Raw genomic sequence first — 115,343 nt, 5'->3', positions numbered from 1 at the left:
ATCCTCGGTCACGTCCCATTCGGTGCGCAGCTGGGCGTTGCGGAACTGGTTGAGCACGTTCGACGGCCGGTCGCGGATTTCGGCGAGCTGGAAGTTGCCCGGGGTGGTGACGCTGGTTCCGAAGGTCAGCGTCGGTGCCATCATGTTGCGATAGTCGTAGCTGTAACCCTGCGCATCGCGGTCATCGAACACGATGGTGGTTTCGCGCGGCACATCGGCGTTCGAGCGCGAATAGCCGCCGATCAGGGTGAAGCGGAAATTGTCGGTGACGTCCTGGTCCCAGCTCGCCCCGATCTGGTAGAATTCGGTTTCGGTCTGCTTGAAGAAATGCTCGGTCCGCACCCACGCATCGTTGAGCGTCGCGGCGATCATGTTGTTGTTGCTGTCATAGACCGGGTTGACGACGTTGATTGACCGCTCGTTGGAGCGCAGCAGCACCTCGCCCCATTTCTCGCGGCGGTCGCCCTTGAAGTTGGAATAGAGCGCGTCGATCGACAGGCGGGTTGCGTCGCCCGGCGACCATTGCAGGCTGCCGGTGACGCCCAGGCGCTCGCGATAATGGGAGATTTCGCCATAGCGCGGGATCCGCGGGTGGAACGAGGTTGCGGCCTGGTCGCACGCGGCGCTGGGGACATAGGTGCCGCCGCTGTTCGCGGTGGTCCAGCAATTGGTGCCGTTGACCGAGTCGAAGCGCGCCTGTGCCCAGCGCACGGTGTTGTTGCCGACCTCCCGGGTCTTGGTCTTTTGATACGCGGCGGAGATCGAGGTGCCGAGCGTGCCGTCGGGCGACTTCCAGCCGAGCAGACCGGCGACGCGCGGCCCCCAGGTGTCGGACAGGTCGTTGTAGCTGCCCTGTGCCGATGCGGCGAAGGTCAGCCCATATTTGCCCTTGAGCGGGTTGCCGGTGTTGAGGTCGACGACCGCGCCCAGCGAGCCTTCGTCGAGGTCTGCCGATGCGGTCTTGTGGACCACGATCGAGCTGAACAGTTCGGATGCGAACACGTTGAAATCGAACGCGCGGTCGCGGTTCGAGGCGGCACCGTCATGGCTGGTGGTGATCGTCTCAAGCCCGTTGACGCGGACGCGGGTGAATTGCGAGCCGAGGCCGCGCACGGTGATCGCGCGCCCTTCGCCGCCGTCGCGCTGGATCGAGATGCCCGGAATGCGCTGAAGCGATTCGGCGAGGTTCTGGTCGGGGAATTTGGCGATGTCCTCGGCGACGATGGCGTCGACCGCAGCGACGGAGTCGCGCTTGACGTTGAGCGCGGCGTCGAGCGAGGCGCGGAAGCCGGTGACGACGATTTCCTCATCCTCGCCCGCTGCGGGGTCGGCAGGCGCGTCCTGCGCCTGGGCGGCGGTGGCGATAACAAGGGCGGAAGTGGCTGCCAGCAGGCGGGCGCCGCCACGGCGAACAGTGAACCGCATTGATATTCCCCTCTCAAACGGTGTCGTTGACACCGGTAACTTCAAAAGACCCTGCGAAGTGCGCGAGGCCGGATGTTTTGCGGAGGAGGGCGGCCGAGTCGCGAATCGCGATCACAGGACATGATCCTCTCCGTCATCGCCGTGTTCTCACGGTCGTGCACTGGCTTGCTTGAGAAACCGGTGTCATGGCGCTTCTCCGCCATTCTGTTGCGGGTGTCAACCCACGTACCCCGGCCGGGTCCCAGTGCACGCTTGGAGGCGAACCCGCTTCTAATGCGAGTCATTACGGGACGGTCGTCGGGCCGGGCCTCGGTTTGCCAGTTGAAAATCCGATGTCTGCCTGATACCGGTGTCATTCGACGGGTCGGCCACAGGCCCGCGCCGATATCAGAGAGAGGGGATTCCATGGCCATTCGTCATCTTCATTTCGCACGCCGCTCGAGCTCGGGGCTGGCGCTCGCTTTGGCATTGGTCGCAGCGGGGCCAGCCTGGGCGGCGCAGTCCGATGCCGCACCTGCGGATGGCCAGGCCGACGCCGACAGCGAAGAGGTAGTGGTTACCGGTTTCCGCGCCAGCCTGGCCAACGCATTGAGCGACAAGCGCAAGGCCGACCAGATCGTCGATTCTGATCACTGCCGAGGATATTGCGGACTTCCCCGACGCCAACATCGCAGAATCGATCCAGCGCCTGCCCGGCATCTCGATCGATCGCGACAATGGCGAGGGCCGGTCGATCACCGTGCGCGGGCTGGGGGGCGACTTCCAGAGCGTGTTTCTGAACGGTGCGGATGCGCAGAACATCTCGGGCGGCAACCAGTCGGATGCCGGCGCGAACCGGTCCCGCGGGTTCGACTTCAACACCTTTGCCTCGGAGCTGTTCAGCGGGGTCAAGATCACCAAGTCGGTGACTGCGTCGAACGAAGAGGGGTCGCTGGGCGCGATCATCGACCTCATCACCGGCCGCCCGCTTGCCTATAAGGGCGACCGGTTCGCGGTCGGCGCGGAGGCGGAGTATCGCGAGAATGGCGACAGCTGGAACCCGCGCCTGACCGCGCTCTTCTCAAAGCGTCTCGCCGAGAATTTCGGCGTACTCGCGACGGTGGCCTATCAGGATCAGCGCCAGCAGATCGATTCCTATCGCCGCCAGCCGGGCCAGTTCGAATTCGCCTATCGCAATTCGCAGCATGCCGGCGTGTCGCCCAACGTGTTCGGCTTTGCGCGACCGACCGGCACCGGCACTGGCGCGACCTTTGGGTCCGACCCGGCGGCCTATGCGCTGGTCACCCCGACGACGATCATCCCGGCGCTGCCCCAGATCGGACGGCAGGATCTGGAATATGACCGACTGGGCGTGACCTTCACCGCCCAGTGGCAACCGACGTCGCGGACCGAAATCATCGGCGACTTCGTCTATTCGCGCTATCGCCAGGAATCGAATTCGCAGGGCATCACCACAATCGGGCTTAACCGCAACGGGACCAATGCCCGTGTCGCGCAGAACACGTTGCGCGCCCTCAATACGGCAAACGGTCTGGCCGACCGGCGAGCGCTCTATGCGCGTTGCGACGCCAGCGCCTCGCTCGATTGCGGCCAGGCGCTGTACGGCAACACCCTCGTCACCGGCACACGCGCGAGCTACAACCCGTTCAACCTCGACCCGTTCGATTATTACAATTCGACCGTGTCGCCGGGCTACATCCCCAACGCCAACAGCATCGCCTATTATGACGAGCTGCTCGGTCGTCCCTCAACCCAGATCCGCGCGGCAAATGTCAACGCGGCAGGTCAGGCCGATTACCTGGTGCTCGACAATGTCGACTGGCGCAGCTTCGCCGATGCGCAGATCGGCCAGACCGACTTCAAACAGGCGACGCTGAACGTGAACCATGAGTTCAGCGACAATTTCCGCGTCGCGGTGACGGGGGGCTGGTCTAAGTCGGAGTTCAATGCCGAGGGGATGCTGGTCGAATTCAACGCAATCGACCGCGACGGCTATGTCTTCGACGAGCGGGGCGGCGGGAAAATGCCGATCTTCAACCCCGGCTTCAACGTCGCCGACCCGACCCAGTGGACGCTGGTGAAGGGGCTATCGACGATCCGCTACTTCACCAATGAGGTGAACAACGAATTCCGCGTGGGTCGCGCCAATTTCGAACTGGACCTGTCCGAACAATTCACGCTGCGCTTCGGCGGCACCTACAAGACGTTCGACTTCGACAGCCTGACCGGTCGCCGCAACCAGGGGATCGAGGCGATCAACCCGACGCTTCAGGAGGCGGGGTTGCAGATCACCCAGCTGGGCCAGCTGGTCGGATTCGGCCAGGGACTGAACGTGTCGGCAGGGACGCCGACCAGCTTCTACGCCCCCAATCTCGACGCGTTTCGCCGCTATTTTTCGATCGACTGCAACTGCATCAACAAATGGGGCGACTATCGCGCCCAGACCGATGGGCGTGAACGCAATGCAGTGCGCGAGCGCGACATGGCGGGGTTTGTCCAGATGGACTTCGACCTCGACCTGATGGACCGCCGCCTGCGCGGCAATGTCGGCGTGCGCGTCGCCAATACGCGGGTTGACGGGACCGGGTCGGTCGGTGGCGCGGCGAACGGCGTGCTCGGTACGGTCGTGACCGCGCGCAACGAATATACCGATGTGCTCCCTGCCGGTAACCTGACCTATGAAGTCAGCGACAATTTCCAGATCCGCGCCGCTGCCGCCAAGACGATGTCGCGGCCGCAGCTGTCGGCGCTGACGCCCGGCACGACCTCGTTCCCGACCGGCCTGACCGTCGGCGGGGCTGCGCCGTCGATCACGGTGGGCAACCCGTTCCTCAGCCCGTTCCGCTCGACCAACCTCGACCTCAGCTTCGAATATTACTGGGGCACCAACGGCTTTGTCGGGCTGGCGCTGTTCCAGAAGGACATCAGTTCCTTCCCGCAGCAGGTCGCGGGCGAGTTTACGCTGCAGGACATCTATCCGCAGGCGATCATCGACCAGATCCTGACCAACGTCACCAGCGCAACGTTGGCACAATATATCCGCGACGGCGGGGTGTTCGCGGTGCGCCAGTTCAACGACGCGCCGGGCGGCAAGATTCAGGGGCTGGAGCTCAACGTCCAGTCGAACTTCTTCTTCCTGCCCGGTTTCCTCGAGCGGTTCGGCGTCACTGCGAACTACACCTATATCAAGTCCGAGCTGAACTACCTGACCGGCACCGCGCTCTCGACGACGCAGGGGCAGACCGGATCGACGGCGGTCAATGATTTCGCGACCGCGCCCTTCCTCAACACCTCGCCGCATTCGTTCAACGCGACGCTCTATTACGAGCATGGCCCACTCAAGGCGCGCGTGTCGGGGGCGTATCGCAAGGAATATGTGAACCGCTTCCCGCTCTCTTCGGGCACCTGTGCGGTCGGCACGACGACCAATGGCGGCGGGGTGTGCAACTCGCCGGTGGTCGCGGACTTCGGGTACAATGAGGATACGTTCAACCTCGACTTCGCGATGTCCTACAAGCTGACCAGGGCGATCAGCCTGTCGGTCGAGGGGCGCAACCTGACCAACACCCCGCAGTATCGCACCATGTATCAGGCGAACCCGGTGTCGAGCAGCTATGCCAGCACCGGCCGCATCGTCACCTTTGGCGTGCGCGCAAACTTCTGATGCTGGCTGCCTTGCTGCTGATGTCTGCGGGGACGGCCGTGCCGCTCCCCGCTTTTCCCGGCGCGGAAGGCGCGGGTGCGCTGGCGCTGGGCGGACGCGGCGGCAAGGTGCTGACCGTAACCACGCTCGCCGATAGCGGCCCGGGCAGTCTGCGCGCGGCAGTGGAGGCAAAGGGGCCGCGGATCATCGTCTTTGCGGTTTCCGGCACGATCCAGCTGCAAAAGCCGCTTACGGTCCGCGAAGGCCAGGTGACGATCGCCGGGCAGAGCGCACCCGGCGACGGCATCACGCTGCGCGATCATCCGTTGGTCGTACAGGCGGACGATGTGGTGATCCGCTTCATCCGATCGCGGCTCGGGGATGAATCGAAGACCGAATCCGACGCGATCTGGATCCGCGCGGGGCGGCGGATCATCCTCGACCATGTCTCGGCGAGCTGGTCGGTGGACGAGACGCTGTCGGTGTCGGGCAACTATGCCGAGCCGGGCGAGGGCTGGTTCGACGTCACCGTGCAATGGTCGATCATCGCGGATTCGCTGACCAGATCGCTCCACGCCAAGGGCGCGCACGGCTATGGCAGTCTGGTGCGCGGCGGGCGCGGAGCGCGGGCGAGCTTTCACCATAATCTCTGGGCCAACCACAGCGCGCGGATGCCGCGCCCGGGCAACTACGCCCCCGCGGCGAGCGATCCCGAGGGGGCGTATTTCGATTTCCGCTGCAACCTGTTCTACAATTGGGGCGGCAGCCGGTCGGGCTACAATGCCGACAAGGACAGCCTGTCGCGGTACAATTTCGTGGGCAATGCGTATGTGCGCGGGCCGCAATCGACCAAGGCGATCGCATTTCAGGAAGGCAATCCGGTCGCAAAATCCTTCTTCGCCGACAATATGATGGATGGGGTGATTCCATCCGATCCCTGGTCGCTGGTGAGCGGGATTGTCGATCCGGCGCAGAAGCTGTCCGCCCCGGTCGAGATGGCAAAGGTCGGCTGTGCCGGTTCGGCAGGGGTCGAGGCCAAGGTGCTGGCGAGTGCCGGGGCATCACGCAGCCGCGACAGCGTCGATGCGGCAGTCGTCGAGGGCGTGCGCACCCGGACCGGCCAGCAGATCGATCGCCAGAGCGACGTCGGCGGCTGGCCGGCATTGCGCAGCGGCCCCGCGCCGGTCGACAGCGACGGCGACGGCATGCCCGATGCGTGGGAGACCAAGCAGGGGCTGGACCCGAAGCGCGACGATTCCGCGGGCGATCGCGACGGCAACGGCTATACCAATATCGAGGATTATCTGAACGCGCTGGCCGTCCGCTGAGTGGACCGCTCGCTTGAAATGAGGAGAGTGACATGCGGGCGATGCTGATGCTGCTGGCGGCGATCCTGCTGGGCGGAACCACGCCCCCGCCCCCGCCCGAAGTCCTGATCTTCAGCCACACCACCGGCTGGCGGCATGACTCGATCGAGCCTGCGGTCGCGGCAATCACCAAAGCGGCGGAGGCGAAGGGTTATCGCGTCGCGGCGAGCGAAGACCCGGCGCTGTTCGACGATGCGGCGCGGGTGAAAAGCTTTGCGGCGATCGTGCTGCTCTCGACCACGACCAACCCGAAGGAGCCGGCGAGCGAGTGGTTCACAGGCGCGCGGCGCGACAATCTGGTCGCCTATGTCCGTGGGGGGCGGCGGGATCGTCGGCGTGCATGGCGCAGCGGACTCGCATTACCATTGGGACTGGTATGGGCGGATGATGGGCGCGCGCTTTGCGCGGCATCCGGCGGGGACGCCCAAGGGCGTGGTGCGCCGTGCGCCGCTCGACCACCCGGCGATCCGCGCCTTTCCCGACACCGCCGAACTGGTCGATGAATGGTATTGGTTCGACGATCTCGACCCCCGCCTGCGCCCGCTGCTGACTCTCGACCCGGCGTCGATCGGGGAGAAGGGCGTCAATCCGCGTCCGCTCGCCTGGGCGCATCGGTTCGAGGGCGGGCATGTCTTCTACACCGGGCTCGGTCACACCAAGGAAGCGTGGAGCGACCCGCGTATCCTCGCGCATGTGATGGGCGGGATCGACTGGGCGGCAAAGCGCGGCGCGCGGCCGATGGTGGTGATCGACGAGAATACGAAGCGCGTCGATGAGCCGCCGCCGCATGGTGCGATCGGCATGAGCACCGCGTGGCGGATCAGCGACGGCGTGCCGGGCCGGATGATGGAATATCGCAAGCGCGCGCTGCACAAGGGTGCTGCGATCGGCGTCCACCCGATCGGCCATGACGAGGTCTATGCCGTGGTGTCGGGCGAGGGCGAAGTGACCTCGGATGGCCAGACCGCGCGGCTCAAGCCGGGAATGACCGCCTATCTCTATGATGGCGCGCATGTCGGCATTCGACAGATCGGCGAGAAGCCATTGGTGCTGATCGTCGCCTATCCGCTTGAAGGAGTACCGCGTAAATGATCGACCGCCGCAAGCTGCTTGCAGCATCCGCCGCACTGGCGCTGACCCCCGCAGTCGCGCGCGCGCAGACTCCGTCGAGCAGCGAGATTGCCGCGACGATGAAGCGCGCGACGCGGTTCATGGTGGAGAAGCTCGCCTATCGCGGCGGCTATCTCTGGTCCTATCTGCCCGACCGGTCGCGCGTGTGGGGCGAGCTGGAAGCGTACAAGACGATGGTGTGGGTGCAGCCGCCCGGCACCGCGACGATGGGGCATCTCTATCTCGACGCGTATCATGCGACCGGCGACGACTATTATTATCAGGCCGCAGCCAGGGCGGCACAGGCGCTGATCGACGGACAGCTGCCGACCGGCGGCTGGGGTTATTTCATCGACTTCGGCGGTCCTGCCTCGACCAAACGCTGGTACGACACGATCGGCAAGAATGCCTGGCGGATGGAGGAATTCCAGCACGACTGGGGGAACGCCACCTTCGACGATCAGGGCACCGGTGAGGCGATCCGTCTCCTGATCCGGATCTATGTCGAGAAGCGCGAGCAGCGGTTCAAGCGCGGGCTCAACAAGGCAATCGAATTCATCTTCGCCAGCCAGCTCGACAATGGTGGATGGCCGCAGCGCTGGCCCCGCGTCAAGGACGGCGGGCTGCACGGCAAACCCGATTATACCGGCCTCATCACCTTCAACGATGGGGTAATCTACGACAATATCGACGTGCTGCTGACCTATCACCAGGCGATCGGCGATCCGCGCGTGCTCCCCGCGATCGAGCGGGCGATGGACATCTATCTGAAGACCCAGCATCCCGCGCCGCAGGCGGGATGGGGGTTGCAGCATCGCGCCGATTTCTCCCCGGCTGGCGCGCGGACCTATGAGCCGGAGGCGCTGGTCACGCATACGACCGCGTCGAATATCGAAGAGCTCATGCGTTTCTATCGCCTCACCGGCAATGCCAAATATTTGGCGCCGATTCCGGCGGCGCTCGACTGGCTCGACAGCGTACGGCTGCCCGAGGAATTGCGGGTAGGGACCCGGCACTTCCCGACCTTTGTCGAGATCGGCAGCAACAAGCCGCTCTGGGTCCATCGGCGTGGGTCGAACGTGGTCAATGGCGAATATTATGTCGATCACGACCCCGCGCACACGATCGGCCATTACAATCCGCGCCGTTCGGTCGATGTGGCGAAGCTGCGCCGCGAATATGAGAAATTGCGCGCGATTCCCGGCGGCCCGGTTTCGAAGGATTCTGCCTTTGCTCAAGGGCCGCCAGCCGCTGTCGCCCTATTGGGTCGCTGCGGTCGAGCCCGGGTCGGACATGAATGTCGCCGGCGGCAAGAGCGTGGCCGAGCTGGTCGCGTCGCTGAACACCGAGGGCTGGTGGCCGACGCAGCTCAAGGCGATCAGTCACCCGTATCGCGGTCCGGGATCGAAGGAGGTCGCGCCGGGCGATTTCCGCTCGACCAATGTCGGCGACAGCAGCGACACGTCGCCATTCGACGTCAAGGACGGGCCGATCGGGATTTCGACCGGCACCTATATCGATCACATGGTGACCCTGATCGGGGCGCTGCGCAGCGGTTCCTAGGTGGGGTCGACGACCAGGCGGCAGTTGCGCAGCTCATAGCCCGCGACCAGCGGGTTCCAGCCAACATCGGGCGCGCGCTCCAGTCGCATGCCGGGGATGCGCAGCAACCGGTCGAGGAACACGGCGGATTCGTGCAGCGCCACGCCCGCGCCGGGGCAGCGATGCTCGCCGTCACCAAAGGCGAGGCCCGGGCCGGTGACCTTGGGCGCGCGGGTCCGGTCGGGGTCGAGCGCGTGCGGGCAGGCACCGACCGCCGCCGTATCGCCATTCGCCGCGCGGATATCGAGCGCGACGGTGCCGCCTTCCGTGTGGCGATAGAGCGTACCAACCACGGGTTCGAGCCGGAGGATTTCCTCGAGGATCGCGATCTGCCCATCGGCATCGGCGGCAAGGAACTGCGCGCGCAGTTCGGGCCGTTCGAGCAGATGCCAGCCCGCCATGGTGATGAATTCGCGCGTCGTGACCATCCCGGCCGCGCCATAAGTAAAACATTCGGTGAGGATATCGAGCGGGGTGTAACCCTCGCTCAACAGGTGCGAGATCACGTCCTCACGCGGCGCGGCGCGGCGTGCCTCGATCGCCGGTTTCACGTCCCTGGCGTAGAAGCGCCGCATGCGCCACTGGCCGAGCAGGAAGCTCATCAGCTCTGCAATCTTGCCGCGTCCGGTCTGGAAGGTGGTGCTGAAAAATGCGTCGAGGCGGCGGCTCATGCCCGGAATGTCGCTTTCGGTCAGGCCGACAATCTCCGCCGCGACGGTCACCGCGAGTTCGAGCGACAGCCGGTCGAGATCGCCGCCGCCATCGCGCACCAGCCGTGCGATCAGCGCGGCGCTGGTACGCTCCATCAGCTCGCGATAGCGGGTCTCGACCACGCGCGGGGTAAAGAAGCGCGCGGTCCCGCCGCGCTGGCGGCGATGCGCCTCGCCATGCAGGAACAGGATCGGCGGGCGGGCGCGGCCGCGATAGCGCAGGATCACCTCGGCCTTGAACCCCGCCTGACGCGCATCCGGATCGCGCAGAACCGCGCGCACGGGATCGAAGCCGGTCAGGGTGGGCGCGTCGAGCAGTCCGCCGCGCGCCGCGCTTGCCGATTTGCGGTCGTCGCGCGCATGATCGACCGGACAGCGTCCCGCATTCGGGGCGGCGACCTGCGACGGGGCTGGCATGGCGATCTCCACATTGTGATATACTATGGATCATAAAATAGCGAAGCGCAGCGCGGTTTCAAGCGACGCGCGCGCGGTCCGGTCGCGCGTGGCGCTCCGCACGGCATTGATCGAGTTGATCGGCGAACGGCCCTTTGGCGAGATCAGTGTCGCCGCGCTGACCGAGCGTGCGGGGATCGGCTACGCGACCTTCTTCCGCCATTATCCCGATCTGGCGGCGGTGCTGGCGGAGATCGCCGACGGGCTGATCGCCGAGCTGCTCGAACTGCTGGTGCCGTTGTTGCGCGCGCGCGACGGGGCGGCGGCGATGCGCGCGCTGACTGCCGAGGTCGGGGCGCGGCGGCAGCTCGCTCACGCGCTGCTGACCGGAGCGGGGGATTCGATGCGCCAAGCGATCACGCGCCGCGCAATCGATCAGGCGATGGCCGCGCCGACCGACACGCCGGGCGGACTGCCGCGCGAGCTGGCGGTGACGCATCTGGTCGGCGCGACGCTGACGATCCTGACCTGGTGGCTTGACCGCGCGCCAGAAACGACGGCCGATGAAGTCGCGACAATCCTCGACCGGCTGGTGCTGGCACCGGTTCTGGCGGATCAGGTTCCGGGCTGAATATAGGGGATGCGGGCGAACAGCTCGCGCTGCCATTTGCGCGGGTCGTTCTCGACGCGGCTGTGCGTGTCGAAGAGCATGGTCGCGCGATCGGGCAGGGAGTGTTTGGGCCAATCGTGCACGCCTGCGCCGTTGGGATTGCCCGTCGCCGCGAGGTTGACGAAGGCGCGCTGCATCGCCGCCGATACCGCCTGTGCGCCGGGTCCGGTACCGGAGACGGTGCCCTCCGCGCCGATCGTGCCGAACACCAGCGGGATGTCATGGGTGTGCGCCGCGCCGCGTTCGGGCGCGACCGGGGACTGGAAGTCGAGCTGATAGACCCAGGCGGGGACGCCGGCCTTTGCGCGCTCCTCGGCTTCGATCACCTGCCCGCGCCAGCTGCGTCCGGCGGTGGTGGCGGCGTAGAAAATGTCCTGCGCCGACCAGTCGGGGAACTGCTTGCGATACTCGGCGACGACCCATTCGGGGTGGGCATCGATGCGCAGTTGCGGCGCGATGCGTTCGGCGAGGTTCGACCAGTCGAGCGTGCGGACGCTCTCGCTTTTCGGATCGATGAACGCGCGGGTCTCGTCGCGGGTGTTGCCGAGGATCAGCGGGATCGCGTTGCCCTGCGGATTGGCGTCGGGCCAGAAGGGGTGGCGGGTCAACCACTTCATGTCGAGCACGGGCCCCATATAGACCCCGCCGCCGAGGACCGGGTCCTCCGCCGCTAGACCCTCGATCAGCCTTTGTACCGGCATGCCAATCAGGTCGGCGGGGGTGGCGTTGAGCTTGGCGAGGAGTGCCTTGGCGCGCGCGGTGGCGTTCAACGGGCCGCTCGCGGTAACCTGCTGCCCGCTCATCGTGGCCGCGCGGTGGAACAGGCCCTTGGCGGCGGGCATGCCCATCAGTGTCGCGATCTTCGCGCCGCCGCCGGACTGGCCGAAGACCATCACGCGATTGGGATCGCCGCCAAAGCCGATGATGTTGTCGCGCACCCATTGCAGCGCGAGGATCAGGTCGAGCTGCCCCAGATTGCCGCTGTCGGGGAAGCGCGGGTCGAGCCGGGCGAGGTAGAGATAGCCGAGCGCATTGAGCCGGTGGTTGACGGTGACGACGACGACATCGCCTTTTTCCGCCAGCGTTGCGCCGAACACCTGCGGCTCGATGACGGTGCCATTGGAGTAAGCGCCGCCGTGGAAATAGACCATCACCGGGCGGCGGGCGTTCGGGTTGGCGGCGGGGGTCCAGACGTTGAGGAACAGGCAATCCTCGCGCTGATCGGCGATACGGCTGGATTGCGGGCAGCTGGGGCCGAAGCGTGTCGCTTGTTGCGGTTCGCGAGAGGGGGGCGGAACGGTGGCCGGCCGGAAGCGGTGATGGCTGGTGTCGTTGCCGTAGCGGATCCCGAGAAAGGCCGCCACGACCCCATCGCGCCGTCCGTGCCAGCGACCGGTTCGGCCCGTTGCGATCGGATCACCCTTGGCGAACGCGGCGGAGGGCAGGGCGAACGTCGCCCCAGCCCCCAGCAGCGTCCGCCGGGCAATCACCGGCGCACGTCCAGTCCGCCTTCGAGGAAGGCGTCGATGTCCGCTTGGCGGAACAGGGAGGCGTCGCCCGGCAGCGAGTGTTTGAGGCAGGTGAGGGCGAGGCCCGAGGCGACGGTCGCCTCCAGATCCTGACCCGACAGCACGCCGTGCAGGATGCCCGCCGCGAACGCGTCGCCGCCGCCGATCCGGTCGACGATCCCCGCAACGACGACCTCGTCGGTCTGGTAACCGCGCTCACGCGTATCGACGCGCGCGGCGATGCGATGGCGGTCGGCGTCATCGACATGGCGCGCGGTCGAGGCGATGCGCTGGAGGTTGGGGAAGGCAGCGAAGGCAGCTTCGGCGGCCTCGCGGCGGCGGTCCGCGCCGTCGCCCGAAAAGCTCTTGCCGAGCAGCAGCGAGACGTCGCGGTGGTTGCCGAACATCGTGTCGGTCAGGCTCACAAGTTCGGACAATACGCCACGCGGATCGCTGTCCCATGCTTCCCACAGGCGGGCGCGGTAATTGCCGTCGAAACTGACCGCGACGCCCATCTCTTTCGCGGTCTTTGCTGCGGCAATTGCTGCAGCCGCCGTCGCGGGACCGAGCGCGGGGGTGATGCCCGAAAGGTGCAGCATGGACGCGCCGTCGAGAATGCTGCGCCAGTCAAAGGCGTCGGCGGGCGCGGTGGCAAAGCTCGATGCGGCACGGTCGTAGACGATGTCCGATGCGCGGAGGCCAGCGCCGACCGAAAGGAAGTAGAGACCCATGCGCCCGTCGCGCAGCTGGACGCCCCGCGTATCGACGCCCTGTCCGCGCACGAAGCGGATCGCGGCCTGGCCCAGCGCATTGTCGGGCACCGCGCTGACCATCGACACGGCGTGGCCGAGATTGGCGAGGCCGATCCCGACATTTGCTTCGGCGCCCCCGACATGCACGTCGAGGCTGCCCGTCTGGAGCATGAGTTCGCGCCCCGGCGCGGTCAGGCGGAGGAGGAGTTCGCCGAAACAGACGATATGGCCGTGGGTCAAGTCGGTCTCCCTAGGGGGTCAGTTTGCCGGACCACCTAGCCCAAAGTGTCATGCCGGTTAAAGCCGAGTTCGGCTTGTTCGGCCCATACCAAAGCTCGCGGCGTGCGTCGGGGTCAGCGTGCCAGCCAGCCGCCATCGACGGCAAGGATATGGCCCTGCACATAGTCCGACGCGGACGAGGCGAGGAACACCGCCGCGCCGCCCAGATCGGCCGGATCCCCCCAGCGGCCTGCGGGAATCCGCTCCATGATCTGGCGGTTGCGGGTTTCGTCCTTTTGCAGCGCATCGGTATTGTTGGTCGCGATGTAGCCCGGCGCGATCGCGTTGACCGTGATGCCCTTGCTCGCCCATTCGTTGGCCAGCAGCTTGGTCAGCCCGCCGACGCCGCTCTTCGACGCCGTATAGCTCGGCACGCGGATGCCGCCCTGAAAGGTCAGCATCGATGCGATGTTGATGATCTTGCCCCCGCCATTGGGGATCATGTGCCGCGCCGCGGCCTGGCACAGGAAGAACACCGACTTCAGATTGGTGTCCATCACCGCGTCCCAGTCTTCTTCGGTGAAGTCGACGCTGTCGTTGCGGCGGATGATGCCGGCATTGTTGACGAGGATGTGCAAGCCCCCAAGCTTATCCACAGTTTCATCCACAATCCTGCCCACAGGCTCGATCGTCGACAGGTCGGCGCTGATGATCTCCGCCTTGCGGCCCAGCGCGCGGACCTTTTCGACCGTCTCGGTCGCGGCCGAACGGCCGACCGCGGCGATGTCTGCCCCCGCCTGTGCCAGCGCGAGCGCGATGCCCTGGCCGATGCCGGTATTGGCACCGGTGACGACCGCGACGCGGCCGGTGAGATCGAAGGGGTTGGTCATTTCAACTCTCCTCCCCTCCCTGAAAGGGAGGGGTCGGGGGTGGGTGCGCGGCGCGGAGCGTCGCGCGTGTCGCGGGCGGTGTCGGCCGAGCCTTGCGGCTCGGCATCCACCCCCAGCCCCTCCCTTGCAGGGAGGGGAGCAAGTTTACGCCAGCTGGCAGATGTCCAGCACGTTCATGTCGGTATAGTCCTGATTCTCGCCCGCCATCGCCCAGATGAAGGCGTAGGATTTAGTCCCCGCGCCCATGTGGATCGACCAGGGGGGCGAGATCACGGCTTCCTCATTCTGCATCACGATGTGGCGGGTCGCCTCGCCCTCGCCCATGAAGTGCATCACGCGGTCGGTGTCCGCATTGTCGAGCTCGAAATAGAAATAGATCTCGCTGCGGCGCTCATGGATGTGCGGCGGCATGGTGTTCCACACGCTGCCTTCCTTGAGCACGGTCAGGCCCATCACCAGCTGCGCGCTGTCGCACACGCCGGGAATGACCAGCTGATAGATCGACCGCTCGTTGGATTCGGCGAGGCTGCCGCGGTCGAGCCGGTTGGCGTCGGCGATGCCCAGCTGGCGCGTCGCATATGCCTGATGCGCCGGGCAGGAGACGAGATAGAAGCGTGCACCCGCACCGGAGAATTGCACGTCCGCCGCACCCATCGTCACGTAGAGGCAATCCTTGTTGCCCAGCGTGAAGGTTTCGCCATCGACGGTGACGACACCCTCGACTGCGCCGACATTGACGATGCCCAGCTCGCGCCGCTCGAGGAACGGGTGTCCCGCTGCCGAGGGCGGCTCGCTCTGGTCGGGCAGCTTGATCGGGGCCGAGTCAACCAGCACCCCGCCGATCACCATGCGATCGGCGTGGGTGTAGTACAGCACGCATTCTCCGGCACGGAACAGGTCCGTGATCAGGTAGCGGTCGCGCAGCTCGTCGTTCGACACGCACTCCATCATGTCGGGGTGGGTGGCGTAATAGGTGCGGTCGAACATGGACTCTCCGTTGCGAGCTATGCGGCGAATGGGATCAGGCGAGCGCCGGTTCCGCGGTCACGCTCTTGAGATAGTCGGCGATCGCCGCGTCCTGGCAGTTGGCGTAGAACAGCTCGGCGAACTTCTCGCCCGCGATCGCGGCGCGCAGCAGGTCCTGATCGACATTCTTGAGCACGGTCAGCATGTCGTGGCAGGTCGTCGCCTTGAGATCGGCGAGGATGCCGCGGTTCTTGCGCATGATCTCGGCGCGCTCCTTGGGGTAGCCGAGGCCACGCTCGCCGTCGAACAGCTTGCGGTACACATCCTGCAGGTTGAGCTCGGCCGCCCAGCCAAAGCCCTTGGCATAGGGCATCGAGATGGCGTTGCCGTCGTTGATCTGGCCGAACAGGAAGGCGTCGGTCGGGTCGATGACCAGCCCGCAGAACACGCCCGGCATCGCGTTGCACGCGAGCATCGACCCCATGCCGGTGCCGCAGCCGGTGACGACAAAATCCGCCGCCTTCGAATTGAGCAGGATGCCGGCGAGCAGGCCGTTCATGACATAGGTCAGCGATGCGCTGTCGTCGGCCGAATACATGCCGTAATTGAACACCTGATGCCCCAGCGGCTCGGCCACGGCGGTCAGCGCGTCGTGGATGATGCCGTTCTTGGCGGCCTGGCTGTTCTCGGTGATCAGCGCGATCTTCATGGTCTCAAATCCTCTCCAAATGCGGGACGCCGGGGCGGCGGCACGACTCCGGCCGCAGGGCGCACACCTTAAACGACGATGGCAATGGCTTCTAGGTAACCGGTGTCAAGTTTCGATGCAAGTTGTCTTGCAACTTTGCGTGTGAGCAATCAGGCGACCTGCGCCGCCGGCGCGAAATTGTCGAGCCGGTACGCCTTGCGCACCAGCGTCGAGGTCAGGTCATGGGCGAGTTCGGCGGCTTCCCAGTCCTGCATCCGCCCTTCGGCGACGAGGCGGGCGAGGAAGGCGCAATCGACCCGGCGCGCGACATCGTGCCGCGCCGGGATCGACAGGAAGGCGCGGGTGTCGTCGTTGAACCCGACGGTGTTGTAGAAGCCCGCTGTCTCGGTCGTCATCTCGCGGAACCGGCGCATTCCCTCCGGGCTGTCATGGAACCACCAGGCCGGGCCGAGCCGGAGGCAGGGATAATGGCCGGCGAGCGGCGCGAGCTCGCGCGCATAGGTCGATCTGTCGAGCGTGAAGAGGATGATCGTCAGGTCACGTTCGTTGCCGACCACGTCGAGCATCGGCTTCAATGCCCCGACATAGTCGGTGCGCGTCGGGATGTCGGCACCCTTGTCACGGCCATGGCTGTGGAACAGCTGATGATTGTGGTTGCGGCACGATCCGGGATGGATCTGCATCGTCATGCCATCCTCGACGCTCATCTTCGCCATTTCGGTGAGCATCTGCGCGCGGAACAGTTCGGCATCGGCGGGGGTCCATTTGCCCCCGATGATGCGGCCGAACAGCGCCTCGCATTCCGCTGTCGACAGGTTGGCGGTTTGCGCGGTCGCGAAGCCGTGGTCGGTCGCGGTCGCCCCTGCTGCGCGGAAATCGGCGCGGCGTTTGCGATGCGCGGCGAGATAACCCTGCCAGCTGTGGACGTCCTCGCCGGTCAGGTCGGCGAACGCCTGCATCGCGCCGTCGAACGCCTCATGCTCGACATCGATCACCGAATCGGGGCGATAGGTGGTTACCACGCGCCCATGCCAGCCGGATCTGCGGATCGCGGCATGATGGTGGAGCGGATCGTCGGCGCCCTCGGTGGTGGCGAGGAAGTCGATCCTGAACCGGTCGAACAAGGCGCGCGGGCGATAGGCCGGCGTCGCCAGCGCATCGGTGATCATATCGTAATAGTGATCCGCGGTCGCCGCGCTCAGCAGCCGGTCGATCCCGAACACCTCGGCAAACACATGGTCGAGCCACATGCGCGACGGGGTGCCGCGGAACAGATGGTAGTTGCTCGCGAACACCCGCCACGCGCTACGCGGATCGGTCGCCGGGACGACGCCATCGCGACGCGGCACGCGCAGCGCGTCGAGGTCGACGCCCTGGCTGTAGAGCATGCGAAACACATAATGATCGGGCGCGAGCAGCAGTTCGGTCGCATTGTCCCACGCCGCGTCGGTCGCGAACCATGCCGGGTCGGTATGGCCATGTGGGCTGACGATCGGCAGCCCGGCGATCTCGCGATACAGCGACCGCGCAATGCCGCGCATCCCGGGATCGGACGGAAACAGCCGGTCGGGGTCGAGGGTCAAAGCGTGCACGGGCGTCCTCTCGCTGGCTTTGCGGCTTCGGTAATCGGTGTCAGCGGCGCGATCAATGCGACCTTTGGCTAGGCTAGCATTATTCGACGGGTGGGGCGACCGACGCGCGGCGGATCAGGGTGGATACGAACAGCGATTCCGCCGCTTCCTCATCCGCATCCTCGGCGGTGCCGATGAGCTTCAGGGCGGCGGCGCGGGCCATCGTCGCGATCGGCCAGCGCACCGTGGTGAGCGGAGGCCAGAGATAGGAAGCGATGGTGGTGTCGTCGAAGCCAACGATCGAGAGATCGCGCGGCACGTCCAGCCCGCGCTGGCGCGCGGTGTGCAGCACGCCGGCTGCCATGGCGTCGTTGGAGCAGAACACGGCGGTTGGACGCGGCGACAGGTCGAGCAAGCGCTCGGCCGCCCGCATCCCCGATTCGAACGTATAGTCGCCCTGGGCGATCAGGGTGCGCTGAATCGGCAGATCGGCTTCGTCGAACGCGGCCTCGTAACCCTGGCTGCGTTCGAACGCCGACCGGAACCCGTGCGGACCGAGGACAAGACCGATGCGACGATGGCCCATCTCGATCAGGTGCCCGACCGCGCCGCGCACCACTTCGCGGTCGTTCGATGCGACCATGTGCGCGGGGTCGTCGAACGACGCTGAGCCCATGCGAACGTAGCGGGTGCCAATCTCGGTGCACAATTCGGCGATCGAATCATTCTCACTGATCGGCGGCAGCAGCATCACGCCATAGGGCCGCTGTCGTTCGAGGAAGCGCCGGATATCGTCGAGCATCGTCGGCGATCCGCGATCGACCGGGTGGACGATCAGTTCGAACTCGGTATCGCGCAGCACCTCCAGCAACCCCTGCTGGACGTTGAGCACCATGTGCGGATTGGGGTTGTCGTGGATCAGGCCGATCAGGAAATTGCGGCGCAGCGCCAGCGCGCGCGCCTGCGGGTTCGGCACATAGCCGATCTCGGCGATCACCTTCTCCACCCGCTCGCGCGTCTCCTCGTTGAGCAGGGGTGAGCGGTTGATGACGCGGCTGACGGTCTTTTTGGAAACCCCGGCGAGCCGCGCGACATCGTTGATCGTCGCCTGAGCGCTTTTCTTCATGACCAGTGCATAGCGCGCAACCGGCCCCTAGCCAATCGTTGCGCGGCGGCGTAGTTGACACCGGTTTCGGACGGGCCGGGAGCGTGCAATTTGGAACGGATAATCTCCATGGTCGATAACGCCGAACCGCAACCGCCTGCATTCGTGGGCGATCCGTCTAATTTGCGCCTTCAGTAACCGGCGCCTTGATATTGACACCGGTTTCCTTTAGCGATGCAGCCGAGAACAGAAGTGAGGGGTGGATGAGCGACCTGGACGTGATTGCGGAGGCTTTTGTCGCCGCGCGCCGCGATGCCCGCGGACTCCCCGACTATCCCGGCGCGGTCCCCGCCACGCTTGCCGAAGCCTATGCGATTCAGGACCGCGCGCTGGCGCTGGCCGGTGCCGAGGTTGCCGGGTGGAAGGTCGGACGAATCAATCCGCCACTCGATGCCCAGTTGGGCACCAACCGCCTCGCCGGGCCGATCTTCGCCCCGTTCGTGCATGGCGACGAACCCGCGCCGGCAATGCCGATCTTTGGCGAAGGGTTCGGCGCTGCGGAGGCGGAGTTCCTGCTGCGCATCGGCACCGCACCCGATCCGGCCAAGACCAGCTACACGCTCGACGAGGCCTCCGAGCTGATCGACGCGGTGCATGTCGGGCTGGAGATCGCCAGCTCACCCTTCCCGGGTATCAACGCCCATGGTCCGCTGGTCACCATTTCGGACTTCGGCAACAATCACGGCTTGGTCGTGGGCGCCGCCATCGCGGACTGGCGCAATTCGGGGTTTCTCGACTGGCCGGTGACGCTGAGCATCGACGGGGTCGAGATCGGTGCCGCGACCGCGCGCACGATGCTCGACGGCCCGGTCGGCGCGGCACGCTTTCTGTTCGAAACGATGGCGGCGCGCGGCATCGCATTGCGGCCGGGGCAGTGGATTTCGTCGGGGGCCGTTACCGGCGTCCATGAAGTCTCGCCAAGCTCGGAAGTTACTGCCACGTTCCGCGACATGCGGGTGAGCTGCACGATCGAGGCCGCCAGACCCGCTTTATAAAGGGAGAAGATGCATGGAAGCGACGCAGGCCGATAGCGGCGGCGCCCCGCCCCGCGCGGCACCGGTCCGGAGCGGCCGTTATCGATGGATGATCATCGCGATCCTCTTCTTCGCGACCACGGTCAATTACATCGACCGCACCATGTTGGGCCTGCTTGCCCCCGATCTGGGCAAGGAACTGGGCTGGAACGAGAATGACTATGGCAACATCGTCACCGCGTTTCAGGCGGCCTATGCGCTCGGTTTCCTGCTCATGGGCTGGCTGGTCGACCGGTTCGGGCCCAAGATCGGCTATGGCATCGCGATCACCGTCTGGACGATCGGCCATGTGATGCACGGCTTCGCCAGCTCGGTCGCGTCGTTCATGGCAGCGCGCATCGTGCTGGGCGTGGGTGAGGCGGGGCATTTCCCCTCGGTCGTCCGCGCGAGCAGCGAGTGGTTCCCGCAAAAGGAACGGGCCTATGCGATCGGCTGGGTCAATTCGGCGACGACGATCGGCGTGATCCTGACGGCGCCGACGTTGTGGCTGTTCATGACCTGGATGGGCTTCGACTGGCGCGAGACGTTCATCTATTCGGGCCTGTTCGGGGTCGTGCTGCTGCTGCTGTGGATCAAATTCTACAGCAATCCGCGCGAAAGCGGACGGGTGAGCGAGGGCGAGCTCGCCTGGATCGAGCATGACCCGCCCGAGCAGATCGAGAAGATCGGCTGGAGCCGCGTGGTGCGGCTGCGTGAGGCGTGGGCATTCGCCGTCGCCAAGTTCCTGACCGACCCGGTCTGGTTCCTGATGCTGTTCTGGCTGCCGAAATATTTCGCCAGCACCTATGACGTCGATCTCAAGGTCGTGCTGTTGCCGATGATCGTCATGTATCTGCTCTCTGACGTGGGCAGCATCGCGGGCGGTTGGCTGTCGTCGAACCTGATCCATCGCGGCTGGACTCCGAATGCGGCGCGCAAGGTGACGATGATCATCGCGGGCGGGTGCGTCCTCCCGCTGCTGTTCGTGACCCAGCTTGAGAATATGTGGCTGGCGGTCGCGCTGATCGGGCTGGCGCTGGCGGGGCACCAGGCATTCTCGACCAATTTGCTGTCGCTGCCGCCGGACATGTTCCCCAAGCGCGCGGTCGGGTCGGTGATCGGGCTGGGCGGCTTTTGCGGCGGTGTCGGGGGCATGATCATGGCCAAGTCGACCGGTCTCGTGCTTGACGCGACCAACGGCAATTACACGCTGATCTTCGCGGCGTGCACGGTGGTCTATTTCCTTGCTGTCGGGGCGATCCACCTGCTCTCGCCGCGACTGACCCGCGTGTCGGTCTGACAAGATGTGCCGGGCACGGGACATTTCATGTCCCTGCCCGGCATTTTCGCGCAATGAAGCATTGCTAACATTGCATCGTACCCGCGAACGCGGCATCACTGTCCTATGACGGCAACACTCAAGCTCGACGCCTTTCTGCCCTACCGGCTCTCGGTCGCCTCGAACCGCGTGTCGGGGACGATCGCCGGTGCCTATCAGGCGCGGTTCGGGCTGCGCATTCCCGAATGGCGGCTGGTCACGGTGCTGGCCGAGTTCGGGTCGATGAGCCAGCAGGCACTGTGCGGGCGCACGCAGATGGACAAGGTGACGGTCAGCCGCGCGGCAATCTCGCTGCATGAACGCGGGTTGGTAACGCGCACCCCCAATCCGGACGACCAGCGCTCGCATCTGCTCGACCTGAGCCCCGAGGGGTGGGCGCTCTACCGTCAGATCGCACCCCAGGCGCTGGAGTTCGAACGCCGCATCTTCGCCAGCCTCAACGATGAGGAGCAGGCGCAACTGCGCAAGATGCTTGAACGGGTCGAGGCAGCAGCGGCAGCTATCTCGCCGGGTTTCTAGCCCCTTGATCCCGGCCACCATCCTCGCCTAATCGGACCATCCCTCCCCAGGGCAGTCGATTTGCTAGCCAGGAGGATTCCATGACCGCTTACCAGACCCGCGCCGGGCTTTCGGTCGCCGCACCGCTCGTCGCGTTCGTCGAGGAGCGGGTGCTGCCGCCGCTGGGCATCGCCGCCGACGACTGGTGGGCTGGCGCAGCGGAGATTTTCGCGCGCTTCGCCCCGCGCAACCGTGACCTGCTCGCACGGCGCGAGGATCTTCAGGGGCAGATCGATGATTGGTGCGCCGCGGACCCTGTGCGGGCGACCGACCCGGCGGCGCAAGAGGCGTTTCTGCGCGCGATCGGTTATCTCGCGCCCGAGCCCGGTGACTTCATGATCGGTACCGCCAATGTCGATGCAGAGATCGCGACGATGGCGGGGCCGCAGCTGGTCGTGCCCGCGCTCAACGCCCGCTTCGTGCTCAACGCCGCCAATGCGCGCTGGGGAAGTCTGTACGACGCGCTCTACGGCACCGATGCGCTGCCCGGTGCGGCGAAGTCGGGTGGGTACGACGCGGAACGCGGGGCGCAGGTGATCGCGGCGGCGAAGGCGTTTCTCGACGCGGCGGTGCCGCTGAGCGGCATGGAATGGGCGGAGTTTGCTGGCGGTGACCTGCCGCTCGCGGATCCGGGGCAGTTCATTGGCACGCGCGACGAATCGATGCTGTTCGCTCACAACGGCCTGCATATCGAGGTGGTGGTTGACCGCGCCCATCCGATCGGCGCGAGCGACCCGGCCGGCATTGCCGATGTGCTGCTCGAGGCCGCGCTCACCGCGATCGTCGACCTTGAGGATTCGATCGCGGCGGTCGATGCCGAGGACAAGGTCGCGGCCTATGCCAACTGGCTCGGCCTGATGCGCGGAGAGCTGACCGAGACCTTCGCCAAGGGCGGCCAGACGCTGACCCGTACCCTTGCCGCCGACCGCGTCTATCAGCGCCCCAACCAGAGCGACCTGACGCTGCCGGGCCGCAGCCTGTTGTTCGTGCGCAATGTCGGGCACCTGATGACCAACCCGGCGGTGATGATCGCGGATGAGGAGGCACCCGAGGGCATTCTCGACGCGATCATCACCAGCACCATCGCGTTGCACGATCTCAAGGGGCTGGGCCGCTTCCGCAACAGCCGCACGGGCAGCATCTACATCGTCAAGCCCAAGATGCACGGGCCGGACGAATGCGGCTTCACCAACGATCTGTTCGATGCGGTGGAGGATCTGCTGGGCCTCGCCCGTCACACGATCAAGGTCGGGGTGATGGACGAGGAGCGGCGGACCAGCGCCAACCTGGCCGCGTGCATCCATGCGGTGCGTGATCGCATCGCGTTCATCAACACCGGATTCCTCGACCGCACCGGGGACGAGATTCACACGTCGATGCGCGCCGGGCCGATGATCCCCAAGGCGGAGATGAAGGGGAGCGCCTGGATCAAGGCCTATGAGGATCGCAATGTCCGCATCGGCCTCAAGCACGGCCTGTCGGGCAAGGCGCAGATCGGCAAGGGCATGTGGGCCGCGCCCGACCGCATGGCCGACATGATGGAGCAGAAGATCGGCCATCCGCTGAGCGGCGCGAACACCGCCTGGGTGCCGTCGCCCACCGCCGCGACGCTGCACGCGATGCATTACCACCAGGTCGATGTCTTTCGGCGCCAGCGCGAGATTGCGGGGGAGGCGGTGCCCGCGCTGCGCGATCTGCTGACCATTCCGGTGGCGCAGGGGCGCAACTGGACGGAAGAGGAAGTCGCGCGCGAGCTCGACAACAACGCGCAGGGCATCCTCGGCTATGTCGTGCGCTGGATCGACCAGGGGGTCGGCTGTTCGAAAGTCCCCGATATCCACGATATCGGCCTGATGGAGGACCGCGCGACGCTGCGCATATCCTCGCAGCATATCGCCAACTGGCTGCTCCACGGCGTCGCGACGGAGGCGGACGTCGATGCGGCGTTCGCGCGAATGGCGGCGAAGGTCGATGCGCAGAATGCGGGCGACCCGGTCTATCGGCCGATGGGGGGGCAATCCCGACGGCCTCGCGCTGCAGGCGGCGCGGGCATTGGTGTTCGAAGGGGTGACGCAGCCGAGCGGCTATACCGAGCCATTGCTTCACGCCTGGCGCGCGCGCGCAAAGGCGCGCGGCTAAGCCTCAGTCCGTATTGAACCTTCCCGACGCTGGCACGTTGCGCTAGCGGTCGGGGTGCGTGCTGTCTCCAAATGGCGCGATCCCATTGGGAGGTCAGGGGTATTTCGGGCGTGAGGCTGTTGATTCTGCTGCTGGCGAGCAGCGCGCTCGATCCGGGTATCGCGCGCGCGCAGATCGACAGCGGCGCGGGGAAACCCGGTCAGGGTGCGCCTGCCGAAGACCCCAAGACGCTGGAACGCGAAGCCGAGCGGCGCGCGCAGGGGCAGAGCGAGAAGCCAATCGTCGCCGACGATGAATTTTCCGAGGCGCTTCCGCCACTGTCCGGCGACATGGATGCGCCGCTGGAGCAGATGGTGCCGCCGGCAGGCCCCGTCACCCCGATCGAGCCGATCGAGGACGCGCCTCCGCTCGACGATGCTGGCAGCGAGGCTGAGATCGCTGCGCCGCTGCCGCCGCTGTCGGCATTCGACACCACGCCCATTGCCGAGCCGGTGGCGGGCAATGACGAGGCGGCGGTCGAGATCCGCTATGCCATCCGCGTTACCGGGCTGGATGAGATCGGGCTTGAGGATCAGTTCCGCGACCTGTCCGCCCTGGAGGACGGCGACGGAGTCGCCGCCAATGCCGCGATCATCGGCGCGCGTGCTCGCGAGGATGAGGGGCTAGCGGTGCGGCTGATGAAATCGCTCGGCTATTATGATGCGACCGCCGTCTCGACCATCGAACAGACGCCGCAGGGCGATCGGCCGGTAACCGCGACGGTCGCCGCGGTGCCGGGGCCGCTCTACACGTTGGGCGAAATTCGGGTCGAGGCAGAGCCGACCGTGCCGGCGACGCTGATCGCCGACAATCTGAAGCTGCGAACGGGTGAGCCGATCGATGCCGTGCGGGTGCAGGCGGCGGAAGCTGCGGTCAGTGTCGCGCTGCCCCAGACCGGCTATCCTTTTGCCGAAGTCGGTCAGCGCGACATCCTGCTCGACGAGACGACCCGCACCGGGGACTATACGCTCCCGGTCAGCATCGGCCCGCGCGCGCGCTTTCGCGGGATCCGCATTGAGGGCGATCCGGTGCTCGCGCCCGACCATATCGATGTGCTGACCCGGTTCGACCGGGACGATCTGTACGACAGCCGCAAGGTCGACGATCTCCGCGACGCGCTGATCGCAACCAGCCTGTTTTCCACCGTTTCGGTCGAGCCGGTGAAGACCGGCGAAGCCAATTCCGACGGCACCGAGGCGGTCGACCTGCTGGTGCGACAGACCAAGGGGCCGCCGCGTACCCTGGCGGGCGAAGTGGGCTTCAGCACCGGCCAGGGGTTCCGGGCCGAGATAAGCTGGACTCATCGCAACTTGTTCCCGCCCGAAGGCGCGCTGATCGCGACCGGAGTGCTCGGCACGCAGGAACAGGGCGCGTCGGCGACCTTCCGTCGATCCAATGCCGGACGGCGTGACCGGACGTTTCAGATCGTGGCGTCCGCGCTGCGTTCCGATGTCGCGGCATTCACCGGCCTGACCGGCACGCTGTCGGCGCGCGTTTCCTACGACTCGACCCCGATCTGGCAGAAGAAGCTGACCTATGCCTATAGCGTCGAGCTGGTCGGCACGAGCGAGGACCGGTTCGACTTTGCGCGCGGCGCGCGTGAGCGGGGGGTCTATTTCATCGCAGCGCTACCGCTGTTCGCCGGGTGGGATCAGTCGGACAATCTGCTGAACCCGACGCGCGGCTGGCGATTGAAGCTGAACGTCAGTCCCGAAACATCGGTGCGCGGCACCGCGCGACCCTATGCCCGGGCGATGGCGGAGGGGACGATCTATTACCCCGTCACCGACAGCATCGTGCTCGCCGGGCGGGCACGATTCGGGACGATCCAGGGGATTGACCGCAACGACCTCGCCCCGTCACGGCGCTACTACGCCGGGGGTGGCGGATCGGTGCGCGGCTTTGGCTATCAGGAACTTGGCCCGCGCGGTCCCGACGACAAGCCGATCGGCGGGCGCAGTTTCAACGAATTCGCGATCGAGGCGCGCTATCGATTCGGCAATTTCGGGATCGTGCCGTTCCTAGACGCGGGACAGGTCTATGAGGACTCCATGCCGCAACTCAGCAGGTTGCGGTTCGGCGCAGGGATTGGCGGGCGCTTCTACACCAATTTCGGTCCGATGCGGCTCGACGTCGCGACGCCGATCGCGCGAAAGCCAGGTGAGAGCAAGATCGCGCTCTATATCTCGATCGGTCAGGCGTTCTGATGACCGACGAAGCACCCGCGCCCGAAGTTGTCGTCGTGCAGCGCCCGACGTGGCAAATCGTGGCCAAGTGGGGCGCGATCGGACTGGGCGGTCTGGTCGCATTGCTGCTCGCTGCAGCTGCGATCCTCGATACGGGGGTCGGGCATCGTTTCGTCGCCGACCGGGTGGCGGCCTATACCACGGCATCGGGCCTCAACGTCAAAGTCGGGCGGATCGAGGGTTCGATTTATGGCGCGATGGTGCTGCGCGACGTGCGGGTGAGCGACCCCAAGGGCGTGTTCGTGACTTCGCCGCGGGTCGCGGTCGACTGGCGTCCGTTCGCGTTCCTCAACAACCATGTCGATATCCGCTCGGCAACCAGCCCGCTGGTGCGCGTGACGCGGATGCCCGAACTGAAACCCGGCGATCCCAATGCGCCGTATTTGCCCGATCTCGATATCGACATTGCGAAGCTGTCGATCGACCGGCTGGTCTTGGAGGCACCGGTCGCGGGCCGTCGGCACGTCGCGACGCTGGCCGGTGAGGCCAAGATCGCTGATCGCCGCGCGCGGGTGATCGTCAATGGGCGGACGCTCGGAACATCGGGTGGCGACCGATTGGCGCTCGTCCTCGATGCGGTGCCGGACGACGACAAGCTCGACCTGCGCGCGGAATTGAACGCGCCGGTCGGCGGGCTGGTCGCGGGGCTCGCCGGGCTCGAAGCGCCGCTTGCGGTGCAACTGCGCGGCGCGGGCAGCTGGTCCAACTGGCAGGGGCGCGCAATCGGGCGGCTGGGCAACGACGAACTCACCAATCTGCGCATCGCCGCGCGGAGCGGTACGGTTCAGGTGCGGGGGACGGCGCAGCCCGGTCTCTACCTCAAGGGACCGGTCGAGCGGCTGAGCGCGGGCGGGATGCAGGTCGCGCTCGACGCGACGCTCGACCAGCGCCGCGCCGACACGAAGCTTCGGCTGCGGTCAAGAGCGATGGCGCTGATGACCAGCGGCACGATCGACCTTGGCCAGAGCCGGTTCGACCAGTTCCGGGTCGAGGCGATGCTGCTTACCCCCGGCGCGATCGCCCCCAATCTCAATGGTCGGTCGGTGGCAGGCGAAGTCGCGCTCAACGGCCCGTTCGCGACCCCGACGGTCGATTACAAGATCAAGGCCGCTGCGCTGGGATTTGGCGAGACCGTTGTCGAGCGGCTCTATGCCGAAGGTCTGGCGACGGTGAACGCCGACCGTATCCTGATCCCGGTCAGGGCGCAGGCAGCGCGGATTTCCGGCCTCAACGCGGCGGCGGGGGGCTTGCTGACCAATGTCACGCTGGCCGGCGATCTCGCGATTACCGGTGACCAGATCTTGTCGGAAAATCTGCGCATCCGGTCCGACCGGATCGACGCGACTGCAATTCTTGCCGCCGATGTGAGCACGGGCCGTTACACCGGTGCGCTCAGGGGCCGGGTCAATGATTACGAGATCGACGGCATCGGCATCGTCAATCTGGAGACCGACGCCGATCTTTACGCCGCCGCACAGGGCGGCTGGGGGATCAAGGGGCGGATCGTCGGGCGCAGCACGCGGCTGTTCAGCGATGGCGTGCGCAGTTTCCTCGGTGGCAATGCGGTGGCGCGGGTGTCGCTCGATTTCGGGCCGGACGGGATCGTGCGGTTCAGCGATCTGAAGGTCGCCGCGCCCTTGTTCCGCGTGATCCGCGGATCCGGGCGCTACGACCCCGCCGGGCCGCTCAGCCTGACCGCCGACGCCTGGTCGAACGCCTATGGCCCGATCACGGCGCGGGTGACCGGCAGCATGGCGAAGCCGGTGATCAATCTGCGCGCGCCGCGTCCGGGGCTCGGCGTCGGTCTGGCCGATCTTCAGGCGCGTGTGGTCGGCAACGATGGCGTCTATGCGGTCGATGCCAAGGGTGAGACGAGCTACGGCCCGTTTACCGCCGACGTGCTGCTTCGCACCGGTGCGCGGCTTGAGATCGACGTGCGCAGCGGGCGCTTTGCCGGGGCGGATTTCAAGGGTGAACTGGTCCAGACTGCGGCAGGGCCGTTCGATGGCGACCTGACCTTTGTCGGGTCAGGACTCGACGGGTCTGTCGCTCTGTCGGCGGCCGGCAAATATCAGCAGGCGGTGGTCCGGGCGACCGCGAACAACGCAAAGATCCCGGGCGACATGGAACTGACGATCGGTCGCGCGCTCATCAACGGCACCGCGATTCTCTATGACGACGCGCCCGCGATTACCGGCGAGGCGCAAGTGGCGAACCTGCGCAACGCGCAAATGACGCTGACCCGCGCGCGGGCGAAGATCGATTATCGCGGCGGTCGCGGCAGCGCACAGGCCTTTGCCGAAGGATCTTCGGCCGTCCCGTTCCGCATCGCGGCCAACGCCCGGTTCGAACCGGAGCTGTGGCGCGTCGCGCTGGCCGGGCGGGCAAACAATATCGGGTTCAAGACGGCGCAGCCCGCGCAGATCGCGGTGAGCGGATCGAGCTACACCCTTGCCCCCCGCGCGGATCGATTTCGACAAGGGCAGCATGCGGCTGTCGGGCAATTGGGGGGAGGGGCTGCGCGTGCAGGCGCGGCTCGACAAGCTTGATCTGTCGCTCGCCAACGCGCTGTCGCGTACCGCTGGCCTGGGCGGCACGGTGACCGGCGCACTCGATTTCAGCCAGGCCAGCGACGCGACGTTCCCGCAGGCGATCGCGCGGCTCAACGTCGACGACTTCACCCGGTCGAGCCTGGGCGGCGTGTCGTCGCCCGTCGACATCGCGTTCGTCGGACGGTTGCTGCCTGATGGCGGTGATGCGCGCGCGCTGATCAAGCGCGGTGACACGACGATCGGGCGGATGGTTGCCAGTCTCCAGCCGCTCGGACCAGGCGCGGGCGGCTGGACGACGCGGCTGCTCGCGGCCCCGCTCTCGGGCGGCATCCGCTACAACGGCCCGTCTTCGGTGCTGTTCTCGTTGGCCGGGTTCGCCGATCAGAGCCTGGCCGGCCCGATCGCTGTCGCCGCTGATTTCTCCGGCCAGGTCCGCGCGCCGCAGCTCGCGGGACAGCTGCGCGCCGAAAAGCTGACCTATGAAAACGAGACCTGGGGCACGCGGCTGTCGCAAATGGCGGTGCAGGGGCGCTTCGACAATGACTCGCTGGAGATCGAACAGATTGAGGCGGTGGCGGGCAATGGCCGCCTGACCGGCTCGGGCACGATCGGCCTGTCGGCGGAACAAGGGTTTCCGATCGACCTGACCGTGCGTTTCCGCAACGCGCGCCTCGCCCGCAGCAATGCGCTCGGTGCCACCGCGACCGGGCAATTGCGCATCACCAACGGGCTCGATGGCGGATTGATCGAGGGGCGCATCATCATCCCCGAGGCGCGCTATCAGATTATCCGGCAAGGCGCTGCGGAGGTCCCCGAGCTCACCGGCGTCTATCGCAAGAGCGAACTGACCGAAGACGGCAAGCGTCCGACGCGGGTGAGGCCCGCGGGGATCTTCCGCCTCAATGTCAGTGTCGTTGCCGACAACCGGCTGTTCGTGAACGGCATGGGCCTCGAATCCGAATGGAGCGCGCGGATGCAGGTCACCGGCACCTCCGCCGCGCCGATCGTCACCGGTGAGGCGCGGGTGGTGCGTGGCACCTACAGCTTCGCCAGCCGCCGCTTCGAACTGACCCGCGGCATCGTCAGCTTCGAAGGCGGGCCGCTCGCGGATCCGCAGATCAATATCGGCGCGAGCACCACTGCCGAGGGTGTCACTGCCAACATCAACATCACGGGCAGCGGACAGGTGCCGCGCATCGCGTTCAGCTCGACCCCAAGTCTGCCGCAGGACGAGGTGCTCTCGCGCCTGTTGTTCGGCAGCTCGGTCACCAACCTCTCGGCGACCGAAGCGATCCAGCTCGCCGCTGCATTGAACTCGCTACGCGCGAGCGGCGGCGGCCTCAACCCGCTCGGCCAGCTCCGTTCGGCGGCGGGGATCGATCGGCTGCGCATCCTGGGCGAGGACGACACCACCGGGCGCGGCATGGCACTGGCGGCGGGGCAATATCTGACCGACGATATCTATGTGGAGATCATCACGGACGCGCGCGGTTTCACGGCGGTGCAGCTGGAGATCGCGCTGACCCGCGCGCTCAGCCTGTTGTCCGCGACCGGATCGTTCGGCGGATCGCGGGCGGGTCTCAAATATTCGAAAGACTATTGACCCTCCAGCCCCAAGCGTCATGGTCGACTAATACAGTTGATATCGAGCGGGGAAGCGTGGCGCGGACGGGAACTTGGAGCGGCGCTGTGGCGCTGGCCGGCGCATGCGTTGCGCCAGCGCATGCAGCGGATACTCCGATCGTCTGTGCGCTTGCCGAAACGGCGCGCACGGGGGCGGTGATCAGCGTGCCGTTCGAAACCGTCGATGGCCGCATCTACGTCACCGCCCGCGTCAACGGAAAGGGACCGTTCCGCTTTGCAGTCGATACCGGGGCGAGTGGTCTCGGACGCGCCGATGCACGGCTCGTGGCCGCGCTCGGCCTGACCGTCACCGGGAGCGGGCAGTCATCGGACGGGGTTGCCACCGCACAGGTCGATACGGTGTCCCTGGCGTCGCTCGAACTCGGCGGGCTTGCGCGCCGCGACCTCAGTGTCATCACCCGCGACTATAATGGCCGCATGTCGAAGGAAGCGGCGTTCGACGGGATCATCGGGCGCGACTTCTTCGCCGACGGGCTGCTCGTGATCGACTATCCCAATCGGCGCCTGACCTTCACCCGCACGGCAGGACTGCGACGCGACGCGCCCGGCGTGCTCGGCTATGCGCGCGCGTTCCGCGTGCCGGTGACGATCGGATCGGTGACGGTCGAGGGACAGCTGGATACCGGAGCGAACGTCGCGTTCGTCCTGCCCCAGTCGCTGTTCGAGCGGATCGGTGGCGGCGCGGTCACGGCAAGCGGTGAGGGCAGTCTGACCAACACCACGATCAAGACCGATCGCGCGACCGTTGCCGGCCCGTTCCGGATCGGCGCAGCATCGCTTGCCAATGTCGAAGTGCGCGTGTCCGATCGCTTTCCCGAACTGCTCGTCGGCGCGCATGCGCTCCAGAATTTCGCGCTGCTGATCGACCAGCGCACCGCCAGCGTCGCGCTCTGCCCCACCGACCGGGAATGACCGCGCCCCATTGCGCTCAACTTACACGCATGTAAGTATCGCCGCCGGGAGAGCGCGATGGCCGAGCATTTCGACGTGGTGGTGGTGGGCGCCGGGATATCCGGGATCGGCGCGGGCTATTTTCTCCAGCGCGACTGCCCCGACCGCTCCTATGTAATCCTCGAAGGGCGCGCGCGGTTGGGCGGGACATGGGACCTGTTCCGCTATCCCGGCATCCGCTCCGACAGCGACATGTACACGCTCGGCTACAGCTTCAAGCCGTGGACGGAGGCGAAGGCGATCGCCGACGGGCCGTCGATCCTGCGCTATCTCGACGAAACCGCGCGCGAACATGGCATCGACCGGCATATCCGCCACCAGCATCGCGTCGTCGCGGCTAGCTGGTCCACGCCTGACGCACACTGGACAGTGACGGTCGCGCGCGGGCCGGAGCAGGAGCGGGTCGAGTTCACCTGCAACTTCCTCTTCATGTGCTCGGGCTATTACAATTACGAGGCCGGCTATCTCCCGCATTTCGAGGGGCGCGAGGATTTCGCCGGGACGATCGTCCACCCCCAGCATTGGCCCGAGGGGCTTGATTATGCGGGCAAGCGTGTCGTCGTGATCGGGTCGGGCGCGACCGCCGTGACCCTGGTGCCGGAGATGGCGAAGGCGGCGGCGCATGTGACCATGCTCCAGCGCTCCCCCACCTATATCGTCTCGCGGCCGAGCGAGGACGGCATCGCCAACTGGCTGCGGCGGAAGCTGCCGGGCGGCATCGCCTATCGCCTGACGCGGACCAAGAATATCGCACTCGGCCAGTTCTTCTACCGGATCGCGCGCAAGAAACCCGAGAAGACGAAAGAGCGGATCGTCCAGATGGTCCGCGACGAGCTCGGCCCGGATTACGACGTCGCGACGCATTTCACGCCCAGCTACAATCCCTGGGACCAGCGCATCTGCCTCGTCCCCGACGCCGATCTGTTCGCCGCGATCCGTGAGGGGAAAGCGTCGGTGGTCACCGATCATGTCGAACGGTTCGAGAAGGGCGGCATCCGGCTCAAATCGGGCGAATTGCTGCCCGCCGACATCATCGTCACGGCGACCGGCCTCGACATGCAGCTGATGGGTGGAGTTCCGTTCAGCGTCGACGGGCAACGCGTCGATCCGGCGAAATCGCTGGGCTACAAGGCGATGATGTATTCCGACATTCCGAACCTCGCCTCGTCATTCGGCTATACCAATGCCAGCTGGACGCTGAAGTCGGACCTGACCTGTGCCTATGTCTGTCGCCTGCTCAACGCGATGAAGAAGCGCGGGATGCGACAGGTGACGCCACGCGTCGGGGCGGATGTGACGCAGGAGAATTTCCTGACCTTCACCTCCGGCTATGTCCAGCGCGCGATGGATCGCTTCCCCAAGCAGGGCGACAAGCGCCCATGGCGGGTGCACCAGAATTACACGCTCGACCTGATCGACCTGAAATTCGGCGGGATCGATGCGGGGATGGAGTTTTCCAACCCCGAACCGGCGCGGGTGCGCGAACCGGCCTGATCGGGTTTCTCCCGCATTGCAGCAGAAAATTCGGAACGATTGCGTTCCGGATGCATTGCCCCTGTGATGCCCAAGCTAGCGGAAATGGACACGGCGGCGCTGCTGGCACCGCCGCCGATGGATTTGGCGAACAACGCCAGCCTGTTCCTCGACTTTGACGGGACGCTGGTGGAAATCGCACAACGACCCGACGCGATAGAGGTCGATGCGCGGTTGCGCGGACTGATATCAGCGCTGGGCGCACGCTTCGACCGGCGGGTCGCGATCGTCAGCGGGCGCGGCGCGGAAGAGATCGACCTGTTGTTCGGCGGTGCAGGCTGCCCGATTGTCGGAAGCCATGGCGCGGAACTGCGCGGCGTCGAAGCGGCGGTGACACCGGAGCGCCCGGCTGCGCTGGATGCGGTGGCCGAGCGGTTCAGGTCGCTGGCCGACGCGATTTCGGGCGTGCTGGTCGAAGTAAAGCCGCTGGGCATCGGCCTTCACTATCGCGGCGCGCCCGATGCCGAAACGGCGTGCCGCGCGCTTGCCGAGGAACTGGCGGGGTCGACCGGCCTGACGCTGCAACGGGGCAAGATGGTGTTCGAACTGCGCGCGCCGGGCGACAAGGGCCGTGCGATCGCTGCGCTGATGGCGAGCCCGCCCTTTGCCGGTTCGCGTCCGATCTTTCTTGGCGACGACCTGACCGACGAGCCCGGCTTTGCAACCGCCGCGCGGCTGGGCGGCGCAGGGGTGCTGGTCGGCCCGGTGCGCCAGACCGAGGCGGTCTATCGCCTGCCCGATGTCGCCGCCGCGCTACGCTGGCTCGAGATGATCGTGAAGGACGCCGCATGAAACCCAATCTCGACCTGTGGCCGATCGGCAACTGCCAGGTCAGCGCGTTGATCGACCGCACCGGACGCTTCGTCTGGGCGTGCGTGCCCAAGGTGGACGGCGATCCGCTCTTCGCCTCGCTGCTCGATGGTCGCGACCCGCGCAGCGACGATGCGGTCGGACTGTGGGCGATCGACCTGGAGGACTGCGCCACCGTCGAGCAGCATTATCTGACCAACACCCCGATCCTGATCACGCGGATGACCGATAGCAACGGCAGCGCGATCGAGATCACCGATTTCTGCCCGCGGTTCGAGCGGCTGGGGCGGATGTACCGCCCGGTCGCCTTCGCGCGGATCGTGCGCCCGGTGGCGGGATCGCCGCGTATCTGTGTCCGCCTGCGCCCGACGCGCAACTGGGGCGATCCGGCGGTGCTGACCACGGCGGGATCGAACCATATCCGCTACCTGCTCGATGGCATGCAGCTGCGGCTGTCGACGAACGCTCCGGTAGGGCTGCTGATGGATGAGCGCTGCTTCCGGGTCGAACGACCACTGCACTTCTTCCTCGGTCCGGACGAGAGTTTCGCCGGCAACCTTGCGACGACAGTCGATGAGATGGCGGACTATACCCGCTATCACTGGCAGAACTGGGCGCGCGGGCTCGCCACGCCGTTCGAATGGCAGGATGTCGTGATCCGCAGCGCGATCACGCTGAAATTGTGCCAGCATGAGGAGACCGGCGCGATTGTCGCCGCGCTCACCACCTCGATCCCCGAACATGCGAACAGCGGGCGGAACTGGGATTATCGCTACTGCTGGATCCGCGACGCCTATTATACCGTCCAGGCGCTGAACCGTGTCGGTGCGCTCGACGTGCTGGAGGGCTATCTCGCCTATCTGCGCAACATCGTCGATCAGGCCAAGGGCGGGCATATCCAGCCGCTCTACGGCGTGCAGGGCGAATGCGTGCTGATCGAGAGCGAGGCACCGCGCCTCGCCGGCTATCGTGGCATGGGGCCGGTGCGGGTCGGCAACCTTGCCTATGAACAGGTCCAGCACGACGCCTATGGCCAGATCGTGCTGTCGAACGTCCAGGCGTTTTTCGACCAGCGGCTGTTCCGCATGGCGGGGCGCGAGGATTTCGACGCGCTGGCACGGGTCGGCGAGCGTGCGGTCGAACTGTTCGACAAGCCCGATGCCGGACTGTGGGAGCTGCGCACGCGCCAGAGCGTCCACACTTACTCCGCCGCGATGTGCTGGGCGGCGTGCGACCGCCTCGCCAATGCTGCCGAGCGGCTGGGCATGGAAAGCGAGCGCAGCGTCTGGCAGGAACGCGCCGACCGAATGCGTCGTGCGATCGAGGATGCGGCGTGGCGACCCGACACCAACCGCATGTCCGCGACCTTCAGCGGCGACGATCTCGACGCCAGCTTGATCCAGCTGCTCGACCTGCGCTTCATGGCGCCCGACGATGCGCGGTTTCGCGGTACGCTGGAGGCGGTCGAACAGGGCTTGCGGCGCGGCAGCCATATGCTGCGCTATGCGACCGAGGATGACTTCGGCCTGCCCGAAACCGCGTTCAACGTCTGCACCTTCTGGCTGATCGAAGCGCTGCACTTCACCGGGCGCGACGCCGATGCGCGCGCGCTGTTCGCGGAGATGCTCGAGCGCCGCACAGCCGCCGGGCTGCTGTCCGAGGATATCGACCCCGTCACTGGGGAATTATGGGGCAATTACCCCCAGACCTACTCGCTGGTCGGCATGATCAACTGCGCCGTCCTGCTGAGCAAACCCTGGAGCGCCATAAGATGAGCCGCCTGATCATTATCTCCAACCGCGTGTCCGCGCCCAAAGACTCCCATGCCGGTGCGCAGGGTGGCCTCGCCGTGGCATTGCAGGCGGCGATCCGCGAATTTGGCGGCATCTGGTTCGGCTGGTCGGGCGAGACAGTCGAGGAGTTTACCGGCCAGATCAACTTCCAGCGCGCGCAGGGCGTGACCACCGCGACCGTCGACCTCGAGGAACAGGATATCGAGGAATATTATAATGGCTACGCCAACCGGACGTTGTGGCCGCTCTTCCACTACCGCATCGACCTTGCCGAGTATGAGCGCGGCTTTGCCGGGGGATATCAGCGGGTGAATGAGCGCTTCGCCGACACGCTGCGCCCGCTGGTCGAGGGTGAGGATATATTGTGGGTGCAGGATTATCACATGTTCCCGCTCGGCCAGTGTTTGCGCGATCGCGGCGTCAAGAACCGCATCGGCTTCTTCCTGCACATCCCATGGCCCCCGCGCCGGTTGCTTGCGACGATGCCCGAGGCGCAGGAACTGGTGCGGACGATGTTCGCCTATGATCTGGTCGGCTTCCACACGATAGAATGGCTGGAGTCGTTTCGCGACTATGCGACCTATGAACTTGGTGCCACCGTCGAGGGGGACACGCTAAAACTGGATGGCCGCACCTTGCGCGCGATCGTCGCGCCGATCGGGATTGACTGCAAGGAGTTCGTGGCGGGAGCATCGACTCCCGCCGCCAAGCTCGCCTATCGCCGGATGCGCGACAGCGCGGTAGGGCGCGACATGATCGTCGGGGTCGACCGGCTCGATTATTCCAAGGGGCTGGAGGAGCGCTTCGCCGGTTACGAGCGCTTCCTCGCCGAACATCCCGAGGAGCGCAAGGAAGTGTTCCTGCTTCAGATCGCGCCGCCGTCGCGCGGGGCCGTCGAGAGCTACAAGAAGATCCGCACCGCGCTGGAGGGGCTGTCGGGGCAGATCAATGGCGCCTATGCCGATGTCGACTGGGTGCCGATCCGCTACGTCAACCAGGGCTATCCGCGCGACGTGCTGGCGGGCATTTACCGCGCGGCGCGGATCGGGCTGGTGACGCCGTTGCGCGACGGGATGAATCTGGTCGCGAAGGAATATGTCGCGGCGCAGGATCCCGAGGATCCCGGCGTGCTGATCCTGTCGCGCTTTGCCGGGGCGGCCGCGCAGCTCAAGGACGCGGTGCTGGTCAATCCCTATAGCGCCGACGAGGTATCCGACGCGATCATGCAGGCGCTGCGCATGGATCTGGGGGAGCGCAAGCGGCGCTGGCGGTCGATGATGGACAATGTCGAGGCGGAGGATGTCGTATGGTGGCGCAAGCTGTTTACCGACGCCCTGATGGGGAACGACACACCCGAACCGATCTCCGCCGACAATGACGCGGCGGCGGCTTAGACGGTGAAGATCGCACCGTCGCGGACTTCGAGCGGCCAGGGCGTGAGAGCCGCACCAGCGCACGGGCCGCCGACGCACTGTCCATCCTCGATCCGGAACAGCGCGCCATGCCAGCTGCACTGGATCATGCCGCCATCATCGGTGAGATAGGCATCGAGCTGCTGTGCCAGCGGCAAACCCATATGCGGGCAGCGATCGACATAGCCGCTAACCGCGTCACCCTCGCGCACCGCAAAGCCGTGGAATCGCCCCGCTTTCATCTCCAGCACGAAATTCCGCGCGGCACCGTCCGCGATCAGATCGAGCGGGCCCAGCCGGACGCCGGGCGGGGTCTGCGTCAGCCGCTCGCTCACCCGGGCAACTGCGCCTTCGGGAAGCCCGCCCAGGCCGCGTCATAGTCCGGTTGCGCCGTCTCCAACGCGAACTGCGTCGGCCGATAGGGCCAGCAGCTTTCGACCATAAACGCCATCGTGCCTTCGATCTTGTGCGGCTTGAGCTGGGCGTTGCTCGCCCCGTCCCAACTCGCGACATCGGGACCGTGGCCGGCCATCAGATTGTGGAGCGACAGCCCGCCGGGAACGAAGCCGTCGGCCTTGGCATCATAGGCACCGTGGATCAGCCCCATCGCCTCGCTCATCACGTTGCGGTGGAACCAGGGCGGGCGGAACGTGTCCTCGGCCACCATCCAGCGCGGCGGGAAGATCACGAAATCGGCGTTCGCCCGTCCCGGCACGTCGCTGGGCGAGGTCAGCACGGTGAAGATCGACGGGTCAGGATGGTCGTAGCTGACCGTATTCATCGTGTTGAACCGCGCCAGGTCGTAGCGCCACGGCGCGAGGTTGCCGTGCCATGCGACAACGTCGAGCGGGCTGTGGTCGATCGTCGTGGTCCACAGCTGGCCGAGCGACTTCTGGACGACCTCGAAAGTTTCGTCGCGATCCTCATACCACGCCGCCGGCGTCTCGAAATCGCGCGGGTTGGCAAGGCCGTTGGCACCGATCGGGCCGAGATCGGGCAGGCGGAACAGCGCGCCGTAATTCTCCGCGACATAGCCGCGCGCTTCGCCGTCCGGCAGCACTGCACGGAAGCGCACGCCGCGCGGGATCATCGCGATCTGGCCGGGCGCGATGTCGATCCGTCCGAGTTCGGTCAGCAGCGTCAGCCGCCCGGCCTGCGGAATGAACAGCAGTTCGCCATCGGCGTCAAAAAACACGCGGCGGTCCATATCGGCATTGGCGGCGTAGCGATGCACCGCGACGCCCTCAAGATCGGCGGGGTCGCGGGTGACCAGCATGCTCGTAATGCCATCGATCAGGTCGGTGCCAGGCGCGGGATCGGCGATCGGCCCCCAGCGCAGGCGGTTCGGCGCGAGCGGAGCCGGGTCCGGCTGCGGCACGAAGCGCGTGGCGCCTTCATAGGGCTCGAATGGCGGATGCTCGGCGCTCGGGCGCATGCGGTAGAGCCAGCTGCGACGATTCTCGTGCCGCGGCGCGGTGAAGGCGGTGCCGGAAAGCTGCTCGGCATAGAGGCCGTAAGCGGGCCGTTGCGGCGAATTGCGCCCGATCGGCAGTGCGCCCGCGACCGCCTCGGTCGAGACGTGATTGCCGAAACCCGGGAAATAGTCGGTCATAGGTCAGACCCTAAAGCGCGCTCTGGCGACTAGTCGGATGAGGGGGCGGTCTCAGGCCGCCTCCCTCATCCTCCTGCGTTCCTTCCCCCTTCGGAAGGTATGGGGCCGGTTGTCCCGGCTCTCCTCTCCAACCTCGTTACGCGTCGACCTTGATCACCCCTCTACGGATTTGATCGAGTTCGATCGACTCAAAAAGTGCCTGGAAGTTGCCGTTGCCGAAACCTTCATTGCCCTTGCGCTGAATGATCTCGAAAAAGATCGGGCCGAACATGTTTTCGGTGAAGATCTGCAACAGGATGCCCTCATCGCCGACATTGCCGTCGATCAGGATGCGGTTCTTCTTGAGGCGCTCCAGATCCTCGCCATGGCCGGGGACGCGCTTGTCGACCAGCTCGTAATAGGTCTCGATCGTGTCCTGCAGCTTGACCCCTCGTGCGCGCAGCCGCTCGACCGTGTCGTAGATGTCCGGGGTGGTCAGCGCGAGGTGCTGGATGCCCTCGCCATTATAGTCGCGGATGAACTCCTCGATCTGGCTCTTGTCGTCCTGGCTTTCGTTCAGCGGGATGCGGATCGCCTTGTCGGGGGCGATCATCGCCTGGCTGAACAGGCCGGTCGCCTGACCCTTGATGTCGAAGTACTTCTGTTCCTCGAACCCGAAGAGCGTCTTGTAGAATTCCGACCACACCCGCATCTGGCCACGCCGGACATTGTGGGTGAGGTGGTCGAGCAGGTCCAGCCCGACATTGTTGTCCGCCTCCGCCTGCTGCCAGCCGGGGATCTCTTCCCAATCGGCATAAAGGTCGGTGCCGTCCTGGATGAAGTAGAGATACGAGCCGCCGATGCCGATGATGCAGGTGTCGTCCTCGGCGGTGCGCTGCGCGCCGTTGTTCAGCGCCCACTCCATCGCGGCGACCGGATCGGCGACGCGGAACGCCATCGCGCTGGCCGAGGGGCCGTGCGCAGCGCGGAACTCGGCGACGCGGCCGGTTTCGTCGCGGTTGAGCATCAGGTTGATGCGCCCCTGCTTGAAGCGGGTGATATTCTTGGTCGGGTGGCGATGCGAGGGAACGAAGCCGAGCTGCTCGAACTGGCGCGCCATCGCATCGGGATCGGGCGAGGTGAATTCGACGAATTCGAAGCCGTTGAGGCCGAGGGGATTGGTCGGATCGGTCATGTCGAGGACTCCGCAGAAGTTGATCCCGCGTTACACCCCCGGCGGCATTTGGTGTCAAATGTTACTAAATTGCGCGACCCTTGACCCATTCCAGTAAAAGTGACCATAGTCATTTATGACCATGGTCGGAATTCGCGAGCGCAAGCGGCTCAGTACCCGTGCCAGGATCATGGAATCGGCGTGCGACCTGTTTGCGGCGCGCGGGATCGAGGCGGTCACGGTCGAGGAGATCGCAGCGGCCGCCGATGTCGGCAAAGGCACCGTCTACAATTACTTCTCCGCCAAGGAGGACATCGCCGTCGCCTTCCTCATCGAGATCGACCGCAAGGCGCTCGATTCGATTGCGCTGCTCCCGGCGGACGGAATGAGCGTCGCCGATGCGCTGGATGCGGCGGCATGGTGCCTGCTCGAGCGAAAGCCGCCGTATCGGGCATTCGTCCGCGCGTTCATGGCGCGCGTCTTCGCGGCGGATCATTTCGCCTATGAGCTGGCCGAGTTCCAGGCGCAGCTCGACGAGGCGCTCGGCGCGCTGTTTGCACGGCTGCTGGCGCGGGCCGGCGCTCGGAAAGCGGTCTCGATCGACGAGCAGGTGATGTCGTTCAAGACGATGCATTTCGGGATCAGCGCGATCTGGGTGCTCGAAGGTCCGCCCTTCGCCGCGGCCCGGACGCTCACCCGGCGGCACATGACATTGCTGGCAAAAGGGATCGAACAATGATGGTCGCTTTATACCTGTTGCTCACCCTCGCGGCGATGGCGCTGGCGGGCTATGTCTCACCCGCGCGGGGGCGTCCGCTTGCGACCGCGCTGCTCGCGCTGGCCTGGGTCGTCGGCCAGTTCAACACGCTGATCGAGGCGGTGGTGTTCAGTGTCATGCCGCTGCGCGAGGCGCTGGTGCCAATGGGCGTCATGCTGGTGGTGCTGGCGCTGTTCGCCGCGCTCGCCGTGACGATCCTCGGCCGCTGGCGTGGCGCGGGTTCGGCGACGGTCGCACTCAGGGCCACGCCGCTGCGGCTGCTCGGCGTGATAGCCGCCTATATCGTCCTCTATTTCACGGCCGGGACGATCGCCTGGCCCCATCTCGCGCATTTCTACACGCCCGAGATGCTGCCGCCGCAATGGCTGGTCGCACTGCTGCAGGTGCCGCGTGCGCTGATCTTCGTCGCAGCGGCGTGGCTCTGGCTGCGTACCGGTCCGCGCGCTGCTCCGCTGGTGCTGGGACTTGCCTTTTCGGTGATCGGGGGCATCGCCCCGCTGCTTCCCGAGAATCCATATATGCCGGGCGATGTCCGGCTGGTTCACGCGATCGAGGTCGGAACGTCGAACTTCCTGTTCGGCATCGTCCTGGCCTGGCTGATCGGGCCGGTACGCGGTGCCGCCAGCGCGCGATAGATACCGGCACGGCGGCCCCAGCACGATATTCCAGTCCACCGATCCCGGCGTGTAGCGCTTGCATTGATCGGTCCGGAGCGCGAAGCTCGTTGCGAGGGGGACGGGATGATCTACCCATTGCTGCTCGCCGCCGCCGCGCTGACCATCCAGGATGCCGAACCGGCAGCGGTCGAGGTCGACGTGATCCAGACCAGCCCGGAATTTGACGCCGCGATGGATGCGGGCGATGCGCGCAAGGCACTCGCGCTGATCGAGCCGGATACGAAAGCGTGTATTGCCGCGAATGGCGGAGATGCGGCGACGCCCGAGCAACAGCGCCCCTGCATATTGCTGGTATCGAGCCTCGCAGTCGTCCTGGGCGAGGCTGGCCGAACGGCGGAGGCGGTGGCTGTCGCGCGCCGGGCCGTCGCGATCGGAGAGACGTTCGACGGATCGACCGGCATGTCGACGCTGGCCAACCTCACCCTGGGGGCCGCGCTGGAGCGGTTGGGGCGGCATGGCGAGGCGGAGCCGGCGTTCGTCGCAGCGCTGGCGAGTGCCGAGAAGATCCTGGCGGGCGACCCGGCGCTCGCCACTTACATCGGTCGTCGCGCGAACAATCTGGTGATGCTTGGTCGGCACGCCGAGGCTCTGCCGCTCGCGCGTCGTGCGGTCGAGATGGCAGGCGACACGATCGAAGGCGCGGTGTTCCGGATGATGGAAGGGGCGGCGCTGACGCGGCTCGGACGACTGACCGAGGCAGAGGCGACGCTGCGCATTTCGATCGCGCGGCTGTCGGCGCTGATGGGGCCGGGCGCGAGCCAGACAATCCGGTCGCGCGAGGCGCTGGCGCATTGCCTCGAGCAGCAGAATCGGACGCAGGAATCGGTCGCCCTGTGGCGGGAGGCGGTGGCGATGCGCCGCGCGGAGGGCGACAGCCCCGATCTGGCCGACAGCCTGTCGGGCCTGAGCGTCCTGCTGGTCCGCACCGGCGAATATCGCGAGGCGGAGGCAGCTGCGCGCGAGGCGCTCGCGGTTCGGCTGCGCTTCTTTGGGGAGGCGAGCAATTTCACCGGGCTGGCATATAATAATCTCGGTCTTGTCTTGCTGGAGTCGGGCCAGATCGAGGCGGCAGCGGAGATGCTTGGCCGGTCTGTCGAAGTGATCAAGGCGTCCGGCGTTGCAAATATAGACGAGATGATCGCGATCCTGACCAACCTTGCGACCGTCCTCGCCCGTCTCGGCGAAACCGGGCAGGCGATCGATGTGCAGCGCCAGGTGCTGAGCTATGCCGAGCGCGCCTTCGGGCCCGCACATGCGCGCGCGGTGATGGCGCGTAACAATCTGGCGGTCGCGTTGGGCGCTGCGGGTCGGCGCCGTGAGGCGATACCACTACTGGACGCCAATTATGCAGCAGCAAAGTCGCTCGGGGTGCAAGGACAACAGATCGCCGTGCAGTCCGCAGGAAGCCTTGCGGCGTTTGCGGACCAGGAAGGCGATTCCGCCAAGGCGCGCCTCTGGTATGCGCGCGCAGATGCCGACGCGCGTGCAGCGTTCCGTCCGGATCATGTCCAGCGCATCCTGCTGGGGGAAGCTATGGTGCCTTTCTGATCGGACAATCCGGCGCGCTGCCGTTGGCGCGGACGCTACTGCGCGAGGCGGGCGGCCAGGCGCTGGCGCGGATGGCGACCGGGGCCGGATTCGACACCCGCGCACAGGCGGAGATGGGGCGGTTCACGCATGTTTTCCGCGATCAGGTCCGCGCAGCCTGGAGCCTGGCAAAGCCCGCCCGCTGACCCCGTCCGTCTGATCCTGACCGTCGCTTTCACCTGAACCAAATGACAGGAAAGGGGCATCTGAAGTCAGTATCCGGAACTTCCATGAACCCCAATCCATCCGTGAACCTGACCCGCCGCACACTCGGCTGGTTCCTCGGCGCGGCGCTCTGTCTTGGTGTTGCGCTCCCGACCACCGCGCGGGCAGCGGCGATGCCCGATACGCCCAAGGTGGCCGCGCCCGCCCAGGATGAAACTGCCATCGACCGCGCGATGAAGGCGGTGGTCGCGATCAGCCCGCAGGACGAGGCCGCGCGCAAGCAGAATGGCGATACCGAGGCGGCGGGCGGCTCCGGCTTCGTGATCCATGCCTCGGGCCTGATCCTCACCAACGCGCATGTCGTCGCGAAACTCGATACGGTCGAAGTCACCTTTGCCAATGGCAAGCGCTACCAGGGCAAGGTGATCGGACGTGACGGGCGCACCGATCTTGCGATCGTCAAGATCGAGGCAGACGGGCCACTCCCGGTACTCAAACTGGCGAAGTCATCCAAGTTGCCGCTGGGCGCAAAGGTCTTCGCGTTGGGCAACCCGATGGGCAACCGTTTCTCGGTTACTTCCGGGATCATAAGCGGTTATGACCGCGCCTATGACGTCGCATGGCCGGTGAACTTCATCCAGCATGATGCGGCGCTCAACCCGGGTAACAGTGGGGGGCCGCTGATCACCGAGGAGGGGGAAGTGATCGGTATCAATACGGCAACGCCGCCCGAGACCATCTTCGACATCGGCATTGGCCTTGCGATTCCTGCCGAACTGGCAGCGAAGATCGCACCCCAGCTTGTCGCCGATGGCAAGGTCGTGCGCGGCCGGCTGGGCGTCACCGCGAGCAGCGCGGATGCCGGGATGGCCGAGGCGCTGGGCGCTCCGGGCAAGACGGGTCTGATCATTGATGCGGTCAGCGATGGTGCGACGGCGCGCGGCGGGCTCAAGATCGGCGATCTGCTGCTGAGCGTCGATGGGCGCAAGATGGAGGTCGTGCGCGATCTGTCGATGGCGTTGATCGACAGCAAGCCCGGCGACAAGGTCAGGGTCGAGATCGTCCGCGACGGCAAGTCGGTTGCGCTCGCGGTCCCGCTTGAGGCCGACGACGATCTCGCCGGCGAGCGCGGCAAGGTCGCGGCACTGGCCATGGACATGAGCGGGGCTGCCGCAGGGCCGTTCACGCTGGGGTTCGCGCTGCGTGCGGATGGTGCGCGCGTTCTGGTCGGCAAGGTAGAGGAGGCTTCGATCGGACAGATGTATGGCTTGTACGAGGGCGACGAATTGCTGGCGGTCGATGGCGTCGCGCCACGCGACGCGGCTGCGGCAATGGCCGCGATCAAGGCATCGAAGCGTGATGTGGCGGTGCTGCGCATCCAGCGCGCGGGACAGGGGACGCTGCATGTCGCGCTCCCGCTCAGCGCCGAAGCGGCCAAGGCTCGGCGCCCCGGCGTGCCGCGCCGCTTTCCGCGGGGACCGTTGTGACGGAGGGTGTGACGATGAGTAAGTTGAGACTGGACGCTGAAGCCGCGCAGAACATTGCCGACACCTTTGCCGGATGTCGCGCACTCATCCTGGAGGACGAGATCGGCGCGGAAATGAAGGCCGCGCTGGAAGCCGCCGGGTGCGAGAGTGTCGACCTGTTCGAGACCGGCGACGCCGCGCTCGCGGCACTGGAGGTCAACGCCTATGACGTGCTGGTGCTCGACCGGATCAATCCGGGGATCGAAGGGCTCGAGGTGCTCGACCGGGTGCGCCGTCGCCCCAATGGTCTCAAGACCGATCCCGATGTTCCCGCGCTCGTCTATTCGCTGCTCGGGGGCGAGGAACAGCGCATCCATGGCCTGATCGCGCGCGGTGCCGATGATTATGTGCCCAAGCCCGCGACCAGCGAGGAACTGGTCGCGCGTGTCGCCGCGCAACTGCGCCGCCGCAAGCCGACGATGCGCAGCAAGGGGTGGACCTGCGCGCCGCTGGAGGTCGATGCCGATACCAAGGACGTGCGGTGCAACGGACGTCTGCTCCAGCTGACCAGCCGCGAGGCGGACATATTGGTCGAGCTGTACAAGGAACGTGGCAATCCGCTGAGCCAGTCGATGCTGTGGGACCGCTGCTGGATCGGCAAGGGGTGGAGCCATTTCCCCGAGGAGTTCGCCAACACCGTCGATCAGGCAATCAAGCGGCTGCGCAAGTCGCTCAAGCGGCAATGCCCGGACATTCCGGACGACTGCCATCCGCTGGTGACCAATATCTGGGCGCAGGGTTTCGCGTTGCGCAACCTGGCGGGTATGGAGGGTGGCCGCTAGTTCGCATGCTCCGCTGGCTTCCGCTTCGTACCACTTTGGTGATCGGCGCGCTCGCCGCCGTCGCGCTGGTCGGCTTGACGCTCGGCCTGTTGCAGATGGTGTCGATGAACGCGCGCGAGGTGGCGATGGTGCGGGCGCAGGCCGACGCGGCGGTGCTGTCGAGCAAGATCGACAGCCTTGCCCCGGGCCTGTCCGTCGAGGAGCGCGATGCCGAAATCCTGACGATGGTCGCGGCGCGCGCGTCACAGGCGACCGATGGCGGGCGCTGCGACAGCGGCGAGCGGGCGCGGGCGCTGTTCCTCTATCGCGGAGCGGATGGTGCGCTGACCGGCACGCCCCGGCTCGACTGGCCGGCGGGCAAGGGCGAGGTGCGCTTGCGCGTTCCCGCCGGGACCGCATGCCAGCGCGCGGATGCGACCGCAGTCGGCACCGTCGTCGATTTGGGCGATGGCCGCGCGTTTCTGAGCGCGCGGATATTCAGTCCCGATCCACGGCTGGTGACGCGCGCCTATCTGCTTGCCGCGGGGGTCGGCTTCGGCTTCCTGCTGCTTGCCGGATTGCTTGCCTGGGCGCTGATGCGCGGGTGGCGTACCCGGCTCGATGCGTTCAACGCCCTGCTCGACCGCGCCGACCGCACCGGCTTTGCCGAGCGCGCCCCTGTGGACGAGGGCCAACCCGAGTTTCGGCTGTTGGCCCAGCATCTCAACGCGCTGTTGGCGCGGTCAGAGGATATGATCGGTGGCCTCAGGCGGCTCCACCGCCATGTCGCGCACGATCTGCGCGGGCCGGTGATGGTCGCGCGCAAGCATCTCGAGGCGCTCGCGCTCAAGGTGCCGGGCGAGCCGCTGATCGCCGACGCCGACGCGAAGCTGGTGACGATGGACAAGCGCTGCCGCATGCTGCTCGGCATCATCGACGCCGAAGTGTCGCGACGGCACGAGGCGGACAGTGTCGATCCCGGCGCACGGATCCGCCAGCTGATCGACGACATGTTCGTTTATCTGGGTGACGACAAGGATCTGGAGTTTGAACTGGACGCGGTCGACGCGCGGGTCTGCGTGGCGGGTGACCTGTTCGACCGGATGGTCGAGAATGTCCTGGGCAATGCCGTTAAGTTCGCGACCCCTGAATCGACGATCCGCTGTGCGGTCACGCGATCGGACGATACGGTGACCGTCGCGGTCGACAATGACGGGCCGGGGGATCGAACCGAGCCGGACCGAGCGGATCTTCGAGCCCGGCTATTCCAGCGGCGGGGCGGACAGCCACGGGCTGGGGCTCGCCTTTGTCCGCACCGTCGCGCTGCGCGCGGGCGGCAATGTTCATGCTTTCAATCGCGCGGGCGGGTTTCGCATCGAAATCACATTGCCCGCGCAGGACGATGTAGATCAGAACCAGAGGGAAAGGGGACATGATGAGGTCTAGTTTTCACGGACGGCTGCTCGCCGGGGTCGCCGCCATCGCGATGCTGGGCACGCCGCCGCTCACGGTGAGCGCGGCGGCACAGACCGCACCCTATGACAGCGAGCGCGGCGTCTATAGCTATGCCCGCGACCTCAAGGCGGTTGCGCCGAGCGTGGTCAAGGTGATCGTGCTCGGCCACAAGCAGCAGGACGGCGAGCGCACCGCGTCGCGCGAAGGCCAAGGCGATCCGTTCCGGGGGCAGACGACATCGGCGCAGGCGGGACCGCAGGGTCAGGCACCGCAGGGCGCTCCCCAGCCGATCGGCAGCGGGTCGGGGGTGATCATCGACGCGGCGCGCGGCGAAATCCTGTCGAACAACCACGTCGTCGAGAAGGGGACCGCGTTCAAGGTCCAGCTCCATGACGGCCGCGTCGTCGATGCCGAGGTGGTCGGCCGCGATCCGCAGACCGACATCGCGCTGCTCCGCGTCAAGGCGACCGGGCTGCGCGCGATCGAGGTGGGCGACAGTGGCAGGATCGAGGTCGGCGACCTCGCCTTCGCGATCGGCTACCCCTTCGGGTTCGACCAGACGCTGACCATGGGCGTGATCTCCGGCCTGGGGCGCACGGGAATCGGCGACGGGCTTCAGGATTTCATCCAGACCGATGCGGCGGTGAACAGTGGCAATTCGGGCGGCGCGCTGATCGACAGTCGCGGGCGGCTGATCGGCATCAACACTGCGATCTGGTCCAAGTCAGGGGACAATAGCGGCATCGCCTTTGCCGTTCCGATCAACATGGCGATGGCGGTCGCCGACCAGCTGCGCCGCAACGGCAGCGTCAAGCGCGGGCGGATCGGCGTGACGGTCGGCCCGGTCACCGCCGAGGCGGCGGGCAGCGGATCGACGCGCGGCGCGCTGGTTGCCGAAGTCTCGCCCGACAGTCCGGCGGCCAGGGCGGGCCTCAAGTCGGGCGACATCATCACCTCCGCCGATGGCCGGTCGATCGAGGGCCCGGGCAACCTGACCGCGATCCTGGGCGTGCTTGAACCGGGCAAGACAATCGCGCTTGGCTATCGGCGCGGCGGCTCGACCGGGACGGCGCAGGTGACGGTCGAGGCACCCCGGCCGGTTGCGGTCACGCGGCCTTCGACCGGCGGGGCAGGACTGGCGGCACTCGGCGCGACGTTCCGCGACGTCAACGCGACCGACAAGGTGCCACAGCAGCTGCGCGGCGCGGTCGTCGCAACGGTTCAGCCCGGTTCGGCTGCGGCGCGGTCGGGCCTGGCGGTCGGCGACATCATCGTCGGGGTCAATGGCGAGCAAGTCCAGAGCGCTGCGGAACTTGCCCGCGCCTTCCAGAATATCGCGGGTGGCGCAGTGTTGTTCGTCGCGCGCGGCAACAGCCTGGTACAGCTCAAGCTGGAACGGTGATTGGGATGCGCCGGGCAAGTCCCGGCGCATTCCCATCTTGGGTAGGCTTGGGCCGGGAGTCGCGTTCATGTAACCGGAAACCGCCCGAATAGTGGCGAAAGCCATTCTAAACTGTCACGAATCAGAGACTTCGCGGCAAGTTTGATATGGAAACAAGGACTGAAACTGTTAGTGTCGCGCGGGCGGGGGCCACATTAAAGAAGAACCTGCCTGATCGAGGGATCAGTTCGCGAGGCCGGCTTGGGAGCAGGCCCGGAGAGTGAGGAGACATAGGTAATGGTTAAGTTCAACAAGAAGATGGCGATGGCACTGGTTGCCGCAAGCATGCTGGCCTCGCCGTCGGTCGCGCAGGACAAGAAGGGCACGAACCTCGGTGACAAGGAAGTGCCGGCGACCGAAAGCTCGAAGGCTGTCGACACGCTGGCGCTGGGCTATCGCCTGGCCGACTATGCCCGCACCGCCAAGGATGCGCGCGCGATGATCGTCGCCGCCAAGATGGTCGACTCGGTCACCGTCAAGGAAGGCACCGACAAGGGCAAGATCGAAGGCACCGGCAAGGGTACCGGCACCGCGAAGGTGACCACCGCAGCCGACCTGTTCGCCGAGGCGAAGACGCTCGCTGCGGGTGACGCCGACATTGTCGCTGCGGTCGAGGAAGCTCAGGCCGAAGCATCGCGCGGTGTCGTGGGCGGCGCAATTCGCACCGTCCAGTATGTCCCCGGCAACACCGTGTGGACCGTCCGCTTCGCTGCCCGTGGCGGTGAGCCGCTGGTCGTCGGCGTGCGCCGTGACTCGGCGACCCCGGTCGGCCTGAAGATCTTCGACGAGAACGGCAATCTGGTTTGCCAGGACATGTCGGGCAATGTGACGCTGTACTGCCGCGTCAACCCGATCTGGACCGGCCCGTTCTCGGTCCAGACGATCAACTATGGTGCCTATGGCACCGGCGCTGCGCTGGTGACCAACTAAGCGAAACGGCTGCTCGCCCCGGGGTGCGGACTTATCCCGGGGCGGTAGCTTTCTCAAGCACGCAGCGGCCTTGCCGCGCGTCGATGGGGAGGACGTGATGCGCTCCCGGACTCTGATCACCGCCCGGCAACTTCTGCTGGCAGCCGTGATATCGACTGCATCCCTGTTCGCCGCTGGACCCGCGACGGCCCAGATCCGCGACCTTGCCGATCCGGCACCCAAGATTTTACCCGATAACGAAGGCTCAGAAGCTGCGGAGGCGCTGGTGCTCGGCTATCGCCTCGCCGATTATGCGCGCGCGACCAAGGATGCGCGCGCGATGATCGTCGCGGCGAAGATTGTCGAATCCGCTCCGGTCAAGGAGGGGACCGACAAGGGAACGCTGGACAGCGGGGCAAAGGCGGAGGGCAGCGCCAAGCCGCTGACCGGCGCCGATCTCTTTGCCGAGGCGGCCCAGTTCGCCGCGGGCGACGCGGATCTGCTTGCCGAAATCGAGACCGCCCGTGCCGACGCGGGCAAGGGTATCGTGTGTCCATGCAACTCAATCCGCACCACCCAATATGTGCCGGCCAAGACGGTCTGGACCGTCCGCGCGACGTTTCGCGGGGGCGAACCCAAGGTGATCGGGATGCGCCGGGATTCGGCGACTCCGCTGGCGCTCAAGGTCTTCGATGAAAATGGAGGCCTGGCCTGTCAGGACATGTCCGGCAACGTGACCCTCTATTGCCGGGTCAATCCGATCTGGACTGGCCCTTTCTCGATTCAGGCGATCAATCTTGGGGAGACCGGCACCGGCGTGGCGCTGGTGACGAATTGACAAGGAGCAAGTGATGCCGCGCACCAACCCGTCCATGAGACTCAAGTGCGCGGTTGCCCTGCCGCTTGCTGCAGCGTTGCTGTCCGCCCAGACCACGCCCGACATCAAGATCGAGCCGGTGCCGTCGCCCGAAGTGCTGCGGTCAGAGGCGTTCGAGGCGGCGCAATATGCCCAGATTTCCGGCGCGGCAGCCGCGCTCGACCGCACCACCGCGCGCTTTGCAGCGGGCGGCGGTCCGCTCGCGGTCCTGGAGCAGGAGCGCGACAAGAAACTTGCCGAGATGGAGGCGGTCGATCGCCAGTTCAGCGCGCTGATCGAACGCGGCGCGCAGGTGCCGGAGGAAGAACGTCGCGCGCTGACCCAGCGCCGCGCCGCGCTGCGCGCCGAGGTCGATGTGATCGAAGCGAAGATCGCGAAGGATTTCCCCCAATATTTCGACATGACGCGCCCCAAGGCGCTCGACATCGCCGCCGTGCAGAAGCTGCTCAACCCCGATGAGGCGATGGTCGTCATCCTCGTGTCCGACGACGCCAGTTACACTTGGGCTGTGACGCGCGAGGGATCGACCTGGTCGCGCTCGGAAGCGATGAAACAGGACGCATTGGCCGCCAAGGTCAATCTACTGCGTGCCAGCATGGAAGTGGACGGCGCGCGCGGATCGGGCCGTCAGCCGCCGCCCGGCACCGGTACCGCCGCCGTCGCTCCACAGGGCAAGGCGTTCGACCGCAAGCTCGCACATGAGATTTACAAGGAACTGATCGCGCCGGTCGAAGGGGTGCTGAAGGGCAAGCAGGTGCTGTTGACCAATGTCAGCGGCCCGCTCACCTCGCTTCCGCTGGCATTGCTCGTCACCGCGCCGCCGGAAGGATCGGACACCGACCCGGCGGCGGTCGCGGGTAGCCCCTGGCTGATCGACAAATATGCGCTGGCCGAGCTGCCCTCGGTGTCGGCGTTGCGCTCGCTGCGCTGTTTGCTGATCGAAAAGCCGTCCGATGCCCATCCCGGCTGCGACGTTCGCGCCGGTTCGGCCAGCTACGCGCAGGTGCGCGGCGGCGGGATTACGCTTGCCGCTTATGGGGCACCGACGCTTGCCGGGGCCTATACTCCTGAGACCGGGCGCAGCGTGACCCCAGGGTTGGCCGGCCAGATGTACAAGGGCAAGCTCGCCGATCCGGAAAAGCTGCGCGCGCTGGCCTATCTGCCGCAGGCTAAGGCAGAGCTGGAAAGTCTGCAGAAGTCGTTCGGGACGCAATCCACCGTGGTGATCGGGGATGCTGCGACGGAAACGGCGGTCAAGGCGAGTAAGGCAATATCTGGAGCGCGCTTTGTCGTGTTCTCGACCCACGGTTTGCTCGCGACCGAGGTTGGTGACAACGCCGAACCGGGCCTTGTGTTTACCCCGCCCAAACAGGCCACGGAACTTGACGACGGGCTGCTTACCATGTCCGAAGTGACGGAGCTCAAGATCCCCGCCGATGTCGTCGTCTTGTCGGCGTGCAACACTGCTGCGGGAGACGGGAAGGACGCGAGTGGCTTGTCGGGCCTCGCCCGCGCATTCTTCCAGGCAGGCACTCGATCGCTGCTGGTCAGTCATTGGGCGGTCAGCGACGCAGCGACCTCGCTGCTGATGCAGCAGACCTTCGGCAACATCCAGAAGGGCGATGTCGCTGGGCGCGCGCGCGCGTTACAGGCGGCAATGAAGACCGTGCGCAGCGAAGGGACGGGCCAGTTCGTCAGCCCCAAATACTGGGCGGCGTTCACGCTGGTCGGCGATCCGGGCAAGTGAGGTGGCGGCGCGGCGCTCCTCCGGCGTCGTGCGCACGACGCTGATTGGCATCGCGCTCGGACTAGCGGCTGCCCCGGCAGCCGCGCAGAGCGTACCGCCGGTCGATCAGGCCGCGCAGTTCGAGGCGGAGGCGCGCGCCACATTGCGGTCCGCGACGCCCGGCAGCGAGGAGCATGTCGGGGCGCAGATTGCGCTGGGGATGTTGCTCCAGGCGCGCGGACGAGACCGGGAGGCAGAGGTGCTGCTCCGCGCCGCGCTGGTCGCGGTGATGCGGTTCGAGGGCGCCGATGGGCCGACCGCTGCGCTGATCAATTCACGGCTGGCGATCATGCTGATCGCGCAGGATCGCGCGGTTGAGGCCGAGAAGATTTTACGCCGCGCCGCAGCCATCCTTACCGCGACCCCCGATGCACCGCCCGATGCGGTGGCCAGCGTGCTGATCGAACATGGCCTGGTCCTCGCAATGCTCGAGCGGCATGCGGAGGCGGAGGCAAGCCTCAATCGCGCGTTGAAATTGGTCGATTCGGGTGTCGCGGAGGCCAGTTCGTCGCTCGCGGGCGCGTTGATGGCGGTTGGCTATGGCCTGCTGGGGCAGGGGCGTCACGCCGAGGCGGAGGTGGCATTGCGGCGATCGCTGGCGCTGCACGAGGCGCAGTTCGGGCGCGACCATTTGCAGACGCGCAAGGTTTTGGTCGCGCTCGGCATGACCCTGCGCGAACTGGGGCGTGAGGGCGAGGCGGAGCCCTATCTGCGCCGCGCGGTGATCGCCCATGCGCTGACCGGAATCTGGGACAATATGGACGCGATCATGGCGGCAGTCGCGATGGGCGAGGTGACCCGGACCCGCAGCCCTGGCGAGGCGCGGGTATTCTACGCCCGCGCGGCGCTGGGTGTGCAACGGCGGATCGCCAGCTTTCGCGGTTACGATGCCGGTGCGCAGGCCGAGTTGCGCTATTTTGCGCCGATCTTTGCGCGACAGGTCGAGGCGGCGTGGCGGATGGGCGCGACGCGGTGACCCGATTGTCAGACCCTGTCGGTCGCGCCAGACTGGGCGCAGGGCCAGGATGCGGCTCGTTCGAACCTGCAGGAATTGCGCCAGACCGATGCGCCTGATGATGCCCTTAGCCCTATTGCTCGCCGCACTGCCCGTCGCCGCAGCGCCGGTGGCGCATGACGGCCATGTCGAGGCCACGCCGCCCGATGCGGTGATCGCCCGCGCCGAGCTGGTCCGCGACCTGATCGCGCGCGCGCGCGCCGATCGCGATGTCGATATGATGATGGTCGCCGCGCGGATGCTGGACAGCGGCGATTTCGTGCTGGTCCAGGCGGAGAATGCGCCGATGGTGATCGGCCGCGCCAGCGCGAGCGAGCAATTGCCCGTCACCGCGCCCGCAGCTTTGCTTGTCGAGGCGCGCGGCTGGGCCGGGGGCGATGCGGACAAGATCGCGGCGATCGAGGAAGCGCAGGCCGAGGCGAGCCGCGGATTCCTGCCTGCCGCAATCGTCTATACCCATGATTTGCCCGCCGAGCGCACATTGACCATGCGCGCGCGGGCAGAGGGCGGGCGGCTGGCGCTGGTGCGGGTGCGCGGCGATGGCGACGCGGCGCTGGAACTGGCGGTGACCGATGCTGCGGGCCGCGTCGCATGCACCGATCGTCCTCCGGTGACGTCCGGACTCGCGCGCCGCGACCTGCTGTGTCGCTGGACTCCGGGCCGCACCGAGGAATATCGTATCACGTTGAAAAACAAGGGCCGCGTGTGGACGCGCGCGATCCTCGTTTCGAACTGAAGGGGACGGACGATGTTGAGGCAGATCATGCTGGCGCTCGGAGCCCTGGGGCTCATCGCGGCGGGCCTGCCCCCCGCGCCGTCGGCCGCGTCCGCGCCAGAGGCCAAGGGCCGGATTCGCGCCGTGATCGTCGCGGTGGCGGGTTATCGCGAGGGCATCGCCTCGCCGCTGCTCGGCACGTACAACGACGCGGTGCTGATCGCCGAGACGCTGATGCGATCCGGGGCCAAGCGCGACGACATCATCCTGCTCGCCGACAAGCCGTCGCCCGAACTGCTCGCGTCGAAGGGGAACCCACGACTGCGCGCCACCAGCCTGAAGATCGACGCACTGGCGACGCGCGAGAATATCCTCGGCGCGCTCAAGCGCGCGGCGATCGACACCCAGGCGGGCGACGAGGTGCTGCTCAGCTTCTCCGGCCATGGCGTGCAACAGGTCGAGGCGGTCGCCGGGTCTGAGCCGGACGGGCGCGACGAGGTGTTCCTGCCCTATGACACCGGCGCGCCCGACGCGAACTACACCAAGGTCGAGAATGCGATCCTCGACGACGAGATCGGCGCGGCAATCGACGCGATCCGGTCCAAGGGCGGCAACGTCACCTTCATCGCCGACTTCTGCCATTCCGGGGATTCGCAGCGGGACGCGAACGCGCCTCCGCCCGAGCCGATCGAGGCGAAGCTCAAGCTGCCGCCGCGCAAGTTCGTCGCGGTCAGCGATGCCGGATTCTGTCCGCGATCTGGCGGGCGAAACCAAGAAGGGCGGAGCGGGCTGGGGCGCCTATGTCGGCATGATGGCTGCACCCTCGGCGGTGCAGGCGCGTCAGGCGATGGCCCCCGCCTTTGCGGATCCCGCCGAGCAGGCACCGCACGGCCTGCTCACCGTCTATGCGATGGCGAACTGGAACAACCCGCGCGTCTATTCCTATCGCGACCTCGCCAACCGCGTGACTGCCGGAACCGACAAGCACCCCAAGGCACCGCGCCCCGAATTCGACGGCGATATCGACCGGCCGCTGATGGGCGGGCTGGTCAAGAGTGGCGCGACCGCAGGAGCAGGCAGCTGGGCGGTGTACAAGCCCGCGCGCGTGTTCACCGCCGACACCAAGTCGACCGATCCCGTGAAGCTGGAACGGCTGGAGATGAGCGCAGGCCAGCTGCAGGGCGTGATCGAAGGGGCGATCGTCGGCCTCGCGCTCGCCGCGCCGACCGGGGACAAGGTGATCCTCTACGGTCGGGTCGAACGGGCCGATGCGTATAAGGCGATCCTGGTCCCGACTGCGTTCGGTGACATCCCGGCGGAGGCGTGGAACGATGTCCGCGACATCGACGGCAAGCCGCTGTCGCGTGAGGTGCGGCTGATCGCGACGATCGAGCAGCAGCCGGTCCAGCTCGACTATCGCATCGCGCTGCCCGCCGCCCCCGCCAGCCCCAGCGCGGCACAGGCGGCGGCACTGGCGGCGCTCAAGGAGATCAAGCCCGCCGATGTCGGTGCGACCTTCGTCCAGCCGGGCGAGGCAGCGGATCTGGTGCTGACGTTCAACGGCGACAGGCTGGCGCTGACCCAGCCGCCCGGGCAGGTGACCGCAGACTTTGGCGCGATCGATCTCGCCGCCGAACTGGCCAAGGGCGGCAGCACCCCGACGATCCGCGTGCGCTTCGCGATCGGTGGCGCGCTGGTCAAGGCAACGCGGTTCAGCCGCCTGCAGCGGGTACTGGCGAGTCCCGCGCTCGCGACGGGTGAGCCGGGCGAGGATCCGGCGAAGAACGTGTCGGTCGAATTCTATGTCGGGCGGCCCAAGGCGCTTCCGGCAGGCGCCGCCTGCCCCGATACGACCGCCGACTATTATGCAGTCGACAAGGATGCGCGCCGCATCGGCGGTGACGGCAGCGAGGTGGGCGGCTTCCGGTTCCAGCGCTGCGACTGGCTGTTCATCAAGGTGACCAACACGGGCAAGTCCGACCTGTACGTGAACCCGCTGATCTTCTCTCCCGATGGCGGCATTCTGCTGTTCGATGGGCAGGACGGGCGATACAAGATCAAGGCCGACAACCCGACCCGATTGCGCGCGGGGGAGAGCGGCGTGCTGCAATACAGCCTGACCGACGCCAGCCCCGGCGGCGACCTGCGCGACGACCTGGTGCTGCTGGTCAGCGACGTCACCGACGGCGTCCCGGCGAGCTATGCGCGGCTGGCGCAATGCCCGGTGGTGCCGGGGCCGGAGGACGGCGCGGCCTGCGCCACCGCCGCCGGGCCGACGCTTGCGGGAACGCGGATGCGCAACAATGGCGGCGCAGGCACGGGGATCGAGGAGCTGATCGATTCCGCTTTGGTCGGATCGACGACCCGCAGCGGTCCCGCGAAGAAGCCGAGCGCGGTCTCCGCCCTGCGGTTCAGCTGGCAGACCGAGCGGACTGGCGGGCAATGATTGCACACCCCGGTTGAATCCGGCACATTCTGCGCATCACTGATCGGGGGAACGCAGTGGTGTCGGGAAACTGGATGATCGTGGCGCTGTGTCCCGCGTTGGTTGCGGGGCCGGCGCTGGCACGCGACGGGCTCGTTGAGCCGGTCACGACGGCTGCCATCGCGACCGACAGTCGTGGCATGCTGATGGCCGAGGCGCGCGTTGGCGGGGGTGAGCCCATCGAGGAGCGGTATAGCCCGGTCGCATTGCCCCCGCGCGACACAGGAATGACGGGCGACAGGTATCTCGCACGGCTTACCGCGATCGACATCCCGACATCTTCAGACGCCCACGCCCTCCCGGTCATTCCAGTCCCGCCTGCTGTCTGGAACCTGTCACCCGATCGACCGCGAAAGTCGCGGCTCGACGCTGCCCCGGTCGAGCGCATGTCGCTCGAGGGAACTGCGGACTATCGTCGCCGCCGCAACATCGGGATCGACGCGCGACTGGAGCTTCGAATCGACGGACGCGAGGAAAGCGCGATGGTGAGCCTCGCCGGACAGCTGGCGCGTGCGATTCAATCGCTGGAGCGCCGCTGACCCCAGTGCGGGGGGCACCGCGAGATGCAGGTGCCGATAAATGCATCATCGTCCGGGAACCGAATGCAGCGCGCCTCGTTAAGGCTGGTCGCTTTGGGGCTAAGGGCGGGATCAGGCGTTGAAAGTTAGCATGCACGGGCAAAAGCCCAATCGGACGGCGTGGCTTTATGGTGCCCTGGCCGTTCTTCTCTTTGTACCGTTCGTCGCAGACCTGAACTACCCGCTGGGGAGTTCGGTGTGGGTCGGCTACATGCTGCCCACCGTCTTGGCCTATCTTGCGCCGCGACCGGTGGTGCCGCCGATCATGGCGGCGCTCGCGACGTTGCTTACCATTCTCGGCTTCACGCTCGCCCCTGCCGGGGTCGATCCGTCAATCGCGGTGTTCAACCGCTCGCTCGGCATGACGGTGACCTGGCTGCTGGCGATCACCGGATTCCTGTTCGTGCGCAACCGCCTCGCCATCCAGCGCGAAGAGTGGTTGCAGGGCGGTCAGGTCGGGCTTGCCAAGGCGGTGGGCGGCGAACAGCCGCTCGACCAGCTCGGCACCAGCGCGCTCAAATTCCTGGTCGACTATCTCGGTGCACGGGCGGGGGCAGTGTTCATCCGCAATGGCGACGGGTTCAGGCGCTATGCCACGCAGGGCGTGCCCGCCGATGCGCGCGTGCCGGAGCGCTTCGGTCCGGGCGACGGATTGCTGGCGGATGCGGCGGCGGATCGGCGCAACTTCGTCGTGACCGATGTGCCGGACGATTATCTCTATTTCGGGTCGGGGCTGGGCAGCGCCAAGCCCGCCAATCTGCTGATCGCCACGACCAGCGTCGATGGCGCGGCCAATGCGGTGATCGAGCTGGGCTTTCGCGAGGTTCCCGCCGACGCGCTGGCGCTGTTCGAGCGGGTTGCCGAACAGCTTGGCGTCGCGATCCGGTCGGCAAAATACCGCACCCAGCTGCGCGAACTGCTCGAAGAGACGCAGCAACAGGCCGAGGAACTGCAGGTCCAGAGCGAGGAACTGCGCGCGAATAACGAGGAGCTGGAGCAGCAGAGTCGCCAGTTGCAGGAGGCCGCCGAGCGGCTGGAGGAGCAGCAGAGCGAGCTGGAGCAGACCAATGCCCAGCTGGAGGAGCAGACCCGACAGCTGGAAATCCAGCGCGACGATCTGGCACGGTCGCAGGCATCGCTCGAAGCGCAAGCCGGCGAGCTGGAAACCGCGAGCCGCTACAAATCCGAATTCCTCGCCAATATGAGCCACGAGCTGCGCACGCCGCTCAACTCGTTGCTGATCATGGCGCGGTTGCTCGCCGAAAATCGCGACGGCAACCTGAGCGCCGCACAGGTCAAGCATGCCGAAACGATCGAGACGTCGGGCAACGACCTGCTGACGCTGATCAACGACATCCTCGACATCTCGAAGATCGAGGCGGGCAAGCTGGAGTTGCAGCCGCGCCGCTTCCGGATCGCGCCGACGCTCGACAAGCTGCGCACGCTGTTCCAGCCGGCGGCTGCAGCGAAGGGGCTGTCGCTCGATGTCGCGGTCACGCCCGGCGCGCCGACCGAGATCGAGACCGATCCGCAGCGGCTGGAGCAGGTGCTCAAGAATTTCGTGTCGAACGCGATCAAGTTTACCGAGTCCGGAACGGTGACGCTGGAGACGGCGGCGCGCGAGGATGGGCGGATCGCATTCACCGTGCGCGACACCGGGGTCGGCATTCCGGCCGAACAGCAACAGGTGATTTTCGAGGCGTTCCGCCAGGCCGACGGGACGGTCAGCCGCAAATATGGCGGCACGGGGCTTGGCCTGTCGATCTCGCGCGAGCTGGCGCATCTGCTCGGCGGCGAGGTGAGCGTGGCGAGCGCACCGGGACAGGGCAGCGCGTTCACGCTGATCTTGCCCGACGTCTATGAGCCGGTCGCGGTCGGCCCCGCGCCAATTCCGGCGCCTGCACCGACCCGCGCGCGCCCGTCCAACCCCAAGCCGGGAAAGAAACGCGGCGTGGTCCCGGCAGAGGATGACCGTGAGCGGTTGTCCGGCGACGCGCGCGTCATCCTGATCGTCGAGGACGATCCGGTGTTTGCGCGCATCCTGTGCGAAATCGCGCACGAACAGGGGTTCCAGTGCCTGATCGCGGGAACGGCGGACGAGGGCGCGTTGATGGCGCGGCAATATATCCCGCATGCCGTGATCCTCGACATGAACCTGCCCGATCACACCGGGCTGTCGGTACTCGACCGGATCAAGCGCGACGTGCGCACGCGGCACATTCCGGTTCATGTCGTGTCGGTCGACGACGACAGCCAGGCCGCGCTGTCGAGCGGGGCGGTCGGTTACCTGTTCAAGCCGGTGAAGCGCGAGCAGCTGATCGACATGCTCGAAGGGCTGGAAGCGCGGATGGCGCAGCGGATGCGCCGCGTGCTGGTGGTCGAGGACGATGCGCAGCAGGCGGAGAGCGTCAAATTGCTGCTCGCCAGCCGCGAAGTCGAGACGATCGAGGCGCATTCGGCGGCGCAATGCGTCGAGCTGCTCGGCCAGCAGACCTTCGACTGCATGGTGCTCGACCTCAACCTGCCCGACGCGTCGGGGTTCGACCTGCTCGAGAAATTGAGCGGGGACGAGAGCCTCGGCTTCCCGCCGGTGATCGTCTACACGGGCCGCGACCTAAGCGCGGACGAGGAATTGCGGCTGCGCAAATATTCCAAGTCGATCATCGTCAAGGGCGCCAAGTCGCCCGAACGCCTGCTCGACGAGGTGACGTTGTTTCTCCATCAGGTCGTGTCCGACCTGCCCGAACCGCAACAGGCGTTGATCGCCAAGTCGCTGACCCGTGATGCAGCGCTGGAAGGGCGCAGCGTGCTGCTCGTCGAGGACGACATTCGCAACGTTTATGCGGTGACCAGCATCTTCGAGCCGCACGGCGTCGATGTCCGCATCGCGCGCAACGGGCGTGAGGCGCTGACCGCGCTGGAAAGCTCGGCGGCGGGCGAGAAGCCGGTCGACCTGGTCCTGATGGACGTGATGATGCCGGAGATGGACGGACTGACCGCGACCCGCGAACTGCGCAAGGCGAGCTGGGGCCGCGACCTGCCGGTGATCATGCTGACTGCCAAGGCGATGGCGCGCGACCAGCAGGAATGCCTCGATGCCGGGGCCAATGACTATCTAGCCAAGCCGCTCGACGTCGACAAACTGCTCAGTCTGGTGCGCGTATGGATGCCGCGATGAAGGAGGTGTTCGCGCCGCACGAGGAGATCGAACTCGATCTGTTGCTGGAAGCGATCCACCGGCATTTTCATTACGACTTTCGCGGCTATTCGCGCGCGTCGCTGCACCGGCGGATGGAGCGCGCGCAGCAGCATTTCGGGTGCGAGAGCCTGTCGCAGCTCCAGCACAGGCTGCTGCGCGAACCGGGGGTATTCGAACAGCTGCTGGCGTTCCTGACCATCCAGGTCAGCGAGATGTTTCGCGACCCCGGCTATTTCCGGGCCTTGCGCGAGCGCGTGATCCCGCATCTGCGCACCTATCCTTCGCTCAAGGTGTGGATCGCGGGATGCGCCAATGGCGAGGAATTCTACTCGCTCGCCATCCTGTTCCGCGAGGAGGGGCTGGAGGATCGCACGATCTTCTACTGCACCGACATCAGCCCGGCGGCGCTGCAAAAGGCGGAAGCCGGGATCTTCGGCCTCGACCGCATCCAGCAATTCACCGAGAACCACCGGCTGGCGGGCGGCAAGTCGTCGCTCTCGGACTATTACACCGCAGCCTATGGTGCGGCGGTGTTCGACAAGAGCCTGCGCCGCCGCGCGGTATTCGCCGAGCATAACCTCGCCAGCGACTCCGTCTTCACCGAGGCGCAGCTGGTGTCGAGCCGCAATGTGCTGATCTATTTCGACCGGGCGTTGCAGGATCGCGCGCTGGGGCTTTTCGGCGAATCGCTGGTGCGCGGCGGGTTCCTGGGGCTGGGGTCGAAGGAGACGTTGCGCTTCTCGTCGCAATCAGACGGGTTCGACGATTTCGATGTCCCCGAAAAGATTTTCCGTCGCAATGCGGCGGCACTGGCGGGGGTGCGCGATGCCGCCTGAACCGGTCCCCGTCCTTGCCGTGGACGACATCCCCGAGAACCTCGCCGCGCTCGATGCGCTGCTGAGCGGGGAGGGGGTCGAGCTGGTGCGCGCGCGATCGGGGGCCGAGGCGCTCGAACTGCTGCTGCACCGTGATTTCGCCGTCGCGCTGCTCGATGTTCAGATGCCGGGGATGGACGGGTTCGAGCTGGCCGAGCTGATGCGCGGGACCGAGCGGACGCGGCGCATTCCGATCATGTTCCTGACCGCCGTCGCCACCGACGAGATGCGCAAGTTCCGCGGCTATGAGGCGGGCGCGGTCGACTATCTGCTGAAACCCGTCGATCCGCAGATCGTGCGCAACAAGGTCGGCATCTTCGTCGAGCTGTTCCAGCACCGCCGCGAGATCGCGCGGCAGCGTGATGCGCTGTCCGAGGCGCTGGGCCGGCTCAGGGCGCATGGCGACAATTCGCCGCTCGCGGTCGTCGAGCTGGACGGCGAGCAGCGCATCCTCGCCTGGTCGAACGGTGCCGAGCGGCTGTTCGGCTGGCGCGCGCACGAGGTGTGCGGGTTCCGCCCGTGCGAGTTCGAGTGGATCGCGCCCGAACATGGCCCGGCCTTCGCGGCGCTGATCGCCGACATGATCGGCGGGCAGCGGGTGCGCGAGATGCAGCCATTGCGGATGCGGACCACCGAAGGGGTGATGCTCGATTGCGAATGCTATTGCTCGGCGCTGCACGACGCCGCGGGCAGGCTGACGTCGGTCAATGTCCAGATCCTCGACGTCAGCGCGCGCAAGCGGGGCGAGGATACGCAGCGGCTGCTGATCGGAGAGCTCAATCACCGGGTGAAGAACACGCTGGCATCGGTGCAGGCGATCGCGACCCAGACGTTGCGCCATTCGACCGGACCCTCGGATTTCGCGCCGACCTTTATCGGGCGCATCCATGCGCTCGCCAAGGCGCACTCGCTGCTGAGCAGCGCGACCTGGGAGGGGGCGCGATTGCGCGAGTTGATCGAGGGGCAGTTGCGGATCGGGGCGATACCGCCCGACCGGCTGGGGATCGAGGGACCGGAGCTGGACCTGGCCCCCGAGCCCGCGTTGCATCTGGCGCTGGTGCTGCACGAGCTGGTGACCAACGCACACAAATATGGGTCGCTATCGGTGCCCGAAGGGCGCGCCGATATGCGTTGGCACGTCAGCGGCGCGACGTTGCGGCTCGAATGGATCGAGAGCGGCGGACCGCCGGTCACGCCGCCGACGCGCCGCGGCTTTGGCACCGCGCTGATCGAGCGCAGCCTGAAGGCCGAGGGCGGCGTTGCAACCTCGACCTATGCGCCCGACGGACTGCGCTGGACGCTCGACCTGCCGTTCACCGGCAAGTCGCGGCTCGGCCCGGCACAACGCGCGATCGCCCGCAGCGCCGCGCTGGCACCCGCCGGTCGGCATGCCCTGCTTACGGGCAAGCGCTTCCTGATCGTCGAGGACGAACCGCTGGTGATGCTCGAACTGGTCGACCTGCTGAACGGGGCAGGCGCGACGGTCGCGGGACAGGCGTCGGCGCGGTCCGATGCGCTGGAGCTGGCGCGCGTCGCAGAGGTCGATGGCGCGCTGCTCGACGGCAATCTTCAGGGCGAAATGGTCGATGAGATCGCCGCCGCGCTGGCCGCGCGGGGCGTGCCGTTCCTGTTCGTCAGCGGCTATGGGCGCGAGCATCTGCCTGCACAGTTCGACCGGGTGGTGGTCGTGACCAAGCCGTTCGCGCCGACGGTGCTGCTCGACAGCGCGGCGAGCCTGTTCGGCAGCGAGGCTGCAACCGTGCCCTGATCGGTGCCGGTTGCGGTTGACTTGCCCCCTCCATTGGCCTTGATCGTTCCTATGGCAACGGATGAGGCCGGACACGCGGCCGGAACAGCGCAGACCGGCGATCAAGCGGCGCGGATGCGCGGGCCGGGCCGTCGCCTCCGCGGGGCGGTGACCAACAAGATTGGTACGGCGATCCTGTCGGGGGAGTATCAGCCGGGCGACGTGCTGCCTGGTGAGATCGCCGCGGCCGAGGCTCTCGCCGTGTCGCGCGGTGCCTATCGCGAAGCGGTGCGCGTGCTGGCGGCCAAGGGGCTGGTCGAAAGCCGGACCAAGGCGGGTACCCGCGTGCTGCCGCGCGAGCGATGGAATCTGCTCGATCCCGAAGTGCTTGCCTGGGCCTTTGCCGGCGATCCCGATGCGCGGCTCATCCGCAGCCTGTTCGAACTGCGGCTGGTGATCGAGCCCGCTGCCGCCCGGTTCGCCGCGCTGCGCCGGAGCAAGACGGACATCAAGCGGATGCGCGATGCGCTGGCGGGGATGCGGCGGCATTCGCTGGCGACGGCGGAGGGACAGGCGGCCGATCGCAACTTTCATGATGCATTGTTGCGCGCGACCGACAATGACGCGCTGGTCGCGATCAGCGCGTCGATCGGCGCGGCCGTGGCGTGGACGACGCGGTTCAAGCAACGCACACGCGCGCTGCCGCGCGATCCCATTCCCGATCATGCCCGTGTGTTCGACGCCATTGTCACGGGCGATGGCGAAGCGGCGAGCGAGGCAATGCGGCTGCTGGTCGAATATGCGCTCGCGGATACGCGCGATGCGATGGCGCACGAAGGCCGCCCGGACTCCGCCTGATCCGCGCGGCGATCGCGCGCGCCATCGATCCCGTCAATGCCCAGCCCCAACAAAAAACCTGTTGGCCCGAATCGGTGTTAGCGCTACCAGAACGGTGAGGTCTCACCCGAATGCGACCCATAGGAGAGAGAGATGAAGCGAAGCGTGACCCTGTCCGTCCTGATGCTCGGCGCATGCCTTGCCGCGTGCAGCACCGGAAGCGCCGATAACCAGGCCGAACCTGCGGGCAATGCCGTTGTCGCCAAGTCGCCCGATGGTCGCGCCTATCGCGAACAGCCACTGGTCACCGAAATCTTCGTCGCCGACCCCTCGGCGCATGTCTTCAATGGCAAGATCTACGTCTATCCCAGCCACGATATCGATGCCGGCGTGCCCGACGACGATCTGGGCAATCAATATGCGATGCGCGACTATCGCGTGCTGAGCATGGACAGGATCGGTGGTCCCGTGACGATCGGCCCGGTCGCGCTCGACGTGAAGGACGTGCCCTGGGCGTCGCAGCAGATGTGGGCGCCCGACGCGGCGTACAAGAACGGCACCTATTATCTCTATTTCCCGGCGCGCGATAAGTCCAAGGACAAGAACGGCCTCGGCGCATTCCGCATCGGTGTCGCCACCTCGAAGAATCCGATGGGGCCGTTCACGCCGGAGCCGAACTATATCCCCGGCAGCTTCTCGATCGACCCTGCCGTCTTCACCGACGAAGATGGCACAAGCTACATGTATTTCGGCGGGATCTGGGGTGGGCAGCTGCAGCGCTGGAAGGACGGCGTCTATAATCCCAACGGGTCCGACACCGACCTGATGCAGGACGACAAGCCCGCGCTGTCGGGCAAGGTCGTCAAGATGAACCCCGACATGAAAACGTTCGCGGAGCCGGTGCGCGACGCCGTGATCCTGGACGAAAAGGGCAAGCCGGTGCTGGGCGGTGACCATGACCGACGCTTCTTCGAGGCCGCCTGGGTCTTCAAGCGCGGCGGCAAATATTATTACACATATTCCACCGGCGACACGCATTTCGTGAACTACGCGATCGGCGACAATCCCTATGGCCCGTTCACCTTCAAGGGGCATATCCTCAAGCCCGTGCAGGGCTGGACGTCGCATCATTCGATCATCGAATGGGGCGGGAAATGGTGGCTGTTCTACCATGACACCCAGCTCAGCGGGAAAAACCATCTGCGCAGCGCCAAGGTGACCGAACTCAAGTTCAATCCCGACGGCACGATCCCCACCATCGACCCGTTCCTGCCCTGATGTTCCTCGGCATCGATATCGGCACGTCGGGCGTGAAGGCGGTGGCGCTGGACGAGACCGGCGCCGTCGCGGGGCAGGGCACCGCCGCGCTCACCGTTCAGCGGCCGCAACCGGGCTGGTCGGAACAGGATCCGGCCGCCTGGTGGCTGGCGACCACCGCTGCGGTGCAGGCGATCGATCCTGCGGTCCGGCGGTCGATCCGTGGCGTTGGGATTGCCGGGCAGATGCACGGCGCGACCCTGCTCGACGGCGATGACAAGCCGCTGCGCCCCGCGATCCTGTGGAATGACGGCCGCTGCGACCTGGAGTGCGACGAGCTGGAGGCGGCGGTCCCCGATCTGCGCGCGATCACTGGCAATATCGCAATGCCCGGCTTCACCGCGCCGAAACTGCTGTGGGTGCGCAAGCATGAGCCGGAGTTGTTCGCGCAGGTCCGCGCCGTGCTGCTGCCCAAGGACTATGTCCGATTGATGATGACCGGCGACAAGGCGTCGGACCTGTCGGATTCGGCGGGAACCTTGTGGGTCGATGTCGCCCGGCGCGACTGGAGCGACGAAATCCTGTCCGCCACCGGCCTGTCGCAGGCGGCGATGCCGAAGTTGTACGAGGGGAGCGAGGTCACCGGATCGCTGCGTCCCGAAGTCGCCGAACTATGGGGCATGCCGCAGGTGCCGGTGGTCGCGGGCGGCGGCGACAATGCCGCAGGCGCGGTCGGGGTCGGCGTGGTGCGCGACGGCGATGCGCTGCTGTCGCTCGGCACATCGGGCGTGATCTTTGTCGCGACCGACCAGTTCCGCCCCAATCCGGCGCGCGCCGTCCACGCCTTTTGCCACTGCCTGCCGGGCATGTGGCACCAGATGAGCGTGCACCTGTCCGCCGCGTCGTGCATCGACTGGGTGGCGCGGCTGACGGGTGCTGCGGGGGCCGCCGACCTGTTCGCGCGCGCCGAGGCCGCCGGGCCGGGGACGGGGGAAGAGCTCTTCCTGCCCTATCTCTCGGGCGAGCGGACGCCGCATAACGATGCGCGGGTGCGCGGCGCGTTCCTCGGCCTCGACAATGACACCGATCCGAACCGGCTGGCGCAGGCGGTGCTGGAGGGCGTCGCCTTTGCGCTCGCCGACGGGCTCGACGCGCTGCGCGATGCGGGGACGCAGGTGTCGCAGCTGTCGGTGATCGGCGGCGGTGCGCGCTCGGGCTATTGGGGCCGGATCATCGCCGCCGCGTTCGAAGTGCCGCTGGTCTATCTGAAGGGTGGCGAGGTCGGCCCAGCGCTGGGGGCCGCGCGGCTCGCCCAGCTCGCCGTCGACGGCGGCGATCCCGCCAGCGTCTGCGCCGCGCCGCCGGTGTCGCAGCGCATCGAACCCGAAGCCGATCTGATCGAGCGTCTTGCCGCGCGCAAAACGCTGTTCCGCCAAGCCTATCCCCGCATCACGCCCAAGAAAGGTCACTAAAATGTCCGCCGCCGACTATTTCGCCGACTTCCCCACGATCGCGTTCGAGGGGCCGGAGAGCGACAATGAGCTCGCCTACCGCTTCTACGACAAGAATCGCGTCGTGTTCGGCAAGACGATGGAGGAGTATCTCCGCTTCGCCGTGTGCATGTGGCACACCTTCTGCTGGCCGGGTTCCGACGTGTTCGGCGCGGGCACGTTTCAGCGCCCCTGGCTCGCCAATCCCGATCCGACGCAGGCGGCGGCGCAGAAGCGTGAGACGGCGCTGGGCTTCGTCCAGAAGCTCGACCTGCCCTTTTACTGTTTCCACGATGTCGATGTGATGGAGCCCGCGACCGACGTTGCGTCCTATCAGCGCAATTTCGCCACTGCGGTCGATCATCTCGAAACGTTGCAGGGCCAGACCGGGCGCAAGCTGCTGTGGGGTACTGCAAACCTGTTCTCCGACCCGCGCTATGCGGCGGGTGCGGCGACCAGCCCCGATCCGGAAGTCTATGCTTGGGCCGCGCTGCAGGTCCGCTCGGCGCTCGATGCGACCAAGCGGCTGGGTGGCGCCAACTATGTGCTGTGGGGCGGTCGCGAGGGCTATGAGACGCTGACCAACACCGATCTCAAGCGCGAACTCGACAATTTCGGGCGGTTCCTCGCCCTCGTCGTCGAGCACAAGCACAAGATCGGCTTCACCGGCACGATCCTGATCGAGCCGAAGCCGCACGAGCCGACCAAGCATCAGTACGACTTTGATTCGGCGACCGTGTACGGCTTCCTCAAGCGCTACGGCCTGGAGAAGGAAGTGTGCGTGAACATCGAGGCGAACCACGCCACGCTGTCGGGCCACACGTTCGAGCATGAGATCGCGACGGCGGCGGCGTTCGGCATATTCGGGTCGATCGACGCCAATCGCGGCGACCATCAGAATGGCTGGGACACCGACCAATTCCCCAATTCGGTCGAGGAAACGACACTGGCGATGCTGGAGATCGTGCGCGCGGGCGGGTTCACCACCGGCGGGTTCAACTTCGACGCCAAGGTGCGTCGCCAGTCGGTCGATGCCGAGGATCTGTTGCACGGCCATATCGGCGGGGTCGATGTCGTCGCGGCGGCGCTGCTCAATGCCGAGCGGATCATCGCCGACGGGCGCATCGATGCGTTCAAGAAGCAGCGCTATGCCGGTTGGGACGGTGAGCTGGGCCAGATGATCCACCGCGACGGCACCAGCCTGTCCGACATCGCCGACCATGCGGTGAGCGCCAACCTCGATCCCAAGCACAAGTCGGGCAAGCAGGAGCGGCTCGAGAATCTCATCAATCGCTTCGTGTGAGGGCCGCGCGGCGGCGCGTCTGCAGGTCCGCCGCCGCCGTTGGGCGAACCCGGGTCAGCGAACCGCGTTGCGCGCCTCGCGTGGCGAATGGCCGAAGCGGCGACGGTACATCCGGGCAAAGCTGGACAGATCGAGAAATCCGGAGCGATAGGCCGCGTCGGTGACCGAGAGTGTCGCGTCATGCAGCAGGAGCGCGCGCGAGTGTTCCAGCCGGGCTGCCCGGATCGCTTCGGCGACGCCTTCCTGATACCGCCCGAACAATCGGTAAAGCGAAGCGCGCGACAGGCCGAGCAGCTGCGCAAGGCGCGCCATCTCGCAGCCGAATCACTGATGTGATAGGCACCTAAAATGAGGTCCGAGACCGATCATCTTCCAGAGCGCCAGCAGCGCGAACTCGAGCGCGTGCGCGCTATCCTGCTCGAGGAATTCGACAGGGCGATCGGTTCTGCAACCGCCGCGCACAAACGCAATGGCAAAGTGCTCAAGATCATCCTGTTCGGCAGCTATGCCCGCGAGGATTGGGTCGACGAACCCGACAATGGCTATCAGTCCGACTTCGATCTGCTGATCGTCGTCAGCCATGCTGACCTCACCGATATCGCGGACTATTGGTACGTCGCCGAGGACAGGATCGCGCGCGATTCCAGCATCGCACGCCCGGTGAACATCATCGTCCATGCGCTAGACGAGGTGAACCGCAGCCTCTCGCGCGGCGAGTATTTCTGGATCGACATCGCGCGCGACGGCATCGCGCTTTACGAGCTGCCGGGCCATTCACTGGCAATGCCCAAGCCGCTTACCGCTGCCGACGCGCATCGCATGGCGAGCGAGTATTGTGAACGATGGCACGAGAGCGCCGACGAATTTCTAAAGCTTGCGCGATACGCCCAGCAGGAGGGGTTAGCTAACAAAGCGGCGTTCCTGCTGCATCAGGCCACCGAGCACTATTACATCTGCTTCCTGCTTGTGCAGACGCTGTATTTCCCGCGCTCGCACAACATCAAGTTTCTGCGCTCGCTCGCCGAGGACAAGGACCCGCGTTTGGTCGATGCTTGGCCGCGCGCAACGAAGGCCGACCGCGCGCGGTTCGAGCGGTTGAAACGCGCCTATGTCGAGGCGCGCTATTCGGCGAGCTACGCGATTACGCGCGAAGATCTCGATGCGCTGGCACGCTCGGTCGGGAAACTGAGCAATCTTGTAGGCGCGCTTTGCACGGAGCGCCTTGCTGCTCTGAGTGCAGCCGAGGCAGGCTGACAGCCAAACAAACACTGCCTGCTCTCACATCGTCGATCCGCGCGCGCCGAAACGAATAATCTGCCTTGCTGCAAGAATCGACCCGAGCCGCCTGAGATGCCTCCAGGAGGCCCTCTGGTGCCCTCGCGAGATACTGGTGCCCGGGCAAACCAGATGAGATTAAATGTGGAGTATCAGTTCACCCATGACCAAAGGAATTGGCCTCATGATCGACCAAAAAATGCAACCGATCAGTATCCGTGTCGACGAAGCGTCCACGCTTACCGGCATGGCGCCGTCCCTGCTCTATCGGCTAATAAGGCAGGGCGACATCAATGCAGTGAAAGTGGGCCGACTGAACTTGATACCGCTTGCCGAACTGCGAAGCTTTATGCAGAGAAATAGAACTCGGGCAAAAGATGGCCTGCTGTAGCGGCGCGCGCTGCTGGGTGCTGCATTCAGTTCGCTCTCTGCGGCTATTCGGCACCCCTCTTCTCACGGCGGATCTTGTCACGCTTACGGTCGCGTGCAGTTCGATTGGTGTAGGTGTTGCGCCGCAGGTGAAGCGCCACCGCTAAAACGGCCAGTACCATCAGAACAATAAGACCATAAGCCAACATCAAGCGGGGTTCGATAAATAATACCTGTCGAGAGAAAGTGTGATCGACGTCTATCACGAGCAGGTCGAAGCGCTAAGCGTATTCGTAAGGTGAGCACTGCTCACCTGGCCGCGTCGCGCGCCTCGCGTGGCGAATGGCCGAAGCGGCGACGGTACATCCGGGCAAAGCTGGACAGATCGAGAAATCCGGAGCGATAGGCCGCGTCGGTGACCGAGAGTGTCGCGTCATGCAGCAGGAGCGCGCGCGAGTGTTCCAGCCGGGCTGCCCAGATCGCTTCGGCGACGCCTTCCTCATACCGCCCGAACAATCGGTAAAGCGAAGCGCGCGACAGGCCGAGTAGCTGCGCAAGGCGCGCGGGATCGAACTCGTGATCCGCGCAATGCTGCTCAATGGCGCGAAGTGCTGCGGCGTAGAGCCCGTTTGCGAACGGTTCGGGCTCGTCCTCGACCTCCTTGGGCGCGCTCAGCGCCGCAAGCGCGAGCTCACCCATCACCCGCATCGCAACGTCCCGTTCCGCATCGCTGAGGCGTGCCGCCTCGGCTGCGAGCGCGCGCATATGCGAGGCGAGCAGGCCGCCGATGCCGCTGGTCCGCAGCGCATGCCCGCCAAGGTCATCGACGGCGTCGCCAATCGCCGCGCGAACCGCCGCTCTCGGTAGAAAAATCGCCATTTCCTGATGATCGGGAAGGACGCTGCTCACCGGATGGCCGAAATCTATGACGTAGAGCTGGCCGCGCTGCAGCTTCATTTCGCGGCCATGCTGAACTGCCCCGGTGGTCGGGCTCGCGACCAGGCCGATGCTGATCTCATCCCGGTCGTCGGCCGCGCACATCCGTTTGGTGCGGTCCATGATGAAGCCGCGGGATTCATAGTTCATGAACTCGATGCCGGGTGCGGCGAGCGCGGTGACACGAGCATGGACAGGCGCGTCGGCGCTCGCGCGCGTGCAAGCCATGCGACCGCCCGTATTCGAGAACCAATAGTCGAGCCGCTGCGCTTCCGGGACGGCATCGGTCGACAGTTCGGCATGAACAACTGAGGCCATGCGTGAGACGATGTCACAAGTTGCCGCGCGTGTCCCGCCCCGGCGCGCAACGCTCCCGCATGCAAAGAAACCAGATAATGTCGTTGGGATATCGTAACAACTTGTCCAGACGAGCTAATTTGCCTCCTGTGCCGGTTCCGGACATCGCGACGGCTGTGAGACGTCGGGCACATTCTCGGAGACGTGTGGCCTAACCGCCACGCTTTTGCGCCGACTACCCTTGCCGGGATCAGTCGCGGACAGGATTCGCCGCAGATCCGGGGGACAGAATGAACGGATATATGACTCGTCGAATCGCGACGCTTCTCGGAAGTACGGCGACCGCTCTCGTCCTGCTGGGGCCGGCGGGTGCGGCTGCCCAGTGCGTGCCGGCGTGGGACTCAGCTGTGGCGGCGCGAGTGCTGACGGGATGGACGGACCGACGACCGGACCTTTCCCGGACGCCGGTGTGCCGGGCGGTGGCGGTACGGCGGGACTGACGGTCGATGAAACGATATCCGCGAACATTTCGACATCAGGTGGCACCCCGGCACTCGATGTGATCAGTCGTGGCGGGCGCGGGGGCAAGGGCGGGACCGGCACGCTGATCGGTGGCCGCGGAGGTGCCGGCGGCGACGGCGGCTCGGTCGCGATCAACCTGTCCGGCAGTTTCACGACCATTGGCGATCTGGGTGCCGGGGTTCATCTCGGCAGCTATGGCGGGCGCGGTGGCGACAGCGGTGTGACCGGACTGCTGGCGTCGCTGGATCCGGGGCGTGGCGGTGCGGGCGGCGACGTCCTCCTCTTGACCGGCGCGAGGGTCTCGACCGACGGGTTCGCGACGTCGGGTATCTTCGTCGAGAGCCTTGGCGGCATGAGTGGAGCTCAATCGGCGCGCGGCGGCGGCCTCGGTCCGCTGTCGGGAGCGGGCGGACGCATCACGATCGTCAACACCGGCGCGGTGACGACCCTGGGCGCTGAATCGCGTGCGATCCATGCGATCAGCATCGGCGGGACGGGCGCGGACTGGGTCGCGGCGTCGCGTGGCGGAGGGCGCGGTGGCGCCGGCGGCGCGGTGTCGGTCACGAGTAGCGGTTCGCTTCAGACCGCCGGTGCCTTTGCGCATGGTGTCGATGCCTTTTCGGGGGTGGTGCAGGGGGCGACGGTTCCGACACGTCCAGCGCTTTCTCGACTGCAGCGGGGCCGGGTGGCACCGGCGGCGGCGGCGCGGCAGTGGACGTTGTGCTTTCGGGTACGATCACGACCCTCGGCAACGACGCGACCGGCGGCCGCGTCGCCAGTCAGGGCGGCCGCGGGGGTGCCGGGGGCACCGGCAGCGCGGTGTTCGGCGAAGGTCGTGGCGGTGACGGTGGCCGGGGCGGCGACGGCGGCAGCGCGACGGCGGCGATCAATGGCACGATCGTCACTGCAGGAACCGCGCGACGGGGCTGGCGGTCATGAGCATCGGCGGCGATGGCGGCAATGCGGGCGCTGGTGCCGGCGCTGCTGCGACTGGCGGCACCGGGGGTGCTGGCGGTGTCGGAGGCGCGATCGAAATAGTGATCGGCACCGGGGGACGCATCACTACAGCGGGGATCGAGGCGCATGCAGTCGCGGCGCTCAGTCGCGGCGCTCGCGGTGGCGTTGGTGGCAACGCCAGCGGCTTTTTCGGCGATGCTGCGGGCGGCGGTGCCGGGGGCGACGGCGGCGCGATCGACATTGAAAGCCTTGGCACCCTCGTCACCAGCGGAAGGGACGCGATGGGGATTTCGGCGCTGAGCGTCGGCGGCTCCGGCGGCTATGGTGGAAGCAGCGGCGGCGTGATCGCTATCGGGGGCAGTGGCGGGGGCGGCAGCGACGGCGGGCGGATCGACGTCGTTCATGGCGGCACCATCACCACCGGTGGCGATGGCGGCCACGGCATCTTCGCGTCAAGCATCGGGGGAGATGGTGGTCTGGCGGCCGGAGCGGCGGGACTGGTCGCGTTCGGCGCGCGTGGCGGTGGCGATGGCACGCTCGCCTGTCTGTTGCAGCCAGCGGGATGCAACAATGGCGGCACCGTCACGGTCATCAATCGCGGGGCGATCCGCACCGGCGGCGATCTCGCGCTCGGCATCCTCGCCCAGAGCATCGGCGGCGGCGGCGGCGCGGGAAGTTCGCAGGCCGGCTGGCTGACGATCGGGGGATTTGGCGGCGAAGGCGGCGACGGGCGTGCGGTGACGATCACCAACGAGTCGACCGGTACGATTGTCACGACCGGCGATCAGGCGCCGGCGATGCTTGCGCAGAGCGTCGGCGGCGGTGGCGGTTTCGCAGGCAATGCCGACAGTATCGCGGTTGGGGTGACTGCCGCGATCGGCGGCGACGGCGGCAATGGCGGCAATGGCGGCCGGGTAGAGATCGTCAACCATGCCGCATTGGCGACCAAAGGTTATGACTCGCCGATCATCCAGGCGCAGAGCATTGGCGGCGGCGGCGGCAATGGCGGCGACGCCACGACCGAGGGACTTGCCCTGTTCACGGTCGCGGTCGGCGGATCGGGATCGGCGGGTGGGGATGGCGGACTGGTAACCGTGCGCAATCGTGGCGCACTCGCCGGCGATCTCGACCGGTCTAGCGGCATTGTGGCGCAGAGCATCGGTCGCGGCGGCGGCACCGGCGGCTCGGGCTATACCGCGACTGTGTTTCCGGTGGTCGATATCGGCATTGCCGTCGGCGGTCGCGGCGATGGCGGCGGCAGCGGCGGGCGCGTCGAGGTCGAAAATTGGGGCGCGATCTCGGTCGCCGGCGACGACAGCCGCGGCATTTTTGCACAAAGCATCGGCGGCGGCGGCGGTATGGGCGGATCGGCCGTCGCCTATACGCTCAGTGGTGGTCCCAAAATATCCTTCTCCGCCTCGGTCGCCGTTGGCGGTGCGGGCGGTAGCGGCGGCAATGGGTCGCTGGTGACGGTCGGCAACCATGGCCGGATCAACGCCTATGGCGATGCGGGTCACGGCATTCAGGCACAAAGCGTGGGCGGAGGCGGTGGCGTGGGCGGCGATGCCTCGGCGTCGGCGACAGCGATCACGGTGACCGGCAGCAGCATCGCGCTGACCGTGGCCGTCGGGGGTAGCGGCGGTGCCGGTGGCCATGGCGGATCGGTTGACGTGACCAACACGGCGGCGGTCACCACGCTGGGCGCGCGCGCGCATGCGATCTTCGCCCAGAGTGTGGGTGGCGGCGGCGGCGAAGGGGGCTGGGCGACGCATCGGCGACCCAGCTCAATGCGCGCGCCGGGATGCTGGCCAAGTTCGCGCTCAAGACCGGTGCCAGAGTCTTCAAGACCGCCACGCCCACCTTCGCCAAGGGGCGGGCAATCCAGATCGCGGTCGGCGTCGGCGGCGCGGGCGGTGCGGCCGGGAATGGCGGCACCGTGGAAGTGGTCAACAGCGGTGCGCTGATGACCGATCTCTATGGTTCGCACGGCATTCTCGCGCAGAGTGTAGGCGGTGGCGGCGGATCGGGGGGCCTCGGCTTTTCGGATGCGACCGGAATTCCGCTGACCGCCGCGTTCGGCGCTTCGGTCGGGGTCGGCGGTGAGGGCGGCGCGTCGGGCAACGGCGGCGCGGTCACGGTGATCAACACCGGCAGCATCGTCACCTATGGTGGCAACGCGTTCGCGATCATGGCGCAAAGCGTCGGTGGGGGCGGCGGCTTTGCCGATACGGGGAGCGGACCTGACTGGCGGTCAGGGCGGCGACGGCTCGGGGGTCGGCGGCTTCGGTTCGATCAACCTCAGCATCGGCGGCACGGGCGGTGCCAATGGCGACGGCAATGCGGTGATGGTCGATCATGCAGGCACCCTCGTCACGCACGGCAAGACCGCGCATGCGATCTTCGCACAGAGCGTGGGCGGCGGCGGCGGCTTTGGCGGCGATGCCAGCAACAACATCATGGGCAAGATCAGCGTCGCGGGCGACGGCACGGGCGAGGGCGATGGAGGCGCGGTCCTGGTTGCCTTTAACGGCACGATCATGACCTCGGGCGCAGGCGCCTATGGCGTGCTTGCGCAAAGCGTGGGCGGAGGCGGCGGCATCGGCGGCGATGTCACCACGCTGCCGCTCAGCGTGCTCGGCCAGCAACTGGTGCCCGCAGTGTGGGCGGGCTTCGTCCAGGTCGACGGGATGAACGGCAAGGGTGGCAATGGCGGTGACGTGATCGTCGACGGCATGGGCGCGATCGTCACGACTGGCGCCGGCGCGCACGGCATATTTGCCCAGAGCGTTGGCGGCGGGGGCGGCATCCACGGCTCGATTCTGCTCGCCGATTTCACGGGCGTGCCGCCCGGCGAGAACCCGCAAATCTCCGGCGTTGCCGATCTGATCTTTGGCAGCGTCGGCAACTTCGGGACTGCCGGCATCGTCGATGTAACGCACAGCGGCGGGATCAGCGCGACCGGCAACAATGCCAGCGCGATCTGGGCGCAGAGCGTCGCAGGCATGCCCGACGCTGGAAAGCGCCAGGCTGGCGGCGATGTTTCGGTCAGGGTCGCCGGTGGCGACTATCGCGGTGGCGGCGGAGACGGGGCAGGGATCCGGGTCGCCAATGGCAATCTCAACACGATCACCATCGGCCCGGGTGCCAGCGTTTCGGCCCAGAGCGGCGTTGCGATCCGCGTGACCGACGATGCCGGCTTTGCGCGGACGACGATCTCAAACGCTGGTACTGTCATCGGCAATGTGCTGGCAGGCGAGGGCGTGCGCAGCGATTTCGCCAATCTGATGGGCGGGCTTTTTCTCCCCGGCAGCCACGTGACGCTCAGGGGCGGCACGCTCTCCAATGCCGGGACGATTGCGCCGGGTGGCTATGGCCTGATCCAGACCACCACGCTCACCGGCGGATATACGCAGACAACGGGCGGCGCGCTCGATCTGGATATCCGGATCGGCGGGGCATCGGACCGAATCGCCGCGACGGGGGCGGTGGCGATATCGGGCCAGGTTCGCCCGACGGTCGACGCCTTTGCCGGTGCCTGGGCACCCGTGACGATCCTCACTGGATCAAGCGCAAGCGTCGCCGGCGTGTCGGTCCGCGATACGCTGGCAGTCGACTGGTCGGCGAGCGCCATAGGACAGAATGTGGTTCTCGACGCGCGATTCGATTTCGGGTTGCGCGGCACCAACCCGGCCGGGCTCAACGCCGATGAACAGGCATTGGGCGGGCACCTTGACGCCGCCGCGATCACCAATGGCGCAGGTCTCAGCATGCTGCTGACGCCGCTCGCCAACATGACCGTGCCAGCCGACTACAAGGCCGCCCTCGAGACCCTGACGCCCGAGCCTTATGCTGCCCAGCGCTGGCTGGGTGTGCGCGCAACCGCACAGTTCGCCGACGCGGTGCTGAGTTGTCGTGACAGCTCCAATGACACGCCGCTGCGCGAGGCGAGTTGCGCCTGGATCCTCGGCAACGACCGCAACTTTGCCGCGGACGCAACGCCCGCCACCGTCGGCTTTCGCGAAGACGCGCAGAGCGTGAGTGGGGGCGTCCAGTTCAAGCTGGGTGACAATTGGGTGCTCGGCGCAGCGGGCGGGTACGAGACCGGGGACTTCGTTCAGCCCAACCGGGCCACTGGCGCGATTGAGCGGACACTGCTCGCGGGAACGGCAAAATACATGACCGGCCGCTTTGTCGGCTCCTTCACCGTCGCCGCAGCGCTGGGTCAGGCGACCACTGCCAGGATCGTGTCGGCGACAGTTCCCGCCATCTCTTCGAGCTCGGGCAAGTTCGATACCTATACTCTCCGGGCCAGGGTCGCCTATGGCCTCTCGTTCGGCAGCGTGACGATCGCGCCACGCGCCGACTTCGACCTGAGCTTGGTCCGCAATGGCCCGATTACTGAGGCAGGTTCCGGGGCGCTGTCGCTGGTCCTGCCGAGACAATCGGAATCGCTCTTCGCCTTCACCCCGGCAATAGAGGCGGGTATGACGCTCGACATCGGCAAGGCGCGCATTCGTCCCCTCATTTCGGTCGGTGCCACCCTCTTCGAAAAGGCCCAACTGAGCATTTCCGCCGCGCTTGCGGGCGCTCCCGGCGGAATCGCTCCATTCGCCGCATCCGCAGAGTTAAATGGCCCGCTCTATAATTTTAGCGGAGGCGTGGAGGTGACGGGGATGTTGGGTGCGATCCTGCGTCTCGAATATACCGGACGCTTCGCTGAGGGCGTGGAGGAACAGAGCGCGTCGGCAAAGCTGGGATGGCGCTTTTGACGGCGCCGACCCACGCCCGCTCTGGCGGCTCCACCGTCCGCTGGAATACCGTCTGACGAATAGTGAGGTGATGAGTGCTCGGCATGTCGCCAGAGAGCGCGCCGGTTCACGTCACCGGGGCTAAATCGAGCTGCTGTCGGGGTATGCGCCAAATTGGCGGAAAGCCTGAAATCCGCAAAGCCTGCGGATGGTGACCCCTACGGGAATCGAACCCGTGTTTCAGCCGTGAAAGGGCCGCGTCCTAACCGCTAGACGAAGGGGCCGTGAGGCGAGGGCGTCCGTTAGGCGCAGTGCTTTGCCGGGTCAAGAGGGTAAGCGACGGGTTTCAAGTTTATCGCTGGAGCCGTGTCTGGTCGGCGCGTCGCGGCCGCAGACTCGACGTCAACCTCGCCTGATCTGGCGAAATTCCGGTAGACGGACCCGCAAAACGGCCATAGCGCGATGGCGGCAATTGTGCCCTGTCGCGCTGTTCGTGCGCGGATTGAAAATCGTTTCGGAGGTTTGTTCGATGCGCATCGCGATGATCGGCACGGGGTATGTTGGCTTGGTGTCGGGCGCCTGCTTTTCCGACTTCGGTCATGATGTCGTCTGCGTCGACAAGGACGCGCGCAAGATCGGGCTGCTGCATCAGAATGTGATGCCGATCTATGAGCCGGGGCTGGCCGAACTGGTCGCGTCGAACGTCAAGGGCGGGCGGCTGTCCTTCACCACCGATATCGCGGAGGGCGTCAAGGGCGCGGACGCGGTGTTCATTGCGGTCGGCACGCCGAGCCGGCGCGGCGATGGCCATGCCGACCTGTCCTATGTCTATGCAGCGGCCGAGGAGATCGCCGCCGCCGCCGATGGCCCGACCGTGATCGTCACAAAGTCGACCGTGCCGGTCGGTACCGGCGACGAGATCGAGCGGATCGTCGCGCGCATCGCCCCCGACAAGGGGATCCGCGTCGTATCCAACCCGGAATTTCTGCGCGAAGGCGCCGCGATCGAGGACTTCAAGCGTCCCGATCGCGTCGTGGTCGGCAGCGAAGACGAGAGCGCCAGCGATGTGATGCGCGGCATTTATCGTCCGCTTTCGCTCAACCAGTCGGCACCTGTCATGTTCACCGGCCGCCGCACCGCCGAGTTGATCAAATACGCCGCCAACGCCTTTCTGGCGGTCAAGATCACCTTCATCAACGAAATCGCGGACCTGTGCGAACAGGTCGGCGCGGACGTGCAGGAGGTGTCGCGCGGCATCGGCATGGACAATCGCATCGGGCGCAAGTTCCTGAATGCCGGTCCGGGCTATGGCGGGTCGTGCTTCCCCAAGGACACGCTGGCGCTGCTCAAGACCGCCGACGATAACGAGACGCCGCTGCGGATCGTCGAGGCGACGGTCCAGGTCAACGATCATCGCAAGCGGGCGATGGGCCGCAAGGTGATCAAGGCAATGGGGGCGACGTGCGCGGCAAGACGGTCGCGATCCTTGGCCTGACCTTCAAGCCGAATACCGACGATATGCGCGATGCGCCGTCGATCGCGGTGATCCAGACGTTGCAGGACGCGGGGGCCACGATCCGCGCCTATGACCCTGAGGGCGTCGAACAGGCCCGGCCGCTGCTCAAGGATGTCGAGTTCACCGACGGCCCCTATGCGGCGGCGCAGGGTGCCGATGCGCTGGTCATCGTGACCGAATGGGACGAGTTCCGGGCGCTCGACCTCAAGCGGATGAAGAGCGAGCTAAGCCAGCCGCTGTTGGTCGACCTGCGCAACATCTATCCAGCCAAGGAAGCGGAGGCTGCGGGCTTTACGCTCGTTGGCGTCGGCAAGGGCTGAGGCGCGGGCGAAGCTGATGGCTTCGCGCTTCACTCCGCCCAGGCTGCATCGTCGAGATGGATTTCGGCGGCCGGACGCGGACCCCAGTCGTCGATCTTCGCGCGGCCCGCGATCCAAAGCCTGCGATCGCGCGGTGCGCCGAGCAGGGCGAGGCCGAGCGGGGTGTCGGCGGCGCGGAAGGCCATCGCCTTGATGCTGCGTCCGTCATCTCCCGCGACGATCGCACGGACATGGCCGTTGCCGACCACGTCGCACTTGATCAGGCGCACCGGCCCGGCGACGACGCGCGGCGCGGGCCAGCCCATGCCATAGGGGCCGCCCGCCTCCATCGCGGTGACGAGGTCGGGATTGACCCCGCCCGGTGCCAGCACTGCATCGAGCAATAGCGCGCGATCGCCCGATGCCCGCTCGACCGCATCGGCGAGCTTGGCGTTGAGGAAGGCGACGAATGCCGGAATCTGGTCCTCGGCAACGGTGACGCCCGCCGCCATCGCATGGCCGCCGCCAGCGATCAGCAGCCCGGCCTCCTTGGCCGCGATGATCGCCGCGCCGAGATCGACGCCCGAAATCGAGCGGCCGGAGCCCTTGCCGATCCCGTCCTCGCCGATCGCGATGACGATTGCCGGGCGACCATGCTTTTCCTTGAGCCGGCCGGCGACGATGCCGATCACCCCGGGGTGCCAGCCGCGTGCGGCGACGACCGCGACCGCACCTTCGGGCTCCATCGCTTCGGCGGATTGCTGGACCTCAGCCTCGATCGCGCGGCGTTCCTCGTTGAGGCGGTTCAGCTCTTCGGCGATGGTGCGCGCTTCGTCGGCATCCTCGGTGGTCAGCAGGCGCACGCCCAGGTCCGACTTGCCGACGCGTCCGCCGGCGTTGATGCGCGGGCCGAGCGCGAAGCCGAGATCGGTGCAGGTCGGCGCGCGGGTCAGGCGGCTCGCCTCGATCAGCGCGTTCATGCCGATATTGCGGCGCTGGCCCATCACCTTGAGCCCCTGCGCGACGAAGGCGCGGTTGAGGCCCTTCAGCTGCGCGACATCGGCGACGGTGCCGAGCGCGACCAGGTCGAGCAGGTCGAGCAGGCGCGGCTCGGCCCGGTTAGCGAAGAAGCCGCGCCCGCGCAGCACGCGGACCAAAGCCGCGCCGAGCAGCCAGGCGACGCCGACCGCGGCGAGATGGCCGTGCGCTGCCCCCTCATCCTCGTCGAGCCGGTTGGGGTTGACCAGCGCCAGTGCGACCGGGAGTTCGGAGGCGCATTTATGGTGGTCGACGACGATCACCTCCGCGCCGACCGCCTTGGCCTCGGCCAGCGCGTCATAGGCCATCGCACCGCAATCGACGGTCACGATCAGGTCGGCGCCGTCGCGCTTCAGTTGCACCAGCGCCTCGCCCGAAGGGCCATAGCCCTCCATCAGCCGGTCGGGGATATAGGCTTTGGGATCGAGGCCGAGATCGCGGAGCAGGCGGATCAGCAGCGCGGCGGAGGTCGCGCCGTCGACGTCGTAATCGCCGAACACCGTGACCTGCTCGCCGCGCTGCACCGCATCGGCGACGCGTTCGGCGGCGCGGTCCATGTCGCGGAAGATCGATGGGTCGGGCATGAAGGCGCGGATGCTGGGGTTGCGATGCGCCTCCAGCTCCTCGCGCGGGCAGCCGCGCGTCAGCAGCAGCTGGGTGACCAGATCGTCGGGCGCGAAGCTGGGGTCGCGCGCATCCGCCGCCAACCCCCGCCAGCGCCATGCTTGGCCGAGGATCGAACGATGGACGTTGAGCACGGGAGTCATCGGGGGGCTTTAGCGTTGTTTGAGAGATAGGGGAATCGCTCGTCCCTTTTCCATCGTCATCCTGAACTTGTTTCAGGATCCACAGCGCCACCAGCGGCTCAGTCGCGTGGGGAATGGTGGATGCTGAAACAAGTTCAGCATGACGGAAGAGGGGCGGGGTCAGTCCTCCAATATCTTCGAATGCACCCGCGTGTCGCGCATCATCAGATAGGTGACCAGCGATACGCCGATCATCGCGGTGACATACCAGTAGAAGCCGCGCTCCATCCCCTGATCCTTGAACCACAGGGCGACATAGGGCGCGGTGCCGCCGAAGATCGCATTGGCGAGCGCATAGGGCAGGGCCACCCCGAGCGTGCGGATATGCGCGGGGAACAGCTCCGCCTTTACCACCGCGTTGATCGACGTGTAGCCGGTGACGATCACCAGCGCGCCCGACATGATCAGGAAGGCGGTGAGCGGAGTCTGGACGGTTTCGATCGTGGTGAAGATCGGCCAAGTGAAGAGGACGCCGAGCACGCCGAAGCCGACCATCAGCGGCTTGCGCCCGATCCGGTCGGAAAGGGCGCCCGCCAGCGGCTGGATACACATGAACACGAACAAAGCGGCGGCGCTGATCTGGGTCGAGACCTGCTTGGTAAAGGCGCCGGTGCCGCTGAGGAAGGTGAGCAGGTAGACCGAATAGGCATAGAAGGCGAGCGTACCGCCGGCGGTCAGCAGCATCACCAGCGCCGCCTCGCGCGGGTGGCGCAGGAACAGGCCGCCGAAGCTGGACCTGTCCTCCGCCGCCGTGCTGCGATTGGCGAAGCTTTCGGTCTCGGGGAGATTGCGGCGGAGCCAGAACACGCCGACCGCGAGCACCCCGCCGATGAAGAATGGGATGCGCCAGCCCCATTCGGCCAGCGCGCTCTCCGCCATCGACCATTGCAGCAGCAACAGCACCGCGAGCGCGACCAGGTGGCCAGAGATCAAGGTCACATATTGAAAGCTGGAATAGAAACCGCGCCGCTCGCGCCCCGCCATTTCCGACAGATAGGTCGCGCTCGCGCCATATTCGCCGCCGACCGACAGTCCCTGCATCAGCCGCGCGACGACCAGCGATACGGTTGCCCACGCGCCGATACTGTCATAGCCGGGGGTCACCGCGATCAGCATCGATCCGCCGCACATCAGCGTCACCGACAGCGTCAGCCCCGCCTTGCGCCCGCGCCGGTCGCCGTAAATGCCCATCAGCCACGCGCCGATCGGCCGCATGAAAAAGCCGACCGCAAAGATCGCCCAGACGTTGAGCGCCTGTGCCAGTGGATCGCCCTTGGGAAAGAAATGCGGGGCGAGGAAGCTGCTGAACGCGGCATAGGCGTACCAGTCATACCATTCGACCAGATTGCCCGCCGACCCGCCAAAGATCGACTTGAACCGCTGGCGCGTGTCGATCGCATTGTTCGGCTTCATGCGCAGTTCCTCCCCAGGCTCACAATGGTGAACCCAATTTGCGCGTAGCAGACAAGAGCGGATCGGTTCGCGGGCGACGGAAACGCCCCCGCGCGAGGGTCAGAAGGATCCGGGCAACTCGCGCTGGGCCGTGTTCGGGCGCTCCGGGCTGAGCAGGTCGAAGCGGATCGACTGAACCGGCGTACGGTCAATCGACATCGTCGCGACCGCTCCGATCGGGGTACATGCCCGTCCGCCGAGGAAGTCGAGTGCAGCCTTTACCGAAGCTTCCTGGGGATCGCCCAGCGGTCGGGTGATGTCGTCGCCCGCCTGGCAGGTCGCGCCCATGAACCCGGCGAGGCCGGTATAATATGCACCCTGGCGCGCGCTGTTTTCGGTGGCGAAGGCGACCACGCGCAGCCGGTCGTCGCACGCGCTGCGGTCGATTGCGATCTGGCCGACAGGCTTGCCATATGTGTTGGTTCCGACCAGCGCTGCGCGGTTGCCCAGATAGGGGATGAAGGTGTTCATCACCAGCTCGCTCGCCGACGCGCTACCACTCGTGCCGATAAAGGCGATCCGTGTGGGTGCGATCGATTCGGGCTGCGGGCTGAAGAAGGCGGTTTCATTGTTCGAAGCCTTCGACGCGCGAAATGTCGTGTAGTTCGCGACCTGGGTGGTCGTCTTGTCGCGCGCCAGCAGATTATTGATCAGCGTGGCGATCGAGACGAGGCCGCCGCCATTGTAGCGCAGGTCGATGATTACTTCGGTGATCCCCTGCGACCTGAAATTGGCAAAGGCGGCGCGCAGGGGCGATTCGGCGGTGTTGATGAAGGTACGCAGGTTGATGTACCCGACCTTCTTGCCGCCATCGTCGATGACCTTGGCACCATAGCGCGCCGAAACCGGGGTCAGCGTATAGTCTGCCTTGGTGATCGTAACCGTCTGCGGCGTCGCGGAACCACGTGTGAAGAATCGGAACGTTCGCGTCATCGGATCGAGCGCCGCGTTGAGTCCGGCTGTGCCCTCGCTCGCGAGGATGTCGCTGACATTGCGTAAAGACCCCGTATCCGCACCGATTGCGGTGATTTCAGTCCCCCGGTCGATGCCGCCCGCAAACGCTGGCGCGCCCTCGAACGCTTCGGCGATGAACAGCCGCCGTGCCGTCGAATCGAGGATCAGGCGAAAGCCGAAACCGGCGTTGGAGCCGGAATTGTAATAGGCATTCTCCTCGGCGATCGACGTTATGTAGGTGAAATACCGGTCCTTGTTCTGGGATCGCGCGGTGGCCGTCAGCGCGTCGATATAGCCCTGCACCGTGGTATAGGGCGTCGCGCTGAGACTCGCGGGCAATGTCTCGGGGAAGAGGTACCATTCGTTGAGCTGCTGCGCCGCCCAGGACTGGCGTGAACTCAGCGAGCATGTACCGGACGGCGTCGGGGTGGGCGCGGAACCCGTTCCGCCTCCGCCCGTGCTGATCGACCCACTGCCGCCGCCGCATGCGGACAACAGGGCCAGGGTTGCGGCGGTCGCCGTAAGGCGTTGCGAACGAAAGTGAAACAGGCGCATGACGGCTCCAGATTATCGTAAGCGCCTAGCTGCGTCATGCGATAAATGCGCTATAGGAAGGCTGCCCCGGTCAGGCGACTGCCGAGAATCCATCGGTGTCGCTAAAAGGCGTCGAATGCGACGCTTTGCCTTGTCTTTTCATTAGCCCTTTGCTAGGGGCGCGTCCCAACGCCCGGGGCAGGAGCTTCGGCGACCCCTGTTCTATTGAATAAGATTCTGGAGTTGAGACGGACTTATGCAAATCATCGTTCGCGACAATAATGTCGACCAGGCGCTGCGGGCGCTCAAGAAGAAGCTGCAGCGTGAGGGCGTCTATCGCGAGATGAAGCTGCGCCGTCATTACGAGAAGCCCAGCGAAAAGCGCGCGCGTGAGCGTGCCGCAGCTGTGCGCCGTGCGCGCAAGCTGGAGCGCAAGCGCATGGAGCGCGACGGCGCCCGTTAAGGCCCGATCTGCTGTCGGCGCGCGATGCGTGCCGACAGTGCGACTTTTGTGACCTTTCGCCGCGCCGCGGGCCGGCCGCTTCAGGATAGCTGACTCATGTCGTCCGTCACCGCCGTGCCGATTCCGCCGACCAGGCGCAGCTATCTCGTCTGGCTCTGGCTGGGGATCGTCGTGGCGATTGCGGGCGCGGTGGCGCTTGCCTGGGTCGGAACGGACAAGGTCGTCGCCGAGCGCGCCGACAATGCGACCTTCCTTGCCCGCAATGCATCGCAGGCGGGGGTGACGCAGACCGCGTCGGGCCTGCAGATCCAGACGATCACCGAGGGCACCGGCGCCAGCCCGACCGACAGCGACGTCGCGCTGGTCAACTACAAGGGCAGCCTGCGCAACGGCGAGGAATTCGACGCCAGCCAGCAGCCGACCCCGCTCCCCGTCGCTGGCATGATCCCGGGCTTCACCGAAGCGCTCAAGCTGATGAAAAAGGGCGGAAAGTACCGCATCTGGATCAAACCGGAGCTGGGCTATGGCAGCGAAACCAAGGCCGATCCGCGCACCGGGCGTGAGATCATCCCGGCCGATTCACTGCTGATCTTCGAGGTCGAGCTGCTCGAATTCCTGCCGATGAGCGTCTATCAGCAGATGATGCAGCAGCAGATGGGCGGTGCAACTGGCGGCGCTCCGCCCGCTCCGGACGGCGAGTCCAGGGGCCGCTGATCGAAGGCTTTTCTAGGGGGCCGAGAGGCTGGGCTGCGCAGGCGCGACGTCGTGCGGCCTTACCCGGGCCGCGACCCATTCGCTGACTGCTTCGACCTCCGAGCCGGTCAGATGCAGGCCGAGCTTGGATCGGCGCCACAGGATGTCCTCCGCAGTCAATGCCCATTCGTTGGCAACCAGGTGGTTCAGCTCGGCCTCGGTCAGGCCCGCGCCGAATGCGGCACCAAGGTCGGTGAGCGTTCGTGCGTTACCGACGATGTCGAACGCAATGGTGCCATAGCTTTCGGCAAGGCGTCGAACGGTGAAGGGGTCGAGAAATGGCGCTGTCTCGCCTAGCGCGCGCATCAGTCCGTCCAGCCCTTCGGAGCCGAGGTCGCCGCCGGGAAGGATGGCGGTGCCGGTCCAGGCCGGGCCGAGGTCCGGCAGTGCCGTCGACAGCTTGTCCATGGCATGCTCCGCCAGCGCGCGATGGGTCGTGATCTTGCCACCGAACACGGAGAGGATCGGCGCGCCCGCCTCGGTATCGAGCGCGAGGACATAGTCGCGGCTCACCTCGGACGGGCTGGCGGCATTGTTGTCATAGAGCGGGCGCACCCCCGAATAAGCAGAGACCACGTCCGTCGGCCCGATTTGAGCGTTGAACCAGCGGTTCACCGAGCTGCACAGATAGTCGATCTCGCCGGCGTCGATCGCGACCTTGCCGATCGGTCCGTCCACTGGGATGTCCGTCGTGCCGACCAAGGTGAAGCGGCTCTCGTATGGAATAACGAAGACGATCCGCCGATCGGTGTTCTGCAGCATATAAGCATGATCGCCGTCGAACAGGCGCGGCGTCACGATATGACTTCCCTTGACCAGCCGGAGTCGGCCGGATGGAGCGAGGCCCGCCTGCTCGGTCAGGAAACGCTGGGCCCAGGCGCCCGTCGCGTTGACGAGTGAGCGCGCGGTGACCGTCTCCGTGTCGCCGTCCTTGCGCTCCAGCGCGACCTGCCAGTAACCGTCGATGCGGCGTGCCTGTCGCAGTCGGGTGCGCGCCCGGATTCGGGCGCCGTGCGCCGCTGCATCGAGCGCGCAGCTGAGGGTGAGGCGGCTATCGTCTCCCCAGCAATCGGAATAGAGATAGCCACGCGCGGCGTCCGCCTTCAGCGGCGTGCCATAGGGGGTGTCGCGAAACGGGATCGCCCGCGAGCGGGGAAGGCTCGAGCGTCCACCGAGCCTGTCGTAGAGGAAGAGGCCGATCCGCATCATCCAGCCCGGCCGCATCGCGCGGTCGTGCGGCAGCGCAAAGCGCAGCGGGCGGATCAGGTGGGGCGCCGCGCCCATCAGCCGCTCGCGCTCCGCCAGTGCCTCCGCCACCAGCCTGAACTGATAATGTTCGAGATAGCGAAGCCCGCCATGAATCAGCTTAGTGCTGGCCGACGAGGTGTGCGCCGCAAGGTCGTCCTGTTCGACCAGCAGCACCCGCGCCCCGCGCCCGGCCGCATCGCGCGCGATCGCAACGCCGTTGATGCCGCCACCGGCAACGACCAAATCATAGTCAGGCTGCATTGTTCCCCCGTGTCGGCCTTGGATCAGTTCCGACATACTTGATCGCGCCCCGCGCTGCGCACACCGCGCTCTTGCTGTCTGTCCGCGCACTTGGCAACCGAATCCCCGATGGCGGAGTCCAGCGCCGGTGCAGCCGCCGACAGTGCTGCCCGCGCGCCCGTCGCGCTCAGGTGGTCATCGTCGAAATAAAGCGGGACGCCATCGAGGACGAGAGCGCAGCGACCCGATTGGGGATCGCACAGACCCTTGGCGGGATCGACCCTGAACAGCCGCGGGTGATCAGGCAGCGAATCGAGCGCCCGTCGAGCCGCTCTCGAACGGTTCTCGACCCAAGCGGTCGAGACCGACAGCCGCTGGGGATCGCCGACGCCATACCGATGGGCCTTGGCCATCCATCGTGGCACATCCCATCCCGCCTCTGGAACGGGATAGACGATCACCACCCGCTTTCCCCGTTTGATCAGCCAGCGCACTGTATCGCGGATCGACGCGGCCAGTGCCTCCAGATCGGCGTCGGAAGCGGGAGGGAGCGGTGTGCCCGTCTCCATCCCACCCTCACCGTTGTCGGGATAACTGCGCTCGAAATAGAGCGTCCAGCGCGCGGCTAGGACGACCGTGCGGATCGACGCTTCGTCCGCGATTCGCGCGAACGCAGATCGAAGCATCGTGGGGCAGGGTGTCTGATCGGGCTGGAACGGCCGAAATGCCCGGATCGGCGGGCAACTGGAGTTGGCGAGAAGGAGCGTGCCTGCACCGTTGCGCCGCGCCGCATCGACGATCGCCGGGGCGATCGCGGCGGCGTGGGAGTCGCCGATGATCGCTACATTTGGGCCGTCTGCGGCCGCGGGTTCGGTCCGGCAAGCCTGTTCCACACTCCGCGCCGGAGGCAAGCCGACGTAGCAGGCACTCTGTGCGACACGGGCCTGCTGCGCCGTGGCGCCGAGCCGCAGCGCCGTCGCGCCGAGACGCGCGGGAACGCCATTTGCGAGGACGAACCATCCGCTCAGCGCGACGCAGGCGGCCCAGAACAGGCCGCATCCAATCACGAAGCTCCTGGTTCCCACGCGCCCCGGTCGACGCAGCGGCTGTTCGACGATCCGCCACGTCAGCGCACCGAGGGCGATTGCGAGCAGAAGCAGCGCGCATGTCGCCAATGGTCCTAGCGCATTCATGGGAAGCACGCGACCGAATGCAAGAACCGGCTGGTGCCAGAGGAAGGTGCTGTAGGACACAAGCCCGAGCGCGACCAGGGGTGGGGAAGCCAGCAGCCTCCCGACTCCGCTGACGGGGTTCGCATAGCGCAGTACGAGTAGCGTCCCGATCACGGTGGGCAGCGTGGCCACCCCGGGGAACGGCGTGTCCGCATCGAGCAGGAAATAGGGGGCCAGCAGCATCGCCACTCCAATGCTGGCCAAGGGCAGTTTATGAAGTCGAGTCTCGACCGCGCCCTTTGCCGATGGCGCCATCGCGAGCAGCGATCCGGCGAGGAACTCCGACGCCCGGGTCGGGAGCAGATAATAGGCTGCTGCGGGCATGCGGGTGGACAGAAGTTCGGCGAGCGCGAAAGAGACGAGCGCGGCGGCGAGCAAAAGCGGGGTAGCATAGCGCCGAAAACGCGGGAGGAGCAGGAGCAGCAGCGCGGGGGGCAGGACCAGGTAGAACTGCTCCTCCAGAGACAGGCTCCACAGGTGCATTAGCGGGTTGAGTTCCGCCGCATCGTCGAAATAGCCCTGACCCTCCCGCCAGAAATGGACATTGGCGAGGAATAGGAGCGCGGCAACCCCGCTCCGGCCGAGCGACTCGAGCTGCTCTGCGGTGGGTAGCAGCAGGCCGGCCAGAGCGGTTGCCAAAATCACAGTGAAGAGTGCCGGAAAGATGCGGCGGGCGCGGCGCAGAAGGAAGTCCCGAAACCGAAACCGGCCTGACATCATATCTCGAAGGATGATGCCCGTGATGAGATAACCGGAGATGACGAGAAAGACATCGACCCCGGTGAACCCGCCCTCCGCGCCGGCGAGCTTGCCGTGGAACAGCATCACGCCCAGGACGGCGAGCGCGCGCAGCCCGTCGATCTCGGGCCGATAGGCAAGTCCTTCCTCCTGTGACCCGAAGCTCAACCCGTCCCCCCGCAATGTCGGATTTCAACCCGCGCCCGAATCGCGATGCCGCGATCGCCCCGCTCGCAGCCACGGCCTTACGTCACCCGGCACCTTGCAACCAGATCGCTTCGTGGCATAGAGGGTCACAGCGAACGGCAGCCGGTTTCGGTGTGCGGTCAGTGATTTGAACCGACGTGAAGGGGCGTGTGGCATGGCTGTCGATACCGATTGCGTCCGACGTCCGAGCCGCTGACGCCGCGATGCAATTTCGTACCCGTTTGATCGTCGCGATCGTCGGCCTGTTGCTCACGGTATTCGTGGCGCGGGTAACGGTGACCGACTTCCTGCGCGAGCGCTCGCCAGAAGCCGCTCTAAAGGTCTCTCCTTATGACGCGCAGTCGCGCGCGACGGTCGCGGCCATGGCGATGACGACTCGACTGGACGCGAAGCAGCGGATGAAGGCGCGCGACGATGCGCGCGAAGCCTTCTTACGCAGCCCCGTCAATGTCGCCGCCCTGCGCGTGCTTGGGTTCGAGCGCGAGCTTGCCGGCGATCCCGCGGGGGCGCTTCGGATCATGCGGCAGGCCGAACGGATATCGCGCCGCGACATCCTGACCCAGTTGTGGCTGCTCGAATATAACAGCCGCACCGGCAATCTGCGCGGCACGCTCCATCACTACAACCTCGCCATGCGGTCTAGCAGGACGACGCGCACCCTGCTTTTCCCGATTCTGGTCTCGGCCGCAGCCGATCCGGAAGTGCGCGTGGCGATTCTGCGAGTTGATGGTGACGAAGCCCGAATATTGGTGGCGCGACTATCTGATTGAACTCATTTCGGACGGCGATCCAATGGCCGCAGTCGAAATCGCCGATGGCCTGCTCGACGTGCGCAAGCAGGAGGATCGGCCGATGGTCGAGCTGTTCCTCAACCGACTGAATGGCGAGGCGTTCCGGACAAAGTCGGAAGCGCCGATCGACCTTGGTTGGCGGGTCTATAGTTCGGCATATCACCAGGCCGGCTTGAAGCCTTCGATCCTGCGGGACGGCGGGTTCGAGCGCGAAAGCCGTTTGCCGGTCTTCGAATGGGCGCTGGTCGGCGACATCGATCTCGGCAGCGCGGTCGTCGCCCGCCCGGACGACAAGGGCGGACGCGCGCTCGCGCTCACCGCCTATGGCGGCCGGTCGGGCGAGGTGGCTCGCCAGATCCTGAAGATGGGCGGCGGCCGGTATCGGCTGTCGCTCGAATCGGGAGGGTTCGGCGCGACCGCGCCCGATGTCGAGGTGCGGATCGTATGCAACAAGGTCGAGCCGGGCCGCGATCGGGTGGTCGTTCGCGTGCCGCGCGGGGAAGCCACCGTGCGCTCGGCGCCGGCGGCCTTCGCCGTACCCGCCGGTTGCGACTGGGCGTGGCTGATCGTCAATGCTTCCTCGCGTGCACCATCGCAGGAATCGATGCCGTGGATCGACTCGATCAACGTGGAGCGCGTGAAATGAGGGGGGCGGTCGCGCCGAGCGCCGATGGACAGGAGCGGCGCGCATGGAGCCGGTGACGATGCTGCGCAGCTGGCCCCAGCACTTGCGCTTCTCCCTGTTGATCGCGCTGATTGGGCTGGCAGCCGTTATGGGCGGATCGTCGCGCGGAGATGCGTTCGGCGCACCGGTCGTTCAACCCCTTGCGATACTGTTCGCGACGATCGGCCTGCTCGTGCCCGGCCCGGTGCGCTGGCGCGAGTTCCGCGCGCCGATGCTGTTGCTGCTGGCGCTGGCCATGCTGATGATTACCCAGGTAATTCCGTTTCCCGCCGGGATCTGGACCGCCGTCCCGGGTCGCGAGCCGTTCGTGCGGATCATCGAGGCTGCGGGGCTGCCATTGGGTGCTCGCCCGATCAGCGTCGCGCCCGATCTAACCCTTTCTTCGCTTGCATGGCTTGCGGTGCCCGCTTCGGTTCTGGTGCTGTCGGCTTCGTTGCCCGGCGAACGAGTGATCGCGACGCTCCCCTACCTTCTGGGGATCGCGTTGCTTTCGGTCTTGGTCGGGCTGGCGCAGCTGCTCGGCGGGGACAAGAGCGCCTTTTATCTCTATCGCGTGGTCAGCGAGACTTCGGCGTCGGGGTTCTTCGCCAACCGCAACCATCAGGGTGCGTTCATGGTCTCTTTGATGCCGGTCGTGGCGCTACTCGCCGCGACTTGGGAGCGCGCTCCCAGCCGTCGCGCTCTTTATACGGTCGCGGCGGCAGGGATGCTGCTGCTGATCGCCAATATCGGGGTCATCGGTTCGCGTGCCGCGCTGTTGCTCGCGCCGCTGGGCCTGGCGGGCGCACTGCTTGTCTTTGCCTGTGGCCGTCCCGATGCCGGGAAAAAGCGGGTATGGAGCGGCCGACATCTCGCGATCGCATCGGTTGCAATTCTTGCGCTTGCGCTCGCGGCCTATCTGATTTCGGACACGGCGGCGGTCCGCAGGCTGTTCGGCGGCGACGCGGCGAATGTGCGCGCGATGGCCTATCCGCATCTGGTCGAGCTGCTCAAGCAGGTCTATCCGCTCGGAACCGGGTTCGGAACATTCGACCTGGTGTTCCGCGTGCACGAGCCGCTGGTCATGCTCCGCCCCACCTATCTCAACAACGCGCATAATGACCTGATCGAGCTCGTGATCACCGGCGGGCTGCCCGCAATCGCGATTCTGGCCGGGTTTCTGTCCTGGCTCGCGATTCGCGTGATGTACAGCGTACGGGGCGCAGCCGGAAGCCGCAGGCGCGCCGCCGCGCTGGCTGGACTTTCGATTGTCGCCATCCTGTTTGCTGCCAGCCTGGTCGATTATCCGTTACGCACGCCTGCCCTGGCGGCTCTGGCCGCCTTGGCTGTTGCGTTGGCGGTTCCCTGGGGAATTCCGAGCGTGCCGAAACGCGCCGCAAGGGTGGCGGGGCGCACTTTACCGCCGCCGGTAATTGAACTAGAGCGCTCGTGACGAGCTGGCCTCGATGCGAGACGGTTGTATTCTTAACTTTGTGAATTGGGGCCAGTTTTGATGCGTTTGGCTGTGAGCGCTCTGCTTCTACTCGGTGCCTGCTCGACCGGCCCGGGGCTAGTTGATACCGGGGTGGTTCGGGTCGTCGGCGCGAGCGATCTTCCCGCGCCGCGACGCGACGATCAGGCGGCCGGTCGGCGCGACTATATCATCGGCCCGTCCGATCAGCTTTCCATCGAGGTATTTGGACTTCCCGACTTGAGCCGAGACGAGGTGCGCGTCGATAGCGGCGGCTATGTCTCGATCCCGCTCGCTGGCGTGGTCGAAGCAGCGGGAAAGTCCCCGATCGAGCTGACGGCGGTCATTACCGAGCAGCTGCGCAAGGGGGGGGTCCGCGATCCGAAAGTAACCGTCAACATCAAGGAGATGTTGAGCCAGGTGGTCACCGTTGATGGGGAAGTGCGCCGGCCCGGTAACTACCCGCTGGTCGGTCGCGCGACGCTACTGCGTGCGGTCGCGCGCGCCGAGGGGACGAACGAGTTCGCCGACGCAAAGCGAGTCGTAATCTTCCGCACCGTGGGGCAGCAGCGCATGGCCGCGCTTTACGATCTCCGCGCGATTCGGATCGGCGCCTATCAGGATCCCGAAGTCTATCCCAACGATGTTATCGTCGTGGGCGAGTCGGCGAGCAGGCGCCTTCTGCCCGTGATCGTGCAGGGCGCTAGCGTGTTGCTGACCCCACTCGTATATCTCCTGCGCTGATCTGCGCCGTCTTGATCTGGATGTTTCGATGAATGATGCCGTGCTGAGCCGTCACCTTCCGAATGGGGGTGGGCACCTGATTTCGGACACGGCACCAGTGGCGGACCGGGGGCCTCCCTCGCGCCTGCCCTCTCTCGTCACCTATCTGCGGATCCTGAAGCGCTGGCGCTGGGTGATAATCGGCGCGATAGCGGCGAGCCTCATCGCAGGCCTCGTCACCACCCTATTGACCACTCCCAAATATACCGCATCGGCGACGGTCGAGATTCAGCGCGACAGCTTCCAGATCGTCAATGTCGAGGGTGTAGAGCCCAAGTCGCAGGCGGCCGACGCAGAATTCTATCAGACCCAATATGGTCTCCTAAAGTCCGAGTCGCTCGCGCAGCGCGTGGTGCTTAGCCTGCGGCTTCAGGACGATCCAGCATTTTTCGAGATGTTCGGCGCGCTAGAGACGGCGGACAAGATCCGTGCCGGTGGCGTCGGCGCGCGGTCGGCGCCGGCGCGCGCGGAGCGGGTCCGTACCGCAGGCGAGTTATTGCTCGGTATCGTGAATGTCGCGCCGGAGCGCGCTTCGCGCCTCGTCCGTATCGACGTGACGACTCCCAGCGCTATCTTCTCAGCCAAGATCGCCAACGCCTGGACACGCCAGTTCGTCGAGACGACGCTGGCGCGGCGGTTCGAGGCGACCTCCTACGCACGCAACTTCCTCGAGCAGCGGCTCGGACAGCTGCGTGAGCGGCTCGAGCAGTCTGAGCGCGAACTGGTGCGCTATGCGTCCGCGCAGAACATCGTGAATCTGCCCACGTCGACAAGCTCGATGAACGGGCCGCAGGGCGCGGTCACGGAACGTCCGCTCGTCGCCGAGACTCTCGCGGCGCTCAACCAGGAGCTGAACGAGGCGACTGGGGCGCGCGTCGCTGCCGAAGCGCGTCTGCGCAATTCCGCCGATGCAACTGCGGAGGCGTTGCAGAACCAAGGGATCACCGGCATGCGCCAGAAGCGGGCCGAGGCGGCCGCCGAGCGCGCCAAGCTGCTTTCGCAGTTCACCTCCGACTATCCGCAGGTGCAGGCTCTGACCGCACAGGTCAGCCAGCTCGACGCCGCGATTGCGCGCGAGGAGCAGCGCGTTCGCACGACGCTGCAGGATGTATACAAGGCGGCGCGTGCTCGCGAAGCCGATCTGGCATCGCGTGTGTCGGTGCTGCGCAGCGAGATGCTCGACCTGCGCAGCCGGACGATCCAATACAATATCTACCAGCGCGAGGTGGACACCAACCGCCAGCTCTACGACGGGCTGCTCCAACGCTACAAGGAGATCGGCGTCGCTGGCGGTGTCGGCGTCAACAATATTTCAGTCGTCGATCCGGCGCTGATCCCCGAGCGGCCGTCGAGCCCGAATCTGATTCGCAACCTGCTGCTTGCGCTCATCCTGGGCGGCATGGTTGGCGTCGCGGCCGCGTTCGCCCTAGACCAGATCGAGGATGTGATCTCCTCGCCCACGGATGTGGAGCGCCTGCTCCGCGTGCCGCTGCTTGGCACGATCCCGAAGGTCGATACCGACGATCCTCGCGGGGAGTTGAGTGATCCCAAGTCGTCGCTGGTCGAGGCCTATCTGTCGATGCAGACCAGCCTGGCCTTCACCACCGATCACGGCGTCCCGCGCTCGTTGATGATCACTAGCACGCGGCCTGCGGAAGGCAAGACCACCAGCAGCTACGCGCTGGCGCGGTCGCTTGGGCGCACGAGCAAACGCGTCCTGCTGATCGACGGGGATATGCGCTCCCCGTCGCTTCACCACATCTTCGGGACCGAGAACCGCCGCGGGCTCAGCAACTATCTCGCGGGGACCGGGCTGGACGAGGATCTTATCCAGCGCAACTTCGACGGCGTCGATTTCCTATCGACCGGCCCGCAGCCGCCGAACGCCGCCGAACTGTTGACCGGGCCCAGGCTCGGGCGCCTCATCGACGAGCTAGCCGCGCGCTACGATCACGTTATCATTGACGCGCCGCCGGTGATGGGTCTGGCCGACGCGCCGCTGATTGCCAGCCGCGTCGAAGGCACGGTGTTCGTCGTCCAGTCGCACGCGACGCGGACCGGCGCAGCTGACATCGCGATTGCCCGCCTGTCTGACGCGCGCGCTCATGTGCTGGGCGCACTACTGACCAAGTTCGAAGCGAAGCGCGCCGACTATGGCTATGGCTACGACTATGGCTATGGCTACGGTCGGCGATCGGATTCGAAGGTCTGACGCTGGTCAAGCGAATGTTTAGCTACAGCGACTTGCGGGTGAGAGACCCGCGTGTCCGTGGGGAAGTGTAGTGGGGGGAAAATGCTCAAGTTCTGCCTGGTCGGGTGCGGCCGGATCGCTAAGCGCCATAGCGAGTTGCTCGGCGAAAAGGTTATCAAGGGCGCCGAGCTCGCCGGCGTCTGCGATTTGGTTGCGGCGAAGGCTGAGAAGATCGGCGCACAATTCGACATTCCCGCGTTCACCGACATGCACGAGATGATGAAGACGGTCCGGCCGGATGTCGTCGTTGTGCTGACCGAAAGCGGCAACCATGCGCGCCACGTGATCGAGCTGGCGCCCTATGGCGCGCACATCGTCGTCGAAAAGCCTATGGCGCTCACTCTGTCCGATGCCGACGCGATGATCGAGGCGTGCGACAAGGCCGGCGTGAAGCTGTTCGTGGTCAAGCAGAACCGTTTCAACGTGCCCGTGGTGAAGCTGCGCGAAGCGCTTGAGGCGGGCCGTTTCGGTAAGCTGGTGATGGGCACGGTCCGCGTTCGTTGGTGCCGTCCGCAATCCTATTACGACCAGGATTCATGGCGCGGCACCTGGGCGCTGGATGGCGGCATCTTGACCAACCAGGCTAGCCACCATGTCGATCTGCTCGAATGGATGATGGGCGATGTCGTCAAGGTGTCCGCGATGAGTGCTACGCGCCTGGTCGAGATGGAGGCCGAGGATACCGCGGCGGTGATCCTCACCTTTGCAAGCGGCGCGCTCGGCGTCATCGAGGCGACCGGCGGCACCCGCCCCAAGGACCTCGAGGGGATCATTGTCGATCCTAGGCGAGGGCGGATCGGTGGTGATCGGCGGTTTCGCCGTCAACAAGCTGGAGACCTGGTCGTTCGTCGAGACTCAGCCGGGCGACGAGCAGGTCGTGCAGAATTACTCGGTCAACCCGCCGAGCGTCTATGGCTTCGGGCACCAAGCTTATTACGAGCATGTCGTCGATGTGATCGAGAATGGTGGGCCGCAACTGGTCGACGGGATGAAGGGCCGCCGCAGCCTCGAGCTGATCTCGGCGATCTATGAATCCATCGAGACCGGCCGTGAGGTGAACCTGCGCTTCAAGCCGAAGATGGCCCGGCTGGGCCGCGTCTGAAGCAAGCAGGCGGAGACAGAGGGTGCAGGACCGCAATCGCGCCGACCGGCGCATCGCCATCATCACCTATGATGCGCGTCACCTGAAGACCGAGCAACTCGCGATCGGCCTGGACCAGGCGGGCTATCGGAACCTTGTCTTTTACGCACTGCCCTTCGTCAGCCGGCCGTCGCGTGAGATTCTGTTCGCGCATCGGCCGGACATGCTGGGCGGCTCCGCCACCCCCGCGATGGCGGAGTATCTTGGGGCGGAGTTCGTCGCGGTGAGTGGGGCGCAGGATATTCCTGCAGACGGGGCCGACCTGTTCCTCATCGCTGGCGCGGGAATTCTGCCTGAAGCGTTCGTCCGCGCGACCCGTGGCCGGGTGCTGAACTGCCATCCGGGCATTATCCCGCTGGTGCGCGGGCTCGATTCTGTTTAAATGGGCGATCTTCGATCAGATGCCGATCGGAAACACGCTGCACCTGATCGACGAACAGGCGGATGCCGGCGATCTGATCGCCGTCGCGCCGACCCCATTGTTCAAGGACGACGATCTCGAGTCCTTCGCGCGTCGCCATTACGAGAGCGAAATCCTGATGATGCTCGCCTTCGATCATCTCATGGCAGCGCCCGAGCGACCCGTCATCGACGAAAACTTGGTGCGGCCGGCACGCATGCGCATGCCCGCCGAGAAGCAATCCACGCTTCGAAGTGCGTTCGAGGCGTATAAGGAACGGTTTGTGCGCTGATCTGCGCCGACGGAATTGATAGGAAGACACATGGTTAAGTTTCTCGATCTCACGGCTCAATATGAATCGATCAAGGGGGACATCGACGCCGCGATCGCACGGACGATCGAACGCACCAGCTTCATCGGCGGACCCGACCTGAAGCCCTTCGAGGATCCGTTTGCGGAGTTCCAGCAAGCCGCGCACTGCATCGCGGTGGGGAACGGCACCGACGCGATCGAGATTGCCCTTGAGGCATTGGACCTGCCGCCCGGGTCCGAAATTCTGGTTCCCGCTAACAGTTTTATCGCCAGCTCGGAGGCGGTCACCCGGTCCGGCCACCGCGTCGTGTTCTGCGAGCCCGATCCGGAAACGATGCTGATCGATGTGGCCGACGCAGCGAAGCGGATCACGCCGAAGACCAAGGCGATCATGTGCGTCCATCTCTATGGGCAGCCTTGCGACATGGACGGGATCAACTCGCTCGCCGACGCGCACGGCCTCAAGATCATCGAGGATTCGGCGCAGGCTCATGGCGCCGAGCATCGCGGCCGTCGCGTCGGTGCGATCGGCGACGTCGGCACGTTCAGCTTCTATCCTGGCAAGAACCTCGGGGCCTATGGCGATGGCGGGGCGATCGTGACCAGCGACGCCGATCTGGCGATGAAGTGTCGGATGATCGCCAATCATGGCCGTATCGACAAATACGACCACAAGTTCGAGGGCCGAAACAGCCGCCTTGACGGTATGCAGGCGGCGATTCTGCGCGCGAAGTTGCCACACCTCGACGGGTGGGTGGATCGCCGCAACGCGGTCGCCGCCGCCTATCACGCTGGCTTGGCGGGGATCGAGGGCCTTACCCTTCCGACCGTGTCCGCGAACGTTCGCCACGCCTACCACCTGTTCGTCGTTCGGACCGATCGCCGCGACGCGCTTGCCGCGCACCTCAAGACGGAGGGGATCGAAAGCGGCATCCACTATCCGATCGCGCTCAACGATCTGGAGGCCTATGCTTATCTGCGTTCGGCTGACGCGCCGGTGCGCGCGAGCGCGATCGCGCCCACGTTGCTCAGCCTGCCGATGGGCGAGCATCTGGAGGAGGCCGAGGTCGAGCGCGTCATCGCATCGGTCCGGGCATTCTTCGCGGGCTGACGGCCTGCGGGAAGGCCGTGCCGTGCGTGAGCACCACACCGTGATCGACCGGGCAAGACGGCGCGTCGCGCAGACCCTTCAGAACGGCTTCGTGCGTGCGACTGGGGTGCTGGTCGGCGGTACGGTGATCGCCAACCTGGTCACGGCTGCGGCGATGCCAGTGTTGACCCGTCTCTACACGCCCGAGGACATGGGAATTCTGGCGGTGTTCGCCAGCATGCTGGCGATCCTCTACATCTCGATCTGCCTCCGCTTCGACCTGGCGCTGTCGATCGCCGAGCGGGACGACGAAGCGGTCAATTTGCTGGCGCTCGGCGGAATCAGCGCCGTCCTGCTGTCCGCGCTCCTCGCGCTGGCGATGCTAGCGGTGCCCGACCGCGCGTGGGAAACACTCGGATCGCGCGCCTTCGCGGCCTATGCGTGGATCCTGCCTCCAACCGTCATGGTGGCCGGCTTCTACAGCCTGTTGCAGTTCTGGTTCGTACGGCGCCGCGCTTTCGGACCGATCGCACGCAGCCGGATCAGCCAGTCGGGGGCAAGCGTCGCTGCACAGATCAGTCTCGGAGCTGCAGGCACCGGGCCGATCGGGCTGGTCGTGGGAACGGTGCTGAACAGCGGCGCGGGTGCGCTGCTGCTCGGCGCGCGCTTCCTGCGGCACGACCGGGCGCTGTGGCGCCATGTCTCGCGCGCGCGGCTTCGCGCCGCGTTCGGGGCCAACGTCAACTATCCGCGCTACTCCGCGCTGGACGGAGTGGTCGTGGCGGTCGCCGTCCAGTTGCCGGTGATCCTCGTCGCGGCGATGGCGGGCCATGGCGAGGCAGGGCAGCTGATGCTCGCGCTGTTCGTGATCCAAGCGCCGATGTCCCTGCTCGGCAACGCCCTCGGGCAGGTGTTCCTCTCGGAGGCGCCGACCCGGCATCGCGACGGGACCCTCGCGCCGCTGCTCCAGAACATCCTCGTCGCGCTGGCAAAGACCGGTGTCGGGCCGCTGATCGCGCTGGGCTTCGTCGCGCCCTTTGCCTTTGGCTTTGTGTTCGGCTGGGAATGGGAGCGCGCGGGTGTGCTGATCGCGTGGATGGCCCCCTGGTTCGCATTGCAGCTGCTGACCACGCCGGTCGGCTATGTGATGCAGGTGACGGGCCATCAGCGGATGGCGCTCGGCCTGCAGGTGTTCGGGTTAACCCTGCGCGTCGGCACCGTTGCGCTGGTGGGCGCGACCGCCCCGGTCTACATGTCCGAAGCGTTCGCGGTCTCGAGCGCGCTCTTCTATCTCGTCTACCTCAGTGCCGTCGTGCATAGCGGGGATATCCAGTTGCGGTCGCTGATCGGCCAGTTTAGCGGCGCGGTGCCGCTGCTGGCGGCATGGACGGCGGTTGGAATTGTGTCGGCTGTGTTGGCGTCCGCGCTCACTGAAGCGATATTCGCCGCAGGATAGGACGGGTCGATGAGAAGGCGCGGGTTCTTGCTAAGTGCTGCCAGCGGAGCGGCCGCGGTGAGCGTTGGGGCATGCGGTGCGATCTGCGCCCGGGCGCGAGAACGGCGCTCGCTGTTGGAATGGCTCACTCCCGCTGAGCGCGGCCGGATTGCCGATGGGTTCAAAGTTCCCCGGATCGCATCCCGTCTCGGCACTGCGATTTCCGACTGCCCCGATGGCTCGATCCTTGATTGCTCAATGCTGCGAGGCACGATCGCGCTCGAGGAGGATTTTTTTCCGCTTGCCTCGGCGGCCGATCACGCTCCGCACTGGCCTCGTTACCTTTGTTCGCGATCTAGGTGCGGGTAATCTGGTAATGCCCGGCGGACTACGATGGGAAATGGAAGGAACGCGCATTGCGACCTCTAGACCGCCGACCCGAATCGCGAGCGACAATGCCGTCGCCTACGGTATGGTTGAAACGTTCGTCGGCCCGGGCTCTTGTGACGGTAACCGGGGGAACGGGCGCTTCGCCTAAATTATCCGGGCGATTCGGTGTATTTCGAACCGGGAGCGCGAGTCGCGGTGTTCGGAATCGAGGCATATCCGGGGATTCTCCTCGCTCTGGGCACGACCATTGACGCCGCTATGGGCAGATTTCCGATCGTTGGAAACACTGCGGCAAGCATCGAGGGCGGCGCCATCCATCTTCTGATCGAGGACGAGATCGTCTATGGGACCGTGTCCGGCGGCATTTTTACGGCCGATGAAGTTTACGGGCGCGGCGCGCTTGGAAGTTCGGCTAAAGCGCACCGAGCCGGCGTGTCCATCTCCGCACTTCGCTCGGCGATTTTCACGGTTGAGCGCGTAACTGCACGTGAGGTGCATCTCAATAAGCCGCTGCCGCGTTCCTTTGCCGGGGCGCCGTTTCGCGTTGGCAGCGTCGGCGGTGGACTCTCAGGGCGTTTCGAAATTGCCGGGGGCGGCGGGCGTGGCGACGTTGTCAGTTTTCACTGCCTCGCAGCCACGCTAGCGCGCGGCTTCACAGTCGAAGGGCAGGGAAGCCTGTCCGGAGGTAGTCATGGCGGTTTCATCGCTTTTGGCGCGATGGAATCAAACGTGCGTTTGAACCGCATCTCTGGGTGCGGACGTCCTGATCGCGGCCTGGGTGGTAGCGTTTGGATTTTCGGCCGCTCACAGGCCAATCGCGTTGACGTTGGGCAGGTGGTCGACGGCCACGCGGCGTGGCTCATAGACGACAAGTCATTCGGCCTGTCCTATTATGGTCTCGAAGGTGCGCCGCACGACAACGTCATAGCGTTCGCGGACGTGACGGCCCATGATCTGGAAGGGCAACTGACGGGAGGGATCAATAACCGGGTAGAGGTTGGCAGAGCGGACACGCGGAAGGCGTCGGTTATCATCGACACCGGAGTGAGCCAAGTGACAGACCCTAGACCCCCGCGGGGCAATGTCATAACGACCTCGATGCGGATGCGACCCTTCTCTCCTCAAGGCGACGGCTTGATGCAGAACCGCGTCTCGTCCGACTAAAGGTGGCCGGGTTGCGCCGACACCCTTGTTTGCTAAATGCGTCGCGGTCGTGGTGCCGCGCTGTATGGCCGCTAATTTCAATGGGCCCTAATCTATGAACATATACAGCTCTCGCCACCGGTTTGCGACCCTGACAGGCCGAGCGGATCATTTCGACCTTCTTAATTTGCTGCAGACTCGGCTGGCACTGGTAGTGGCGGTTTGCGCGTTCGTATTCAGCCTCCATATGGCGCACCGGGAGTATCTGAGCGACACGTGGGCCTACCTTGGGTTCACCTACGCCGCGCCCACATTGACCACTGGGACCGCGACACTATTCCTCGCACTGTTGCCATCGTTTACAATCGCCCTGCGGTTCGTGAGGCCATCGTCCCTCATCCTATTTTTCATGTACTCCGTAATTTATTTGCCCGCAGTCGCAATTATCATGATGCTCGGGTCCGAATCACTCCAACGCTATGGGGTTACTTTGCTATGTATCGGGATCGCAATTTCGGCGCTTTCCATTTCGGCTGACGTCTTCGGGCGCAAGCAAACTGGAACCGTTTCTGTTCAAATACCAGATTGGATTCCAATGCTACTCGTTGCAATTTGGATAATAGCAACAGTAACCCTCTTCATCGCCTATGGCAGCATTATGCGTTTTGCGTCGCTAGATGAGATTTATGATCAACGCTTCTCAATTCAGCGTGGAACAATCAGTTTTGTCGGTTATATACAGACGTATTACTCAGCAATGATTTCTCCAGCATTGCTATCAATTGGCATTGTTCGTAGAAATGTGTTTTTATGCTTTCTTGGCTCCGCGGGAGCTGTCATTGCTTATCTAGTTGATGCGCAAAAATTTGCGTTGGCCACTCCGTTTATTATTGTGGCTTTCTATTTTTTATTTTCCACGATGCGCGGTCGCCTTAACTCATCTGCCTTGATACTAATTGGATTGACATTGCTTGTATCTTTGGCCGTTATCTTTCAGGGGACGGGGCTAGGATCCGTTATAGGATCTCAGCTAGTTATGCGTGGCCTCGCAATCCCGGGATTGACCATAGCGCAATACAGCGACTTCTTCGGGACGTTCGGATATACGTGGTGGTCCAACATCACAGGCTTGGGTATGGTGGTTCCCACCCCCTCTGCGTATGTTGGCGATCCGGATTGGCCCAGGCTGGGCGAAATTGTTGGGCGTCACTACGCTGGAACGTTCGCCTACGTGAATATGAATGCCAATGCCTTTTCCGGTGAAGGGCTCGCGGCCGCCGGGCCGTTCGGCGTCTTTGTGATTGCGTTCGTTATCGCGATATGGCTGCGTTTTTTTGACCAGTTCTCGATTGGTTGGGATTATAAGCTAGTGCTCTTGCTTACTGTCCCGCTGGCCGTTTCGCTCACGAACGTTCATTTCTCAACGTCTATGGTGTCCTTTGGTGGCGGATTGCTGACCATCCTTCTTTTTCTGGGCCAGCATCTGGCACTTCAAAGGCGGTAGAATGCAGATGAAAATCGTGATGCTCTGCGAGTTCTTCAACGAAGAGCTCGAGTTCCAAGAAAATTTACTGGTCAAATATTACCGCCGCCATGGGCACGACGTGACCGTGATTGCTTCTCTGTTCGAATCGGTCTTCGACTATTACGAGGACCGCGCACCGAAGGGCGGCGAGCATCGGGAATACCAGCATGAGGGCGCACGGATCATCAAGCTGCCCTTTAGGTTTAACCTGCTGAACCGCGTGCGGCCCTATGTATCGATCCGAACGATCCTGGAGGAGGCAAAGCCCGACCTGATTTTCGTCCACGACATCATGCCGAACCTGCCGGAGTGCATCGCCTATGTGAAGGCGAACCCGCAGACGAGGATGATCATGGATTACCACGCCGACTACAGCAACAGCGGCAAGAACTGGGTCTCGCTCAAGATTCTGCACGGCGTGATCCGCAAATGGTATCTCGATCGCGCGCGGCCCTATCTTCAGAAGATATTTCCGATCGTGCCGGCAGGTTTCGAGTTCCTGGAGCAGGTCTATCGCGTGCCGATGCACGAGATGGAGCTTTTGCCGCTCGGCACCGATCTCGAATATGGCGTCGCGATCACCGAGGCAGGCGGCGGGGCCGCAGTGCGCAAGCGGCTGGGGATCCCGGCGGATGCATTCACCGTGTTCACTGGCGGCAAGCTGAGCCGCAACCGCCGGACTGAGCATCTGATCGACGCGGTGCGCCGAATCTGCCGCGACGACCTTCACGTCATCATCGCGGGAGCCCCCCCGCCCCAGCATGTCGAATATGCCGAGATGCTCAAGGATCGGGCGCTGGGTATGCCCAATGTCCACTTCGTCGGCTGGCAGGACAAGAAGGGGATGTATGAACATATGGACGCGAGCGATGTCGGGGTATTCCCCGGCGGCCAGTCCGTGCTGTGGCAGCAGGCGATCGGGATGGGCTTGCCGCTGCTGCTCGTCGACCGATCCGAGCAGATTCGCGGACACCAAGACGCACGCTATCTAAACCGACACGGCAATGTCGTCATCCTCGATCCGGAAACCACGTCGCAGCAGATCGAGCAGTGGCTACGCGACCTGATCGATGATCGGGCTCGCCTGGCGGAGATGAGCGAAGGCGCGCGGCGCACTGCGGCGGAGATGCTGGACTGGAACGTGCTGATAGATACAACGCTCCGGTTCAACCGTGCTGGGAATGGAAAGTTGGGGGAGGGTTAAAATGGCCAGTGTTGGCGAAGCAACGGCGAAGCTAGAGACGATTCCCTGCCCGAATTGTAAGAGTGCACAATTCGAACCTTGGGCGGAAGAAATAGGCTTCAGGGTGGTGCGGTGTGCCTCTTGTCGTCTTCTTTATGTGAATCCTCGATTGCCAATGGCTGCGATAGACAAAGCCGTGCAAACAGGCGCGCATGGTGAAGAGGCGGGCGGGCTGATTGTCACGTCCCGTCGTAGCCCGAGGCGGGTCACTGCATATTACAATAAGTTTAAAGATTTGTTCGCTGACAAATGGGCAGGTGGACAGCCCATTCGATGGCTAGACGTTGGCGCTGGCTACGGTGAGATTGTCGAAGCTGTATCCCGATTGGCGCCACCAGGCAGCGTCGTCGAGGGTCTAGAGCCCATGAAACCCAAGGCTGACGCCGCCAAGGCACGCGGTCTCGCCGTCAAACAGCAATATCTGTCTGCTGACCATCCGAAGGTAGATGTTGTATCTACCGTCGATGTATTTTCCCATATACCTGATTTCGACGCCTTTTTGGGAGATGTGCGGGCGGTGCTCGCGCCGGGTGGGGAAGTTTTCGTCGAAACTGGTAATCTAGCAGATATCGAGAATAGGAATGAATTCCCAGATGAGCTCGGTGTCCCAGACCATCTTGTTTTCGCTGGAGAAGCCCAAATCACTCAATACTTGGAGCGCGCCGGATTTTCTGTCGTGGATATCAGAAGAAGCCGACTCGACACACTCGAGTCGTTCGTCAAAGGCGTCGCGAAGAAGATACTGGGCCGCAACATTATTCTTAGGATGCCCTACACCTCTTCCTATCGCTCACTTCTAATACGTGCCAAATTCGCTTCGTAAGGGGCTGGCAATATTGGAGATTGGCCGGGTGTCTGCGAGACTTGTGCTCACGAAGCCGCAGTCGTGCCGCTGCGAAACGGTCGGTGCGGTGGGCGGCGTGACTCTCCGCGCCCCTCCGTGTATCGGCGACTGGGGGAAGGGGCCATGAACGTGATGACCGAACAGAAGACGCTAGCCGTCGACCAGATCCAGGCATTCTATCACGACGAGTTCGTCGAGGATCAGGTGCGCGATTTCGGGACGCTGGTCCCGGCTGGGGCCGCGCGCGGCGTGGTGGTGGACGTGGGTGGCGGTTGCGGCTTCTTCGCCCGTGCGCTGCACGACAGGCTCGACCTCCTCACGCGCGTGATCGACATGGATCCCGGCTCGATCGACGCATGTGGTCGCAACGGCGTCGAAGGTCGGCTGGGCGATGCGCTCGCACCGCAGATCGAGGGGGATGAGGGGATCGCCTGTTTCAACCTGATCCTCCACCATCTGGTTGGACCGAACGAGCGCGCGACGCGCGCGCTCCAGGTCCGCGCGCTCAAGGCCTGGCACGGGCGGGTGCCGGCCGTGTTCGTGAACGAGTATATCTATCAGTCGTTCGTCGGCCGAATCAGCCCCAGGCTGATCTTTGAGATCACGTCGAGTCGGCTATTGTCGGCGATCGGCAACCTTGTCTCGCGCATCGTCCCGTCGTTCAAGGCGAACACCTTCGGCGTCGGCGTGCGGTTCCGCTCCCATGAGGAATGGCGCGAGCTGTTCGCGGAGGCGGGCTACAAAGTCGCGGACGTGACGATCGGCAAGGACGAGCGCATTGCCCCGCCGCTGCGCTTGATGTTGATCAAGGCGATCCGCCGGGACAGCTATCGTCTCGAACCGGTGTGATGCAACGCACCATTTAGCCCTTGGCGCACTCGGCGCGCGCCTGTATCAGGCGCGCGTATCACGGAAATGCGAACGGAAACCGATGCTTCACGCTCCTGCCTCGACGCGCGAATACCAGATTTGCGCGAACTGCATCATGGACACGAGCGATTCGAACATCACGTTCGACGAACGTGGCTGGTGCGATTACTGCAATAATTACCATGAGAATATTCTGCCGCACTGGCACACCGATGCGCGCGGCGAACGCGAGATCATGGCTCAGATCGAGAAGATCAAGGCGGACGGCAAGGGTAAGGACCATGATTGCCTGATCGGCCTGAGTGGCGGCGTCGACAGCAGCTATGTCACCTACATCGCCAAGGAGAAGTTCGGGCTCCGTCCGCTGCTCTATCACGTTGATGCCGGGTGGAACTCCCAGGAAGCGGTCAACAATATCGAGAAGCTGGTCGACGGCCTCGACCTCGACCTCTTCACCGAGGTGGTCGACTGGCCGGAGATGCGGGATCTGCAGCTCGCGTTCTTCAAGTCGCAGGTGGCGCATCTCGACACGCCGCAGGACCACGCTTTCTTCGCGGGCCTCTACAATTTCGCCGCGAAGAACGATGTGAAGTACATCCTGACCGGCGCGAACTACTCGACCGAATGCGTGCGCGAGCCGCTGGAGTGGCACTATCACGCGTCGGACCTGCGCCAGATCCGCGATATCCAGAGCAAGTTCGGGACCCGTCCGCTCAAGAAGTTCCCGCTCGCCGGGATTTTCAAGTTCAAGCTCTACTATCGCTTTGTGAAGGGTGTCCGGGTCGTCAAGCCGCTCAACCACGTTCCCTATCATAAGGAAGCGGCGATGCAGGAGCTGGTGGACCGCTTCGGCTGGCAGCGCTACGCGCACAAGCACTATGAATCGCGCTTCACCCGCTTCTACGAGGGCTATTGGCTGCCGACCAAGTTCGGGTTCGACAAGCGCCGCGCGCATTTCTCCAGCCTGATCCTGACCGGGCAGCTGAGCCGTGCCGAGGCGCTCGAGAGGATCGCCAAGCCCGCTTATGACGAGGAACGAATCGCCGAGGACTTCGAGTATATCGCGACCAAGCTTGGCATCACCGTCGACGAGCTGCGCACGCTGCACAACGGCCCGAACAAGTCCTATCGCGACTACAAGAACAACATCACGATGATCGACCTGGGCGCAAAGGTGCTGCGCGCCGCAGGGATCCAGAGGGCGATCATCCGTTGATCACGATCGTCGACTACGGCCTCGGCAATATCGGGGCCTTCCTCAATATGTACAAGCGGATGAACATCCCCGCGACCGCGGTCTCTGGCGCCGCCTTGCTCGAGAAGGCGGAGCGGATTATTCTTCCCGGCGTGGGCGCGTTCGACCATGCGATGGAGCTGCTTGACGCATCGGGCATGCGGCCGGTGCTCGAGCGCAAGGCACTTGAGGAGAAGGTGCCGGTGGTCGGCATCTGCGTCGGCATGCAGATGCTGGCCAATTCGAGCGAGGAAGGCGAGGGTGAGGGGCTCGGCTTTATCCCCGGGCGCGTGCGCCGTTTCCAGACCAACGCGCTGCCGCTGCCCCATATGGGCTGGAACGACGTCGTGCCGCGCGAAGGCGAGCCGCTGTTCGCCGGGTTCGAAGAGGCACCGCGCTTCTATTTCCTGCACAGCTATTATTTCGAATGTGCCGATCCGGCCGATGTCGCGGCGACCGCTAACTATGGCGGCGATTTCGGCTGCGTTGTGCGGCGGGACAATGTGTGGGGCGTGCAATGTCACCCCGAGAAGAGCCACCATTTCGGTGCCGCGCTTCTCCGCAATTTTGCGACGCTCTGACCATGCTGCGCCCGCGTATCATCCCGTGCCTGCTGGTTCACGAAGGGGGGTCTGGTAAAGACCGTCGGGTTCAAGGACCCGAAGTATGTCGGCGATCCGGTCAACGCGGTAAAAATCTTCAACGAGAAAGAGAGCGACGAGCTCATCATCGTCGATATCGACGCGACGGTGACCGGCGCGGAGCCCGACTATCCCCGCATCGCGCATTGGGCGGCGGAGTGTCGCATGCCGCTTTGCTATGGCGGTGGCGTGAAGACCGCCGAGCAGGCGAAGCGGATCATCGGGTTGGGCGTCGAGAAAGTCGCGATCAGTGCTGCGGCGGTCGACAATCCGGCGCTGGTCGCCGAGATCGCGGAGGCGGTCGGGCGCCAGAGCGTCGTGGTGGTGATCGACGTGAAGAAGCGCCGCCTGCTCCCCGGCTGGGACGTCTACACGCACAACGCAAAGATGAATCGAAAGCTGGAGGCGATCGAGTTCGCGCGCGAAATGGAGCGCCAGGGCGCTGGCGAGATCGTCGTAAACGTGATCGACCTTGACGGAACGATGAAGGGCTATGACCTCGCGCTGGCCGAGAAGCTGCGCGCCGCGGTGCGCATTCCGATCTCGATCCTAGGCGGGGCCGGCTCACTCGACGATATCGGGCGCCTGGTCGAGAAGGTCGGCGTCGTCGGGGCGGCCGCAGGCAGCCTGTTCGTGTTCAAGGGGCAGTACCGCGCCGTTTTGATCAACTATCCGTCGCCTGATGCGAAGGAACGGCTCGTCCGGTCGGCGCTGGGCGGGTAAGAGGCTTTCCGGGTCGCGGCCCGAGGGGGGATGATGTTCGACAACAAGACCTTGCTGATTACCGGGGGTACCGGCTCCTTCGGGAATGCGGTGCTTCGCCGTTTCCTTGATTCCGACCTCAAGGAAATTCGCGTCTTCTCGCGCGACGAGAAGAAGCAGGACGACATGCGCAAGCGCTATGGCAGCGACAAGCTCAAATTCTATCTGGGCGATGTCCGCGACGAGCGCAGCCTGGTGCCGGCGATGCGCGGAGTCGATTATTGCTTCCACGCCGCAGCGCTGAAGCAGGTCCCCTCATGCGAGTTCCATCCGATGCAGGCGGTGCGCACCAATGTGCTGGGCACCGAAAACGTGCTGGGGGCGGCGATTGCCGCTGGGGTGCGACGCGTGATCTGCCTGTCCACCGACAAGGCGGTCTATCCCATCAACGCCATGGGTATCAGCAAGGCGATGATGGAGAAGGTGATGGTCGCCGCGTCCCGCAACCTGGAGGGTACGGGAACTGTGATTTGCGGAACGCGCTACGGCAACGTCATGGCCTCGCGCGGGTCGGTGATCCCGCTGTTCATCGACCAGATGGTCAGCGATCGGCCCATCACCATTACCGATCCGCAAATGACCCGGTTCATGATGACGCTGGACGATGCGGTAGAGCTTGTCCTCTATGCGTTTCAGCACGGTAACAATGGCGACATTTTCGTCCAGAAGGCGCCCGCCGCGACCGTCGAGACGCTGGTCGAAGCGCTCAAGCAGCTGATCGACAAGCCCAGCCACCCGGTTGGCGTCATCGGCACCCGGCATGGCGAGAAGCTCTACGAATCGCTGCTCTCAAAGGAAGAGCGTGCGGTCGCCGAGGACCTGGGGGATTATTTCCGCGTTCCCCCCGATGCCCGCGACCTCAACTACGACAAGTTCGTCGATCAGGGCGAGGCGCGGCTGAGCCACGGCGAGGAATATAATTCGCACAACACCCACCGGCTGGATGTCGAGGGCATGAAGGCCCTGCTGCTCAAGCTCGACTTCATCGTCCGCGTGCAGCGGGGCGAGGGGGTGTCGATGGAAGCGCAGGTATGAAAACGGTCATTGTCACCGGAGCGCGTGGTTTTGTCGGCCGCAATCTGTGCGTTCGGCTGGGCGAGCTTGGCGACGCGGTTCGGGTAATCCAGATCGGGCGAGAGGACGGTGCCGACGCGCTGCGCGCCGCAGCGCAGGAAGCGGACTTTGTGTTCCACCTCGCCGGGGTGAACCGCCCGAGCGACGAGGGCGAGTTTGCGCTGGGTAATCCGGGCCTCACCCGCAACCTGTGCGACGCGCTGGCACAGGCCGGGAATACCGCGCCGATCGTGCTCAGTTCCTCGACCCAAGCGGCGGCCGACAATCCTTATGGCCGTAGCAAGCGTGAGGCCGAGGATGTCGTGTTCGCGCACGCCCAGGCGACCGGCGCGACCTCGTATGTGTTTCGCCTGACCAACGTGTTCGGCAAATGGGCGCGCCCCAACTATAATTCAGCGGTCGCAACCTTTTGCAACAATGTGGCACGCGGCCTGCCAATCGCCGTCAACGATCCGTCGGCGCCGCTCAACCTTGTCTATATCGATGACGTCGTTGATCACTTCATTGCCCTGCTGAACGGGTCGGACGTCGCGACCGGCTATCGCAAAGTCGATCCGGCCTATGCGACCACGGTGGGTGCAGTGGCGGATGCGATCTGCGGCTTTCCCGAGAGCCGCGGATCGCTGGTGTCGCCGCGCGTGGGTACGGGCCTGATTCGCGCGCTTTATTCGACTTATCTCAGCTATCTGCCGACCGAAGCGTTCGATTATACTGTGCCGGTGCATGGCGATCCGCGCGGGGTGTTCGTCGAAATGCTCAAGACCCCCGATGCCGGCCAGTTCTCCTATTTCACGGCCGGACCCGGCATTACCCGCGGCGACCACTATCACCACACCAAGGCCGAGAAGTTCTTGGTCATCGCGGGCACCGCGCATTTCGGCTTTCGCCACATCCTGTCCGGCGAGCGGCACGAGGTGGTCGTGAAGGGCGGCGAGGCGCGGATCGTCGAGACGATTCCGGGCTGGACTCACAACATCACCAATATCGGCGATGACGAACTGATCGTCATGCTGTGGGCGAACGAGATTTTCGACCGGGCCCGCCCCGACACCATCGCATTGAAGGTCTGACGGCATGAAGAAGCTGAAGGTGATGACCGTCGTCGGCACGCGGCCGGAGATCATCCGGCTGTCGCGTGTTCTTGCGCGGCTCGATTCCGATTGCGAGCATGTGCTGGTCCATACCGGCCAGAATTACGACTATGAGCTGAGCCAAGTCTTCTTCGACGACCTGGGGATCCGCAAGCCGGACCATTTCCTGAACAGCGCGGCGGGCGCGCCCTCCGCGACGATCGGCAACATCCTGATCGCGATGGATTCGCTTCTCCAGGTAGTGCGCCCCGATGCGCTGCTGGTGCTGGGCGACACGAACAGCTGTCTGTCGGTCATTCCAGCGAAGCGCCGCCGGATCCCGATCTTCCACATGGAGGCGGGCAACCGCTGTTTCGACGCGCGGGTTCCCGAAGAGACCAATCGGCGCATCGTGGACCACACCGCGGACATCAACCTGACCTACAGCACCATCGCGCGCGACTATCTCCTGCGCGAGGGGCTTTCGCCGGACATGGTGATCAAGACGGGCAGCCCGATGTTCGAGGTGCTGCAACATTATATGGATCGGATCGACGCATCGGACGTGCTCGACCGGCTGGGCCTCGATGAGCGGGGCTATTATGTCGTGAGCGCGCATCGCGAGGAGAACATCGAGTCCGACCGCACCTTCTTCAAGCTGGTCGAGGTCCTGAACCGCATCGCCGAGAGCCGCGACGCCCCCGTGATCGTCTCCACGCATCCGCGCACCAGCAACCGGATCGCCGCAGCGGGCGTCGCCTTTCATGAAAATGTCCGGCTCCTCAAGCCACTCGGCTTCCACGATTATGTCCGGCTGCAGAAATCGGCGCGCGCCGTGCTGTCGGACAGTGGTACGATCACCGAGGAATCGTCGATCCTCAACTTTCCTGCGCTCAACATTCGCGAGGCACATGAGCGGCCCGAGGGCATGGAGGAAGCGTCCGTCATCATGACCGGGCTCAACGTCGAGCGCGTGGAGCAGGCGTTGGCACTCATCGACCGCCAGGCGCGGGGCGAGGATCGCGCGTTGCGGCTAGTTGCCGACTATTCAATGCCGAACGTCTCCGAAAAGGTGGTTCGGATCATCCACAGCTACACCGACTATGTGAAGCGGGTGGTCTGGCGCGAATACGACTGACGCCGATGCGCATCCTGATCCTCAGTCAATATTTCTGGCCTGAGAATTTCCGCGTCAATGACCTCTCTTCCGAGCTGATCGCCCGGGGGCACGAGGTGACTGTCCTGACGGGAGAGCCCAACTATCCCGACGGCAGCATCTTCCCCGCCTATGCGGCGGACCCGGCCGCGTTTGCGCGGTTCGAAGGTGCGCCGGTCTACCGGGTGCCGATCATCCCGCGCGGTGGCTCCAGTCTTCGGCTCCTTCTTAACTATTTGAGTTTCGTGGTCAGCGGCCTGCTGCTTGGCGGGTCGCGCCTGCGAGGACAGGAATTCGACGCGATTTTCGTGTTCCAGACATCGCCGATCACCTCGGCAATTCCCGCGCTGTGGCTCGGCTGGCGCAAGCGGGCACCAGTCCTGATGTGGGTGCTCGACCTGTGGCCGGAAACGCTGTCCGCGATCGGCGTGGTGAAGTCGCGGTGCCTATTGTCACTGGTCGGCGCAATGGTGCGGATGATCTACAAGCGCTGCGACAGGATCCTGGTCCAGTCGCGCGCCTTTTACGCCAATGTCGCGCGCTATGCAGGCGGCGACGAGAAGATCCTTTACTTTCCCGGCTGGCCCGAGCCCGTCTTCTCGACCAGCGGCGGTGAACCCGAACCGGCAGGCGAGCTTGCCCCATGGCAGGGGATGTTCAAGGTCATGTTCGCCGGGAATTTGGGCCAAGCACAGGACATTCCGGTCATCATCGCCGCTGCGGACCTGCTTCGCGACGAACCGAACCTTCGATGGATTATCGTCGGGGACGGGCGGGCCGGGGCCGACGCGCGCGAGGAAGTCGCACGACGGGGGCTGGAGGGTCGAGTGATCTTCGCCGGACGCTATCCGATCGAGCGGATGCCTTCCTTCTTCGCCGCCGCCGACGCGCTGCTCGTGTCGTTGCGCGACGAGCCGATCTGGAGCCTGACAATTCCGGGCAAGGTGCAAAGCTACCTCGCATCGGGCAAGCCGGTCGTCGCGATGCTCAACGGGGAGGGCGCGCGAGTGATCGCCGAATCCGGCGGCGGTGTGGCGGGCCCGGCGGGCGATGCCGCCGCGCTGGCAGAGAATGTGCGCACCCTGATGGCGATGCCGGTCGAACGACGCGCGGAAATAGGACAGGCTGGGCGCGCCTATTGCCAGCGCGAGTTCGACCGGGCGCAACTGGTCAACAAGCTCGAGGGCTGGATCGAGGAGCTGGGGAACTGACATGGCGCTGGCCGATTTCTCGCCCAACTTCGTCGCCGATCTGGTTTCGCGCGCGCGCGGGTCGGCACGGCGGCGCCAGCACTTCAATATCCATGCTGAGTATGCAGACCCCGTCCAGCGGCTATTCAACGGGATCGAGCCAGACAGCTATATCCGGCCACATCGACACCTGAGCGATCCCAAGCGCGAATGCCTGATCGGCGTCCGCGGCGCGTTTGCGCTCATCGCGTTCGATGCGGAAGGTGGGATCGAACGGATCGTGCATTTCGGGGCGGCACCCGACCTCTCCATCGGGGTCGAACTCGATCATGGTCAGTGGCATACGGTGATCGCGAAAGCGCCCGGATCAGTCCTGTTCGAGGTGAAGCAGGGCCCTTTCGATCCGCTGGCGGCGAAGAATCTGGCACCCTGGGCTCCCGAGGAGGGGAGCGGCGCGGCGGTCGCCTATCTTGAATGGCTGCATCGCGCGGCCACCCGCCGCGGGCTGGACCATAGCGGGACTCGGTCTGAGAAGTCTCTGAATTCAGACTAAATCCATATCGGCTATTTATTGATCGTGGGCCGGGATGTAAGGCGGCGTCACGGGTTGGGGGCGGTATACCATGCATAGTCCGAGGCGGACGAGCAAACATTCGGATGTCCGGTTCTGGTCGCGCTTGCGCACGCAGTCCGTCGGGCTGTTGCTGATCGCGGTGGTGCTGCCGATGGCAATGGCGCTGCTGGCGCTTCCCCCATAGCGACGTCTCCGAACTGGTTCAGCTGACCGCAGCGGGCAATGCATGCGCGTGCCTGCTCACGCTCTATCTGCTGCGCAATATCGTCGTCTATCCGCGGATCAGCGGTGCCTTTTTCGTATTGCCGATCACATTGGTCGGCTTCGGCATGACGTTCGCGATGTTTCTGCTCCTGCGCCTCGACTTCAGCCGCATCTTGTTCGTCGCGAGCGGCATGGGGACCCTGGTCTGGCTGTATTTGGTGCAGATCATGATCGAGCGCGGCCCGCCGCTTCGCGTCGGCGTGGTGCCGACCGGTGAGGTGTCGGCGCTCGCCGATATCGACCATTTCCGGATCGACTGGCTTGAGCGTCCCCAGGCGCCCTCGCGCTACGATCTGCTCGTCGCGGATTTCCGCGCTGATCTGGATGACGAATGGGAATCGTTTCTCGCCGATTGCGCTCTAGACGGCGTACCCGTGTTCCACGTCAAGCAGCTCCAAGAATCGGTGACGGGGCGGGTCGAGATCGAACATTTGTCGGAAAACAGCTTTGGTTCGCTGATTCCGTTTCTCGCCTATCTCCGTCTGCGCCGCGTGATCGACCTCATCGCTGCGGTTCTGGTCGGGATCCTGCTGCTTCCGTTTCTTCTGGCGGTCGCGCTCGCCATCCGGATCGACTCACCGGGTCCGGCCTTGTTCCGGCAGGTGCGCATCGGATCGCGCGGGCAGCCGTTTCGGGTCGCAAAATTTCGGACCATGACCCATGCGCAACTTAGCGGTGAGGCACTAGACGGCGCGATCACCAAGGAAAATGACGCGCGGATCACCCGGCTCGGCCGCTTTCTTCGCCGGTCCCGCATCGACGAGCTGCCGCAGATCCTCAACATTATTAGCGGTGAGATGAGCTGGATCGGCCCGCGTCCGGAGGCTGAGGTGCTGTCACGCTGGTATGAAACAGAGCTGCCTTTCTACCGTTATCGCCATATCGTGCCGCCGGGGGTGACCGGCTGGGCTCAAGTCAATCAGGGGCATGTCGCGGATCTAGGCCAAGTCAAGAGCAAGCTCGAATATGACTTCTACTATATTAAACACTTTTCACCTTGGCTCGACGCCCTGATTGTCGCGAAAACAGTCCATATTGTCATTACCGGCTACGGGTCAAAGTAATGGATCGAAATAGGCGGTTTGAGCTATCGCCGATGCGATCGCATCGCTGAATAAAGTATCGAAGCTCGCGGAGTGAGGCGAAGGACGGATTTGAAGTTTGATTACTTGGAGTGAGCGTGCTGCTTCGAATTCATCGAGCAGCGCTTTTATGGTCAAACTCACGCATCTGATCGATTGTCTGCTAGGCCCTGTTGACAAAGACTTCAATCATAGGCGTGTGGCGGCGAGGTTGAGGAAGCTCTCGAACGAGAGAAGTGTCTTGACCGCGTACGAGTGGAGGGATGCGCTATGGGACAGATTCTACACGGGAGCGCCCGCACGACAGCGGCGGTCCGTCGAGCGATACAACATAGTCAAGAGAGCCTGAGGGCTCTCGCCAAGCGTCACGGCATCAACCAGAAGACCGTGGCGAAGTGGAAGCGACGCACGGCGGTCAAGGATCTGCCAACCGGGCCGAAGGCGCCTCATTCCACCGTGCTGAGCATCGAAGAGGAAGCGATCATCGTCGCGTTCCGCAAACACACGCTGCTGCCGCTCGACGACTGCCTCTATGCGTTGCAGGCGACAATCCCACATCTGACACGCTCGTCGTTGCACCGCTGCCTGTAACGACACGGAATCAGCCGATTGCCCGAGGTGGCCGGCGACAAGGAGCCCAAGCGCAAGTTCAAGACCTACCCGATCGGCTACTTCCACATCGACATCGCCGAGGTGCGAACCGCCGAAGGCAAGCTCTACCTCTACGTCGCCATCGACCGCACCTCGAAGTTCGCGTTCGTCCAGCTCGTCACCAAGACCGGCAGGACATCAGCCTCGGCCTTCCTCGTCGCCCTGATCGAAGCCGTACCCTACAAGATACACACCGTGCTGACCGACAACGGCATCCAGTTCACGTTCCCGCCGCGTTACGCGGAGGGGCCAACGGCCCAATACATCACCCACATGTTCGACATGCGCTGCCGCGAGAACGGGATCGAGCACCGCCTCACCAAGATCAAGCACCCCTGGACCAATGGACAGGTCGAACGGATGAACCGGACGATCAAGGAAGCGACGGTCAAGCGCTACCATTACGACAGCCACGTCCAGCTGACCGCCCACCTCCACGACTTCATCAACGCCTACAATTACGCGCGTCGGCTCAAAACGCTACGCGGCCTCACACCCTACGAATACATCTGCAAATGCTGGACATCAGAGCCCCAGCGCTTCACATCAAACCCGCACCATCAAATGCCGGGACTAAACACCTAGCAATACTTTGGCAGAAACCTGATTTTTGGAATTCCCATGGTGCGGCTGGCGTGATTCATGGGGAGCCAGCTTGACGGAGGCTTGCGATGGACGAGGACTGGAAGGCGGATCTGGAGCGGTGGCTTGCCCCGTATCTGGAAGGTCTGAGCACAAGACGCGGCGACGGATGTGTCCGGCCTATATTGCCGGCTTGATTGGGCCAGGTGATCGCAAAAGCATCCAGCCCATAGCGGCCCGGTCAGACGCCAGTTCCTATGCCGGCTACATCATTTCATCGGGGCCGGTTTGTGGGACAGCGCGCCGCTGGACGCGACCTTGTGGGATCAAGCTGAAAATTGGTTGGTGGCGATGAAGCTTGGCTGATCATCGACGACACTGCCTTGCCTAAGAAGGGGAAGGCCTCGGTTGGCGTCGCGCCGCAAGATGCTACGGCGTTCGGCAAGAATGCCAACTGTCAGACGTTGGTGCCGGTGACGCTGGCTTCGGGCGAAGTTCCGCTCATGCTGAGCTTGCGGTTGTTCCTGCCGGAAAGCTGGGCGAGCGATACCGCGCGGATGGACAAGGCGGGCGTGCCTGCCCCTTTGCAGGAATGCCGCACTAAGAACCTGGCGACCGGCGATGGCGCGCTGGGCGCGCTCGGTGGCGGCTGATCAAGATGTCGCGCATACGGGAGCGTAAACAAATACTAGATCGCGGAGCGCGGGCATGGTCCATAGATGGCCGCCTATGGAATCCCTCACACATCTCGCCCGGCTTGAGGCCGAGAGCATTTACATCCTGCGCGAAGTGGTGGCCGAAGCCGAACGGCCGGTGATGCTCTATTCGGTGGGCAAGGACAGCGCGGTAATGCTGCACCTGGCCAAGAAGGCGTTCTTCCCCGCGCCGCCGCCGTTCCCGCTGCTCCATGTCGACACGACCTGGAAATTCCGCGCGATGTACGATCTGCGCGACAAGGCGGCGCGCGATGCCGGAATGGAGCTGCTGGTCCATCACAATCCCGAGGCGGTGGCGCGCGGGATCAACCCGTTCGACCATGGCGGCCTCCACACCGACATGTGGAAGACCGAGGGGCTGAAGCAGGCGCTCGACAAATATGGCTTCGACGCGGCGTTCGGCGGCGCGCGGCGCGACGAGGAAAAGAGCCGCGCCAAGGAGCGCGTGTT

91 protein-coding genes, 1 tRNA gene and 9 pseudogenes (2 of these 101 only partly in view) are annotated in these 115,343 nt (G+C 65.3%); 79 read left to right on the top strand and 22 right to left on the bottom strand.

Annotated features, from left to right (window positions below):
• Positions 1-1,425 carry the 5' portion of a TonB-dependent receptor gene (locus tag LRS08_RS06105; protein ID WP_257844492.1) on the bottom strand. 1,395 nt of this gene lie to the left of the window's left edge, so the window shows 1,425 of its 2,820 coding nt (coding positions 1-1,425); it begins with the start codon at positions 1,423-1,425; the stop codon falls past the left edge of the window.
• A 622-nt stretch (positions 1,426-2,047) separates the two neighbouring features.
• On the opposite strand from LRS08_RS06105, the gene LRS08_RS06100 reads away from it, so the two are divergent.
• The 7 genes and pseudogenes from LRS08_RS06100 (at position 2,048) to LRS08_RS06070 (ending at position 10,884) form a co-directional block, all read left to right on the top strand.
• On the top strand, positions 2,048-5,089 hold the full coding sequence (locus LRS08_RS06100; RefSeq protein ID WP_312026682.1) for a TonB-dependent receptor: 3,042 nt from the start codon (positions 2,048-2,050) through the stop codon (positions 5,087-5,089).
• Positions 5,089-6,396 (top strand): polysaccharide lyase family 1 protein, encoded by a 1,308-nt coding sequence (locus tag LRS08_RS06095; RefSeq protein ID WP_260481453.1) that lies wholly within the window; start codon positions 5,089-5,091, stop codon positions 6,394-6,396. Before LRS08_RS06100 ends, LRS08_RS06095 begins: the two co-directional genes overlap by 1 nt.
• 32 nt (positions 6,397-6,428) lie before the next feature.
• Positions 6,429-6,743 (top strand): annotated as a pseudogene (locus LRS08_RS06090) (ThuA domain-containing protein); the annotation flags it as partial.
• Positions 6,742-7,092 (top strand): annotated as a pseudogene (locus tag LRS08_RS06085) (ThuA domain-containing protein); the annotation flags it as partial. The pseudogenes LRS08_RS06090 and LRS08_RS06085, both read left to right, overlap by 2 nt.
• 39 nt (positions 7,093-7,131) lie before the next feature.
• Positions 7,132-7,527, top strand: coding sequence for a cupin domain-containing protein (locus LRS08_RS06080; RefSeq protein WP_374581278.1), 396 nt, complete (start codon positions 7,132-7,134; stop codon positions 7,525-7,527).
• The gene (locus LRS08_RS06075) at positions 7,524-10,310 is read left to right on the top strand and encodes a pectate lyase (RefSeq protein WP_260481452.1); all 2,787 of its coding nucleotides are present in this window, start codon (positions 7,524-7,526) and stop codon (positions 10,308-10,310) included. Before LRS08_RS06080 ends, LRS08_RS06075 begins: the two co-directional genes overlap by 4 nt.
• Positions 10,311-10,362: 52 nt before the next feature.
• Entirely contained in the window at positions 10,363-10,884 is a 522-nt protein-coding gene (locus LRS08_RS06070) for a TetR/AcrR family transcriptional regulator (protein WP_257844497.1), read from the top strand.
• Here LRS08_RS06070 and LRS08_RS06065 read toward each other — a convergent pair.
• From LRS08_RS06065 to LRS08_RS06035, 7 genes are all read right to left on the bottom strand, one after another.
• The gene (locus tag LRS08_RS06065; RefSeq protein WP_260481451.1) at positions 10,869-12,413 is read right to left on the bottom strand and encodes a carboxylesterase/lipase family protein; all 1,545 of its coding nucleotides are present in this window, start codon (positions 12,411-12,413) and stop codon (positions 10,869-10,871) included. The two genes, LRS08_RS06070 and LRS08_RS06065, sit on opposite strands and share 16 nt — an antisense overlap.
• The gene (locus tag LRS08_RS06060) at positions 12,410-13,423 is read right to left on the bottom strand and encodes a sugar kinase (protein ID WP_257844498.1); all 1,014 of its coding nucleotides are present in this window, start codon (positions 13,421-13,423) and stop codon (positions 12,410-12,412) included. The genes LRS08_RS06065 and LRS08_RS06060 overlap by 4 nt, the downstream gene beginning before the upstream one ends.
• Before the next feature lie 113 nt (positions 13,424-13,536).
• Positions 13,537-14,292, bottom strand: a complete 756-nt coding sequence (kduD, locus tag LRS08_RS06055; RefSeq protein ID WP_260481450.1) for a 2-dehydro-3-deoxy-D-gluconate 5-dehydrogenase KduD — start codon at positions 14,290-14,292, stop codon at positions 13,537-13,539.
• A 144-nt stretch (positions 14,293-14,436) separates the two neighbouring features.
• Positions 14,437-15,279: a 5-dehydro-4-deoxy-D-glucuronate isomerase gene (gene kduI / locus LRS08_RS06050; RefSeq protein ID WP_257844499.1), complete on the bottom strand. Its 843-nt coding sequence runs from the start codon at positions 15,277-15,279 to the stop codon at positions 14,437-14,439.
• A 34-nt stretch (positions 15,280-15,313) separates the two neighbouring features.
• Entirely contained in the window at positions 15,314-15,967 is a 654-nt protein-coding gene (locus tag LRS08_RS06045; RefSeq protein WP_257844500.1) for an RpiB/LacA/LacB family sugar-phosphate isomerase, read from the bottom strand.
• Positions 15,968-16,116: 149 nt separating this feature from the next.
• Positions 16,117-17,559, bottom strand: coding sequence for a glucuronate isomerase (gene uxaC, locus LRS08_RS06040; RefSeq protein ID WP_260481449.1), 1,443 nt, complete (start codon positions 17,557-17,559; stop codon positions 16,117-16,119).
• 79 nt (positions 17,560-17,638) lie between these two features.
• A complete protein-coding gene (locus LRS08_RS06035; RefSeq protein ID WP_257844502.1) occupies positions 17,639-18,664 on the bottom strand; it encodes a LacI family DNA-binding transcriptional regulator in 1,026 nt (341 codons plus the stop codon).
• A 242-nt stretch (positions 18,665-18,906) separates the two neighbouring features.
• Here LRS08_RS06035 and LRS08_RS06030 point away from each other — a divergent pair, with 242 nt between their 5' ends.
• The 12 genes and pseudogenes from LRS08_RS06030 to LRS08_RS05980 all read left to right on the top strand — a co-directional run bounded on the left by LRS08_RS06030 (position 18,907) and on the right by LRS08_RS05980 (position 36,714).
• On the top strand, positions 18,907-19,698 hold the full coding sequence (locus LRS08_RS06030; RefSeq protein WP_257844503.1) for a 2-keto-4-pentenoate hydratase: 792 nt from the start codon (positions 18,907-18,909) through the stop codon (positions 19,696-19,698).
• 13 nt (positions 19,699-19,711) lie between these two features.
• Positions 19,712-21,016: an MFS transporter gene (locus tag LRS08_RS06025; protein ID WP_260481448.1), complete on the top strand. Its 1,305-nt coding sequence runs from the start codon at positions 19,712-19,714 to the stop codon at positions 21,014-21,016.
• 105 nt (positions 21,017-21,121) lie between these two features.
• Positions 21,122-21,574, top strand: a complete 453-nt coding sequence (locus LRS08_RS06020) for a MarR family winged helix-turn-helix transcriptional regulator (RefSeq protein ID WP_260481447.1) — start codon at positions 21,122-21,124, stop codon at positions 21,572-21,574.
• Positions 21,575-21,654: 80 nt separating this feature from the next.
• Positions 21,655-23,752 (top strand): annotated as a pseudogene (locus LRS08_RS06015) (malate synthase G).
• A gap of 71 nt (positions 23,753-23,823) precedes the next feature.
• Positions 23,824-25,998 carry an autotransporter assembly complex family protein gene (locus tag LRS08_RS06010; protein WP_260481446.1) on the top strand — a complete coding sequence of 725 codons (2,175 nt, stop codon included), beginning with the start codon at positions 23,824-23,826 and terminating at the stop codon, positions 25,996-25,998.
• The gene (locus tag LRS08_RS20035; protein ID WP_312026668.1) at positions 25,998-28,586 is read left to right on the top strand and encodes a hypothetical protein; all 2,589 of its coding nucleotides are present in this window, start codon (positions 25,998-26,000) and stop codon (positions 28,584-28,586) included. Before LRS08_RS06010 ends, LRS08_RS20035 begins: the two co-directional genes overlap by 1 nt.
• Positions 28,525-30,192, top strand: a complete 1,668-nt coding sequence (locus LRS08_RS20030; RefSeq protein WP_312026667.1) for a translocation/assembly module TamB domain-containing protein — start codon at positions 28,525-28,527, stop codon at positions 30,190-30,192. The genes LRS08_RS20035 and LRS08_RS20030 overlap by 62 nt, the downstream gene beginning before the upstream one ends.
• 86 nt (positions 30,193-30,278) lie before the next feature.
• Entirely contained in the window at positions 30,279-31,145 is an 867-nt protein-coding gene (locus LRS08_RS06000; protein WP_257844506.1) for an aspartyl protease family protein, read from the top strand.
• Positions 31,146-31,202: 57 nt separating this feature from the next.
• Positions 31,203-32,678 (top strand): NAD(P)/FAD-dependent oxidoreductase, encoded by a 1,476-nt coding sequence (locus LRS08_RS05995; protein ID WP_257844507.1) that lies wholly within the window; start codon positions 31,203-31,205, stop codon positions 32,676-32,678.
• A gap of 66 nt (positions 32,679-32,744) precedes the next feature.
• Entirely contained in the window at positions 32,745-33,509 is a 765-nt protein-coding gene (gene otsB / locus LRS08_RS05990; RefSeq protein WP_257844508.1) for a trehalose-phosphatase, read from the top strand.
• Positions 33,506-35,302, top strand: a complete 1,797-nt coding sequence (locus LRS08_RS05985; RefSeq protein WP_257844509.1) for a glycoside hydrolase family 15 protein — start codon at positions 33,506-33,508, stop codon at positions 35,300-35,302. The genes otsB and LRS08_RS05985 overlap by 4 nt, the downstream gene beginning before the upstream one ends.
• Positions 35,299-36,714 (top strand): trehalose-6-phosphate synthase, encoded by a 1,416-nt coding sequence (locus LRS08_RS05980; protein ID WP_257844510.1) that lies wholly within the window; start codon positions 35,299-35,301, stop codon positions 36,712-36,714. Before LRS08_RS05985 ends, LRS08_RS05980 begins: the two co-directional genes overlap by 4 nt.
• Here LRS08_RS05980 and LRS08_RS05975 read toward each other — a convergent pair.
• The 3 genes from LRS08_RS05975 to hppD all read right to left on the bottom strand — a co-directional run bounded on the left by LRS08_RS05975 (position 36,711) and on the right by hppD (position 39,518).
• Complete coding sequence (locus tag LRS08_RS05975) at positions 36,711-37,067, bottom strand: Rieske (2Fe-2S) protein (RefSeq protein WP_257844511.1); 357 nt, start codon at positions 37,065-37,067, stop codon at positions 36,711-36,713. The genes LRS08_RS05980 and LRS08_RS05975 overlap by 4 nt on opposite strands.
• Positions 37,064-38,344, bottom strand: a complete 1,281-nt coding sequence (gene hmgA / locus LRS08_RS05970) for a homogentisate 1,2-dioxygenase (protein ID WP_257844512.1) — start codon at positions 38,342-38,344, stop codon at positions 37,064-37,066. The genes LRS08_RS05975 and hmgA overlap by 4 nt, the downstream gene beginning before the upstream one ends.
• 136 nt (positions 38,345-38,480) lie before the next feature.
• Positions 38,481-39,518: a 4-hydroxyphenylpyruvate dioxygenase gene (hppD, locus tag LRS08_RS05965; protein ID WP_257844513.1), complete on the bottom strand. Its 1,038-nt coding sequence runs from the start codon at positions 39,516-39,518 to the stop codon at positions 38,481-38,483.
• Positions 39,519-39,633: 115 nt separating this feature from the next.
• Here hppD and LRS08_RS05960 point away from each other — a divergent pair, with 115 nt between their 5' ends.
• From LRS08_RS05960 to LRS08_RS20230, 14 genes and pseudogenes are all read left to right on the top strand, one after another.
• A complete protein-coding gene (locus LRS08_RS05960; RefSeq protein ID WP_257844514.1) occupies positions 39,634-40,236 on the top strand; it encodes a TetR/AcrR family transcriptional regulator in 603 nt (200 codons plus the stop codon).
• A complete protein-coding gene (locus LRS08_RS05955) occupies positions 40,233-40,910 on the top strand; it encodes a hypothetical protein (protein WP_257844515.1) in 678 nt (225 codons plus the stop codon). The genes LRS08_RS05960 and LRS08_RS05955 overlap by 4 nt, the downstream gene beginning before the upstream one ends.
• Before the next feature lie 105 nt (positions 40,911-41,015).
• Positions 41,016-42,500: a tetratricopeptide repeat protein gene (locus LRS08_RS05950; RefSeq protein ID WP_260481445.1), complete on the top strand. Its 1,485-nt coding sequence runs from the start codon at positions 41,016-41,018 to the stop codon at positions 42,498-42,500.
• Between the two features lie 23 nt (positions 42,501-42,523).
• Entirely contained in the window at positions 42,524-42,685 is a 162-nt protein-coding gene (locus LRS08_RS05945; RefSeq protein ID WP_257844517.1) for a hypothetical protein, read from the top strand.
• An 84-nt stretch (positions 42,686-42,769) separates the two neighbouring features.
• Positions 42,770-44,191 (top strand): S1C family serine protease, encoded by a 1,422-nt coding sequence (locus tag LRS08_RS05940; RefSeq protein ID WP_260481444.1) that lies wholly within the window; start codon positions 42,770-42,772, stop codon positions 44,189-44,191.
• A gap of 14 nt (positions 44,192-44,205) precedes the next feature.
• The gene (locus tag LRS08_RS05935) at positions 44,206-45,012 is read left to right on the top strand and encodes a response regulator transcription factor (protein WP_257844520.1); all 807 of its coding nucleotides are present in this window, start codon (positions 44,206-44,208) and stop codon (positions 45,010-45,012) included.
• Positions 44,913-46,437: pseudogene (locus LRS08_RS05930) on the top strand (sensor histidine kinase). The gene LRS08_RS05935 and the pseudogene LRS08_RS05930 overlap by 100 nt, the downstream one beginning before the upstream one ends.
• On the top strand, positions 46,424-47,848 hold the full coding sequence (locus LRS08_RS05925) for a trypsin-like peptidase domain-containing protein (RefSeq protein WP_260481442.1): 1,425 nt from the start codon (positions 46,424-46,426) through the stop codon (positions 47,846-47,848). The pseudogene LRS08_RS05930 and the gene LRS08_RS05925 overlap by 14 nt, the downstream one beginning before the upstream one ends.
• 276 nt (positions 47,849-48,124) lie before the next feature.
• Positions 48,125-48,817, top strand: coding sequence for a hypothetical protein (locus LRS08_RS05920; protein WP_257844523.1), 693 nt, complete (start codon positions 48,125-48,127; stop codon positions 48,815-48,817).
• A 97-nt stretch (positions 48,818-48,914) separates the two neighbouring features.
• Positions 48,915-49,634, top strand: a complete 720-nt coding sequence (locus tag LRS08_RS05915) for a hypothetical protein (protein ID WP_257844524.1) — start codon at positions 48,915-48,917, stop codon at positions 49,632-49,634.
• Positions 49,635-49,668: 34 nt separating this feature from the next.
• Positions 49,669-51,420: a CHAT domain-containing protein gene (locus LRS08_RS05910; RefSeq protein WP_257844525.1), complete on the top strand. Its 1,752-nt coding sequence runs from the start codon at positions 49,669-49,671 to the stop codon at positions 51,418-51,420.
• Between the two features lies 1 nt (position 51,421).
• On the top strand, positions 51,422-52,435 hold the full coding sequence (locus LRS08_RS05905; protein WP_257844526.1) for a tetratricopeptide repeat protein: 1,014 nt from the start codon (positions 51,422-51,424) through the stop codon (positions 52,433-52,435).
• 97 nt (positions 52,436-52,532) lie between these two features.
• The gene (locus LRS08_RS05900; RefSeq protein WP_260481441.1) at positions 52,533-53,210 is read left to right on the top strand and encodes a hypothetical protein; all 678 of its coding nucleotides are present in this window, start codon (positions 52,533-52,535) and stop codon (positions 53,208-53,210) included.
• Positions 53,211-53,222: 12 nt separating this feature from the next.
• Positions 53,223-53,786, top strand: a pseudogene (locus LRS08_RS20230) (caspase family protein); the annotation flags it as partial.
• On the opposite strand, the gene LRS08_RS05890 reads toward LRS08_RS20230, so the two are convergent.
• A complete protein-coding gene (locus LRS08_RS05890; RefSeq protein ID WP_260481439.1) occupies positions 53,726-53,908 on the bottom strand; it encodes a hypothetical protein in 183 nt (60 codons plus the stop codon). The pseudogene LRS08_RS20230 and the gene LRS08_RS05890 overlap by 61 nt on opposite strands.
• Before the next feature lie 17 nt (positions 53,909-53,925).
• Between LRS08_RS05890 and LRS08_RS05885 the strand changes: the two genes are divergently transcribed.
• The 9 genes from LRS08_RS05885 (at position 53,926) to xylA (ending at position 66,960) form a co-directional block, all read left to right on the top strand.
• Positions 53,926-55,635 carry a hypothetical protein gene (locus LRS08_RS05885; protein WP_260481438.1) on the top strand — a complete coding sequence of 570 codons (1,710 nt, stop codon included), beginning with the start codon at positions 53,926-53,928 and terminating at the stop codon, positions 55,633-55,635.
• Between the two features lie 74 nt (positions 55,636-55,709).
• Complete coding sequence (locus LRS08_RS05880) at positions 55,710-56,213, top strand: hypothetical protein (protein WP_257844531.1); 504 nt, start codon at positions 55,710-55,712, stop codon at positions 56,211-56,213.
• A gap of 130 nt (positions 56,214-56,343) precedes the next feature.
• The gene (locus LRS08_RS05875) at positions 56,344-59,430 is read left to right on the top strand and encodes a response regulator (RefSeq protein WP_257845484.1); all 3,087 of its coding nucleotides are present in this window, start codon (positions 56,344-56,346) and stop codon (positions 59,428-59,430) included.
• Positions 59,415-60,287 carry a protein-glutamate O-methyltransferase CheR gene (locus LRS08_RS05870; protein ID WP_257844532.1) on the top strand — a complete coding sequence of 291 codons (873 nt, stop codon included), beginning with the start codon at positions 59,415-59,417 and terminating at the stop codon, positions 60,285-60,287. The genes LRS08_RS05875 and LRS08_RS05870 overlap by 16 nt, the downstream gene beginning before the upstream one ends.
• Positions 60,277-62,094 carry a response regulator gene (locus LRS08_RS05865; RefSeq protein ID WP_257844533.1) on the top strand — a complete coding sequence of 606 codons (1,818 nt, stop codon included), beginning with the start codon at positions 60,277-60,279 and terminating at the stop codon, positions 62,092-62,094. The genes LRS08_RS05870 and LRS08_RS05865 overlap by 11 nt, the downstream gene beginning before the upstream one ends.
• A 51-nt stretch (positions 62,095-62,145) precedes the next feature.
• Positions 62,146-62,931: a FadR/GntR family transcriptional regulator gene (locus LRS08_RS05860; RefSeq protein WP_374580770.1), complete on the top strand. Its 786-nt coding sequence runs from the start codon at positions 62,146-62,148 to the stop codon at positions 62,929-62,931.
• A 132-nt stretch (positions 62,932-63,063) separates the two neighbouring features.
• The gene (locus LRS08_RS05855) at positions 63,064-64,188 is read left to right on the top strand and encodes a glycoside hydrolase family 43 protein (protein WP_257844534.1); all 1,125 of its coding nucleotides are present in this window, start codon (positions 63,064-63,066) and stop codon (positions 64,186-64,188) included.
• The gene (xylB, locus tag LRS08_RS05850) at positions 64,188-65,639 is read left to right on the top strand and encodes a xylulokinase (RefSeq protein WP_260481437.1); all 1,452 of its coding nucleotides are present in this window, start codon (positions 64,188-64,190) and stop codon (positions 65,637-65,639) included. The genes LRS08_RS05855 and xylB overlap by 1 nt, the downstream gene beginning before the upstream one ends.
• A 1-nt stretch (position 65,640) precedes the next feature.
• Positions 65,641-66,960, top strand: coding sequence for a xylose isomerase (xylA, locus tag LRS08_RS05845; RefSeq protein WP_260481436.1), 1,320 nt, complete (start codon positions 65,641-65,643; stop codon positions 66,958-66,960).
• A 54-nt stretch (positions 66,961-67,014) separates the two neighbouring features.
• Here the strand turns inward: xylA and LRS08_RS05840 are convergent, their stop codons facing one another.
• Entirely contained in the window at positions 67,015-67,272 is a 258-nt protein-coding gene (locus LRS08_RS05840; RefSeq protein ID WP_257844535.1) for a helix-turn-helix domain-containing protein, read from the bottom strand.
• A gap of 36 nt (positions 67,273-67,308) precedes the next feature.
• Here LRS08_RS05840 and LRS08_RS05835 point away from each other — a divergent pair, with 36 nt between their 5' ends.
• Both LRS08_RS05835 and LRS08_RS05830 read left to right on the top strand, forming a co-directional pair.
• Positions 67,309-68,214 (top strand): HEPN domain-containing protein, encoded by a 906-nt coding sequence (locus LRS08_RS05835; protein ID WP_257844536.1) that lies wholly within the window; start codon positions 67,309-67,311, stop codon positions 68,212-68,214.
• A 205-nt stretch (positions 68,215-68,419) separates the two neighbouring features.
• Positions 68,420-68,626 carry a helix-turn-helix domain-containing protein gene (locus LRS08_RS05830; RefSeq protein WP_257844537.1) on the top strand — a complete coding sequence of 69 codons (207 nt, stop codon included), beginning with the start codon at positions 68,420-68,422 and terminating at the stop codon, positions 68,624-68,626.
• Between the two features lie 287 nt (positions 68,627-68,913).
• Here LRS08_RS05830 and LRS08_RS05825 read toward each other — a convergent pair whose 3' ends face one another.
• Both LRS08_RS05825 and LRS08_RS05820 read right to left on the bottom strand, forming a co-directional pair.
• Positions 68,914-69,858, bottom strand: a complete 945-nt coding sequence (locus tag LRS08_RS05825; RefSeq protein ID WP_257844538.1) for an AraC family transcriptional regulator — start codon at positions 69,856-69,858, stop codon at positions 68,914-68,916.
• A 514-nt stretch (positions 69,859-70,372) separates the two neighbouring features.
• Positions 70,373-70,963 (bottom strand): hypothetical protein, encoded by a 591-nt coding sequence (locus LRS08_RS05820; protein WP_257844539.1) that lies wholly within the window; start codon positions 70,961-70,963, stop codon positions 70,373-70,375.
• A 107-nt stretch (positions 70,964-71,070) separates the two neighbouring features.
• Between LRS08_RS05820 and LRS08_RS05815 the strand changes: the two genes are divergently transcribed.
• The 3 genes from LRS08_RS05815 (at position 71,071) to LRS08_RS05805 (ending at position 76,085) form a co-directional block, all read left to right on the top strand.
• Positions 71,071-71,298: a hypothetical protein gene (locus LRS08_RS05815; protein WP_257844540.1), complete on the top strand. Its 228-nt coding sequence runs from the start codon at positions 71,071-71,073 to the stop codon at positions 71,296-71,298.
• Positions 71,295-73,280, top strand: coding sequence for a hypothetical protein (locus tag LRS08_RS05810; protein ID WP_260481435.1), 1,986 nt, complete (start codon positions 71,295-71,297; stop codon positions 73,278-73,280). The genes LRS08_RS05815 and LRS08_RS05810 overlap by 4 nt, the downstream gene beginning before the upstream one ends.
• A 255-nt stretch (positions 73,281-73,535) precedes the next feature.
• On the top strand, positions 73,536-76,085 hold the full coding sequence (locus LRS08_RS05805) for an autotransporter domain-containing protein (protein ID WP_260481434.1): 2,550 nt from the start codon (positions 73,536-73,538) through the stop codon (positions 76,083-76,085).
• 188 nt (positions 76,086-76,273) lie between these two features.
• Here LRS08_RS05805 and LRS08_RS05800 read toward each other — a convergent pair.
• Positions 76,274-76,348, bottom strand: a tRNA-Glu gene (locus LRS08_RS05800).
• Between the two features lie 245 nt (positions 76,349-76,593).
• On the opposite strand from LRS08_RS05800, the pseudogene LRS08_RS05795 reads away from it, so the two are divergent.
• Positions 76,594-77,900 (top strand): annotated as a pseudogene (locus tag LRS08_RS05795) (UDP-glucose dehydrogenase family protein).
• A 29-nt stretch (positions 77,901-77,929) separates the two neighbouring features.
• Here LRS08_RS05795 and recJ read toward each other — a convergent pair.
• From recJ to LRS08_RS05780, 3 genes are all read right to left on the bottom strand, one after another.
• A complete protein-coding gene (recJ, locus tag LRS08_RS05790; protein WP_257844543.1) occupies positions 77,930-79,684 on the bottom strand; it encodes a single-stranded-DNA-specific exonuclease RecJ in 1,755 nt (584 codons plus the stop codon).
• 159 nt (positions 79,685-79,843) lie between these two features.
• Positions 79,844-81,136, bottom strand: coding sequence for an MFS transporter (locus LRS08_RS05785; RefSeq protein ID WP_257844544.1), 1,293 nt, complete (start codon positions 81,134-81,136; stop codon positions 79,844-79,846).
• Between the two features lie 99 nt (positions 81,137-81,235).
• Positions 81,236-82,684, bottom strand: a complete 1,449-nt coding sequence (locus LRS08_RS05780) for a S41 family peptidase (RefSeq protein WP_257844545.1) — start codon at positions 82,682-82,684, stop codon at positions 81,236-81,238.
• A gap of 235 nt (positions 82,685-82,919) precedes the next feature.
• On the opposite strand from LRS08_RS05780, the gene rpsU reads away from it, so the two are divergent.
• Entirely contained in the window at positions 82,920-83,126 is a 207-nt protein-coding gene (gene rpsU, locus LRS08_RS05775) for a 30S ribosomal protein S21 (protein ID WP_010162663.1), read from the top strand.
• 96 nt (positions 83,127-83,222) lie between these two features.
• Positions 83,223-83,840, top strand: a complete 618-nt coding sequence (locus LRS08_RS05770; RefSeq protein ID WP_257844546.1) for an FKBP-type peptidyl-prolyl cis-trans isomerase — start codon at positions 83,223-83,225, stop codon at positions 83,838-83,840.
• 12 nt (positions 83,841-83,852) lie between these two features.
• On the opposite strand, the gene glpD is transcribed toward LRS08_RS05770, so the two are convergent.
• Together glpD and LRS08_RS05760 are read right to left on the bottom strand one after the other, a co-directional pair.
• Positions 83,853-85,388 (bottom strand): glycerol-3-phosphate dehydrogenase, encoded by a 1,536-nt coding sequence (gene glpD / locus LRS08_RS05765; RefSeq protein WP_257844547.1) that lies wholly within the window; start codon positions 85,386-85,388, stop codon positions 83,853-83,855.
• A gap of 23 nt (positions 85,389-85,411) precedes the next feature.
• Positions 85,412-87,505 (bottom strand): acyltransferase family protein, encoded by a 2,094-nt coding sequence (locus LRS08_RS05760; protein ID WP_257844548.1) that lies wholly within the window; start codon positions 87,503-87,505, stop codon positions 85,412-85,414.
• Positions 87,506-87,765: 260 nt separating this feature from the next.
• On the opposite strand from LRS08_RS05760, the gene LRS08_RS05755 reads away from it, so the two are divergent.
• The 26 genes and pseudogenes from LRS08_RS05755 to LRS08_RS05630 all read left to right on the top strand — a co-directional run bounded on the left by LRS08_RS05755 (position 87,766) and on the right by LRS08_RS05630 (position 112,926).
• The gene (locus LRS08_RS05755; RefSeq protein WP_260481432.1) at positions 87,766-88,314 is read left to right on the top strand and encodes a M48 family metallopeptidase; all 549 of its coding nucleotides are present in this window, start codon (positions 87,766-87,768) and stop codon (positions 88,312-88,314) included.
• Entirely contained in the window at positions 88,271-88,981 is a 711-nt protein-coding gene (locus LRS08_RS05750; protein WP_260481431.1) for a hypothetical protein, read from the top strand. Before LRS08_RS05755 ends, LRS08_RS05750 begins: the two co-directional genes overlap by 44 nt.
• 43 nt (positions 88,982-89,024) lie before the next feature.
• Positions 89,025-90,452, top strand: a complete 1,428-nt coding sequence (locus tag LRS08_RS05745) for an O-antigen ligase (RefSeq protein WP_257844550.1) — start codon at positions 89,025-89,027, stop codon at positions 90,450-90,452.
• A gap of 132 nt (positions 90,453-90,584) precedes the next feature.
• Positions 90,585-91,214, top strand: coding sequence for a polysaccharide biosynthesis/export family protein (locus LRS08_RS05740; RefSeq protein ID WP_260481430.1), 630 nt, complete (start codon positions 90,585-90,587; stop codon positions 91,212-91,214).
• Between the two features lie 28 nt (positions 91,215-91,242).
• Positions 91,243-93,465: a GumC family protein gene (locus tag LRS08_RS05735; RefSeq protein WP_257844552.1), complete on the top strand. Its 2,223-nt coding sequence runs from the start codon at positions 91,243-91,245 to the stop codon at positions 93,463-93,465.
• 81 nt (positions 93,466-93,546) lie between these two features.
• A pseudogene (locus LRS08_RS05730) lies at positions 93,547-94,203 on the top strand (Gfo/Idh/MocA family protein); the annotation flags it as partial.
• A gap of 100 nt (positions 94,204-94,303) precedes the next feature.
• Positions 94,304-94,606, top strand: coding sequence for a Gfo/Idh/MocA family oxidoreductase (locus tag LRS08_RS05725; protein WP_312026665.1), 303 nt, complete (start codon positions 94,304-94,306; stop codon positions 94,604-94,606).
• Positions 94,607-94,628: 22 nt separating this feature from the next.
• The gene (locus tag LRS08_RS05720; protein ID WP_257844554.1) at positions 94,629-95,027 is read left to right on the top strand and encodes a hypothetical protein; all 399 of its coding nucleotides are present in this window, start codon (positions 94,629-94,631) and stop codon (positions 95,025-95,027) included.
• 19 nt (positions 95,028-95,046) lie between these two features.
• Positions 95,047-95,337 (top strand): hypothetical protein, encoded by a 291-nt coding sequence (locus LRS08_RS05715; protein WP_257844555.1) that lies wholly within the window; start codon positions 95,047-95,049, stop codon positions 95,335-95,337.
• 30 nt (positions 95,338-95,367) lie between these two features.
• Positions 95,368-96,468, top strand: coding sequence for a DegT/DnrJ/EryC1/StrS aminotransferase family protein (locus tag LRS08_RS05710; protein ID WP_260481428.1), 1,101 nt, complete (start codon positions 95,368-95,370; stop codon positions 96,466-96,468).
• Between the two features lie 22 nt (positions 96,469-96,490).
• Positions 96,491-97,903 carry a lipopolysaccharide biosynthesis protein gene (locus LRS08_RS05705; RefSeq protein ID WP_257844557.1) on the top strand — a complete coding sequence of 471 codons (1,413 nt, stop codon included), beginning with the start codon at positions 96,491-96,493 and terminating at the stop codon, positions 97,901-97,903.
• 564 nt (positions 97,904-98,467) lie between these two features.
• Positions 98,468-99,436 carry a hypothetical protein gene (locus LRS08_RS05700; RefSeq protein WP_260481427.1) on the top strand — a complete coding sequence of 323 codons (969 nt, stop codon included), beginning with the start codon at positions 98,468-98,470 and terminating at the stop codon, positions 99,434-99,436.
• Between the two features lie 427 nt (positions 99,437-99,863).
• Positions 99,864-100,919 (top strand): hypothetical protein, encoded by a 1,056-nt coding sequence (locus LRS08_RS05695; protein WP_257844559.1) that lies wholly within the window; start codon positions 99,864-99,866, stop codon positions 100,917-100,919.
• Position 100,920: 1 nt separating this feature from the next.
• Positions 100,921-102,144 carry a glycosyltransferase family 4 protein gene (locus LRS08_RS05690; RefSeq protein WP_260481426.1) on the top strand — a complete coding sequence of 408 codons (1,224 nt, stop codon included), beginning with the start codon at positions 100,921-100,923 and terminating at the stop codon, positions 102,142-102,144.
• 1 nt (position 102,145) lies between these two features.
• The gene (locus LRS08_RS05685) at positions 102,146-103,006 is read left to right on the top strand and encodes a bifunctional 2-polyprenyl-6-hydroxyphenol methylase/3-demethylubiquinol 3-O-methyltransferase UbiG (protein WP_257844562.1); all 861 of its coding nucleotides are present in this window, start codon (positions 102,146-102,148) and stop codon (positions 103,004-103,006) included.
• A 144-nt stretch (positions 103,007-103,150) separates the two neighbouring features.
• Positions 103,151-103,876, top strand: a complete 726-nt coding sequence (locus LRS08_RS05680; protein ID WP_257844563.1) for a hypothetical protein — start codon at positions 103,151-103,153, stop codon at positions 103,874-103,876.
• 82 nt (positions 103,877-103,958) lie between these two features.
• The gene (locus tag LRS08_RS05675; protein ID WP_257844564.1) at positions 103,959-105,113 is read left to right on the top strand and encodes an N-acetyl sugar amidotransferase; all 1,155 of its coding nucleotides are present in this window, start codon (positions 103,959-103,961) and stop codon (positions 105,111-105,113) included.
• Positions 105,110-105,712 (top strand): imidazole glycerol phosphate synthase subunit HisH, encoded by a 603-nt coding sequence (hisH, locus tag LRS08_RS05670; protein WP_257844565.1) that lies wholly within the window; start codon positions 105,110-105,112, stop codon positions 105,710-105,712. The genes LRS08_RS05675 and hisH overlap by 4 nt, the downstream gene beginning before the upstream one ends.
• Before the next feature lie 51 nt (positions 105,713-105,763).
• The gene (locus tag LRS08_RS05665) at positions 105,764-106,495 is read left to right on the top strand and encodes an AglZ/HisF2 family acetamidino modification protein (RefSeq protein ID WP_260481655.1); all 732 of its coding nucleotides are present in this window, start codon (positions 105,764-105,766) and stop codon (positions 106,493-106,495) included.
• Positions 106,496-106,525: 30 nt separating this feature from the next.
• The gene (locus tag LRS08_RS05660; protein ID WP_312026664.1) at positions 106,526-107,569 is read left to right on the top strand and encodes a polysaccharide biosynthesis protein; all 1,044 of its coding nucleotides are present in this window, start codon (positions 106,526-106,528) and stop codon (positions 107,567-107,569) included.
• On the top strand, positions 107,566-108,678 hold the full coding sequence (gene wbjC / locus LRS08_RS05655; RefSeq protein WP_257844568.1) for a UDP-2-acetamido-2,6-beta-L-arabino-hexul-4-ose reductase: 1,113 nt from the start codon (positions 107,566-107,568) through the stop codon (positions 108,676-108,678). The genes LRS08_RS05660 and wbjC overlap by 4 nt, the downstream gene beginning before the upstream one ends.
• 4 nt (positions 108,679-108,682) lie before the next feature.
• The gene (wecB, locus tag LRS08_RS05650; protein WP_257844569.1) at positions 108,683-109,816 is read left to right on the top strand and encodes a non-hydrolyzing UDP-N-acetylglucosamine 2-epimerase; all 1,134 of its coding nucleotides are present in this window, start codon (positions 108,683-108,685) and stop codon (positions 109,814-109,816) included.
• Positions 109,817-109,821: 5 nt separating this feature from the next.
• On the top strand, positions 109,822-111,045 hold the full coding sequence (locus LRS08_RS05645) for a glycosyltransferase family 4 protein (protein WP_260481425.1): 1,224 nt from the start codon (positions 109,822-109,824) through the stop codon (positions 111,043-111,045).
• A 1-nt stretch (position 111,046) separates the two neighbouring features.
• Positions 111,047-111,577, top strand: a complete 531-nt coding sequence (locus LRS08_RS05640) for a WbuC family cupin fold metalloprotein (protein ID WP_257844571.1) — start codon at positions 111,047-111,049, stop codon at positions 111,575-111,577.
• 70 nt (positions 111,578-111,647) lie between these two features.
• Positions 111,648-111,782 (top strand): hypothetical protein, encoded by a 135-nt coding sequence (locus LRS08_RS05635; protein WP_260481424.1) that lies wholly within the window; start codon positions 111,648-111,650, stop codon positions 111,780-111,782.
• A 130-nt stretch (positions 111,783-111,912) separates the two neighbouring features.
• Positions 111,913-112,926: a sugar transferase gene (locus LRS08_RS05630; protein WP_260481423.1), complete on the top strand. Its 1,014-nt coding sequence runs from the start codon at positions 111,913-111,915 to the stop codon at positions 112,924-112,926.
• Here LRS08_RS05630 and LRS08_RS05625 read toward each other — a convergent pair.
• Positions 112,918-113,088, bottom strand: coding sequence for a hypothetical protein (locus LRS08_RS05625; protein ID WP_260481422.1), 171 nt, complete (start codon positions 113,086-113,088; stop codon positions 112,918-112,920). The genes LRS08_RS05630 and LRS08_RS05625 overlap by 9 nt on opposite strands.
• A gap of 126 nt (positions 113,089-113,214) precedes the next feature.
• On the opposite strand from LRS08_RS05625, the pseudogene LRS08_RS05620 reads away from it, so the two are divergent.
• The 3 genes and pseudogenes from LRS08_RS05620 to cysD all read left to right on the top strand — a co-directional run.
• Positions 113,215-114,180, top strand: a pseudogene (locus tag LRS08_RS05620) (IS481 family transposase).
• Positions 114,181-114,266: 86 nt separating this feature from the next.
• A pseudogene (locus LRS08_RS05615) lies at positions 114,267-114,782 on the top strand (transposase); the annotation flags it as partial.
• Positions 114,783-114,906: 124 nt separating this feature from the next.
• A protein-coding gene (cysD, locus tag LRS08_RS05610) for a sulfate adenylyltransferase subunit CysD (protein WP_257844573.1) crosses the window boundary here: on the top strand, positions 114,907-115,343 show its start. The gene runs 460 nt beyond the window's last position; only the first 437 of its 897 coding nucleotides appear in the window; the start codon lies at positions 114,907-114,909; its stop codon lies off the right edge, out of view.

Source organism: Sphingomonas sp. J315 (assembly GCF_024666595.1).
Lineage (GTDB): Bacteria > Pseudomonadota > Alphaproteobacteria > Sphingomonadales > Sphingomonadaceae > Sphingomonas.
The sequence above is the reverse complement of the archived record's forward strand: the minus strand, read 5'-3'. Positions and strand labels throughout refer to the sequence as shown.

Bases quoted from the DNA above. Each gene is read 5' to 3' on its own strand.
- LRS08_RS06095 (WP_260481453.1), top strand. From the start codon at position 5,089: ATGCTGGCTGCCTTGCTGCTGATGTCTGCGGGGACGGCCGTGCCGCTC.
- LRS08_RS06080 (WP_374581278.1), top strand. From the start codon at position 7,132: ATGGGCGGGATCGACTGGGCGGCAAAGCGCGGCGCGCGGCCGATGGTG.
- LRS08_RS06075 (WP_260481452.1), top strand. From the start codon at position 7,524: ATGATCGACCGCCGCAAGCTGCTTGCAGCATCCGCCGCACTGGCGCTG.
- kduD (WP_260481450.1), bottom strand. From the start codon at position 14,292: ATGACCAACCCCTTCGATCTCACCGGCCGCGTCGCGGTCGTCACCGGT.
- kduI (WP_257844499.1), bottom strand. From the start codon at position 15,279: ATGTTCGACCGCACCTATTACGCCACCCACCCCGACATGATGGAGTGC.
- LRS08_RS06045 (WP_257844500.1), bottom strand. From the start codon at position 15,967: ATGAAGATCGCGCTGATCACCGAGAACAGCCAGGCCGCCAAGAACGGC.
- LRS08_RS06035 (WP_257844502.1), bottom strand. From the start codon at position 18,664: ATGAAGAAAAGCGCTCAGGCGACGATCAACGATGTCGCGCGGCTCGCC.
- LRS08_RS06030 (WP_257844503.1), top strand. From the start codon at position 18,907: ATGAGCGACCTGGACGTGATTGCGGAGGCTTTTGTCGCCGCGCGCCGC.
- LRS08_RS06025 (WP_260481448.1), top strand. From the start codon at position 19,712: ATGGAAGCGACGCAGGCCGATAGCGGCGGCGCCCCGCCCCGCGCGGCA.
- LRS08_RS06020 (WP_260481447.1), top strand. From the start codon at position 21,122: ATGACGGCAACACTCAAGCTCGACGCCTTTCTGCCCTACCGGCTCTCG.
- LRS08_RS06010 (WP_260481446.1), top strand. From the start codon at position 23,824: ATGGCGCGATCCCATTGGGAGGTCAGGGGTATTTCGGGCGTGAGGCTG.
- LRS08_RS20035 (WP_312026668.1), top strand. From the start codon at position 25,998: ATGACCGACGAAGCACCCGCGCCCGAAGTTGTCGTCGTGCAGCGCCCG.
- LRS08_RS20030 (WP_312026667.1), top strand. From the start codon at position 28,525: ATGCGGCTGTCGGGCAATTGGGGGGAGGGGCTGCGCGTGCAGGCGCGG.
- LRS08_RS05995 (WP_257844507.1), top strand. From the start codon at position 31,203: ATGGCCGAGCATTTCGACGTGGTGGTGGTGGGCGCCGGGATATCCGGG.
- otsB (WP_257844508.1), top strand. From the start codon at position 32,745: ATGCCCAAGCTAGCGGAAATGGACACGGCGGCGCTGCTGGCACCGCCG.
- LRS08_RS05985 (WP_257844509.1), top strand. From the start codon at position 33,506: ATGAAACCCAATCTCGACCTGTGGCCGATCGGCAACTGCCAGGTCAGC.
- LRS08_RS05980 (WP_257844510.1), top strand. From the start codon at position 35,299: ATGAGCCGCCTGATCATTATCTCCAACCGCGTGTCCGCGCCCAAAGAC.
- hmgA (WP_257844512.1), bottom strand. From the start codon at position 38,344: ATGACCGACTATTTCCCGGGTTTCGGCAATCACGTCTCGACCGAGGCG.
- hppD (WP_257844513.1), bottom strand. From the start codon at position 39,518: ATGACCGATCCGACCAATCCCCTCGGCCTCAACGGCTTCGAATTCGTC.
- LRS08_RS05960 (WP_257844514.1), top strand. From the start codon at position 39,634: ATGACCATGGTCGGAATTCGCGAGCGCAAGCGGCTCAGTACCCGTGCC.
- LRS08_RS05955 (WP_257844515.1), top strand. From the start codon at position 40,233: ATGATGGTCGCTTTATACCTGTTGCTCACCCTCGCGGCGATGGCGCTG.
- LRS08_RS05950 (WP_260481445.1), top strand. From the start codon at position 41,016: ATGATCTACCCATTGCTGCTCGCCGCCGCCGCGCTGACCATCCAGGAT.
- LRS08_RS05940 (WP_260481444.1), top strand. From the start codon at position 42,770: ATGAACCCCAATCCATCCGTGAACCTGACCCGCCGCACACTCGGCTGG.
- LRS08_RS05935 (WP_257844520.1), top strand. From the start codon at position 44,206: ATGAGTAAGTTGAGACTGGACGCTGAAGCCGCGCAGAACATTGCCGAC.
- LRS08_RS05925 (WP_260481442.1), top strand. From the start codon at position 46,424: ATGATGAGGTCTAGTTTTCACGGACGGCTGCTCGCCGGGGTCGCCGCC.
- LRS08_RS05920 (WP_257844523.1), top strand. From the start codon at position 48,125: ATGGTTAAGTTCAACAAGAAGATGGCGATGGCACTGGTTGCCGCAAGC.
- LRS08_RS05915 (WP_257844524.1), top strand. From the start codon at position 48,915: ATGCGCTCCCGGACTCTGATCACCGCCCGGCAACTTCTGCTGGCAGCC.
- LRS08_RS05910 (WP_257844525.1), top strand. From the start codon at position 49,669: ATGAGACTCAAGTGCGCGGTTGCCCTGCCGCTTGCTGCAGCGTTGCTG.
- LRS08_RS05900 (WP_260481441.1), top strand. From the start codon at position 52,533: ATGATGCCCTTAGCCCTATTGCTCGCCGCACTGCCCGTCGCCGCAGCG.
- LRS08_RS05885 (WP_260481438.1), top strand. From the start codon at position 53,926: ATGCCGGATTCTGTCCGCGATCTGGCGGGCGAAACCAAGAAGGGCGGA.
- LRS08_RS05880 (WP_257844531.1), top strand. From the start codon at position 55,710: ATGATCGTGGCGCTGTGTCCCGCGTTGGTTGCGGGGCCGGCGCTGGCA.
- LRS08_RS05875 (WP_257845484.1), top strand. From the start codon at position 56,344: ATGCACGGGCAAAAGCCCAATCGGACGGCGTGGCTTTATGGTGCCCTG.
- LRS08_RS05870 (WP_257844532.1), top strand. From the start codon at position 59,415: ATGGATGCCGCGATGAAGGAGGTGTTCGCGCCGCACGAGGAGATCGAA.
- LRS08_RS05865 (WP_257844533.1), top strand. From the start codon at position 60,277: ATGCCGCCTGAACCGGTCCCCGTCCTTGCCGTGGACGACATCCCCGAG.
- LRS08_RS05860 (WP_374580770.1), top strand. From the start codon at position 62,146: ATGGCAACGGATGAGGCCGGACACGCGGCCGGAACAGCGCAGACCGGC.
- LRS08_RS05855 (WP_257844534.1), top strand. From the start codon at position 63,064: ATGAAGCGAAGCGTGACCCTGTCCGTCCTGATGCTCGGCGCATGCCTT.
- xylB (WP_260481437.1), top strand. From the start codon at position 64,188: ATGTTCCTCGGCATCGATATCGGCACGTCGGGCGTGAAGGCGGTGGCG.
- xylA (WP_260481436.1), top strand. From the start codon at position 65,641: ATGTCCGCCGCCGACTATTTCGCCGACTTCCCCACGATCGCGTTCGAG.
- LRS08_RS05840 (WP_257844535.1), bottom strand. From the start codon at position 67,272: ATGGCGCGCCTTGCGCAGCTGCTCGGCCTGTCGCGCGCTTCGCTTTAC.
- LRS08_RS05835 (WP_257844536.1), top strand. From the start codon at position 67,309: ATGAGGTCCGAGACCGATCATCTTCCAGAGCGCCAGCAGCGCGAACTC.
- LRS08_RS05830 (WP_257844537.1), top strand. From the start codon at position 68,420: ATGATCGACCAAAAAATGCAACCGATCAGTATCCGTGTCGACGAAGCG.
- LRS08_RS05825 (WP_257844538.1), bottom strand. From the start codon at position 69,858: ATGGCCTCAGTTGTTCATGCCGAACTGTCGACCGATGCCGTCCCGGAA.
- LRS08_RS05820 (WP_257844539.1), bottom strand. From the start codon at position 70,963: ATGCGCAAAGGCACCGGCGGTCTGAAGCGAACCGCTACTCGTGACCGA.
- LRS08_RS05810 (WP_260481435.1), top strand. From the start codon at position 71,295: ATGAGCATCGGCGGCGATGGCGGCAATGCGGGCGCTGGTGCCGGCGCT.
- recJ (WP_257844543.1), bottom strand. From the start codon at position 79,684: ATGACTCCCGTGCTCAACGTCCATCGTTCGATCCTCGGCCAAGCATGG.
- LRS08_RS05785 (WP_257844544.1), bottom strand. From the start codon at position 81,136: ATGAAGCCGAACAATGCGATCGACACGCGCCAGCGGTTCAAGTCGATC.
- LRS08_RS05780 (WP_257844545.1), bottom strand. From the start codon at position 82,684: ATGCGCCTGTTTCACTTTCGTTCGCAACGCCTTACGGCGACCGCCGCA.
- rpsU (WP_010162663.1), top strand. From the start codon at position 82,920: ATGCAAATCATCGTTCGCGACAATAATGTCGACCAGGCGCTGCGGGCG.
- LRS08_RS05770 (WP_257844546.1), top strand. From the start codon at position 83,223: ATGTCGTCCGTCACCGCCGTGCCGATTCCGCCGACCAGGCGCAGCTAT.
- glpD (WP_257844547.1), bottom strand. From the start codon at position 85,388: ATGCAGCCTGACTATGATTTGGTCGTTGCCGGTGGCGGCATCAACGGC.
- LRS08_RS05750 (WP_260481431.1), top strand. From the start codon at position 88,271: ATGGTGACGAAGCCCGAATATTGGTGGCGCGACTATCTGATTGAACTC.
- LRS08_RS05745 (WP_257844550.1), top strand. From the start codon at position 89,025: ATGGAGCCGGTGACGATGCTGCGCAGCTGGCCCCAGCACTTGCGCTTC.
- LRS08_RS05735 (WP_257844552.1), top strand. From the start codon at position 91,243: ATGAATGATGCCGTGCTGAGCCGTCACCTTCCGAATGGGGGTGGGCAC.
- LRS08_RS05715 (WP_257844555.1), top strand. From the start codon at position 95,047: ATGCCGATCGGAAACACGCTGCACCTGATCGACGAACAGGCGGATGCC.
- LRS08_RS05710 (WP_260481428.1), top strand. From the start codon at position 95,368: ATGGTTAAGTTTCTCGATCTCACGGCTCAATATGAATCGATCAAGGGG.
- LRS08_RS05695 (WP_257844559.1), top strand. From the start codon at position 99,864: ATGATGCTCGGGTCCGAATCACTCCAACGCTATGGGGTTACTTTGCTA.
- LRS08_RS05690 (WP_260481426.1), top strand. From the start codon at position 100,921: ATGCAGATGAAAATCGTGATGCTCTGCGAGTTCTTCAACGAAGAGCTC.
- LRS08_RS05685 (WP_257844562.1), top strand. From the start codon at position 102,146: ATGGCCAGTGTTGGCGAAGCAACGGCGAAGCTAGAGACGATTCCCTGC.
- LRS08_RS05680 (WP_257844563.1), top strand. From the start codon at position 103,151: ATGAACGTGATGACCGAACAGAAGACGCTAGCCGTCGACCAGATCCAG.
- LRS08_RS05675 (WP_257844564.1), top strand. From the start codon at position 103,959: ATGCTTCACGCTCCTGCCTCGACGCGCGAATACCAGATTTGCGCGAAC.
- LRS08_RS05660 (WP_312026664.1), top strand. From the start codon at position 106,526: ATGATGTTCGACAACAAGACCTTGCTGATTACCGGGGGTACCGGCTCC.
- wbjC (WP_257844568.1), top strand. From the start codon at position 107,566: ATGAAAACGGTCATTGTCACCGGAGCGCGTGGTTTTGTCGGCCGCAAT.
- wecB (WP_257844569.1), top strand. From the start codon at position 108,683: ATGAAGAAGCTGAAGGTGATGACCGTCGTCGGCACGCGGCCGGAGATC.
- LRS08_RS05645 (WP_260481425.1), top strand. From the start codon at position 109,822: ATGCGCATCCTGATCCTCAGTCAATATTTCTGGCCTGAGAATTTCCGC.
- LRS08_RS05640 (WP_257844571.1), top strand. From the start codon at position 111,047: ATGGCGCTGGCCGATTTCTCGCCCAACTTCGTCGCCGATCTGGTTTCG.
- LRS08_RS05635 (WP_260481424.1), top strand. From the start codon at position 111,648: ATGCATAGTCCGAGGCGGACGAGCAAACATTCGGATGTCCGGTTCTGG.